117 protein-coding genes (2 of these 117 running past the window's edge) are annotated in these 108,442 nt (G+C 71.5%); 72 read left to right on the top strand and 45 right to left on the bottom strand.

All coding sequences use genetic code 11. The annotated features are described in order from the left end of the window. Position 1: a 1-nt sliver of an SDR family oxidoreductase gene (locus ACEN8D_RS10260; protein ID WP_413399610.1), read on the top strand. Its footprint begins 887 nt before the window's first position; only 1 of the gene's 888 nt is visible here; its start codon lies off the left edge, out of view; only part of the stop codon is in view: it crosses the left edge, with 1 base visible at position 1. Positions 2-10: 9 nt separating this feature from the next. Continuing rightward, the gene (locus tag ACEN8D_RS10255) at positions 11-310 is read left to right on the top strand and encodes a Dabb family protein (RefSeq protein ID WP_309887158.1); all 300 of its coding nucleotides are present in this window, start codon (positions 11-13) and stop codon (positions 308-310) included. 27 nt (positions 311-337) lie between these two features. On the opposite strand, the gene ACEN8D_RS10250 is transcribed toward ACEN8D_RS10255, so the two are convergent. Next, entirely contained in the window at positions 338-970 is a 633-nt protein-coding gene (locus ACEN8D_RS10250) for a Pr6Pr family membrane protein (protein WP_413399611.1), read from the bottom strand. Between the two features lie 41 nt (positions 971-1,011). Beyond that, on the bottom strand, positions 1,012-1,857 hold the full coding sequence (locus ACEN8D_RS10245; protein ID WP_413399612.1) for a helix-turn-helix transcriptional regulator: 846 nt from the start codon (positions 1,855-1,857) through the stop codon (positions 1,012-1,014). 101 nt (positions 1,858-1,958) lie between these two features. On the opposite strand from ACEN8D_RS10245, the gene ACEN8D_RS10240 reads away from it, so the two are divergent. After that, entirely contained in the window at positions 1,959-2,657 is a 699-nt protein-coding gene (locus ACEN8D_RS10240) for an SDR family NAD(P)-dependent oxidoreductase (protein WP_071303293.1), read from the top strand. 133 nt (positions 2,658-2,790) lie between these two features. After that, complete coding sequence (gene pcp / locus ACEN8D_RS10235) at positions 2,791-3,438, top strand: pyroglutamyl-peptidase I (RefSeq protein WP_413399044.1); 648 nt, start codon at positions 2,791-2,793, stop codon at positions 3,436-3,438. A gap of 22 nt (positions 3,439-3,460) precedes the next feature. Here pcp and poxB read toward each other — a convergent pair whose 3' ends face one another. Then, complete coding sequence (poxB, locus tag ACEN8D_RS10230) at positions 3,461-5,185, bottom strand: ubiquinone-dependent pyruvate dehydrogenase (protein ID WP_309887153.1); 1,725 nt, start codon at positions 5,183-5,185, stop codon at positions 3,461-3,463. A gap of 110 nt (positions 5,186-5,295) precedes the next feature. Here poxB and ACEN8D_RS10225 point away from each other — a divergent pair, with 110 nt between their 5' ends. After that, complete coding sequence (locus ACEN8D_RS10225; RefSeq protein WP_309777994.1) at positions 5,296-6,021, top strand: phosphatase PAP2 family protein; 726 nt, start codon at positions 5,296-5,298, stop codon at positions 6,019-6,021. Here ACEN8D_RS10225 and ACEN8D_RS10220 read toward each other — a convergent pair. Continuing rightward, on the bottom strand, positions 6,011-7,264 hold the full coding sequence (locus ACEN8D_RS10220) for a multidrug effflux MFS transporter (RefSeq protein ID WP_413399045.1): 1,254 nt from the start codon (positions 7,262-7,264) through the stop codon (positions 6,011-6,013). The genes ACEN8D_RS10225 and ACEN8D_RS10220 overlap by 11 nt on opposite strands. Positions 7,265-7,309: 45 nt before the next feature. Here ACEN8D_RS10220 and ACEN8D_RS10215 point away from each other — a divergent pair, with 45 nt between their 5' ends. Then, positions 7,310-7,756 (top strand): MarR family winged helix-turn-helix transcriptional regulator, encoded by a 447-nt coding sequence (locus tag ACEN8D_RS10215; RefSeq protein WP_402716335.1) that lies wholly within the window; start codon positions 7,310-7,312, stop codon positions 7,754-7,756. A gap of 63 nt (positions 7,757-7,819) precedes the next feature. On the opposite strand, the gene soxR is transcribed toward ACEN8D_RS10215, so the two are convergent. Beyond that, a complete protein-coding gene (soxR, locus tag ACEN8D_RS10210) occupies positions 7,820-8,308 on the bottom strand; it encodes a redox-sensitive transcriptional activator SoxR (RefSeq protein WP_309778000.1) in 489 nt (162 codons plus the stop codon). 125 nt (positions 8,309-8,433) lie between these two features. Here soxR and ACEN8D_RS10205 point away from each other — a divergent pair, with 125 nt between their 5' ends. Then, the gene (locus tag ACEN8D_RS10205) at positions 8,434-8,667 is read left to right on the top strand and encodes a hypothetical protein (RefSeq protein ID WP_413461399.1); all 234 of its coding nucleotides are present in this window, start codon (positions 8,434-8,436) and stop codon (positions 8,665-8,667) included. A gap of 28 nt (positions 8,668-8,695) precedes the next feature. Here ACEN8D_RS10205 and ACEN8D_RS10200 read toward each other — a convergent pair whose 3' ends face one another. After that, on the bottom strand, positions 8,696-9,724 hold the full coding sequence (locus tag ACEN8D_RS10200; RefSeq protein WP_413399048.1) for an aldo/keto reductase: 1,029 nt from the start codon (positions 9,722-9,724) through the stop codon (positions 8,696-8,698). 188 nt (positions 9,725-9,912) lie between these two features. Here ACEN8D_RS10200 and ACEN8D_RS10195 point away from each other — a divergent pair, with 188 nt between their 5' ends. Then, positions 9,913-11,157, top strand: coding sequence for an MFS transporter (locus ACEN8D_RS10195; protein WP_413461400.1), 1,245 nt, complete (start codon positions 9,913-9,915; stop codon positions 11,155-11,157). 60 nt (positions 11,158-11,217) lie between these two features. On the opposite strand, the gene mnhG is transcribed toward ACEN8D_RS10195, so the two are convergent. The 7 genes from mnhG to ACEN8D_RS10160 all read right to left on the bottom strand — a co-directional run bounded on the left by mnhG (position 11,218) and on the right by ACEN8D_RS10160 (position 18,542). Then, on the bottom strand, positions 11,218-11,574 hold the full coding sequence (gene mnhG / locus ACEN8D_RS10190) for a monovalent cation/H(+) antiporter subunit G (protein ID WP_070417261.1): 357 nt from the start codon (positions 11,572-11,574) through the stop codon (positions 11,218-11,220). Next, positions 11,571-11,915, bottom strand: coding sequence for an MrpF/PhaF family protein (locus tag ACEN8D_RS10185; protein ID WP_070417260.1), 345 nt, complete (start codon positions 11,913-11,915; stop codon positions 11,571-11,573). Before ACEN8D_RS10185 ends, mnhG begins: the two co-directional genes overlap by 4 nt. Then, the gene (locus tag ACEN8D_RS10180) at positions 11,912-12,499 is read right to left on the bottom strand and encodes a Na+/H+ antiporter subunit E (RefSeq protein WP_309778007.1); all 588 of its coding nucleotides are present in this window, start codon (positions 12,497-12,499) and stop codon (positions 11,912-11,914) included. The genes ACEN8D_RS10185 and ACEN8D_RS10180 overlap by 4 nt, the downstream gene beginning before the upstream one ends. After that, the gene (locus ACEN8D_RS10175; RefSeq protein WP_309778009.1) at positions 12,496-14,196 is read right to left on the bottom strand and encodes a Na+/H+ antiporter subunit D; all 1,701 of its coding nucleotides are present in this window, start codon (positions 14,194-14,196) and stop codon (positions 12,496-12,498) included. Before ACEN8D_RS10175 ends, ACEN8D_RS10180 begins: the two co-directional genes overlap by 4 nt. Then, entirely contained in the window at positions 14,193-14,603 is a 411-nt protein-coding gene (locus tag ACEN8D_RS10170) for a Na(+)/H(+) antiporter subunit C (protein ID WP_022907807.1), read from the bottom strand. Before ACEN8D_RS10170 ends, ACEN8D_RS10175 begins: the two co-directional genes overlap by 4 nt. Next, positions 14,600-17,488 (bottom strand): Na+/H+ antiporter subunit A, encoded by a 2,889-nt coding sequence (locus ACEN8D_RS10165; RefSeq protein ID WP_413461401.1) that lies wholly within the window; start codon positions 17,486-17,488, stop codon positions 14,600-14,602. Before ACEN8D_RS10165 ends, ACEN8D_RS10170 begins: the two co-directional genes overlap by 4 nt. 109 nt (positions 17,489-17,597) lie before the next feature. Further along, entirely contained in the window at positions 17,598-18,542 is a 945-nt protein-coding gene (locus ACEN8D_RS10160) for a zinc-binding dehydrogenase (protein WP_413399639.1), read from the bottom strand. Positions 18,543-18,615: 73 nt separating this feature from the next. On the opposite strand from ACEN8D_RS10160, the gene ACEN8D_RS10155 reads away from it, so the two are divergent. Continuing rightward, positions 18,616-19,032, top strand: coding sequence for a MarR family winged helix-turn-helix transcriptional regulator (locus ACEN8D_RS10155; RefSeq protein ID WP_413399638.1), 417 nt, complete (start codon positions 18,616-18,618; stop codon positions 19,030-19,032). A 21-nt stretch (positions 19,033-19,053) separates the two neighbouring features. Here the strand turns inward: ACEN8D_RS10155 and ACEN8D_RS10150 are convergent, their stop codons facing one another. Continuing rightward, a complete protein-coding gene (locus tag ACEN8D_RS10150) occupies positions 19,054-19,872 on the bottom strand; it encodes an SDR family NAD(P)-dependent oxidoreductase (protein ID WP_495600999.1) in 819 nt (272 codons plus the stop codon). 61 nt (positions 19,873-19,933) lie between these two features. On the opposite strand from ACEN8D_RS10150, the gene ACEN8D_RS10145 reads away from it, so the two are divergent. The 8 genes from ACEN8D_RS10145 (at position 19,934) to ACEN8D_RS10110 (ending at position 27,730) form a co-directional block, all read left to right on the top strand. Next, a complete protein-coding gene (locus ACEN8D_RS10145; protein WP_309887142.1) occupies positions 19,934-20,656 on the top strand; it encodes an SDR family oxidoreductase in 723 nt (240 codons plus the stop codon). Beyond that, positions 20,653-21,312, top strand: a complete 660-nt coding sequence (locus tag ACEN8D_RS10140; protein WP_309887141.1) for a FadR/GntR family transcriptional regulator — start codon at positions 20,653-20,655, stop codon at positions 21,310-21,312. The genes ACEN8D_RS10145 and ACEN8D_RS10140 overlap by 4 nt, the downstream gene beginning before the upstream one ends. A gap of 25 nt (positions 21,313-21,337) precedes the next feature. Continuing rightward, a complete protein-coding gene (locus tag ACEN8D_RS10135) occupies positions 21,338-22,216 on the top strand; it encodes an SMP-30/gluconolactonase/LRE family protein (RefSeq protein WP_413399303.1) in 879 nt (292 codons plus the stop codon). A 71-nt stretch (positions 22,217-22,287) separates the two neighbouring features. Further along, positions 22,288-23,424 carry a glycosyltransferase gene (locus ACEN8D_RS10130; RefSeq protein WP_309778021.1) on the top strand — a complete coding sequence of 379 codons (1,137 nt, stop codon included), beginning with the start codon at positions 22,288-22,290 and terminating at the stop codon, positions 23,422-23,424. Next, positions 23,421-24,551, top strand: coding sequence for a glycosyltransferase family 4 protein (locus tag ACEN8D_RS10125; RefSeq protein ID WP_413399302.1), 1,131 nt, complete (start codon positions 23,421-23,423; stop codon positions 24,549-24,551). Before ACEN8D_RS10130 ends, ACEN8D_RS10125 begins: the two co-directional genes overlap by 4 nt. Next, positions 24,548-25,522 (top strand): hypothetical protein, encoded by a 975-nt coding sequence (locus tag ACEN8D_RS10120; RefSeq protein WP_413399301.1) that lies wholly within the window; start codon positions 24,548-24,550, stop codon positions 25,520-25,522. Before ACEN8D_RS10125 ends, ACEN8D_RS10120 begins: the two co-directional genes overlap by 4 nt. Before the next feature lie 37 nt (positions 25,523-25,559). Next, complete coding sequence (gene rlmC / locus ACEN8D_RS10115; protein WP_413461708.1) at positions 25,560-26,711, top strand: 23S rRNA (uracil(747)-C(5))-methyltransferase RlmC; 1,152 nt, start codon at positions 25,560-25,562, stop codon at positions 26,709-26,711. A gap of 335 nt (positions 26,712-27,046) precedes the next feature. After that, entirely contained in the window at positions 27,047-27,730 is a 684-nt protein-coding gene (locus ACEN8D_RS10110) for a transglycosylase family protein (RefSeq protein WP_309778027.1), read from the top strand. 64 nt (positions 27,731-27,794) lie between these two features. Here ACEN8D_RS10110 and ACEN8D_RS10105 read toward each other — a convergent pair whose 3' ends face one another. Next, positions 27,795-28,976, bottom strand: a complete 1,182-nt coding sequence (locus tag ACEN8D_RS10105) for an LCP family protein (protein WP_413398793.1) — start codon at positions 28,974-28,976, stop codon at positions 27,795-27,797. A 78-nt stretch (positions 28,977-29,054) separates the two neighbouring features. After that, complete coding sequence (locus ACEN8D_RS10100; protein WP_309778029.1) at positions 29,055-29,462, bottom strand: MarR family winged helix-turn-helix transcriptional regulator; 408 nt, start codon at positions 29,460-29,462, stop codon at positions 29,055-29,057. A gap of 76 nt (positions 29,463-29,538) precedes the next feature. On the opposite strand from ACEN8D_RS10100, the gene ACEN8D_RS10095 reads away from it, so the two are divergent. Continuing rightward, positions 29,539-31,665: an MMPL family transporter gene (locus ACEN8D_RS10095; protein WP_413398794.1), complete on the top strand. Its 2,127-nt coding sequence runs from the start codon at positions 29,539-29,541 to the stop codon at positions 31,663-31,665. A gap of 12 nt (positions 31,666-31,677) precedes the next feature. After that, positions 31,678-32,328, top strand: a complete 651-nt coding sequence (locus tag ACEN8D_RS10090; protein ID WP_413398795.1) for a GntR family transcriptional regulator — start codon at positions 31,678-31,680, stop codon at positions 32,326-32,328. Between the two features lie 105 nt (positions 32,329-32,433). Here the strand turns inward: ACEN8D_RS10090 and ACEN8D_RS10085 are convergent, their stop codons facing one another. Genes ACEN8D_RS10085 through ACEN8D_RS10075 form a run of 3 tightly spaced genes read right to left on the bottom strand, consistent with a single transcriptional unit; the run spans position 32,434 to position 36,965 of the window. Further along, positions 32,434-33,210 carry an IclR family transcriptional regulator gene (locus ACEN8D_RS10085; RefSeq protein ID WP_413398796.1) on the bottom strand — a complete coding sequence of 259 codons (777 nt, stop codon included), beginning with the start codon at positions 33,208-33,210 and terminating at the stop codon, positions 32,434-32,436. A 26-nt stretch (positions 33,211-33,236) separates the two neighbouring features. After that, the gene (locus tag ACEN8D_RS10080; protein ID WP_413398797.1) at positions 33,237-34,643 is read right to left on the bottom strand and encodes a hypothetical protein; all 1,407 of its coding nucleotides are present in this window, start codon (positions 34,641-34,643) and stop codon (positions 33,237-33,239) included. A gap of 45 nt (positions 34,644-34,688) precedes the next feature. Further along, on the bottom strand, positions 34,689-36,965 hold the full coding sequence (locus ACEN8D_RS10075) for an FAD-dependent oxidoreductase (protein WP_413398798.1): 2,277 nt from the start codon (positions 36,963-36,965) through the stop codon (positions 34,689-34,691). Positions 36,966-37,043: 78 nt separating this feature from the next. Here ACEN8D_RS10075 and ACEN8D_RS10070 point away from each other — a divergent pair, with 78 nt between their 5' ends. Both ACEN8D_RS10070 and ACEN8D_RS10065 read left to right on the top strand, forming a co-directional pair. After that, entirely contained in the window at positions 37,044-38,390 is a 1,347-nt protein-coding gene (locus tag ACEN8D_RS10070) for an MFS transporter (RefSeq protein ID WP_083295113.1), read from the top strand. A 138-nt stretch (positions 38,391-38,528) separates the two neighbouring features. Next, complete coding sequence (locus tag ACEN8D_RS10065) at positions 38,529-40,064, top strand: LCP family protein (RefSeq protein WP_413461550.1); 1,536 nt, start codon at positions 38,529-38,531, stop codon at positions 40,062-40,064. Here the strand turns inward: ACEN8D_RS10065 and ACEN8D_RS10060 are convergent. After that, the gene (locus ACEN8D_RS10060; protein WP_309887128.1) at positions 40,057-40,698 is read right to left on the bottom strand and encodes a TetR/AcrR family transcriptional regulator; all 642 of its coding nucleotides are present in this window, start codon (positions 40,696-40,698) and stop codon (positions 40,057-40,059) included. The two genes, ACEN8D_RS10065 and ACEN8D_RS10060, sit on opposite strands and share 8 nt — an antisense overlap. 48 nt (positions 40,699-40,746) lie before the next feature. Between ACEN8D_RS10060 and ACEN8D_RS10055 the strand changes: the two genes are divergently transcribed. Next, a complete protein-coding gene (locus tag ACEN8D_RS10055; RefSeq protein ID WP_413399026.1) occupies positions 40,747-41,307 on the top strand; it encodes a sigma-70 family RNA polymerase sigma factor in 561 nt (186 codons plus the stop codon). A gap of 32 nt (positions 41,308-41,339) precedes the next feature. On the opposite strand, the gene ACEN8D_RS10050 is transcribed toward ACEN8D_RS10055, so the two are convergent. Continuing rightward, complete coding sequence (locus ACEN8D_RS10050) at positions 41,340-42,554, bottom strand: LCP family protein (RefSeq protein ID WP_309887126.1); 1,215 nt, start codon at positions 42,552-42,554, stop codon at positions 41,340-41,342. Positions 42,555-42,859: 305 nt separating this feature from the next. On the opposite strand from ACEN8D_RS10050, the gene ACEN8D_RS10045 reads away from it, so the two are divergent. The 3 genes from ACEN8D_RS10045 (at position 42,860) to ACEN8D_RS10035 (ending at position 45,120) form a co-directional block, all read left to right on the top strand. Beyond that, the gene (locus ACEN8D_RS10045; protein ID WP_309887125.1) at positions 42,860-43,366 is read left to right on the top strand and encodes a peptidoglycan-binding domain-containing protein; all 507 of its coding nucleotides are present in this window, start codon (positions 42,860-42,862) and stop codon (positions 43,364-43,366) included. Then, positions 43,366-43,812 (top strand): hypothetical protein, encoded by a 447-nt coding sequence (locus ACEN8D_RS10040; protein ID WP_413399027.1) that lies wholly within the window; start codon positions 43,366-43,368, stop codon positions 43,810-43,812. Before ACEN8D_RS10045 ends, ACEN8D_RS10040 begins: the two co-directional genes overlap by 1 nt. Before the next feature lie 525 nt (positions 43,813-44,337). Continuing rightward, positions 44,338-45,120 (top strand): endonuclease/exonuclease/phosphatase family protein, encoded by a 783-nt coding sequence (locus ACEN8D_RS10035; protein WP_309887123.1) that lies wholly within the window; start codon positions 44,338-44,340, stop codon positions 45,118-45,120. Positions 45,121-45,130: 10 nt separating this feature from the next. Here the strand turns inward: ACEN8D_RS10035 and ACEN8D_RS10030 are convergent, their stop codons facing one another. Further along, positions 45,131-45,955: a hypothetical protein gene (locus ACEN8D_RS10030; protein WP_413399028.1), complete on the bottom strand. Its 825-nt coding sequence runs from the start codon at positions 45,953-45,955 to the stop codon at positions 45,131-45,133. A gap of 193 nt (positions 45,956-46,148) precedes the next feature. Between ACEN8D_RS10030 and ACEN8D_RS10025 the strand changes: the two genes are divergently transcribed. Next, complete coding sequence (locus ACEN8D_RS10025) at positions 46,149-47,060, top strand: SDR family oxidoreductase (protein ID WP_309778049.1); 912 nt, start codon at positions 46,149-46,151, stop codon at positions 47,058-47,060. Between the two features lie 81 nt (positions 47,061-47,141). Here ACEN8D_RS10025 and ACEN8D_RS10020 read toward each other — a convergent pair whose 3' ends face one another. Then, positions 47,142-47,465 carry a hypothetical protein gene (locus ACEN8D_RS10020; RefSeq protein WP_022907826.1) on the bottom strand — a complete coding sequence of 108 codons (324 nt, stop codon included), beginning with the start codon at positions 47,463-47,465 and terminating at the stop codon, positions 47,142-47,144. 168 nt (positions 47,466-47,633) lie between these two features. Between ACEN8D_RS10020 and ACEN8D_RS10015 the strand changes: the two genes are divergently transcribed. Next, positions 47,634-48,308: a TetR/AcrR family transcriptional regulator gene (locus ACEN8D_RS10015; protein ID WP_070417235.1), complete on the top strand. Its 675-nt coding sequence runs from the start codon at positions 47,634-47,636 to the stop codon at positions 48,306-48,308. Positions 48,309-48,327: 19 nt separating this feature from the next. On the opposite strand, the gene ACEN8D_RS10010 is transcribed toward ACEN8D_RS10015, so the two are convergent. From ACEN8D_RS10010 to ACEN8D_RS10000, 3 genes are all read right to left on the bottom strand, one after another. Continuing rightward, entirely contained in the window at positions 48,328-49,833 is a 1,506-nt protein-coding gene (locus tag ACEN8D_RS10010; protein WP_413461552.1) for a threonine/serine exporter family protein, read from the bottom strand. A gap of 52 nt (positions 49,834-49,885) precedes the next feature. Further along, the gene (locus ACEN8D_RS10005; RefSeq protein ID WP_413400484.1) at positions 49,886-50,143 is read right to left on the bottom strand and encodes a hypothetical protein; all 258 of its coding nucleotides are present in this window, start codon (positions 50,141-50,143) and stop codon (positions 49,886-49,888) included. A gap of 156 nt (positions 50,144-50,299) precedes the next feature. Next, positions 50,300-50,740 carry an OsmC family peroxiredoxin gene (locus ACEN8D_RS10000; RefSeq protein ID WP_071303323.1) on the bottom strand — a complete coding sequence of 147 codons (441 nt, stop codon included), beginning with the start codon at positions 50,738-50,740 and terminating at the stop codon, positions 50,300-50,302. A 122-nt stretch (positions 50,741-50,862) separates the two neighbouring features. On the opposite strand from ACEN8D_RS10000, the gene ACEN8D_RS09995 reads away from it, so the two are divergent. From ACEN8D_RS09995 to ACEN8D_RS09985, 3 genes are read left to right on the top strand one after another with little or no spacing between them, the layout of a single operon-like run. Then, positions 50,863-51,174 carry a DUF805 domain-containing protein gene (locus ACEN8D_RS09995; RefSeq protein ID WP_413398413.1) on the top strand — a complete coding sequence of 104 codons (312 nt, stop codon included), beginning with the start codon at positions 50,863-50,865 and terminating at the stop codon, positions 51,172-51,174. A gap of 39 nt (positions 51,175-51,213) precedes the next feature. Further along, on the top strand, positions 51,214-51,459 hold the full coding sequence (locus tag ACEN8D_RS09990; protein WP_495601246.1) for a DUF805 domain-containing protein: 246 nt from the start codon (positions 51,214-51,216) through the stop codon (positions 51,457-51,459). Between the two features lie 41 nt (positions 51,460-51,500). Beyond that, positions 51,501-52,544: an NAD(P)-dependent alcohol dehydrogenase gene (locus tag ACEN8D_RS09985; RefSeq protein WP_413398411.1), complete on the top strand. Its 1,044-nt coding sequence runs from the start codon at positions 51,501-51,503 to the stop codon at positions 52,542-52,544. A 19-nt stretch (positions 52,545-52,563) separates the two neighbouring features. On the opposite strand, the gene ACEN8D_RS09980 is transcribed toward ACEN8D_RS09985, so the two are convergent. After that, positions 52,564-54,456 carry a gamma-glutamyltransferase family protein gene (locus ACEN8D_RS09980; protein WP_495600998.1) on the bottom strand — a complete coding sequence of 631 codons (1,893 nt, stop codon included), beginning with the start codon at positions 54,454-54,456 and terminating at the stop codon, positions 52,564-52,566. 89 nt (positions 54,457-54,545) lie between these two features. Here ACEN8D_RS09980 and ACEN8D_RS09975 point away from each other — a divergent pair, with 89 nt between their 5' ends. The 4 genes from ACEN8D_RS09975 to ACEN8D_RS09960 all read left to right on the top strand — a co-directional run bounded on the left by ACEN8D_RS09975 (position 54,546) and on the right by ACEN8D_RS09960 (position 57,574). Beyond that, complete coding sequence (locus ACEN8D_RS09975; protein ID WP_071303328.1) at positions 54,546-54,935, top strand: ArsR/SmtB family transcription factor; 390 nt, start codon at positions 54,546-54,548, stop codon at positions 54,933-54,935. Further along, complete coding sequence (locus ACEN8D_RS09970) at positions 54,932-55,408, top strand: SRPBCC family protein (protein WP_070417228.1); 477 nt, start codon at positions 54,932-54,934, stop codon at positions 55,406-55,408. The genes ACEN8D_RS09975 and ACEN8D_RS09970 overlap by 4 nt, the downstream gene beginning before the upstream one ends. Before the next feature lie 152 nt (positions 55,409-55,560). Then, positions 55,561-56,757 (top strand): peptidoglycan DD-metalloendopeptidase family protein, encoded by a 1,197-nt coding sequence (locus ACEN8D_RS09965; RefSeq protein WP_071303330.1) that lies wholly within the window; start codon positions 55,561-55,563, stop codon positions 56,755-56,757. A gap of 115 nt (positions 56,758-56,872) precedes the next feature. Beyond that, positions 56,873-57,574 carry an NYN domain-containing protein gene (locus tag ACEN8D_RS09960; protein WP_413398409.1) on the top strand — a complete coding sequence of 234 codons (702 nt, stop codon included), beginning with the start codon at positions 56,873-56,875 and terminating at the stop codon, positions 57,572-57,574. 215 nt (positions 57,575-57,789) lie between these two features. On the opposite strand, the gene ACEN8D_RS09955 is transcribed toward ACEN8D_RS09960, so the two are convergent. Continuing rightward, the gene (locus ACEN8D_RS09955) at positions 57,790-57,978 is read right to left on the bottom strand and encodes a hypothetical protein (RefSeq protein WP_413398408.1); all 189 of its coding nucleotides are present in this window, start codon (positions 57,976-57,978) and stop codon (positions 57,790-57,792) included. A gap of 276 nt (positions 57,979-58,254) precedes the next feature. Here ACEN8D_RS09955 and ACEN8D_RS09950 point away from each other — a divergent pair, with 276 nt between their 5' ends. The 4 genes from ACEN8D_RS09950 to ACEN8D_RS09935 are packed head-to-tail and all read left to right on the top strand — an operon-like array spanning position 58,255 to position 62,471. Then, positions 58,255-59,358: a type I restriction endonuclease gene (locus ACEN8D_RS09950; RefSeq protein WP_413398407.1), complete on the top strand. Its 1,104-nt coding sequence runs from the start codon at positions 58,255-58,257 to the stop codon at positions 59,356-59,358. Position 59,359: 1 nt separating this feature from the next. After that, entirely contained in the window at positions 59,360-61,003 is a 1,644-nt protein-coding gene (locus ACEN8D_RS09945; RefSeq protein WP_413398406.1) for a DUF6119 family protein, read from the top strand. Positions 61,004-61,020: 17 nt separating this feature from the next. After that, complete coding sequence (locus tag ACEN8D_RS09940) at positions 61,021-61,824, top strand: sulfite exporter TauE/SafE family protein (RefSeq protein ID WP_413398405.1); 804 nt, start codon at positions 61,021-61,023, stop codon at positions 61,822-61,824. Further along, a complete protein-coding gene (locus tag ACEN8D_RS09935; RefSeq protein WP_413398404.1) occupies positions 61,821-62,471 on the top strand; it encodes a DNA alkylation repair protein in 651 nt (216 codons plus the stop codon). The genes ACEN8D_RS09940 and ACEN8D_RS09935 overlap by 4 nt, the downstream gene beginning before the upstream one ends. A 39-nt stretch (positions 62,472-62,510) precedes the next feature. Here ACEN8D_RS09935 and ACEN8D_RS09930 read toward each other — a convergent pair whose 3' ends face one another. After that, on the bottom strand, positions 62,511-62,879 hold the full coding sequence (locus tag ACEN8D_RS09930) for a nuclear transport factor 2 family protein (RefSeq protein ID WP_070417224.1): 369 nt from the start codon (positions 62,877-62,879) through the stop codon (positions 62,511-62,513). 22 nt (positions 62,880-62,901) lie between these two features. Between ACEN8D_RS09930 and ACEN8D_RS09925 the strand changes: the two genes are divergently transcribed. After that, complete coding sequence (locus ACEN8D_RS09925) at positions 62,902-63,798, top strand: aminoglycoside phosphotransferase family protein (protein WP_413398403.1); 897 nt, start codon at positions 62,902-62,904, stop codon at positions 63,796-63,798. An 85-nt stretch (positions 63,799-63,883) separates the two neighbouring features. On the opposite strand, the gene ACEN8D_RS09920 is transcribed toward ACEN8D_RS09925, so the two are convergent. Beyond that, on the bottom strand, positions 63,884-64,468 hold the full coding sequence (locus tag ACEN8D_RS09920; protein ID WP_413398402.1) for a TetR/AcrR family transcriptional regulator: 585 nt from the start codon (positions 64,466-64,468) through the stop codon (positions 63,884-63,886). A 51-nt stretch (positions 64,469-64,519) separates the two neighbouring features. Between ACEN8D_RS09920 and ACEN8D_RS09915 the strand changes: the two genes are divergently transcribed. Further along, positions 64,520-65,020: a GNAT family N-acetyltransferase gene (locus ACEN8D_RS09915; protein ID WP_070417221.1), complete on the top strand. Its 501-nt coding sequence runs from the start codon at positions 64,520-64,522 to the stop codon at positions 65,018-65,020. On the opposite strand, the gene ACEN8D_RS09910 is transcribed toward ACEN8D_RS09915, so the two are convergent. Further along, complete coding sequence (locus tag ACEN8D_RS09910) at positions 65,004-65,330, bottom strand: hypothetical protein (RefSeq protein ID WP_070417220.1); 327 nt, start codon at positions 65,328-65,330, stop codon at positions 65,004-65,006. The two genes, ACEN8D_RS09915 and ACEN8D_RS09910, sit on opposite strands and share 17 nt — an antisense overlap. A 54-nt stretch (positions 65,331-65,384) precedes the next feature. On the opposite strand from ACEN8D_RS09910, the gene ACEN8D_RS09905 reads away from it, so the two are divergent. Beyond that, on the top strand, positions 65,385-66,020 hold the full coding sequence (locus ACEN8D_RS09905; RefSeq protein ID WP_402737134.1) for a TetR/AcrR family transcriptional regulator: 636 nt from the start codon (positions 65,385-65,387) through the stop codon (positions 66,018-66,020). On the opposite strand, the gene ACEN8D_RS09900 is transcribed toward ACEN8D_RS09905, so the two are convergent. Beyond that, positions 66,012-66,830, bottom strand: a complete 819-nt coding sequence (locus tag ACEN8D_RS09900) for a polysaccharide deacetylase family protein (RefSeq protein ID WP_402737133.1) — start codon at positions 66,828-66,830, stop codon at positions 66,012-66,014. The two genes, ACEN8D_RS09905 and ACEN8D_RS09900, sit on opposite strands and share 9 nt — an antisense overlap. Positions 66,831-67,168: 338 nt before the next feature. Here ACEN8D_RS09900 and ACEN8D_RS09895 point away from each other — a divergent pair, with 338 nt between their 5' ends. The 5 genes from ACEN8D_RS09895 (at position 67,169) to ACEN8D_RS09875 (ending at position 70,880) form a co-directional block, all read left to right on the top strand. Next, positions 67,169-68,362: a zinc-dependent alcohol dehydrogenase gene (locus tag ACEN8D_RS09895; protein ID WP_413399263.1), complete on the top strand. Its 1,194-nt coding sequence runs from the start codon at positions 67,169-67,171 to the stop codon at positions 68,360-68,362. Then, positions 68,362-69,399 (top strand): NAD-dependent epimerase/dehydratase family protein, encoded by a 1,038-nt coding sequence (locus ACEN8D_RS09890; protein WP_402737132.1) that lies wholly within the window; start codon positions 68,362-68,364, stop codon positions 69,397-69,399. Before ACEN8D_RS09895 ends, ACEN8D_RS09890 begins: the two co-directional genes overlap by 1 nt. 76 nt (positions 69,400-69,475) lie before the next feature. Further along, positions 69,476-69,781, top strand: a complete 306-nt coding sequence (locus ACEN8D_RS09885) for an SHOCT domain-containing protein (RefSeq protein ID WP_413399264.1) — start codon at positions 69,476-69,478, stop codon at positions 69,779-69,781. A 9-nt stretch (positions 69,782-69,790) separates the two neighbouring features. Next, on the top strand, positions 69,791-70,210 hold the full coding sequence (locus tag ACEN8D_RS09880; RefSeq protein ID WP_413399265.1) for a DUF6314 family protein: 420 nt from the start codon (positions 69,791-69,793) through the stop codon (positions 70,208-70,210). Between the two features lie 4 nt (positions 70,211-70,214). Continuing rightward, positions 70,215-70,880: a pentapeptide repeat-containing protein gene (locus ACEN8D_RS09875; RefSeq protein ID WP_309887103.1), complete on the top strand. Its 666-nt coding sequence runs from the start codon at positions 70,215-70,217 to the stop codon at positions 70,878-70,880. Here ACEN8D_RS09875 and ACEN8D_RS09870 read toward each other — a convergent pair. Then, positions 70,865-71,854 (bottom strand): NAD(P)/FAD-dependent oxidoreductase, encoded by a 990-nt coding sequence (locus ACEN8D_RS09870; RefSeq protein WP_413399267.1) that lies wholly within the window; start codon positions 71,852-71,854, stop codon positions 70,865-70,867. The two genes, ACEN8D_RS09875 and ACEN8D_RS09870, sit on opposite strands and share 16 nt — an antisense overlap. Positions 71,855-71,921: 67 nt before the next feature. Between ACEN8D_RS09870 and ACEN8D_RS09865 the strand changes: the two genes are divergently transcribed. Beyond that, a complete protein-coding gene (locus tag ACEN8D_RS09865) occupies positions 71,922-72,533 on the top strand; it encodes a helix-turn-helix domain-containing protein (RefSeq protein WP_413399268.1) in 612 nt (203 codons plus the stop codon). Here ACEN8D_RS09865 and ACEN8D_RS09860 read toward each other — a convergent pair. Beyond that, a complete protein-coding gene (locus ACEN8D_RS09860) occupies positions 72,530-73,204 on the bottom strand; it encodes a hypothetical protein (RefSeq protein ID WP_413461284.1) in 675 nt (224 codons plus the stop codon). The genes ACEN8D_RS09865 and ACEN8D_RS09860 overlap by 4 nt on opposite strands. Before the next feature lie 136 nt (positions 73,205-73,340). On the opposite strand from ACEN8D_RS09860, the gene ACEN8D_RS09855 reads away from it, so the two are divergent. Beyond that, entirely contained in the window at positions 73,341-74,312 is a 972-nt protein-coding gene (locus ACEN8D_RS09855; RefSeq protein WP_413461285.1) for a nucleoside hydrolase, read from the top strand. Positions 74,313-74,340: 28 nt separating this feature from the next. Here ACEN8D_RS09855 and ACEN8D_RS09850 read toward each other — a convergent pair whose 3' ends face one another. Continuing rightward, positions 74,341-75,327 carry a LacI family DNA-binding transcriptional regulator gene (locus ACEN8D_RS09850; RefSeq protein ID WP_309887099.1) on the bottom strand — a complete coding sequence of 329 codons (987 nt, stop codon included), beginning with the start codon at positions 75,325-75,327 and terminating at the stop codon, positions 74,341-74,343. A gap of 96 nt (positions 75,328-75,423) precedes the next feature. On the opposite strand from ACEN8D_RS09850, the gene ACEN8D_RS09845 reads away from it, so the two are divergent. Genes ACEN8D_RS09845 through ACEN8D_RS09790 form a run of 12 tightly spaced genes read left to right on the top strand, consistent with a single transcriptional unit; the run spans position 75,424 to position 86,744 of the window. Beyond that, positions 75,424-76,689, top strand: a complete 1,266-nt coding sequence (locus ACEN8D_RS09845; RefSeq protein WP_092388203.1) for an extracellular solute-binding protein — start codon at positions 75,424-75,426, stop codon at positions 76,687-76,689. 5 nt (positions 76,690-76,694) lie between these two features. Continuing rightward, positions 76,695-77,735 carry a carbohydrate ABC transporter permease gene (locus ACEN8D_RS09840; protein WP_413398598.1) on the top strand — a complete coding sequence of 347 codons (1,041 nt, stop codon included), beginning with the start codon at positions 76,695-76,697 and terminating at the stop codon, positions 77,733-77,735. After that, complete coding sequence (locus tag ACEN8D_RS09835) at positions 77,732-78,697, top strand: carbohydrate ABC transporter permease (RefSeq protein WP_083295110.1); 966 nt, start codon at positions 77,732-77,734, stop codon at positions 78,695-78,697. Before ACEN8D_RS09840 ends, ACEN8D_RS09835 begins: the two co-directional genes overlap by 4 nt. A gap of 10 nt (positions 78,698-78,707) precedes the next feature. Next, complete coding sequence (locus ACEN8D_RS09830; protein WP_413398600.1) at positions 78,708-79,532, top strand: Type 1 glutamine amidotransferase-like domain-containing protein; 825 nt, start codon at positions 78,708-78,710, stop codon at positions 79,530-79,532. Continuing rightward, positions 79,529-81,436 carry an amylo-alpha-1,6-glucosidase gene (locus ACEN8D_RS09825; RefSeq protein ID WP_413398602.1) on the top strand — a complete coding sequence of 636 codons (1,908 nt, stop codon included), beginning with the start codon at positions 79,529-79,531 and terminating at the stop codon, positions 81,434-81,436. The genes ACEN8D_RS09830 and ACEN8D_RS09825 overlap by 4 nt, the downstream gene beginning before the upstream one ends. Before the next feature lie 37 nt (positions 81,437-81,473). Next, entirely contained in the window at positions 81,474-81,905 is a 432-nt protein-coding gene (locus tag ACEN8D_RS09820; RefSeq protein ID WP_413398604.1) for a MarR family winged helix-turn-helix transcriptional regulator, read from the top strand. 58 nt (positions 81,906-81,963) lie between these two features. After that, positions 81,964-82,605: an MBL fold metallo-hydrolase gene (locus ACEN8D_RS09815; RefSeq protein ID WP_413398606.1), complete on the top strand. Its 642-nt coding sequence runs from the start codon at positions 81,964-81,966 to the stop codon at positions 82,603-82,605. 54 nt (positions 82,606-82,659) lie between these two features. Next, positions 82,660-83,379, top strand: a complete 720-nt coding sequence (locus ACEN8D_RS09810) for an HAD family hydrolase (RefSeq protein WP_413398607.1) — start codon at positions 82,660-82,662, stop codon at positions 83,377-83,379. Beyond that, complete coding sequence (locus ACEN8D_RS09805; protein WP_413398609.1) at positions 83,376-83,888, top strand: VOC family protein; 513 nt, start codon at positions 83,376-83,378, stop codon at positions 83,886-83,888. Before ACEN8D_RS09810 ends, ACEN8D_RS09805 begins: the two co-directional genes overlap by 4 nt. A 14-nt stretch (positions 83,889-83,902) precedes the next feature. After that, positions 83,903-84,385, top strand: coding sequence for a GNAT family N-acetyltransferase (locus tag ACEN8D_RS09800; RefSeq protein WP_413398610.1), 483 nt, complete (start codon positions 83,903-83,905; stop codon positions 84,383-84,385). Between the two features lie 53 nt (positions 84,386-84,438). Next, complete coding sequence (locus tag ACEN8D_RS09795; protein WP_070417197.1) at positions 84,439-85,059, top strand: TetR/AcrR family transcriptional regulator; 621 nt, start codon at positions 84,439-84,441, stop codon at positions 85,057-85,059. Next, complete coding sequence (locus ACEN8D_RS09790; RefSeq protein ID WP_495600997.1) at positions 85,056-86,744, top strand: MDR family MFS transporter; 1,689 nt, start codon at positions 85,056-85,058, stop codon at positions 86,742-86,744. Before ACEN8D_RS09795 ends, ACEN8D_RS09790 begins: the two co-directional genes overlap by 4 nt. A gap of 164 nt (positions 86,745-86,908) precedes the next feature. On the opposite strand, the gene ACEN8D_RS09785 is transcribed toward ACEN8D_RS09790, so the two are convergent. Beyond that, positions 86,909-87,907: a LacI family DNA-binding transcriptional regulator gene (locus ACEN8D_RS09785; protein ID WP_254791849.1), complete on the bottom strand. Its 999-nt coding sequence runs from the start codon at positions 87,905-87,907 to the stop codon at positions 86,909-86,911. A gap of 179 nt (positions 87,908-88,086) precedes the next feature. Here ACEN8D_RS09785 and uriH point away from each other — a divergent pair, with 179 nt between their 5' ends. The 4 genes from uriH to ACEN8D_RS09765 are packed head-to-tail and all read left to right on the top strand — an operon-like array spanning position 88,087 to position 92,337. Beyond that, positions 88,087-89,082, top strand: coding sequence for a uridine-preferring nucleoside hydrolase UriH (gene uriH / locus ACEN8D_RS09780; RefSeq protein ID WP_413398872.1), 996 nt, complete (start codon positions 88,087-88,089; stop codon positions 89,080-89,082). Between the two features lie 5 nt (positions 89,083-89,087). Further along, complete coding sequence (uriT, locus tag ACEN8D_RS09775; protein ID WP_071303358.1) at positions 89,088-90,497, top strand: uridine transporter UriT; 1,410 nt, start codon at positions 89,088-89,090, stop codon at positions 90,495-90,497. Continuing rightward, on the top strand, positions 90,494-91,351 hold the full coding sequence (locus ACEN8D_RS09770; protein ID WP_413398871.1) for a ribokinase: 858 nt from the start codon (positions 90,494-90,496) through the stop codon (positions 91,349-91,351). The genes uriT and ACEN8D_RS09770 overlap by 4 nt, the downstream gene beginning before the upstream one ends. Before the next feature lie 50 nt (positions 91,352-91,401). Continuing rightward, entirely contained in the window at positions 91,402-92,337 is a 936-nt protein-coding gene (locus ACEN8D_RS09765) for a Ppx/GppA family phosphatase (RefSeq protein ID WP_071296586.1), read from the top strand. Here ACEN8D_RS09765 and ACEN8D_RS09760 read toward each other — a convergent pair. Next, entirely contained in the window at positions 92,334-92,939 is a 606-nt protein-coding gene (locus tag ACEN8D_RS09760; RefSeq protein ID WP_071296587.1) for an antibiotic biosynthesis monooxygenase, read from the bottom strand. The two genes, ACEN8D_RS09765 and ACEN8D_RS09760, sit on opposite strands and share 4 nt — an antisense overlap. Positions 92,940-93,029: 90 nt before the next feature. Here ACEN8D_RS09760 and ACEN8D_RS09755 point away from each other — a divergent pair, with 90 nt between their 5' ends. Next, a complete protein-coding gene (locus ACEN8D_RS09755; protein WP_309778105.1) occupies positions 93,030-93,509 on the top strand; it encodes a DUF6328 family protein in 480 nt (159 codons plus the stop codon). Here the strand turns inward: ACEN8D_RS09755 and ku are convergent. Next, positions 93,506-94,498, bottom strand: coding sequence for a non-homologous end joining protein Ku (gene ku / locus ACEN8D_RS09750; protein ID WP_413398870.1), 993 nt, complete (start codon positions 94,496-94,498; stop codon positions 93,506-93,508). The genes ACEN8D_RS09755 and ku overlap by 4 nt on opposite strands. A gap of 106 nt (positions 94,499-94,604) precedes the next feature. On the opposite strand from ku, the gene ACEN8D_RS09745 reads away from it, so the two are divergent. From ACEN8D_RS09745 to ACEN8D_RS09720, 6 genes are all read left to right on the top strand, one after another. Further along, complete coding sequence (locus tag ACEN8D_RS09745; protein WP_309887090.1) at positions 94,605-95,495, top strand: SDR family oxidoreductase; 891 nt, start codon at positions 94,605-94,607, stop codon at positions 95,493-95,495. Next, positions 95,492-98,014, top strand: coding sequence for an ATP-dependent DNA ligase (locus ACEN8D_RS09740; RefSeq protein ID WP_413461577.1), 2,523 nt, complete (start codon positions 95,492-95,494; stop codon positions 98,012-98,014). Before ACEN8D_RS09745 ends, ACEN8D_RS09740 begins: the two co-directional genes overlap by 4 nt. Before the next feature lie 135 nt (positions 98,015-98,149). Then, positions 98,150-98,305, top strand: coding sequence for a hypothetical protein (locus ACEN8D_RS09735; protein WP_175473746.1), 156 nt, complete (start codon positions 98,150-98,152; stop codon positions 98,303-98,305). A 175-nt stretch (positions 98,306-98,480) separates the two neighbouring features. Continuing rightward, positions 98,481-99,095: an RNA polymerase sigma factor gene (locus tag ACEN8D_RS09730; protein WP_229086513.1), complete on the top strand. Its 615-nt coding sequence runs from the start codon at positions 98,481-98,483 to the stop codon at positions 99,093-99,095. After that, positions 99,092-99,661 (top strand): hypothetical protein, encoded by a 570-nt coding sequence (locus tag ACEN8D_RS09725; protein ID WP_309778114.1) that lies wholly within the window; start codon positions 99,092-99,094, stop codon positions 99,659-99,661. The genes ACEN8D_RS09730 and ACEN8D_RS09725 overlap by 4 nt, the downstream gene beginning before the upstream one ends. Next, the gene (locus ACEN8D_RS09720) at positions 99,658-99,987 is read left to right on the top strand and encodes a hypothetical protein (RefSeq protein WP_070417187.1); all 330 of its coding nucleotides are present in this window, start codon (positions 99,658-99,660) and stop codon (positions 99,985-99,987) included. Before ACEN8D_RS09725 ends, ACEN8D_RS09720 begins: the two co-directional genes overlap by 4 nt. Positions 99,988-100,014: 27 nt before the next feature. On the opposite strand, the gene ACEN8D_RS09715 is transcribed toward ACEN8D_RS09720, so the two are convergent. The 5 genes from ACEN8D_RS09715 to ACEN8D_RS09695 form a co-directional block, all read right to left on the bottom strand. Then, positions 100,015-100,191 carry a hypothetical protein gene (locus ACEN8D_RS09715; RefSeq protein ID WP_156794789.1) on the bottom strand — a complete coding sequence of 59 codons (177 nt, stop codon included), beginning with the start codon at positions 100,189-100,191 and terminating at the stop codon, positions 100,015-100,017. Positions 100,192-100,201: 10 nt separating this feature from the next. Next, the gene (locus ACEN8D_RS09710) at positions 100,202-101,164 is read right to left on the bottom strand and encodes a sugar phosphate isomerase/epimerase family protein (protein ID WP_413398381.1); all 963 of its coding nucleotides are present in this window, start codon (positions 101,162-101,164) and stop codon (positions 100,202-100,204) included. Between the two features lie 159 nt (positions 101,165-101,323). Then, positions 101,324-102,007 carry a fumarylacetoacetate hydrolase family protein gene (locus ACEN8D_RS09705; protein WP_413398380.1) on the bottom strand — a complete coding sequence of 228 codons (684 nt, stop codon included), beginning with the start codon at positions 102,005-102,007 and terminating at the stop codon, positions 101,324-101,326. Positions 102,008-102,041: 34 nt separating this feature from the next. Next, positions 102,042-102,185: a hypothetical protein gene (locus ACEN8D_RS09700; RefSeq protein WP_495600996.1), complete on the bottom strand. Its 144-nt coding sequence runs from the start codon at positions 102,183-102,185 to the stop codon at positions 102,042-102,044. A 400-nt stretch (positions 102,186-102,585) separates the two neighbouring features. Continuing rightward, entirely contained in the window at positions 102,586-105,057 is a 2,472-nt protein-coding gene (locus tag ACEN8D_RS09695) for a phosphoketolase family protein (RefSeq protein WP_413398378.1), read from the bottom strand. Between the two features lie 209 nt (positions 105,058-105,266). Between ACEN8D_RS09695 and ACEN8D_RS09690 the strand changes: the two genes are divergently transcribed. Beyond that, on the top strand, positions 105,267-105,947 hold the full coding sequence (locus ACEN8D_RS09690; protein WP_309777829.1) for a hypothetical protein: 681 nt from the start codon (positions 105,267-105,269) through the stop codon (positions 105,945-105,947). A 95-nt stretch (positions 105,948-106,042) separates the two neighbouring features. Here the strand turns inward: ACEN8D_RS09690 and ACEN8D_RS09685 are convergent, their stop codons facing one another. Together ACEN8D_RS09685 and ACEN8D_RS09680 are read right to left on the bottom strand one after the other, a co-directional pair. Beyond that, positions 106,043-106,645, bottom strand: a complete 603-nt coding sequence (locus tag ACEN8D_RS09685; RefSeq protein WP_413398377.1) for a DnaJ family domain-containing protein — start codon at positions 106,643-106,645, stop codon at positions 106,043-106,045. Positions 106,646-106,658: 13 nt separating this feature from the next. Next, positions 106,659-108,442, bottom strand: the 3' portion of a protein-coding gene (locus tag ACEN8D_RS09680) for a glycoside hydrolase family 15 protein (RefSeq protein ID WP_413398376.1). Its footprint extends 46 nt past the window's final position; 1,784 of the gene's 1,830 nt are visible here — the last part of the coding sequence; its start codon lies off the right edge, out of view; its stop codon occupies positions 106,659-106,661.

Here is a 108,442-nt window from a genome sequence, read left to right as displayed (position 1 = left end):
GGAGGACACGATGAGCGGGACGACACACGTGGTCCTCGTCGCCTGGGACGGCGAGGCGGCCGACCGGTCGGTGCAGGCCGATGCCATCGTGCGCGAGCACCTGCCGCGGATCGACGGGGTCGAGTCCGTGCGGTCAGGCGAGAGCATCAGCACCGAGGGGCTCGAGGGCGGTTTCGACTGGATGCTCGTCGTCCGGTTCCGGGACCGCGCGGCGCTCGCCGGGTACCTACCGCACGAGGAGCATCAGCCCGTCGCCGCGTACATCCAGGGCGCGAGCGAACGCGTCGTGGTCTTCGACGTCGAGGACTGACGTCGGGGTGGTCGTCGGGCGTGCCGATCAGCGCGACCCGACGACCGCCGTCCGCCGGGCCATGGCGTTGCCCGATGCGCGCACGAGCACGGCGATCACGAGGAAGCCGACGAGCAGCGCCGCGCAGTACAGCGCGACCCCGCCGTACCCGCCCACGCGGGCCGGGTTGAAGAACGGGTAGGGGTAGAACCCGACGAGCGCGCCGCGGATGAGCGTGTACGCGGTGTAGACGGCGGGCACGATCGCGGCCGCCCAGACCATGGTGAACGGCTGCCGGTGGCGCGGACGGTCCACGAACCAGTCGACCACGACGGCCGCCGGGATCACCATGTGGTGCACGACGTTCACCCACGGCAGGAGCTCGCCGAGGTCGGCACCGGCCAACAGCGTGTTGAAGACGATGCCGACGAACGCCAGGTAGACGACCGCGGCGCCGCGCGCGACCTCCCACCCGCGCGACGACGGGACATCCCGCAGGAGCCGGACGGCGCCGATCACGAACACGGTGCTGGCGTAGAGGTTGCCGAGGATCGTGAAGTAGCTGAAGACGCTCACGAGGCTGAAGTCCACCCGCACGCTCAGCACGACCTGGGTGACGACCCCGGCGACGGACGCGGCCGCGAGCGCGAGGCGGACGGCAACCAGGACGGTCGTCTTCATGGCGCCACCCTACCGATCGCCGGTACTCCCGGACGGATCGGTCACCCGACGAGCGACTGCGTCCCGAGCACGACCGCCAGCGCCAGCCGCTCGGCATCGGCACTGCCCGGCTCCGCGGTGTACGCGAGCACCGTCAGGTCATCGGTCGCGATCCGCAGGGTGTCGCAGTCGAGGGCGATCCGGCCCACCGCCGGGTGCTCCACGACCTTGCGCCGGCCGGAGCTCTGCGGCGGTGCGGTGTCGCCGGCGTCCCACAGCTCGACGAACCGCTCGCTCGCGGCACGGAGGTCCCGCACGAGCTGCCGCAGCCCGCGGTCGAGCGGGTACCGGGCGACCGTGAGCCGGAGCTCGGCGACGACCGAGGCCTCGAACGCCCGCTGCTCGGCGTCCGAGTGCACCGCCCGGCTGCCCGGACCGACGAGGTGGCGCCACGCGGTGTTCCGCTCGTGCCCACGGAGCGCACCGACCGGCCCCATCAGCGCGTCGTACGGCCCGTTCGCGGTGAGGATGGTGCCGGCGGCGTCGAGCACCGCGACCGGGGTGTCCGACAGCCGGTCGAGCAGCCGCTGCACGCTCGGCGGGATCCGCGAGGGCACGACGTCGGCGCCCGGGGCGGCGTGCCCGGCGAGCCGGAACAGCAGCTCGCGCTCCGCGTCCGCGACCCGGAGCGAGCGGGCCAGCGCCTCGACCACCTGGGCGGACGGCGAGGTCGCCCGTCCCTGTTCGAGCCGGGTGAGGTAGTCGGCCGAGATCCCGGCGAGGGCGGCGAGCTCCTCGCGACGGAGGCCGGCCGCGCGCCGGCGGTTCCCCGCGACGACGCCGACCGTGTCCGGCGCGACGTGGTCGCGCAGCCGACGGAGGGTACGGCCGAACTCGGTGTGTTCCACGGCTCCAGTCTGCGACCCGTCGCGCCCGCTGTCCTGGGTCCAGCAGTCCTACGACAGCGGGACGGCTCCCCGAGGGCGCTCGCCGGAGCGACGCTGGGGCCATGACAACGACATTCGTCACCGGGGCCACACGCGGCCTCGGCAAGGAGACCGCCCGCCAGCTCGCCGCCGCCGGCCACACCGTGTGGATCGGCGCCCGCGACCTCGACACCGGCCACGCGGTGGCCCACGAGATCAGCACGGGACCGAACGCGGTCCGTGCCGTGCAGCTCGACGTCACGGACGACGCCTCGGTCGCCGCGGCGTTCGCGACCATCGGCGCTGCCGGCGGGCTCGACGTGCTGGTGAACAACGCCGGCATCGGCAAGCTCGGGCTGGACGGACCGGAGGCACTCGAGGTGTTCGACACGAACGCCGTGAGCGTCGTGCGGACCACCGAGGCGGCGCTGCCGCTGCTGCGGTCCTCGGCAGCCCCGATCGTCGTGAACATCTCGAGCGCGCTCGGTTCGTTCGCGGCCAACCACGACCCGGAGAAGCCGGCGTCGCAGTACCAGGCGATCGTCTACGGCGCGAGCAAGGCGGCGGTGTCGATGCTCACCGTGCAGTACGCCCGTGCCGTGCCGGAGGTCCACTTCGTCGCGGTCGAGCCCGGGTACACCGCGACCGAGTTCGGGGGTGTTCCGAACCCGCACGGCCGTCCGGTCGAGGTCAGTGCGGCGACGGTCGCCGCGGCGGCCGCCGCGGGCCCGGACGGTCCGACAGGTGTCTTCCTGGAGGACGGTGCGCCGCTCGGATGGTGACCATCCGACGAACGGGAGGTGGGCCCCACCCGCCGGTCCCGGCGCACCGCGCCAGCGGGGTGACGGCCGTGACGGGAGGGACGGGTCGGGCCCGCACCGCGCCTCCCGGCCCGCAGGTCCCTACGATGAGGACGTGGCTGACGCGACCGAACCGACCGTCCTGCTGACCGCCTTCGAACCGTTCGGCGGCGACGCCGTGAACCCCTCGTGGGAAGCCGCGCAGCGGCTCGCGGCCACGTGGGACGGGCCGGCGACGCTCGTCGTCGAGCAGCTGCCGGTGGTCTTCGCCGAGGAACGGTCGCGGCTCGCGGCGGCGATCGCGAAGCACCGTCCCGCCGTCGTCATCGCGACCGGGCTCGCTGCCGGACGGGCCGCGGTGACACCGGAGCGCGTCGCGATCAACGTCATGGACGCCCGGATCCCGGACAACGCGGGCGCGCAGCCGGTGGACGAGCCGATCGACCCGTTCGGCGCCCCGGCGGCGTTCAGCGGACTGCCGATCAAGCGGATCGTCCGGGACGTCCGGGCGGCCGGGGTCCCCGCTGCGGTGTCCAACACGGCGGGGACGTTCACCTGCAACCAGGTGTTCTACGAGCTCATGTCGTTCGCCGACCGCGAGGGCTTCCGCGCCGGCTTCGTGCACGTCCCGGCCACCCCGGAAATCGCCGGGGACGGCCCCGCGCTCGACCTCGACCGGATCGTCACCGCGCTCGACGCCGTGGTCCGCGCCTCGCTCGACCCGGCGCCGGACATCGTCGCCGAGGGCGGCGCGGAGTCCTGATCCGCGCCGCCCTCGTCGTCGATCAGATGAACTGGCGGAAGTTCGTCGACGCGAGGTCGAGCAGCTCGTCGCCGCGGCCGGACAGCACGGTGCGGATCGCGTAGAGCGTGAAGCCCTTCGCCTGCTCGAGGGTCACCGCCGGCGGCATCGAGAGCTCCTGACGGTCGGCCTTCACCGACACGAGCGCGGGGCCGTCGTGCGCGAGGGCGGCGGCGAGCGCGTCCTCGAGCTGGTCGGACTCGTCGACCCGGAAGCCCGCGATGCCGATCGCCTCGGCGACCTTCGCGAAGTCGGGGTTCTGCAGCTCGGTGCCGTAGGTGACGAACCCGGCCGCCTTCATCTCGAGCTCGACGAAGTTCAGAGACGAGTTGTCGAACACGACGATCTTCACGGGCAGCTTGTTCTGCACGATCGTGATGAGCTCGCCGAGCAGCATCGCGAGGCCGCCGTCGCCGGCCATGGCGATGACCTGCCGGTCGGGGAACGCCGCCTGCGCACCGATCGCCTGCGGCACCGCGTTCGCCATCGTGCCGTGCACGAACGACCCGATCAGCCGCCGGTCGCCGTTCATGGTGAGGTACCGCGACGCCCACACGACGGGGGAGCCGACGTCGGGGATGAACACGGCGTCCTGGTCGGCGAGCCGGTCGAGCGCGCGCGCGACGTACTGCGGGTGCAGCGGCTTGTGCTTGCCGGCCGGCACGGCCAGGTCGTCGAGCTTCGCACGGGTCTTCCGGTAGTGCTGCAGTGCGTCCTGCAGGTGCTTCGTGGGCTTGGAGCCGTCGAGCAGCGGGATGAGGGCGAGCGCCGTGTCCTTGACGGTGCCCACCAGGCCGATGTCGACCGGGTGCCGCTTGCCGAGTTGTTCGCCGCGGATGTCGACCTGCACGTGCTTCGCCTTCGCGGGGAAGAACTGCTGGTACGGGAAGTCGGTGCCGAGCATGAGGACCACGTCGGCGTCCTCCATCGCGCGGTACCCGGAGGCGAAGCCGAGGAGCCCGGTCATGCCGACGTCGTACGGGTTGTCCCACTCGATGTGCTCCTTGCCGCGCAGGGCGTGCACGATCGGGGCCTGCAGGCGTTCGGCGAGGGCGATGACCTCGTCGTGGGCGCCCGCGACGCCGGCGCCGGCGAGGATGGTGACCTTGTCGGCGCCGTTGAGCAGCTGCGCGGTGCGCTCCAGCTCGGCCTGTGCGGGGATGATCCGCGGCTCGGCGCGTTCGATGGTCGTGACGCGGGGCGCGACGGCCTCGGCGAGGAGCACGTCGCCCGGGATGACGAGCACGGCGACACCGCGCTTCTCGACCGCGGCGCGCATCGCGATCTCGAGCAGGCGCGGCATCTGGGATGGGTCGGCGACGTACTCGACGTAGACCGAGCACTCGCGGAAGAGCTCCTGCGGATGGGTCTCCTGGAAGTAGCCGGATCCGATCTCCGCCGTGGGGATGTGCGCCGCGATCGCGAGGACCGGCACGCGGGAGCGGTTCGCGTCGTAGAGGCCGTTGATCAGGTGCAGGTTGCCGGGACCGCAGCTGCCCGCGCACACGGCGAGGTTCCCGGTCAGCTCGGCCTCGGCGGAGGCGGCGAACGCGGCCGCCTCCTCGTGGCGGACGTGCTCCCACCGGATCGTGCCGTCCTTGCGCAGCGCGTCGGTGAAGCCGTTGAGGGAGTCCCCGGGGAGACCGTAGACCCGTTCGACGTCGTTCTGACGGAGGGTGGCGACGATGTTCTCGGCAACGGTTGTCATGCATTCGTGTCTAGTCCTGGCGGCTGATCCTCGCCGTTCGCTGAGCGACCTCTGATCGTCCGACACCGAACTCGGGGCCGCCCGGACGCCGCACCTGCGACGATGGGCGGATGTCCGACCACGATCTCCGCCCCCGCCGACGAGCGTCCGACGAGTACGGGATCCTCGACCGGAGCCGCTACCCGCTCGCGTCGGTGGCGATCGCCGTCGCCGCCGTCGTCCTCATCACGATCGTCGGGTTCACCCTCGGCACGGTCGACCTCGGGCTCTCGAAGGCGCTCAACGGGCTGCACACCGGCGCCCTCGGGGCGTTCACGACGGCGGTCTACCACGTCATCAGTCCCGCGCCGGCGATCGGGATCACGGTCGTGGTCGTCGCGGTGATCTGGTGGCGGACCCGCGACCTCCGCCCGGCGCTGGCGTTCGGGGGCACGATCGCGATCACGTGGGTGCCGTCCGCCGTCGTCAAGGAGATCGTGCACCGGGCCCGTCCGGACGTCGCCGTGCTGCCGCACCCGTTCCCGGTGCAGCCGGACCCCGGCTACCCGAGCGGGCACACGGTCTACATCACCGCGTTCGTCATCGCGCTCATCTGGCTGCTCCGCGACACGAGGTGGCACCGCCTGGCGCTGGGGCTCGGGGTCGTGGCGATCGTCGTCGTGTTCTTCGCGGTGTCGATCGACGCCGTGCACTACCCGACGGACGCCGCCGCGTCGATCCTGTGGGCGCTCGCCGTCGCGCCGGGCGTGCGGGTGGTCTGGGTCGACTGGCTCATGCCGAAGATCCCGTTCCTGCGACCCCGGGGCCCTGCGGCGCAGCGCGAGATCACGCGCTGACGCCGCGCCGACCGCGCGCGGCCAGCAGCGCCACCACGGCGACCACCGCGGCCGCGAGCATCACGACCGCGAGCGGCGCCGCCGTCCCCTCGCCGCCGATGCTCACGAGCGGCGACACGAGCGCCGCGAGCCCGAACTGCAGGGCACCCAGCACCGCCGAGGCGCTCCCGGCAGCCTGCGGCACCGCCCCGAGTGCGAGTGCGGTCGCGTTGCCGAGCACGAGGCCGAGCGACCCCACGGCGGTGAACAGCGGGACGGCGAGCCAGAACACCGGTGCGGACGTGACGACGAGCAGCGCGAACGCGACGGTCGAGGCCAGCACGAGGACGATGCCGAGCGCGAGCACCCCGGTGACCGAGCGCGTCGCCGTGAGCTTCGCCGAGAGGATGCTCACGCCCATCAGTGCGAGGGCGTTGCAGCCGAACGCGAGACCGTAGCCCACCGTGCCGAGCCCGAGCATGTCCTGGTACAGGAACGGCGACGCGGAGATGTACGCCATCATCACGGCGAACGCGAAGCCGAACACCGCGGTGTACCCGACGAACGTCCGGGAGCGGAGTGCCCGCAGCGGCGAGCCCGTCGTGCCGGACGCCCGTCGCTCGGCACGCAGGGCATCGCGGCGCGAACGCAGGTGCGTCTCGCGGACCACGGCGAGCACCGCCACGAGCATGAGGACCGACAGGCCGAGCACGATGGTGAGGAGCCCGCGCCAGCCGATCGGTCCCGTCAGGAGCCCACCGAGCAGGGGCGCGACCACCGGGGCGACCCCGCCGACGATCATCATGAGCGAGAACGCCCGCGCCGCCGGCTTGCCCGTCGCGAGGTCGGAGATCACCGCGCGACCGATCACCATGCCGGCCGCACCCCCGAGGCCCTGCAGCAGCCGGGCGACGACGAGCACGCCGACGTTCGGTGCGAGCACGGCCGCGGCGCTCGCGAGCACGCACAGCGCGGCACCGGCGAGGAGCGGCGGCACCCGGCCGAACCGGTCGGACAGCGGCCCGAAGACGAGCTGGCCCGCGGTCACGCCGACGAGGAACGCGGTGAGGGTGAGCTGCACGGTCGTCGCCGACGCCTGCAGTTCGGTGGTCATCTGCGGGAAGGCCGGCAGGTAGAGGTCGGTCGCGAAGGGTGCGACGGCGCTCAGCAGGCCGAGCACGAGCAGCAGGCCGGTGGTGATGCCCTGCTGTCGGGTCGTGGGTGTCGCGGTGTGCGCGCGGATGGAGCCGGTGTCCGTGGTCATGATTATGAAAGCATAACTGATGCGCGACGTCGGTAGGGTGACGGCATGGGATCCGCGCCGTCCGACGACCTCCTCGCCGAGCTCGCCGACGTCGTGCTCCGGATCTCGCGCGAGATCGACCCGCACGGTGCGAGGTCGCTCGACATCGTGCCGCTCACCGGCACCGAGGCGCTCGTGATGCGCTGGGTCGACCGCAACCCCGGGTCGACGCCGAGCGCGGTGGCCGAGGCGACGGCCCTCAAGCGCAGCAACCTCAGCGTCGCGGTCGGGTCGCTCGTGGCGAAGGGGATGGTCGAGCGTCGGCCCGACCCGGACGACGCCCGGACCGTGCAGCTGTACTCGACCGAGCTCGCCGCGGGCAGCATCGAACGGCTGCACGCGCACTGGGCCGGCATGCTCCGGCAGGCGCTCGGGGGCGACGACGAGGGTGTGGCGACGACGTTCGCGACGCTCACGCGCATCGACGGCCACCTGCGCGACGCGACGCGCTGACCGCGACGCGACCGGTCGACGGCCTGGAGGCGCGGGTCGGGCCCGCACCGTCCCTCCTGACCGTCAGACGGTCCGGTCCGGCACCTCGTCTTCGATCGGCAGCAACCGCCGGGCTCCGTGCCCCTCGGCACCGAGCTCGTCGCCCGGGTTCATCACGAGGCAGGCGTTCAGCGACACGCAGCCGCAGCCGATGCACTGCGTCATCTCCTCCTGCAGGCGCTCCAGTTCGAGCTGCCGGGCGCGGAGTCGTGCCCGCCACCGCTCGTTCAGGCGGTTCCAGTCCCGCAGCGACGGCATGCGGTCGGACGGCAGCGTCTCGAACTGCTCCGCGACCTCGCTGAGCGGGATCCCGAGCCGCTTGGCGACCTGGATGATCGCGATGCGCCGCTCGACGTGTCGTGGGTAGAGGCGGGTGCCGCCGGCGGTGCGCTCGGGGTGGATGAGGCCCTTGCGCTCGTAGAAGTGCAGGGCCGACGCCGCGACCCCGGTCCGGGCGACGACCTCGCCGATCGTGAGGAGGTCGGTGGGGCTCGGACGCGAGATCTCCACCATGGTCGAGATCCTACGACGCGGGAGTCGTCGAGACCGCGTGGCATAGCAGTTGACATGAGAACTGTTGTCCAATATGTTGTGTACCACGAGCCGCGAGGGGCGGCTCCCGACCCGGAGGTCCGACCATGACCGCGATCCTGCAGCCCCGCACCGCCCGCACCACGACCGCCCGTCCGGTCGCTCCCGCACGGACCACCGACGCCGCCGACGCGACCGGCGTCACCGGCGCCACCCGCCAGCCGCTCGCCCTCGACGGCGTGCTCGGCCGGCTCGAGCGCGCCGCCGCTCGGCTCCCGCACGCACTGGCGCTGCCGGTCATGATCGCGCACGCCGCGGTCAGCACGGTCGCGTACCGCTGATCGCCCTCCCGCTGACGGGGTCCTCGCGTCAGTGGGTGAGGACGCGTCCGCGGAGCCGCTCCCGGCTGAGCCCGGGCAGCTCCACCCCCGTGTCGCGTTCCAGCACGTGCGTCCCCGGCGGCACGACCCGGTCGATGGCGTCGAGCACCTCGTCGTCGAGCACCACCTCGGCCGCCTGCGCGTACGCGTCGACGTGCGAGACCGTCCGCGGACCGATCACCACGCTCGACACGTCCGGGTGGGTCAGCGCGAACCCCACCGCGAGCTCGAGCAGGGTGAGCCCGGACTCGTCCGCGAGGTGCCCCAGGCGGTCGGCGACATCGAGCTTCCGCCGGTTCGCCGGGGCGCCGATGTCGTACGCGTGCGGCTGCTCCACCACCCGTGGCGACCGGGGCTGCACGGTGCCGTTCCGGTACGCACCCGCGAGCCAGCCACCCGCGAGGGGCGCGGCCGCGAGCACACCGAGCCCGAACCGTCGGGCGACCGGGAAGGTCGTCCGCTCCGCCGTCCGGGTGAGGATCGAGTACGGGGCGTGCGTCGCACTGGCGCTCTTCCCGCCCGACCGGAGCCACTGCGCCTCGACGAGCTCCTCGGCCGGGAAGCCCGGGATCCCGAAGGCGCGGATCTTGCCCTGCGTGACGAGGTCGGCGAGCGCGTCGAGGGTCTCGTCGAGCGAGGTCGCCGGGTCCGGGTGCGCCGGCTGGTAGAGGTCGATGACGTCGGTGCCGAGCCGTTCGAGACTCCGTTCGACCGCGCGGAACATCCACCGCCGTCCGTTGCCGTGGTGCGACGGGTCCCGGTCGACCGGGTCCCCGAACCGCACCGCCAGGAACACGTCGTCGCGGCGGTCGCCCAGTGCGGCACCGAGGACGGTCTCGGCGAGACCCGCCCCGTCGGCGTCGGACACGTCCACCGCGGTGACCCCGCGCCCGAGCGCCTCGTGGACGAGTCGGACGGCGTCGTCCACGTCCCGTTCGGCGACCGTCGACACGGCACGGCTCCCCAGGGTCAGCGCGCTGACGGGAGCCCCCGTCCGCCCCATGCGTCGCTGTTCCATGGCGGCCACGATAGGAGGACGCCCGTGGCACCGGTCCCCGGGTGACGAACCGTTACCGCTGGTACCCTGGGGCCGCTCCACCAACACGCAGTGTGTATCTACCGGCCGTCGGCACCCCGACGGACAACGGCGGCACCCGATGGGTCCGCCCCAGGAGATCCCCGGCCGGGCCGAGAAGGCACACCTCCATGCTCCACACCAGTTCCACAGCGCCCGCGCCCGCGGCCACCGACGACCGCTCGCTCGTCGCCCACGCCGGACGCTGGTACTTCCCCGTCGCGTTCGTCGCCCGGCTCCCCTTCGCGATGATGGTCGTCGGCGTGCTGACGCTCGTCGTCTCGGCGCGCGACTCCGTGGCGCTCGGCGGCGTCAACTCCGCGTCGGTCGGCATCGGCGCCGCGGTCTTCGGCCCGCTGGTCGGTGCCGCCGCGGACCGCTTCGGCCAGCGGAACGTGCTCGTGCCCGTCGGCCTGGTGAACGCCGTGCTGCTCGGGGTGTTCCCGTTCGTGGTGGACGGCACCGCACCGGACGTCGCCGTGCTCGCACTCGCGTTCTGCATCGGCGCCTCGGCGCCCCAGGTCGCCCCGATGTCCCGGACCCGGCTCGTCGCGATCATCGGGCAGCGGATGGCACCGGCACGTCGCGGCAAGGTCCTCAGCGGCACGATGGCGTACGAGTCCGCGGCCGACGAGACCGTGTTCATCATCGGCCCGTTCCTCGTCGGGATCCTGGCGAGTGCGATCGCCCCGTGGGTCGCCGTCGCCGGTGCCTCCGCGCTGACGTTCGTCTTCGTCACGGCGTTCGCGCTGCACCCGACCGGCAAGCTCGTCGTCGGCCGGCACGAAGAGCTCGAGCAGGCACCGGCCCGTCAGCTCCTGCGGCCCCGGCTCGTGGTGGTGGTCCTCGGGATCCTCGGCGTCGGCCTGTTCTTCGGCTCGACGCTCACCGCGCTGACCGCCTTCATGGAGACCCACGGCGAGCCCTCGCAGGCGGGATTGCTCTACGGCCTGATGGGCATCGGCTCCGCGGGGTTCGCCCTCGGCTCGGCGGCGTTCCCGCGCCGGTTCGCCCTCGGGTGGCGGTGGCTCGTGTTCGGTGTGGTGCTGCTCGGCGGTGCCGTCTGGTTCTCGCAGGCCGGTTCCGTCATCGCCGTGGGCGTCGTGCTCGCGGTGATGGGGATCGGGATCGGTCCGACCCTGGTCGCGCAGTACAGCCTCGGTTCCGACCGCTCACCCGTCGGGCGCTCGGCCACCACCATGACGATCCTCGGTTCCGCCGTGATCGTGGGGCAGTCCATCGCGTCGGCGATCACGGGCGACGTCGCCCAGCAGCACGGGGCCGACGCCGCGATGCTGCTGCCGGCCGCGTCCGCGGCGGTCGTCGTGCTCGCCGCGGCGGCGAACCTCGTGCTGTCGCGTCGCGCACACGCGTGACCGCCTGACGGCCTGGAGGGACGGTGCGGGCCCGCACCGCGCCTCCAGTCCGTCACCTGGTCACGACTCCGTGTCGTCGACCAGCAGGTCCTCGTGGCGGTAGTCGTCCGCCCGCAGCCCCGCGCGGGCGATCATGTGCGTCGACACCGGCACGAGGAACAGCTGGAACACCATGATCGGCAGGACGACCCACAGCGCCGTCCACGTCCACACGGCGACGACGATCGCGGCGAGGGCGAACGCCAACCCGAGCACCTGCGGCTTCGCCATCGCGTGCAGCCGGACGAGCGGGTCGGGGAACCGGACGATCCCGACGCCGGCGCCGAGCGACAGCACCGCCCCGACGAGCAGCAGCCCGACGGCGATCCACGCGCGGACCCCGGCGCCGTCGATGAACCCCTGGATGATGTCGATCACTGGGGACGCTCCTGGTCGTCGGCGTGCTCGGGCGTGGTCACGGTCAGCCCCTCGTCGGACGGATCGGAGGACGGGGTGACCGCACGGGCGACGGCGATCGTGGCGAAGACGCTCGTCGCGGCGATCACCACGAGGACGGGCACGGCGGTCAGGTCACGCCGGATCACCATCGCGGCACCGATCACCACGAGCGCGGTCGTCAGCACCATGTCCGAGCCGATCATCCGGTCGAGGATGGTCGGGCCCCGCACGATGCGGAGGACGGCGAGCACGAGGGTGGCCCCGAGCAGCGCGAGCACCAGGGCGATCGCGATCCCCATGACGACGACTGCGGCGCTCATCGCGTGACCTCCGGCAGGGGTTCGGACAGTTCGGAGAGGTCCTGCTTCGACCCGAGCGCCCGGATGACGAGCGTCTCGATGCCGAGGGCCTCGCGTCGGGCCGCGTCGACCTGTTCGACCCGCTCGGTGTCGAGGACGTGCAGGAGCAGCCGGCGGCGTCGCAGGTCGACGTCGGCGACGTAGGACCCCGGCACGAGGGAGATCGCGAGCGTCGCCAGGGTGAACGTCATCTCGGATGTCGTGTGGAGCTGGACGAGCGTGATCGAGCTCCGCCGGACCCCGCGTGGGCGGAGAGCGACCCAGGCCACCCGGAACGAGGCGAGCACCACGAGCCCGGACCACACCAGCAGGAACCAGGCGGCGTGCGGGATCGAGAACCTGGCCGAGAGCGGCACCGGTGGCAGCGGGAGCAGCTGCGTCACGAGCAGCGCGACGACGATCCCGCACAGCAGGGTCAGCGGCGTCCACGACCCCCAGAGCAGCGCCCAGAGCACGGTCAGCCCGGCGACGAGCGGGACGTCGTAGCGCCACGCGACGGCGATGCGCCGCGCGTTGGTGATCCGCCGGGTGCTGTCCGCGGTCATCGCGTTCCCCCGAGCACGGCCTGGACGTAGCGGTCCGGGGATTCGAGCGACTCCGCCGCGCGAGTCGCGTAGCCGTACAGCGGGCCGGCCACGACGGTCAGGGCGACCGACCCGAGGACGGCGACGGTCGTCACGCCGACCAGCATGCGCGGCAGCTTCACGCGCGTGGGGGCCTCACCGACGCCGTCCTGCGTGGCCGTGGGTGCGGTCTCCGGACTGGAGGCGCGACTCGCGTGGGGTGCGTCGGTGACCGTCACCGAGCCTCCTGGGTGGAACGCCTTGCCCGTGTCCTCGGACACGGTCAGCGGCGCCGGTTCCGGCGACCGCAGGTGGGCGTGCGGCTCTGCGGTGCTCGCGTGCGGGGCAGCTGCCTCGGCCGCGGGCTTCGGACGCCAGAACGCGGCGTCCCAGACGCGCATGAGCGCGTACAGGGTCAGGAGGCTCGTCACGACACCGGCGGCGATCGTCGCGTAGGCGAGGGGCGAGCCGTCGATCGCCGCGGCACGGAAGAGGCCGAGCTTGCCGATGAAGCCGGAGAACGGCGGGATGCCACCGAGGTTGAACGCCGGCACGAGGTAGAGCGCGGCGAGCAGCGGGGCGGCCTTGAGCAGCCCGCCGAGCGATCGGGTCGAGGTCGTCCCGCCGACGCGTTCCATCAGCCCGGAGACCAGGAAGAGCGTCGTCTGCACGACGATGTGGTGGACCGTGTAGAACACCGCGGCGGCCGTCCCCGCGACCGAACCGAGGCCGACGCCCATCACCATGAACCCGATGTGGCTGATGAGCGTGAAGGACAGCAGTCGTTTCACGTCGGTCTGCGACACCGCACCGAGCACACCCACCACCATCGTCAGGATCGCCACGACGAGGAGCACGGTGTTGAGTTGCGGCCTCGGGAAGATGATCGTCTCGAGCCGGATGATCGCGTAGATGCCGACCTTCGTCAGCAGGCCCGCGAACACCGCCGTCACCGGAGCCGGCGCGGTCGGGTAGGAGTCCGGCAGCCAGAACGCCAGCGGGAAGACGGCGGCCTTGATGCCGAACCCGATGAGCAGCATCGTGTGGAGGAGCAGCTGCACGTGCTCGGGCAGGGCGGCCATCCGCTCGCTGATCTGGGCGATGTTGACCGTGCCGGTGGCGCCGTACACGAGGCCGATCGCCGCGAGGAAGATCGCCGACGCGATGAGGCTCGTCACGATGTACGTGGTGCCCGCCCGCACGCGCTGTTCGCTGCCACCGAGGGTGATGAGCACGTAGCTCGCCACCAGCAGCATCTCGAACGCGACGTACAGGTTGAAGAGGTCCCCGGCGATGAAAGAGTCGAGCACACCGGCGGCGAGCACGAGGTACGTCGGGTAGAAGATCGTGACCGGAGCCTCGCCGTCGTCGGCCGCGAGGCCCTGGCCGATCGAGAAGAGCAGGACGACGAGGAGCACGCTCGCGCTCACGGTGAGGAGCAGCGCGCTCAGCCGGTCGACCACGAGCGAGATGCCGTACGGCGCGTCCCACCCGCCGACCTGCACCACGATCGTGCCGTGCTGGTCGACGAGCACCATGAGGGTCGCGGCGACGGCCAGGGCGACGACGAGCACCACGACGGTGATCGCGCGCTGCAGCTTCTGGTGGTTGAGGAGTCCGAGCGCGACCGCGGCGCCGAGCAGCGGGACGAGGACGAGGAGCGGGACGAGCCAGGTCATCGGGTCGCCTCCTGTTCTGCGTCGGTGGTGGTCTCGGGGTCTTCGTCCGCGGGTTCGTCGCGTTCCCGACCGATCGCGACGTCGGCCTCGTCGACCTCGACCTCGTCGGCGCGGGAGAGCTTCCACGAGCGGTGGATGAGGGCCAACAGGAACGCGCTCACGGCGAAGGTGATGACGATCGCGGTCAGGGCGAACGCCTGGGGGAGCGGGTCCGTGATGCCCTCGGAGCTCTTGCCGATCGGCGGGTTGCCGGCAGCACCCGACATCACGAGGAGCAGCAGGTTGAGGGCGTTGCCGAGCAGGAGGAAGCCGAGCAGCATCCGGGTCAGCGAGCGTTCGAGGAGCAGGTAGACCCCGCAGGAGAACAGCACCGCCATCGCGATGACGAGCACGAGGGTGACGGTCACGTGGCGCTCCCTTCCGGGGTGGGGGCTTCGGTCATGTCCTGCACGGGCGTCGAGGCGTCCTCGAGCCGCTGCCGGTCGACCTCGGCGCCGAGGCTTCGGAGGACGTCGAGCACGAGGCCGACGACCACGAGGTACACGCCGATGTCGAAGAACGTGGCGGTGACGAACTCGACGTGGCCGAGCACGGGGACGGTGGCCTCGAAGAACTCGGAGTACAGGGCTTCCCTGCCGAAGAACATCGGCACGAGGGCGGTGATCGCGGCCGTGGCGACGCCGAGCCCGAGCAGACGACCGGCCCGGACCGGGGCCGCGGCGCCGAGCTCGGCCGGGCCACCCGCGAGGTATCGGGCCGCCAGGGCGATGCCCGCGACGAGACCACCGGCGAACCCGCCGCCCGCCGCGTTGTGCCCGGCGAAGAGCAGGTAGACCGACAGGACGATCAGGCCGTGGAACAGCAGGCGGACGACGACGTCGAGCAGCGCCGAGCGGCCGGTCGGGATCGCGGCGCTCGTCGGCAGCCAGGCGCGGGGCTCGCCGTCCGTGCGCTCGTCGCGGTCGGCGGTCAGCCGGGCCGGCAGGTCTCGGAGGCGGGGGAGCGTGTCCTCGCGGGAGTTCACGAAGATCAGGCTCGCGACGCCCGTCGCGGCGGCGACCACGACGGTCAGCTCGCCGAGGGTGTCCCAGCCTCGGAGGTCGACGAGGGCCACGTTCACGACGTTCAGGCCGTGCCCGAACGAGCTCGTCAACGCCGGCAGGTCCGGCCAGAGCGGCTCGGCCGTCCGTGCCGATGCGGCGACGACGACCACGATCGCGAGGGTCAGCCCGGCGAGGCCCGCGAAGAGCGCCCGCACGACCCGGAAGCGTGATGGGTTCGCGGTGGCGATCCGCGGGGGGAGCCGGCGCAGCACGAGCACGAACGCGATGAGTGTCACCGTCTCGACCACGAGCTGGGTCAGGGCGAGGTCGACCGCCCCGTGCAGCACGAACAGGACGGACATGCCGTACCCGGTCACACCGACCAGCACCGCTGCGGCGAACCGGGTCTTGGCGGTGAGGACGGCGATCGCGGCGATCGACATGACGAGGACGACGGGGATCTGTCCCCACGAGTCGGCGAACCGGACGTGGAACGCCCACGGTCCGCCGATGACCAGGTTGACGAGCGCCCCGGCGACGAACACCGACAGGATGACGGTCAGGTAGTAGGGGAGCGAACCGCGCTGGACCCCGGCGGTGAGGCCCGTGGCCACCCGGTCGAGCCCGCGCATGAGGTGGCGGTAGATGCTCGACGCGCTGGGGGAACCCGCGAGGCGGTGCTGGAGCGCCTCGACCGGGCGGCGCAGGGCGAACAGCGCGAGACCGCCGACGAGCGTCACCGCGGAGAGGCCGAGCGCCGGCTCGAGACCGTGCCAGAGCGCGAGGTGCGGGACCTCGCCGGGGAGGGCGGCGACGTGCGCGGCGGGCTCGATGCCGTGCGCCACGAGGGGCGTCGCGAGGCCGAGCGCGAGACCCGTGAGCGCGAGGACGGACGGGACGACGCCGAGGCCGTGCAGGCCGTGCGGTTCGGTGTCGGGCACGCCGGGCTTCCGGGCGAAGGCGCCCCACAGGAACCGCAGCGAGTAGGCCACGGTGAGCACCGAGCCGATCGTCACGCCGACGAGCGCGAACCACGCCCACCCGGCGTCGGGACCGTGCAGCGAGTCGATGAAGCCGGTGAGCACGGCCTCCTTCGCGACGAAGCCGATCGTCGGCGGGATGCCCGCCATCGACAGCAGTGCGAGGACGGCCACGACCGTCAGCCAGGGCATCCGGCGTCCGAGGCCGCTCAGGCGGGCGAGGTCGCGGGTGCCCGTGACGTGGTCGATCGCCCCGACGACGAGGAACAGGGTCGACTTGAACGCCGCGTGGGCCACCAGCAGCGCCACCCCGCCGAGGGCGGCCTCGGGCGCACCCCACCCGGCCGCGAGCACGAGGAACCCGAGCTGCGCGACCGTGCCGTAGGCGAGCAGGAGCTTGATGTCGGTCTGCCGGAGCGCACGGTACCCACCGATGAGCATGCCGAGCACCCCGAGCACGGTGATGGTCTCGCGCCACCCGCCGAGGAGCGCGAACGCGGGGGCGAGCCGGGCGACGAGGTAGATGCCGGCCTTGACCATCGCCGCGGCGTGCAGGTACGCGCTGACCGGGGTCGGGGCGGCCATCGCGGCGGGGAGCCAGAAGTGGAACGGCACGATGGCGGACTTCGTCAGCGCGCCGAGCAGGACGAGCACGACGGACACCGAGACGATCGTCCCCGACGGAGGGTCCTGGACGATCCCGGAGAGCGACGTCGTCCCGGCGGTCACCGACAGCACCACGAGACCGGCGAGCATCGCCAGACCACCGGCGGTGGTGACCACGAGCGCCTGCATCGCCGCCGCGCGACTGGCACGCTTCACCGAGTCGTGGCCGATCAGCAGGTAGGAGAAGACCGTCGTCGCTTCCCAGAGGACGAACAGCACGATGACGTCGTCGGCGACCACGAGCCCGTACATCGACCCGGCGAAGGCCGTGAGGACCCCGGCGAACCGACCGAGTCCGGGTTCGTCCGGCCCGAAGTACGTCGCGCAGTACACGAGCACGAGGGCACCGACCACGCTCACCACGAGGGCGAGGACCCACGAGAGGGCGTCCATCCGCAGGGCGATCGCGAGGTCGAGCTGCGGCACCCACTGGAACCGCTCCGTGACCGCGCCGTGCAACGCCGGACCGGTCTGCGCGACGGTCAGGACCGCGGCTGCTGCCGGTGCGAGGGCCGCCACGTAGAACACGCGGCGGCCGAGGACGGGGGTCAGGGCGGGGACGATCAGGGCGACGATCGCGAACGCGACGAGGACGATGACCATCGGGCACCTCCTCGGGGTCGGGCTGCAGTCCGGCTCACTGGGCCCTCACAGCCTACGGAGAAGGGGATGTGGAGTTCCTGAGTGGGCGGACAGGGAGGCCGATCGAGGATCAGGCTTCCAGCACCACTCTGCCCGTCGACCCACCGACCTGTCCGGCCCAGGCCGCCTCGACCTCCGCCATGCGCACCGCCGTCGCGTCCACCCGGATCGTGCCGTCGGCGATCGCCGCCACGATCCCCGGGAGCTCCGCGACGAACGCCGCCCGCCCGACGGAACCTTGGCCGCTCCCGACGATGGTCAGGCCGGACGCACGGAGCGCTGCGGAGGGGATCCGCGCCTCCTGGCCCGCCGTCGAGCCGATCGCCACCCAGTCGAGCCGGCGTCCGCGCTCCTGCCGTGCCGTGACGAGTGCGCGCATGACGTCCGCGGCGGGCTGGCCCCACACGTAGTCGATCACGACGTCGACGTCCGCGGCTGCCGCACCGACGGCGTCGACGTCGTCGAGCGGGACCACGACGTCCGCGCCGAGTGCCGGCAGCGCTCCGAGTCGTGCCGCGTCCCGTCCGCTCGCGACGACGTGCTCGGCGCCGAGGTGCTTCGCGACCTGCACCGCTGCGGAGCCGGAGGCGCCCGTCGCGCCGAGTACGAGGACGCGGCTGCCGGCGGCGAAGTCGATGCGGCGTCGGAGCGCGACCCACGAGGACATGACCGGGTTCGCGCCGGCGGCGACCGCCACCGGGTCGGCGCCCTCGGGCAGGACGACGCTCGCCCGCGGGTCCACGGCGACCCGCTCGGCCATCGTGCCGCGGGTGTCGCTCGCGACGGCGAAGTAGCGGAGCGTCCCGTCGGGGAACCGCCCGACCGCGTCGACGCCCGGGATGAGCGGGAGCGCCCCCTCGCTCGTGTAGTGCGAGCCGTCGGCCTGGGACCGCACTCGTGGGTGGAGACCGGCGGCGACGACGTCGACGACCACCTCGTCGGCGGTGGGGACGGGGTCGGTGAACTCCTGCCAGACCGGGGTCCGGCCGAACTCGGTGACGACGGCTGCGTGCATGATTGCCTCCTGAAAGATTCGTGTTACGAACAAAGTAGTTCGTAACACGAAGTGAGTCAAGTAGGCTGATGGCATGCAGGCGATGACGGAGGACGAGCGGCTCGTCGACGCCCTCGGCGAGAGCGCGTTCCGGACGATGGGTGCCCTGACCGGCATCGCGGCGGACGCCGGGCTGTCGCTGACGCAGCTGCGGGTGCTCGCGATCCTGCGGGACCGGCGGATGCGGATCGGCGACCTGGCGCAGTACCTCGGCCTCGAGAAGTCGACGATGACCGGGCTGGTGGCGCGCGCGTCGGCCAAGGGGCTGCTCGGGCGGGTGCCGAACGCCGAGGACGCCCGGGCGGTGGACGTCGTCATCACCGATGCCGGGCTCGACGTCGCCCGATCGCTCGAGGCGGCGATCCGGGAGTCGCTGCTGCCCCTGACCACCCGGTTGTCCGTGGGGGAGCGGGGGGAGTTGCGGGTGTTGCTGGAGCGGATGCTGCGCTGACCGCCCCGGGTGACGCTGGACTCAGCGCCCGTGCGCCCGCGCCGGGATCTGGGTCGCCAACTTGCCGCCGGACACGTCCAGCAGCGTCCCCGTGACGTACCCGGCGGCGTCGCTCGCCACGAACACGAGCAGGTCGGCCACGTCGTCGGCCGTCTCCCACCGACGGAGCGACAGGGTGTCGAGCAGGCGGTCCTGGGCCTCGGCGGGCATCGTCGCGAAGCCGTTCATCGCCGTCGGCACCATCCCCGGGGCGTACGCGTTCACGGTGATGTCCCACGGGCCGAGCTCCGACGCGAGCACGCGGGTGAACGCCACGACGGCCGACTTCGACGCCGCGTAGGCAGCGCTCCCGACACTCGGCACGATCGCCGCGAACGACGCCGCGTTGATGATCCGGCCGCGCCCGGCGGCCTGCATCACGGGCGCCACGGCCTGGCTCATCAGGAAGGTCCCGCCGAGGTTCACGTCCATGCAGCGGCGCCAGTCGTCCCACTGCAGGTCGGCGACGACTCCCTCGACGTTGATGCCGGCGTTGTTCACGAGCACGTCGATCGTGCCGTGCCGAGCGACGACCTCGTCCACGGCGGCGCGGACGGAGTCGGGGTCGGCGACGTTGCAGCGCACGCGGTCGACCGGCAGCGCGGCGCCGGCGGCGGCCTCGCCCCCGGCGGCGGCGCTGTCCCCGGGGGAGGGCGCGTCCGCGGCAGCGGGTTCGTCGAACGCCAGGTCGAGCGCGACGACCCGGCACCCCTCCGCGTGGAACCGTGCGGCGATCGTGGCGCCGATGCCGCGCGCGGCTCCGGTCACGACGACCACGCGGTCGGTCAGGTCGAGGTGCATCGTCGCTCCCGTCGTCGGTGCGGCCGTGGTCCGGTCGCAGCAATAGGCATACTATTCCCCCATGAACGACGCACGCGTGCTCTGGATCACCGGCGGCGGCAGCGGCATGGGAGCGGCGAGCGCTCGTGCGGCCGCCCGCGACGGCTGGACGGTGGTGCTCAGCGGACGCCGGGCGGACCGGCTCGCCGCGGTCGCGACCGCGATCCGCGACGACGGCGGGACGGCGGACGTGCTGCCCCTCGACGCGAACGACCCGGAGGCCGTCGCCGCGGCCCGCGACACCCTGCTCGCGCAGTACGGGCGGCTCGACGGACTCGTCCTCGCCGCCGGGCTCAACAGGCCGGCGCGTCGGTGGGACGACCAGTCGCTGCCGGACTTCCGCGCCATCGTCGACACCAACCTCACCGCCGTCGTCACGGTCGTCGACGCGGCGCTGCCCGCGCTGCGCGAGTCCGGCGGGATCGTCGTGGTCGTGTCCTCGTACGCGGGCTGGTCGTTCCAACCCGCGGCCGGGGTCGCCTACTCGGCGTCGAAGACCGCGCTCGGCTCCGTCGTCCGGACGCTCAACCAGCAGGAGGCAGGGCACGGCGTCCGAGCGACCCACCTGTGCCCCGGCGACGTCGCCACCGACTTCCTCGACCAGCGCCCCTCGGTGCCGGACGCGGCCGCACGCGCGGTCATGCTCCAGCCGGAGGACATCGCCCGCTCGGTCTCGTTCGTGCTCGAGGCCCCGTCGCACATGCGCGTCGACGAGCTCGTGGTCAGCCCGGTCGCACAGCGGTGATCTTCGACCGGGTGCTCGACGGGCTCGGCGCCGCGATCGTCGACGGATCGCTGCCGACGGCGCACCGCGACAGCATCGACGGGTTCGTCACCCGCACGGGCTCGAGCCGCAGCATCGTCCGCGAGGCCGTCCGCGTCCTCGTCGGCCTCGGCCTCCTCAGCGCCGGTCGTCGCGTCGGGCTCCGGGTCCTGCCCGCGTCGGAGTGGGACGTCCTCGACCCGCGCGTCATCGGCTGGCGGCTCGCCGGTCCGGAGCGTGGGGGCGTCCTCGGGGAGTTGCGCGCGCTGCGCCGCGCGGTCGAGCCGGTGGCCGCCGCGGCAGCCGCCGGGCGCGCGTCCGACGCGTCGCACCGTGCCGACCTGGAGGCGCTGCTCGCCGCCGCCGACCGTCTCGCCGCCGCCACGGGTCCGGACGACGCGGCCACGTTCCTCCAGGCAGACCGCGAGGTCCACCGACTGGTGCTGGAGCTGTCCGGGAACGTGATGTACGCGCGGCTGCACCGCGTGGTCGCGCGCGCACTCGACGACCGGGCCGGGATCCGCCCGGGGCTCCACGACGTCGGACTGCACGTCCGACTCGCCCGCGCCGTGGCCGACGGAGACGCGGACGGAGCCGCCGGGGCGATGACCGAGATCATCGACCGCACGGGCGAATAGGGTCGAGGTGTTCGAAGGAGAGCACATGTCGTTCACCGATCTCGTCCCCGACCCCGGCGCCGTCGAGCGCATCGCGACGGGCAGCACCTGGGCCGAGGGGCCGTGTTGGATCCCCGCGAGCCGGACCCTGCGGTGGTCGGACATCCCGGGCGACCGCATCCTGCAGTGGCACGCCGACTCCGGCGAGACGTCGGTGTACGCCGTGGGGGTCGAGTTCACGAACGGCCGCACCCTCGACCGTGACGGCAGCGTCGTGCAGTGCTCGCACGGGAACCGACGGGTCGAGCGCGACCGGGACGGGGTCGTCACGCCGATCGTCGACGCGTGGGGCGGCGGCCGCTTGAACTCCCCGAACGACGTCGTCGTCGCGCGGGACGGCAGCGTGTGGTTCACCGACCCGGCGTACGGCATCACCCAGCCGCGCGAGGGGCACCCGGGCGAGCGGGAGTACGGCGACCACTGGGTGTTCCGCTGCGGCCCGGACGGTGCGGACCTGCGGCCGGTCGCCACCGACCTCGACGAACCGAACGGGTTGGCGTTCGACCCGGCCGAGCAGGTGCTCTACGTCGCGAGCTCGTCCGGCGACGACCCGGTCATCCGGGCGTACGACCGGCGGGGCGACCGGGGTGACCTGCTCAAGAACGGGCGGGTGTTCGCGCGGTTGGAGCCCGGCGAGGGCGCCCCGGACGGCATCCGCGTCGACGTGCACGGCAACGTGTGGTCCTCGTCGCACCGGGGCGTGGTCGTGTTCGACCCGGACGGGACCCGGCTCGGCGAGATCGCGGTCCCCGAGGTCACCGCGAACCTGTGCTTCGGCGGCGACGACGGCAGGACGCTGTTCCTCGCCGCGACGACGTCGATCTACCGGATCGCGACCACGACCCGGGACGCCGCTGCCGAGTAACCTGCTCTTCCGTCACCCGGAACTGCAATGTAGAATATCATTGCAGTCACCAGGTGAACGAGGGAGCGGGTATGTCCAAGCGTGTGGCGATCATCGGGACGCGCGGGTACCCGTCCTACTACGGCGGGTTCGAGACGGCCGTGCGGCACATCGCACCGCACCTGGCCGACGCCGGCTGGGACGTCACGGTCTACGGCCGTCCCGGACAGGAACGGGTGGACGATCCGTCGCTCGACCACCGGGTGACCCGACGCACGACCCGTGGCCTCGAGTCGCGGTCGCTCTCGACCCTCACGTACGGCCTGACCGCCGTCCTCGACACGATCCGACGACGGCCGGACGTCGCGCTCGTGATGAACTGCGCGAACGGGTACTGGCTCCCGCTCCTTCGGCTCGCCGGCATCCCCACCGTGGTCAACGTCGACGGCATCGAGTGGGAGCGCGCGAAGTGGGGGCGGCTCGCCAAGGCGGTGTTCAAGACCGGCGCCCGGGCCACCGCACGGTTCGCCGACCGGCTCGTCTTCGACGCCGACGCCATCGGGGACTACTGGCGTCGCGAGTTCGGCCGCTCCGGCGTGATGATCCCCTACGGCGGCACGGAGTCCGACGTCCTGCCGCTGCACCCGGACGACGCGCACCTCGCCGGGCGACCGTTCGCCCTCGTGGTGGCGCGGTTCGTGCCGGAGAACACGGTGGCCGAGTTCCTCGTCGCCGCGGAGCGCATCGCCGAGCGCCACCCGGTCGTCATCGTCGGGTCGACGGGCTACGGCGGGGAGCTCGACACGGCCGCGCAGGACCTCGCCGACCGGAACCCGGGTGTGACCTGGCTCGGCCACGTGTCCGACGACGACCGGCTCTTCGCGCTGTGGCAGCACGCCGGTGCGTACTTCCACGGGCACAGCGTCGGCGGGACGAACCCGGCCCTCGTGCAGGCGATGCACTGCGGGGCGCCCACCGTGGCCCGCGACACCGTCTACAACCGCGAGGTCCTCGCCGGCACCGGCGTCCGGTTCGTCCAGCCCGACTCCGGCGCGATCGCCGATGCCGTCCTCGACTTGCTCGCCGACCCCGTCGAGCAGGAGCTGCTCCGGGGCGGCGTGCGTGACCGGGCCCGCTCGGCGTACACGTGGTCGGGGGTCTGCGGCGCGTACGAGCACGCCCTCGCCGAGCAGGCCGGCGTCGCGACCCGCCAGGCGGTGGCGGCGTGAGCGCATCGGTGGGGAGCATGCGGATCGTCCCCGAATTGCGGGCCGCCCACATCGAGCGCCACCTGCGCGGCACACCCGCAGAGCTCCTCTACCTCGACGTGAACTACGACCTCGCCGGGACGGACCTCGCTCCCGGCATCCAGCGCGTGACCATGACGGGAGCGCTCCGCCGGTTCCTGACCACCACGGCCACCACGCTCGAGGTCCCGGAACCGCTGTGGATGCGGTTCTGGCCGAAGCACGTGCTGCTCGCGGCCGGGTTCCGCGCTGCGGGGGTGCTCCGGCGTCGTCGGCACCGGGTGGTCACGTACGCGATGGAGAACAACGACCTCGCGACCCTCGTGGGCGGGCGTCGCCGGGTGCCGGGCGTCGTCGTCCGGCTCGTGGGTCTGCTCGTCGGCGCCGTTGCGCGACTGACCATCGACCGCATCGCGTTCGCGAGCGACGATGCACGTGCCACCTACGCGTCCCTCCCGTTCACCGCGGCGATCGAACAGTCGTCGACACTCGAACTGCCCCGCCCCGACGATGCCCCGGTCGATCCGACCCCGCTGACATGCGTGTTCGTCGGGGCGATGGAGCAGCGCAAGGGCGTGCAGGAGCTGATGGATGCCTGGCCCGCCGTCGAACGCACCGTTCCCGGCGCGACGATCGTGCTGATCGGGCCAGGGCCACTCGAGCCACTGGCAGCCGAGTGGGCCGCCTCGTCCCCGTCGACGCGGCGAGTGACGGGACGACTCCCGCACGCCGCCGCTGCCGCCGTGGTCCGCTTGTCTGCGGTCCTCGTCGCTCCCTCGGTCGCCGACGGACGCTGGCGGGAGCAGATCGGTCTGCCGATCAAGGAAGCCCTCGCCGCTGGCCTGACGATCGTGACCACCGACCAGACCGGGCTCGCCGGCTGGCTGCGCGACCACGGTCACGGCGTCGTCCCGCCGACGACCCCGGCGTTCACCCGGCGACTCGCGCGAGCGATCACGAGCGCCCTGCGGGCCCCGCTGGACCGAGAGCAGGTGCGAGCTGCGCTGCCCGAGCGGGACGGCCGACTCGCTGCCGACGCCTGGTTGCACGGTCAGCAGGCACGACTCGTCGCCGACGTGCCGACCCGTCCGATCGGAGTCGTCGCATGAGTGCACGCGACGTCATCGTGGTGAACACCCTCGGCGGTGCGCTGCACCACTACGCCCACGGACTGGCTGCGACACTCCGCGCCTCCGGAGCACGGGTGTCGGTCACCGACGTGCACGAGCCGAGCGTCGCAGGAGGCTCGGGTGTCGACTGGGTACGGCGGTACCTCCTCGCATTGTGGGCCGCTCGCCGGGATGGCCGTCGTGGTGGGGCCCGGGTCATCGTGACGTGGCCGGTCCTCGGCCACCTGGATCGCGTGATCATGCGCGTCGTCCTCGGCCGACGGGCCGAGGCGGCCCTCGTCGTGCACGATCCCCACCCGCTGGTGCGAGCCCGCGGGTACGGCGTCGTCGCGCGTCGGATCGGTTCGCTCGCGCGTGGTGTCCGCCTGATCGTGCACAGCAGGACCGCCGCGACCGCCCTGCGAGACGACTGTCCGGGCACCGGGCCCGAGCTGCTGCCGCACCCTGTCGCCCCGCGCCCGGTCCCCGTCACGGTGTCCACCCCTGGCGACCGTCCGGTGGTCCGGGTCCTCGGGCAGTTCAAGCCCGACCGCGACCTTGCGTTGCTCGCCGGGATCGGTCAGGAGATCGGACACTCGCACCGCCTCGAGATCGTCGGGCGACGGTGGCCCGAGGTCGACGGGTGGTCCGTGACGGACGCCTTCGTCGACGAGGACCGGCTCGACGAGCTCCTGGCCACCGCGGACGCCGTCGTCGTGCCCTACAAGCGGTTCTTCCAGTCCGGCATCGCGATCCGCTCGCTCGAGGTCGGGACGCCCGCGGTCGGTCCCGCTGGTTCGAGCATCGCCGACCTCTACCCGGACGACCGCTACCTCGGCGACGGTTCGGTGTCGTCCTGGTGCGACGCGATCTCGTCGGCCTCCGCCGCGGAGCGCGACGAGACGCGTGCCGTGGCGTCGCGAGCCGACCGCGTCTGCCGTGCGGCCTGGGCGGAGTGGCTGACGCGCTGACCGCGACCGGCGGCCGCTGCCGTATCCTGACTCGGCCATGCAGTGCGACTACTTCGACCGCGGGGTGTGCCGCTCGTGCACGCTCATGGGGCAGCCGTACGCCGAGCAGGTCCTCGACAAGGAACTCCGCACGCGCGAACTCCTGCACGACGCGGTCGAGGCCGCCGGGGGTCCGGGCTCGGTCGAGTGGCTGCCCGCGATCACCAGCCCCGAGTCCGCGTACCGCAACAAGGCGAAGATGGTGGTCGGCGGGACCGTCCAGCACCCGACGGTCGGCATCCTCGACCACCGGCAGCGCGGGGTGGACCTGCGGCACTGCGGCATCTGCACGCCCGGGATCCAGCACGCGCTCCCGATCCTCGCCGGGTTCATCGCGGACGCCGGGCTCATCCCCTACGACGTCGCCACCCGCCGGGGCGAGCTGAAGTTCGTGCTCGTGACGGAGTCGCCGGACGGGGAGCTCATGGTGCGGTTCGTCCTGCGCTCCGAGGGACAGCTGGCGCGGCTCCGGCAGCACCTCGACGCGCTCCACCGGGTGCTGCCGAACGCCGTCGTCGTCACGGTGAACCTGCTCCCGGAGCACAAGGCCGTCACCGAGGGGGAGCGGGAGATCGTGCTCACCGAGCGGGAGACGCTCTCGATGCGACTCGGTGACGTCACGATGCACCTCCGGCCGCAGAGCTTCTTCCAGACGAACACGCACGTGGCCACCGAGCTGTACGCCCAGGCCTCGGCGTGGATCGACGAGGTGGCGCCGGCGTCGATGTGGGACCTCTACTGCGGCGTCGGCGGCTTCGCCCTGCACGCCGCCCGCCCCGGTCGCGCGGTGACGGGCATCGAGACCAGCCGCGAGGCCGTCCGGTCGGCGGGACAGTCGGCGCGCGAGGCCAGCCTCGAGGGCGTCCGCTTCGCCGCGGACGACGCGACCGAGCACGCGCTCCGTGCCCGACCCGACACGGTCCCCGAGCTCGTCGTCGTCAACCCGCCGCGGCGCGGGATCGGCGAGACGCTGTCGACCTGGCTCGAGGAGTCGGACGTCCGGCACGTCGTCTACTCGAGCTGCAACCCGGTGACCCTGGCGAAGGACCTCGCGCGGATGCCGTCGCTGCGCCTGCGGCGCGCGCGGGTGCTCGACATGTTCCCGCAGACGGGCCACCTGGAAGCGGTGACGCTGCTGTCCCGAGGGTGACCGACCGGCGGACGGGAGGCGCGGGTCGGCGCCGCCACGTGCCTCCTGGCCGTCATTGCCAGGGAATTGCCAAGGTGACGTACCCGGGTCCGCCGCGATGACCATGCCCATGGGGATCCACGCGTACAGGTTCCGTCCCCGAAGACATAGCACCAACGGGTAGAACCGTTTGTCTCGGTTTGATAACGGTGAAGAGTTTCCTATGGTGGCCGACCGAGGCGCCACCGGCACGAGACCACTGCCCCCGGCGGCGCACCCCACGACACGACCGCGATCGGTCGGGACGGGCAGTGGCGATCGGCTCTCGATCCGTGGTCCCGGTGGAGCAATCAACCATGAAGAAGCTTTCTCGTACCCGCACCATCGTCGGTGGCCTCGCCTTCGCAGGCATCGCCGCGACGGGTGTCGGCCTCGCGGCGGCGCCCGCGAACGCAGCATCCGGCTCGACCTGGGACGCCCTCGCGCAGTGCGAGTCCGGCGGCAACTGGGCGATCAACACCGGCAACGGCTACTACGGCGGCCTCCAGTTCAACCTCGGCACCTGGCAGGCGAACGGCGGCACGGGCAACCCGGCCTCCGCGAGCCGTGCGACCCAGATCGCCGTCGCCGAGCGCGTCCTCGCCTCGCAGGGCTGGGGCGCATGGCCGGCCTGCTCCGCCCAGCTCGGGCTGAGCGGCACGACCGGCGCCGCCCCGCAGGCCGCCGCTCCGGCTCCCGCCGCCCCGACCCAGCAGGCTGCCCCGCAGCAGCAGGCGCCGGTGCAGCAGGCCGCCCCGCAGCAGGCCGCGCCGTCGACCCCGGCCCCCGCGACCGAGGCGGCCCCGGCTGCCCCGAGCAAGCCCGCGGCCGTCAAGACGAGCGGCAAGACCTACACGGTCGTGTCGGGCGAGACCCTCGACAGCATCGCGACGAAGCTGCACATCAACGGCGGCTGGAACAAGCTCTGGGCCGCGAACACGTCGACCATCGACGACGCGAACCTGATCTACGCCGGCCAGGAGCTCCAGCTCCCCGCCTGATCGTTCCTCCGATCGACAGGACGCCCGGTGACCGAGTGGTCACCGGGCGTCCTGCTGTGTCCGGCTACTGCGGGTTGTCGGCCAGCCACCCGGCGACGTCGTTCGACCGGAGCGCCTGGGACAGCGACTGCACGGCGATGGTGTTCACCGCGACGTAGGACTGTCCGTCCGCCGAGGTCCCGCCGCCCGCGGTCGGCATCGTGAACGTCCGCAGGTCCGACGGCCGGACGTCACGCAGGGACCAGCCGAGGTCGACCATCGTGCGGACGGTCAGGCCGGCGTCCACCGACAGGTACTCGCTCGTCGCCCGGACGAAGTCCTGCACGCGCCCGGGGTTCGTGAGGGTGTCGCGCGAGAGGAGTCCGTCGACGATCCCGCGCATGAACGCCTGCTGGTTCCGGATGCGGGTGTGGTCGGCGTCGGCGAAGGCGTACCGCTCGCGGACGAACGCCAGGGCCGCGTCGCCGTCGAGGTGGTTCGCGCCGGCGGTGAACTCGTGCCCGCGGGCCGAGAACGCCGTCCGCGACTGCACCGTCACCCCGCCGAGCGCGTCGGTCATGCCCGAGAAGCCGGCGAAGTCGATCTCGGCGACGTGGTCGATGCGCACGTCGAGCAGGCGTTCGACCGTCTGCACCGTCAGCGGGACCCCGCCCCAGGAGTACGCCGCGTTGATCTTCGCGGTGCCGTGGCCGGGGACCTCGACCCACGAGTCGCGCATGATCGACATGAGGTACACGGCCCGCTTGTCGGCCGGGACGTGGGCGAGCATCAGGGTGTCCGAGCGACCACCGGCAGCGCGGTCGCCGTCGGGATCTGCGCCCTGGCGGGAGTCCGATCCGATGAGCAGGATGTTCTGCGCGCCCTCGGTCGGAGCGGGGCGCGCGCCGGTCGGGAACGGGTCGGCGAGGACGTCGGCGTCGTAGCTGCGGACGAGGCCCGCGATGAAGAGGCCGGCGACGACCGCGAGCACCGTGGCGACGGCGACGAGCGAGCCGGCGGTGCCGAGGACGGCGACGAGGAACGGGCGCTTCCGGCGACGTCGGCGCCGCTTCCGGCCGTTGCTGCCCCGGCTTCCGCTCCCGCTGCGGGCGCTCGATCCGCTCCGGGGTGCCCGCGGTGCGGGGGCGTCGGCGCCGGCGTCGGCGGCAGCGATCGATGCTGCCTGCGCTGCCGCCTCGGCCAGTTCGGCCGCATCGGCTGCTTCGGCTCGTTCGGCGGCCTGACGGGCTGCTCGGCGCTCGGACATCGGGTCTCCTGCGGGTCGGGTCGGTCGTGCTACCGACTCCGCGAGTCTACCGTATGTGGTATATCAACCGCTAGGTCATCAGTGGGGACGGTGCTTCTCGAGCAACACCGTGAGCGCCCCGCGCAGAGCCGGGTCGTCCGGCAGGAGGTCACGCTCGATGTGTCGGGCGGTCTCCCACGCCTCGCGCCCGTGCTCCGTCACGGTGACGATCCGACGTCGACGGTCATCCGGGTGCGGCGAGCGTTCGACGAGGCCGTCGCGCTCCATCCGCTCGAGCGTGCGGGACATCGTCTGTGGCTGCACGCGTGCCGTCCGTGCCAGGGTGTCCGCGCCGGTCGGGCCGGTCCGCACGAGGATGTCGATCGCGATGAGCGCCGCGTGCGGGAGGCCGATCGCACGCAGACGCTCGTCCCAGTCCCGTTCGATCGCCCGGGCAGCGGCGGAGAGGAGACGCCCCAGCGGCCATGCGTCGGGGGTGTCGTCCATGCTCCGAGTCTACGGATCCCGTTCCTTCGACTTCTCTAGTAATCAGCATGCTGACGATTGGAGTACGCTCACGGACGTGTCCCGCTACCTCCGCATCGTCCTCCCCGCGCTCGTCATCGTGGTCTGGCTCGCGATCGCCTCCGTCGGCGGTCCCTTCTTCGGCAAGATCTCCGAGGTGTCCACGAACGACCAGACGTCGTTCCTGCCGGCATCGGCGGACGCCACCAAGGTGCAGGAACGCGCGTCCGAGTTCCGGCAGGCGTCGGGCGCCCCGGCGATCATCGTGCTCGAGCGCGACGGCGGCCTGACGGCTGCGGACCAGCGTGCCGCGACCACCCTGGCCCAGCGGCTCGGGGACCGCGACGACGTGCAGGGCGTCAGCCCGGTGATCCCGAGCGAGGACGGCGACGCGGTCGAGATCGTCGCCACGCTGACCCAGAGCGCGGACACCGGTGACGCCGTCGAGGCCGTCCGCGCCGACGTCGAGGACGCGCTGCCGTCGGGGGTGCAGGGCTACGTCACGGGTCCGGCGGGCTTCACCGCCGACCTCACCGAGGCCTTCGCGGGCATCGACGGGCTGCTGCTCGGTGTGGCGCTCGCCGCGGTCTTCGTGATCCTCATCATCGTCTACCGCTCGCCGCTCCTGCCGATCCTCGTGCTCGGTACGGCGACGTTCGCCCTGTGCGCGTCGATCCTCGTCGTGTGGTGGCTCGCCAAGGCCGACATCGTGACCGTGAACGGCCAGGTGCAGGGGATCCTGTCGATCCTCGTCATCGGCGCCGCGACCGACTACGCGCTCCTCTACACCGCACGCTTCCGCGAGGCACTGCGCGACCACCGCACCGGGTGGGACGCGACGAAGGCCGCCCTGCGGGGGAGCCTCGAGCCGATCCTCGCCTCGGGCGGGACCGTTATCGTCGGCGTGCTCTGCCTGCTGCTCTCCGACCTCAACTCGAACAAGGCACTCGGTCCCGTCGCGGCCATCGGCATCGCGTTCAGCCTCCTCGCCGCGCTCACCCTGCTGCCCGCGCTCCTGCTGGCGTTCCGGCGCGCGGCGTTCTGGCCGCTCCGCCCGAAGTACGGCAGCGCGCACCCCGTCCTCACCGGGCCCGACGCCCGCGGGCTCTGGGCACGGGTGGGCCGGCTCGTGGCGCGCCGCTCCCGGGTCGTCTGGATCGTGTGCACCGTCGGGCTCCTCGCGATGGGCACCGGCCTCGTCGGACTCAAGGCGGACGGGGTCCCGCAGAGCGACCTGGTCATCGGGAGCTCGCAGGCGCGCGACGGTCAGGACGTGCTCGCCGACCACTTCCCGGGCGGGTCCGGCAGCCCGGCACAGGTCATCGGCGCCGCGTCGAGGACCGACGAACTCGCCGCTGCGATCACGGGCGTGGACGGTGTGGACAGCGTCGTGGCGGCCGCGAAGGACGCGCCGTCCGGCACCGTCCCCGTGACGACGAGCGGCAACCCGGGTAGCACCGCCGGTGCGACCCCGACCGTCTCCCGCGGCGACGTCCTCCTCGAGGCCACCCTGTCCGACCCGGCCGACTCCGACGCCGCCGAGCAGACCGTGCGTGCCCTCCGCACGGCGGTCGAGCGGGTGGACCCCGGCGCGATCGTCGGTGGCGCGACCGCGACCGCCGTCGACACGAACGACACCGGCATCCGGGACCGCACGCTGATCATCCCCGTGGTGCTCGCGGTCATCCTGCTCATCCTGATGCTGCTGCTCCGGAGCATCGTGGCGCCGCTCGTGCTCATCGGCAGCGTCATCGTGTCCTTCGCCGCGGCGCTCGGCGTCGGTGCCCTCGTGTTCGACCACGTCTTCCACTTCCCCGGGGCCGACCCGAGCGTTCCGCTGTACTCGTTCGTGTTCCTCGTGGCGCTCGGCGTGGACTACAACATCTTCCTCATGACCCGGGTGCGCGAGGAAGCCCTGCAGCACGGTCCGCACGAGGGCGTCCTGCGCGGGCTCGGGGTCACGGGCGGCGTGATCACCTCGGCCGGGGTCGTCCTCGCGGCGACGTTCGCGGCGCTCGGCGTGATCCCGATCCTGTTCCTCGTGCAGATCGCGTTCGTGGTCGCCTTCGGTGTGCTGCTCGACACGATCGTCGTCCGGTCGCTGCTCGTCCCCGCCCTGGCGTACGACCTCGGGCGCCGGGCCTGGTGGCCGTCGCGCCTATCGCGTCCGGCCCATCACATGTGACACGCTGGACGCATGCCAGTTCCTTCGACGCAGCCCGCCGCCGAGCGGAAGCTCCTCCGTGACACCGTGCAGGACAAGATCCGGGACGCGATCATGGACGGCACCCTCGAGCCGGGCGAACGGCTCAACGACGACGACCTCATCGCCTGGCTCGGTGTCTCCCGCACCCCCATCCGTGAAGCCCTCGCCGAGCTCGCCCGAGCCGGACTCATCGAGATGGCGCCGAACCGGTACACCCGCGTCGCCGCCCCGACGAAGGACGAGCTCCTCGACGCCTACCGCACGCTCGGCGTGATCTACGGCGGTGTCGCCCGCCTCGCGACGCCGCGCTTCACGGACGCGCAGCGCAAGAAGGTCGTGAAGACCCTCGACGACGTCACGGCGCAGGTCGAGGCCCGGCACCAGGGTGAGGTCGCCCAGCACGGCGCGGACATCTACGCGATGTGGGCGGACCACTGCGGCAACCCGTCGCTCGAGCAGCTCTGCAAGGCGACGACGGACGGGCTCGCGTTCAAGCTGCGGGTGCCGGAGCTCGCCGAGCTGATCCCCGCCGACGTCGTGCTGCCCGAGCTCGAGAAGCTCAAGGCCGCCGTCGTCGCGAAGGACCCGATCGCCGCCGAGCTCGCCATGGAGGCGATCCACCTGCTGCCGTCGCGCGACTGACGCGACGAGCGCGACCGGCGCGACGAGCGCGACCGGCGCGACCACCTGACGGCCAGGAGGGACGGTGCGGGCCCGCACCGTCCCTCCTGGCCGTCAGTCAGTGCGTCAGTGCGCGACCGCGCTGATCATGCCGAGGCCGACGCTGATGCGGTCGGCCACCTCGATGAGGTCCTCGGCGAGCGACGCGGTGTCGCGGTCCCGCAGCTGCGTCACCCGCCCGGAGATCGACAGCGCCGCGACGATGCGCCCCGACGCGTTCCGGATCGGTGCCGCGATGCAGAACCGGCCGAGCGCGACCTCTTGGTTCTCGACGCACCAGCCGCGCTTTGCCGAGGCCTCGAGGTCCGCCGTCAGCGCGTCGTGCGACGTGATCGTGTGGTCCGTGTAGCGCGCGAGGTCCGCGCCGAGCAGCGCCTCATGCTCGGCCTGAGACAGGTCGAGCATGAGCGCCTTGCCGAGCGCCGAGGCGTGCAGCGGCTGCCGCATGCCGATCATGGTGTGCGACTTCGGGGCGAGTGAGCCCTCGAAGTGGCAGAGGTAGATGCAGGCCGCGTCGTCCTGCACCCCGACGTTCGCGGTGAGGCCGATGCGGTGCGCGAGCTCTTGCGCGGCGGCCCGGCTCTCGCGGTGGACGGGGTTGTGGTTGAGCCCCTGGCTGGCGAGCTCGAGGACGGCCCGCCCGACGGAGTACCCCTGCGACTCGGGGTCGCGTCGCACGTACTCGAGCGACTCGAGCGTGGCGAGGAGCCGCCCGGTCGTCGACGTGCCGAGGCCGATCGCCCGTGCGATGTCGGAGGCGCGCATCGCCCCGTCGGCGGCACCGAGCGCGCCGAGGACCGCCGCGGCGCGCTCGATGCTCTGGTTCGGAGGGGTGGTGGCCATCCGCCCATTCTGTCCCGTGGAGTCGATCAGGACACCGTGACACCGCTGACGAACTGGTTCGTCCGCACCTGTGCCGTGGTGAGGGGTGCGCCGCCGAGCACGACGTCCTCGAGGGCGACGTCCGACACCCCGTGCGTCGCGTCCCACCCGGACAGCGTCACCAAGTCGGCCGTGACGTCGGTGAAGTCGCGGATCGTGATGCCCGTGATCCTGCCCCGCTCGTCGCGGTACCCGGTGTCGTTCGAGTACTGGCCCTTGAGCACCTGCAGCACGATGGCCTGCCCGCCGACCGGCTGCGACTCCACGTGGAAGCCGTCCACGGTGACGTCGGAGACCGTCGCCCAGTCCTGGACGTCGAACTTCAGGGCGACCTCCTTCGCGCGGAGCACGTACGACTGCGTGATGGAGACGTCGGTGAAGACCTCGGTCTCCATGGACGAGCCGAACCGGACGGGGTTGCCGCCGGTGACGTTCCAGAACGTGGTGTCGGTCGCGTGCAGCCCACGGGTCTCCGGCTCGCCGTTCGTGGCCGCGTCGAGGGCGTGCCAGCCGAACCCGTCGTCACCGCTCATCACGAAGTTGTGCTCGACGGTCATGTCCTGCACGCCGTCGGTGTCGATGCCGTCGTTGTTGATGAGCGTGCCCATCAGGTTCAGCCAGGACACGTGGATGCCCGAGGAGCGGATGTACAGCGTCTGCCACCACTGGGCGTTGCGGACGCCGATGCCGGACACCGTGACGTCCGAGCTGTCGTGGAAGCGGATCGCCATCGTCTTGTTGGTCCGCGACGTGTCCGAGCCTGCGTCGAGGATCCCGCGCCCGAGCACGTGCACGCCGGTGACGCCGTCGCCGTCGATGCGACCGTGCACGAGGGCACCCGGCGCGAGGTAGACCGTCTGGCCCGACACCGGGCGGATCACGCCGGCGTCGTGCTCGCCGGGCCCGAAGTACAGCACGTCGGGGTCCGACGCGGACGGCACCGTGGTCTCCGACGGCGTGACGAAGAGGAACAGTGCGCGGACGCCGGGAGTCTCGATGACGAGCGGGTGCGCGTCGCGGATCGTGAAGGTCACGGTGTCGCCGGCCCGGGTCGTGGCGATCCCGAGCGTCCGGGGCGTGACGACCGGGGTGGCCGACGCGGCGAGGCCGGGCATCGTGACGCTGATCGTCGCGGTACCCGTCCCCTTCGCGAACATCGCGACGTCGTGCGAGGTGCCGCTCACGGACTCGGCCTTGACCGGCACGGCCGTCCCGTTGACCGACACCGTGTGCGCGGTGGCGGTGGGCGACGTCGGGTTCCCCGGGTTCGCCTGGATGCTCGCGGTGCCGGCGGCGACCGCGGTGCCGGACGCGACGGCCGGCGGCCCGACGACCCCGACGGTGGTGAGCGACAGTGCGACGGCCGTCGCGATGGTCAGTGCGCGCAGGCGCATGGCGATCTCCCTTGATCGTGGTGGTGCTGCGGGTGGTGCGGTGGGTCAGTAGACCTTCACGGCGCTCGCCGACGCGAACGGTGAACCGTTCGTGGCGGTCACGACGACGCGGAGCGAGGCGGTCCGCGTCGGCGCGACGTCGTGCACGCGGTGCCGGTGCCGGTTGTCGGTGACGGTCGCGAGTCCCTGCCACGATCCGTCGACGCACGCCTCGATCCGGTAGTCGCGGGCCAGGGTCGGGACCGCGTCCCACGGCGTGCGGTGGTGGTGCAGGTTGATGAGGTCGGCGTCGACGTCGTCGTTCCAGACGATGCGGACCTCGCGGACGTCGACGGGCTCCGCCCAGTCGAGGGTGAGGGTCGCCGCGCCGTCGTCCGGGTCCGACGACCACAGGTGCGGTCCGCCGAAGGGGCGCTGGTAGCCGTCGGTGACCCGGGAGGCGCGCCACGCGTCCGACGCGTCGGCTGCGGTGAACGCGAAGGAGCGTCCGCGCAGGGCCCGCGCCTCCCAGTCGGTGACCGGCTGGTCGGCCTCCTCGGGGATGTGGTCGTCGAACTGCTCGTCGTCGGCCGTGCGGGCGCGGAGCGCGAGGACGCCGTACGGGTGCCCGTCGGTGAGGACCAGGCGCACGCCGGGGGTCCGGCGGACCACGACCACGGCGTTGCACGGCTCGTCCGGCCGGAACCCGAGGTCGACGACCGCCTCGCCCGCCCCGGCGGGGACGCTCGCGGTGTGCGTCGACACGTGCGCGATCGGGGCGTAGTTCTGCGGCCGGCCCGTGGTCCAGAGCTCGATCGTGACGTCGGTGTCGTGGTCGGCGACGGTCCGGAACGCGACGGAACCGAGCACGGGGTCGACCGGCACGACCAGCGCCGCGTCGCGGTCGAGCGCGAAGGTGTCCGCGGTCGCCCACTGGGTGGTGTCGAGCCGGACGAGTTCGCTGCTCGCGCTGATCCGGGCGCGCTGGGCGAGGTCCGCCCCGTCGTGGGCCCGGACGCCGATGAGCGGCGCGTCCTCGCGGAGGAGCGTCTGCTGCAGCATCGCGACGTGGTCGGTGCCCAGCTCGCGCGGCGTGAAGCCGTGGCGGGCGGCGAGGTGCGCGGCGGTCCCGGCGGCCTGGCCCTGGGTGGCGCAGGTGGCCATCACGCGGGTCGACCCGAACGCGACGTGCGACGCGGAGATGTTCCGGCCGGCGAAGAGCAGGTTGGCGACGTCCGCCGAGTAGAGGGAGCGGAACGGGATGTCGTACGTGCCGTCGGTGTACCGCTGCTGCGCCCCGGCGGTCTCGGCGTAGACGCCCTCGACCGGGTGCAGGTCGATCGACCACCCGCCGAACGCGACCGTGTCCGGGAAGGTCCGCTGCGAGAGGAGGTCCTGCTGGGTGAGGGTGTGGTCGCCCACGAACCGTCGGTACTCCCGCTTGCCCGGGATCGCGCCGACCCAGTCCAGGGTGAGCGAGTCGGCGTCGAACGCGCCGGAGTTCTTGATGTGGTCCCAGATGCCGTAGACGACGCCCCACAGCTCGTCGCGGATCCGTTCGTTCTCGGTGACGGTGTCGAGCTCGCCGCCCCACTCGATCCACCAGTAGTTGCAGCCGTTGTCCCCGGTCTTGATCGCGCGGTTCGCCAGGATCGGCGTCGTGCTGAGGTCCTTCGCGATCGACGGCGGCACGAACTTCTCCGGGCGGCCGGTGTCGTGCGTGGAGAAGAAGATCGAGCTGCCGAGCAGTTCGTCGTCCGGCTGTTCGGGCGCCCACTCCTCGCCGTGTTCGTCGCGGCCCTCGCGCCCGATCCGGTACGACGCCCCGGCCAGGGCGCCGACGAGCCCGTCTCCCGTGCAGTCGAGGAACACCGGGGCGGTGAACGTCGTCTCGACCTCGGAGCCCATCGTCCAGCCGGTGACGGACGCGATGCGCGGTGCGCCGGCCTCGTCGTCCACCGTCGTCACGGTCCGCACGTCGGTGTTGAGGTGCAGGTGGACGTTCGGCTCGGCGCGCACGAGGTCGAGCACGACCTGGTCCCAGTAGATCGCGTTGCCCTGCGGGTTCCGGTACTGGTTCTCGAGGAACAGCTCGCCCATGATCCCGGTCTCGCGGGCGAACCGCTGCGTGCCGTGGGCGGTGGCGCCGACGACCCACACGCGGATCTCGCTCGAGGAGTTCCCGCCGAGGACCGGGCGGTTGGTGACGAGGGCGACGCTGGAGCCGAGGCGGGCGGCGGCGACGGCGGCGCTCACACCGGCGAGGCCACCTCCGACGACCACGACATCGTGGTGCTGTTCACGGGACTGCATGGCGGCGACGGTATCACTTGCTGGCGACACTTTCCCACTGTGTGGCAAAGTATGCCCGGCGAGTGCTATCGTCAACCAACTCTCGACAACGAAGTGTGAGGTCTCCCCATGAGCGACGGAACCCAGACGCGCACCAGCGCCGACGCCGCCAACGCCCCCGTCCCGGACGTGTTCGGCGACGACGCCCGCCGCCGGAGCATGCGGAAGGTGATCGTGGCGGCCGGCGTCGGCCACTTCGTGGAGTGGTTCGACTTCGGTCTCTACGGCACCCTGGCGACGGTCATCTCGCTGTACTTCTTCAAGCAGGGGGACCCGCAGGTCGCGCTGCTCTCGGCCTTCGCCGTGTTCGGCGCCGGGTTCGTGATGCGTCCGCTCGGTGGACTCTTCTGGGGCTCGCTCGGCGACCGGGTGGGCCGGAAGACGACCCTGGCGACGGTCATCCTCATCACGAGCGGCGCGACCGCGGTGATGGGCATCCTGCCGACGTACCAGAGCGTCGGGCTGCTGGCGCCGATCCTCCTCGTCGTGGTGCGGCTCGTGCAGGGCTTCGCCGCCGGCGGTGAGGGAGCGGGGGCGACCACGCTCCTCGCCGAGTCCGCGCCCTCGAACCGACGCGGCTTCGTCACGAGCTTCATCGACGTCTTCGGCTTCGCGGCGTTCATCGTGGGTGGCGGACTGGTCTTCCTGTTCACGGCGATCGCGGGCGACGGCGCCCTCGAGTCGTGGGGCTGGCGCGTGCTGTTCCTCATCGCGCTGCCGCTCGGGCTCGTCGGGCTCTACCTCCGCTCGAAGCTCGAGGACACCCCGGAGTTCCGCGCCCTCAAGGCGAAGGGCGACCTCGCGAAGAACCCCCTCCGGCGGTCGCTCCGCACCGGGTGGAAGGCACTGCTCTTCTGCGTCGGGTTCGTCGTCCTCAAGGCCGTCGGGCACTGGATCCTGCAGACGTTCATGCCGTCGTACCTGCAGGCCGACCTCGGCTACTCGCCGCTCGTGTCGTACGGCGTGGTCGTCATCGGGTTCATCGTGATCGCCGGACTCGTGCCGTTCTTCGGCCTGCTCTCGGACAAGATCGGCCGGAAGCCCGTGATGCTCGCCGGCTGCGGCGGCTTCCTCGTGCTCACCTACCCGACGCTCATGCTCATGAACGCCGGCAACTTCTGGGCCGCCGCCGGCGCGATGGTGCTCCTCGGGCTGTTCATGGCGGCCTTCGACGGTGCCGTGAGCGCTGCGATGGCCGAGCTCTTCCCGACGGCGATCCGCTACGGGTCGATGGGCATCGCGTACAACATCAGCGTCGCGCTCTTCGGCGGGATCACGCCGTACTTCGCCACCTGGCTGATCACGGCGACGGGCAACACGTTCGCGCCGGCGTTCTACGTGATGGCGGCCGCGGCGATCACCGGGATCACGGTGCTGCGGGCACGGGAGACCAACAAGGGCAAGCTCGCGTCCTGAGACGCGACCGAACACGGACGGGAGGCGCGGTGCCGGCTGGCACCGCGCCTCCCGTCCGCCGGTCGGTCACGGCGGGATCGCGGCGACCTGCCAGGACGGTTTGATGTTGTCGGCACACACGCCCGTTATGGTTTCCGGGTGACGAACGAGCCCGAGCAGACGACCGGTCGTGGCCGCCGCGGCTTCACGCCACCGCGGCACGGCCGCCAGAAGCGACGTGGCGGGGTGGTCCTCCCCGCCGTCGCGGGCGTGCTCACCATGGCCCTCCTGCTCGGCGGCGGCTACGCCGCGTACGCCTACGGAACGCTGTCGAACGGCATCACGAAGATCGATGCGATCTCGGGAAAGACTGCGACGAAGGACGACGTCGACGGCCAGGCGCAGAACATCCTGCTGGTCGGTGACGACCACCGCCCGGACAACGCGACGCCGGAGCAACTCGCAGAGCTGGGCACCGAATCGGACGGTGGCTCGAAGAACACCGACACGATGATCGTCCTGCACATCAACGAGGACGGATCGCAGGCGACGATGATCTCGTTCCCGCGTGACTCGTACGTCGACATCCCGGGTGTCGGCAAGGGCAAGCTCAACAGTGCGTTCTACTTCGGCTCGCTGAACGGCGGCGGGGACACCGGCGGCGCGAAGCTGCTCATCAAGACGATCCAGAACCTCAGCGGCCTGACGATCGACCACTACGTGCGCGTCTCGCTGCTCGGCTTCTACCAGATCGTCAAGGAGCTCGGGCCGGTCGAGGTCTGCCTCAACAACGCCGTCGACGACCACTGGTCGAACCTCAAGCTCCCTGCCGGTACCTCCGAACTCACACCGAGCCAGGCGCTGTCCTTCGTCCGACAGCGGCACGGGCTGCCCAACGGGGACCTCGACCGCAACGTCCGGCAGCAGTACTTCCTCTCGCAGGAGGCCCGCAAGGTGCTCTCCGCGGGGACGCTGCTCAATCCGATCAAGATGGGCAACATCCTCAAGGCGGTCGGCGGCTCGATCCAGACCGACACCGACCTGGTCAACCTGGCGACCCAGATGCGGAACCTACGACCCGGCAACATCCAGTCGGCGACGATCCCCACGCTCGGTACCCCGACGATCACCGTCAACGGCTCGCCGCTGTCGATCGTCGAGGTCGACACCGTCGGGCTGCCGGCCTTCGTGCAGGGTCTCGTCGGTGAGCCCGCGGAGTACAGCAAGGCCGGGCGCGCCCAGCCGGCGAGCACCTCGGTCACCGTGCTGAACGGCAGCGGCGTGACCGGTGCGGCGGGCGCCGCCGGGACCGTCCTCACCGCGCGCGGCTTCCAGGTCGGTGCGCCCGGGTCCTCCGACCTGACGAAGACGACCCAGGTGCAGTACCCGGCCGGCATGGAGAAGCAGGCGAAGGCGGTCGCGGCCGTCGTGCCCGGTGCCGTCGCGGTGCGGACGAACGCGGTCACGGGCGTGACGCTGGTGCTCGGGTCGGACGGCAAGACGGTGACCCCGGTCGCCGCTGCCGGTGGGACCGCCTCGAGCCCCGCTGCCGGCTCCGGTTCGTCCGATGCCGGTTCGACCGGCTCGGGCGCTGCGGCGTCGAAGCCCGCAGCCTCGAAGCCCGCCGCGCCCGAGCCGAAGCCGTCGTCGACCGACGTGAAGAGCTACGGCAAGGCAGGCGTCTGCATCAACTGACGCCGGAGCCGGTCGCGTGCCGGCGGATGCTCGTGATCGCGGTGTCGAGCCCGATCGCGAGGGGGCGGACGTCCCGCTGGACCTGCGCCAGGAGCAGCCCGCCCTGCAGCGCCACCATCACGGTCGTCGCCAGCGCGGCGGGGTCGGCGTCCGGGCCGAGCAGCCCGCGTTCGCGCATCGTGCGGATGCCGTCGTGGAACCCCTGCTCCCAGCGGGCGAAGCCGGCGGCGACGAGGTCGCGGGTGTCGGCGTCGCGCTCGGCGACCTCGGTCCCGAGGGACCCGAGCGGACAGCCGCCCACGCAGCCGCCGGCCTCGGCGTCGGCGACCGTCCGGTCCCGCCACCGCTGCCAGGCGTCCCACGTGGTGAGGTCGCCGTAGTCCGGCCCCTGGTGTGCGATGATCGCGTCGGTCTGCTGCCGGACGACGTCGCGCACGAGCTCCTGCTTGTCGGCGAAGTAGTGGTACATCTGCGACCGTCCGACCGTGGCGGCGGCGCCGATGTCGTCGAGCGTCGTCCCCGAGATGCCGCGCGTGAGCATCAGGTCGGCGGCCGTGACCACGATCCGGTTCCGGGTCGCCAGTCCCTTCGCGGTCGTGCGTCGGGAAGTCCGTGAGGCGTGGTCGGAGCGCATGGTAAGAGTGTACTTGCAAGTACATTTTCGGTATGTGACATTCTTCTGGTGGACGACGGACTCCTCGCGAAGCGCGACGAAGAACGCGCACTGTTGCTCGCCGTGGCTGCCGGTGACCGGCATGCCTTCACCCGACTGCACGATCGGTTCCGACCGCTCGTCGAGCGGTACGTCCGCCACCAGCTCGTCGATGCGTGGCAGGCGGAAGAGGTCGTGCAGGACGTGTTCCTCGAGATCTGGCAGATCGCCGACCGGTTCGACCCGGCACACTCGGCGATCGCGTGGATCCGCACGATCGCGCAGCGCCGGGCGATCGACCGGGTCCGGAAGAGCCGGGCCGACCGTGACCGCGACCTGCGGATCGGCACCAGGGACGCCGACCTCGTGGACCACTCGAGCATGGAGCGGGCCGAGAGCGTCCTCGACCGAGCCGAGCTCCGCCGCGCCGTCGCCGCGCTCCCCGGGCGCCAGCGCGACGCCGTCGTCCTCCGGCACCTGGTAGGTATGACCGGGCCCGAGGTCGCCGCGCGGCTCGGGGTCCCGGTCGGCACCGCCAAGACCCGGGCGCGCGACGGGGTCATCGCACTGCGGCGGGTCATGGTGCCCTGAGCGCGCCCGTCGGCCGCGAGGGGGACGCGTGCTTAGTTCGTTCCCTTCGAGCAGGTCTGCTGCGCGGCGTTCTGCCCCGTGATCGACGACGGGAGAGCAGTCGGAGCGTTGACGCCGCGCGAACTCGACGTTGCCGAAGACCCGCCCGACGGATGACTGTTGCCGGTAGAAGAATTCGACGCCGAAGAATCGCTCCGTGGGGCTCGTGGCGTCGCCGTTGAGTCCACAGCGCCGCGGCCGATGGCACCATCGGCGATTTGCGTGCGTTCATCGTTCTGGAGCGCCACGTTGAGACTGTGGGCGGCGTCCTGACTAACGACAAGACGGTTGGCGTTGTCCGGGTCTGCGATCGTCGGGTACTGCACGAGCAACATGTTCGACGTGTTCGTGCTGCGCACGGCCGCCGCAAGTGACACCAGTGTCCCCGTGCTGTTCAAGCCCTCGGAGAGCGTCATGTTGGAAGTCGCGGCCTTGGCGAACTTGTACAACGTGATCGGGTTGTCGAGAGCTCCCTCACCGGTCAGCTGACGGAGCATCGCCGACAGGAACACCTGCTGGTTGCTGATGCGTGCGACGTCGCTCCCGTCATCAACGCCGTGCCGGGTCCGGAGGAACGCGAGGGCCTCGTCTCCCTTGAGTGGAACCTTCCCGGCGGGCAGATTCAAGAACGTTCCGTCGTGTATGGGTTTGGCGAGACAGACCGTGACCCCGCCCAGGGCATTGCTCATCGCGATCACACCATCGAACGTGATCAATCCGGCATAGGGAATCGACAGGCCCGTGAGGTTCTCGACCGTCTTCGCGACGCACGCAACGCCGCCCTTCGGACCCCCCTCGCCGAGAGCAGTATTGAACATCGCCTTGCTTTGCGGGTAGCTGGACTCTCCGGTGTCCGGATCGGTGCAGGACGGTATCGGGACCATCGTGTCTCGAGGGAACGAGACGACCGTGACTTGAGAGTGGTCCTCGCTGATGTGCACCAGCATGGTGACGTCGTTACGTGCGCCCTCGGCATCCTCCCGCTCGGCGGTCTGCCCTACACGTGTATCCGAACCGATCAGCAGGATGTTTGCCCCGCCCTTGATGGCGTTGATGTCCTGAGTTCTCGCCTTTCCCTCGTCAGACGGGCTGAGCTTGATCGTTTTGATGTCATCCCTGACGTCGTTCGCGGCGATCGCGGCGATGCTGCCAGCACTGACGAGTGCAACGACCGCAGCTGTTCCGATGAACCCGAACAGCGTTGACAATGGCCGACTCCGCTTCAGTCGCCCATGCCGCACGATCCCGGGCTCCTGCGTTTGCGAGCGCGCTCGTCGTTCAGTCGGTGCCACGGCCTCTCCCCCTCGAAGTCACCACGACCGTAGCGTACGAGGTTTCGCGGATCGGCAAACCGGTGGGTGCTCGGGATCTCCCGTCGGCCCTTCGTACCGGGTTCAAACCATATGTGTCCATCAGATAACGAATGCGTCTCAGGTGTAGCGGACAGAGCGGTCTACCCGATAGCTCTTAGACAGCTCATGGGGGGTCCATGGGCAGTGTTAAAGGAGCACACATGCGTAAGGCAAGCATCTGGGGAGCAGCAGCCGCTCTCGTCATGATCGGGGCTTCGGCCCTCGTCGGTGGCACGGCAGCGAACGCAGCGACGGCTACTCCGCAGACCAAGGGGGAAAGCTACGTGTTCAGTGCTCAGGCGCAGGCTGCGCTGACGCACTGCAATGACTACTACAACGCCGTCACGAAGGGCAGCGTTAGCGGGTACGCGCAGATCCCGGCGTACGAGACGAGCTCGACGCTCACCTACGACTGCATCCTCGAAACCGGCAACAAGAACACCGGCGTCTCGAAGCTGCAGACCAATCTCAACGCCTGTTACGGCAAGGGTCTCGCGGTCGACGGCGTCTTCGGCAGCGGGACGTACAACGCGCTTCTGCAGGTCCAGCGCTCGGTCGGCGCTACCGTCGACGGTGTCTACGGGCCGAACACCCGCAACAAGATGAAGTGGACGTCGAACGGCAAGGCTTCGGGCTGCAAGACCATCAGCTCCTACCAGGGCTTCTGATGGGGCGCAGCACGCAGCTCGTTGGCCTTGCGGCCGTGCTGCTGACCGCCTGTGTCACGTTCATCGCCGCACCTGCTTCCGCTGACGAGATGACGACGAGTTCGGCTTCCACGTCAGCCGTGGCTGCGACGCCGAGTTTCGAGATCTTCTACGGTCCAGGATGCAGTTCCGCGTCGCGTGTCTACACGGGGACCAACCGTGGCGAGGCGTGGGTCAACGACACCTTCAACCGCACGACGCACGGGATCGCCGGCTCCGGACAGAAGATCCGGAACAATGCGGCGTCGATCATCACCCACAACGTGCAGTCCGTGAACATCCGAGGCAATGACGGGGTGTACATCGCTTTCTCTACCCAAGGGAAGTGCGTATCGCTTGACTCCCCGTTCGGTAACCGCCGGAACAACAACACCGGATGGCAGACCGTGCCACTCGGCGGCTTCTGAGTTCCGAATAGTATTCAGGCAAGCGACGTGGCGCAGTCTCTCGGACTGCGCCACTTCGCTGTCTTCTACGCCGCACGCCAGCGGTCGGACTCGCGATCTCGGGAAGACTTTGCGTCCCTGTTCCCGGTCGCCCAGGCGCGACGTGGGAAGTCAGAGCAGCAGGCTTGCTCTGACGTTCCATCTGGCGCAGGACTCTCGGCGACTGGTTGTTCGGGAACAGCGGCGTGGTGACGGCTGGCGGGGCAGCCTCTCGCAGATTGCCACTGATGCCCAGCGTCGGAGCGCCTCGAGTCCGGAGAAGCCCGGTAATTCTCGGCTGCGCGGGTCGGGCGCCTTCGCAGTCCCTTCGGAGCCTCCGGGCGAACAACGTGGGCGTCGCACCTACTACGTCGTCCGCGGCTAGGCCCGAGGTCGCCGCGCGGCTCGGGGTCCCGGTCGGTACCGCCAAGACCCGGGCGCGCGACGGGGTCATCGCACTGCGGCGGGTCATGGTGCCCTGAGCGTGCCCGTCGGTAGGTTCGACGGGTGAGCAACGCAGCGCGTCCGATCACCCTGATGACCTACAACGTCAAGAACCCGGATCCGGCCCACGACTGGCCCGCCCGGTTGCCGGTCCTGCTCGACGTGGTCCGGCGGCACGACCCCGACCTCGTGTGCGTCCAGGAGGCCTTCGCGCACCAGTTGGACGACCTTCGTGCCGGTCTGCCCGACCACGGCGACGTCGGCCAGGGTCGCGAGGGCGGCACCGCCGGTGAGCACGCGGCCGTCTTCTTCCGTCGCAGCCGACTCCGGCCGATCGACGAGGGCGCCTTCTGGCTCTCGGACACCCCGGACGAGCCCGTGTCGAACACCTGGGGGAGCCTGTTCCCCCGAGTGGCGAACCACGCCCGGTTCCTCGACGCCGAGGGCGAGGCGTTCACGCTCCTGACGACGCACCTCGACCACGAGGTCGGACCGCACGGGGACGACGTCCGGGCGCGGAGCGCGGCGCTCATCGTCGAACGCCTCAGCACGGCGGACGGCCCGGTCATCGTGGCGGGGGACTGCAACGAGCCGGCCGGAGCGGGGCCTGCGTCGCGGGTGCTCGTCGAGGCCGGGTTCGAGGACGCCTGGCTGGTCGGTGGCGACCCGGCGGACCGGACGGCCACCTTCAACGACTGGGAGCCGCCGGTCGACTCCGGGGAGCGCATCGACTGGGTGTTCACCCGGGGGATCGCCGGCGTCGACCGCGTCGTCATCGACCACGACGGCCCGGAGACGTGGTTCGCGAGCGACCACTTCCCGGTGGTGGCGACGCTGCGGGTCTGACCGGGGTCGGTCAGCAGGTGCGTTTGGCGTGCACCGGCATCGGCGACCCGAGCACCGTGACCGTTGTGTCGTCGGTCAGGGCGGAGACGCCGTTCGTCCCGAGGTCGGCGGCAGCGGATTCCGTGTCCGTGTCCGTGTCCGTGTCGGACGGCGTGCTCGTGTCCGTCTCGGTGCCCGTGCCGCGGCTGTCGGGCGGGCTCGCGGTGTCGTGCTGCGGGGCCCACCCGGGCTCGAGCAGGAGCTGGAACGCACGGGCGTCCGCGGAGCCGAACGACATCCGGTCGGACTTCGGGGCGTCCTGGATCGCCGTGCGGATGTCGTCGCCCACCTGGACGCCGTCGGGTCCGGTCAGTTCGACGTCGCCGCCGAAGCGGGACCGCACCGTCTCGCGCAGGACACGGATCTCGACCGCGTTGCCGGCAGCGGCCGGGGACGTCAGGGCAGCCACGCGGACCGCCCCGCCCCACGTGTAGGTCGTGCCGGCGGGGAAGCACGCGCCGCCGTCACCCTCGGCCGTCTGCGTGCGCGACGCTGTGCCGAGCAGACGGTTCAGCAGGCTGACCGTCGTGCGGGAGTCGCGCATCGACGCCTCGGTCACGGTCTTGCCGCCGCGCCGGAACACGAGCGATTCGGCGTCGAGCTCGATCGAGTCGACCCGCTTGAGCTTCGCGTTCGTGACCCGGACGGGCTCGCGGTGCACCGGGTCCGGTCCGAGCTCGGCTGCGCTCGCCGGGGTCGCTGCGACCCCGATCCCGACCGTGCCGTCGACGGCGACCGTGCCGGCCGAGAAGGCGAGCACGGCGGCGCTCAACGCCAGCACGGTCCGGAAGGTCACCACTCGACGGTACGACGCCCGACCCGTCTGGACGACGGGTGTTACCGAATCGGGGCCTGGTCGTCACCGGACCGTGACATTCGTCGGTGACGCGTCACGAGCCCTCGGCAGGCCCGCCGACGGGGGCCTGTCGGCGGAACGGGGGACAGCCTCCTGGACGGCGCGGGGGTGCCGCGTGCGTACCGTCGAGGGCATGACGGACCAGCAGATCGACCAGTACAGCATGCAGGACCCGACGAAGATGTACGCCGACAAGAAGCCCGACGAGCAGTACCTCGAGGGCGCCGGCACCGACGCCGAGATGGCGGAGAACGTCCCGGCCGACCACGGTGAGGACACCTACCGCGGGTCCGGGCGGCTCACCGGCCGCAAGGCGCTCATCACCGGCGGCGACTCCGGGATCGGCGCGGCAGTCGCGATCGCCTACGCCCGTGAGGGTGCCGACGTCGCGATCTCCTACCTCCCCGAAGAGCAGGAGGACGCCGACCGCATCGTCGCGCTCATCGAGGCCGCCGGTCGCAAGGCCGTCGCTCTGCCCGGCGACATCACCTCGCTCGCAGTGTGCGAGCAGATCGTCGCCGACACCGTCGCACAGCTCGGCGGCATCGACATCCTGGTGAACAACGCGGGCAAGCAGCAGAACGTCGACGACATCACGAAGATCTCCGACGACGAGTTCGACGAGACCTTCAAGACCAACGCCTACGCGACCTTCCGGATCACGAAGGCGGCCGTGCCCCACCTGCAGCCGGGGTCGACCATCATCAACACGACGTCGATCCAGGCGTACGCGCCGTCGCCGCACCTGGTGCACTACGCGGCCACGAAGGCGACGGTCAACAACCTCGCGAAGGGACTCGCCGCGCAGCTCGCCCCGAAGGGCATCCGCGTGAACGCCGTCGCACCGGGGCCGATCTGGACCCCGCTCCAGCCCGCCGGTGGCCAGCCGCCGGAGGCCCTGCCGTCCGCCGGTGAGCAGACCTACCTCGGCCGCTGGGGGCAGCCGGCCGAGCTCGCGCCCGCGTACGTGTTCCTGGCGAGCGGCGAGTCGTCGTACGTCGTGGGTGAGACGCTCCACGTCGACGGGGGCATGCCGACGCCGTAGTCGCGACCCGGCGACGGACGGGAGGGACGGTGCCAGCTGGCACCGTCCCTCCCGTCCTTCCGTCAGTCCGTCAGTCGGTCGTCAACAGGGCGCGGTGCAGGTGCGCGCCAGGCGCTCGAGCAGTTCGCGGGCGGACAGCGCCGCGGCCAGCTCGACCTCGACCGGGTTGATGCCGACGGCCCGTTCGAACGCGCGGCGCCGGGCCTGGTCGGCGATCGGGACCTCGGGGCGCTGCGGGAGCGCGGCGATCGCCCGGGCTGCGGCGTCGAACGCGCCGGTCGGCCGCCCGAGTTGCTCCCACATGGTCCGGACGTCGTGGGCGACCTGATCCGGGTCGCCGCCGAACTCGAAGCCGGCCGAGGCCATGGTCGCCAGTCCCTGCGCGGTGGGGTCGTTCGGGGTCATGACGGCATCGTCACACGGATGACCGCGAACGCGCTGCGAACCGCATCGCTTGTCCCCCGACATGCCGACACCCGGACCGGGGATTCTGGTGTCCCCCGATCTCCGTTTGGATGGACCTGCCCCCAGGGGCGACGCGGACAGGACGTCCGGGGACCGACGGAGGGCACGATGCTCGAACACACCAGCGCGGACACGCAGGCGGCAGCCGCCGCGGCCGCGACCCTGCACCTGCGGATCACGATCGTGGGGGCGACCGTCGACCTGCTGCGGGACGTGCCCTTCCACGAGGCCGACGCGGGACTCGTCGCCCAGCGACTGGGGATCACCGTCGAGGAGCTCCGGCAGCACTTCCCCTCGTGGGACGGACTCGTGCTCGCCGCGGTCGACCGGTGGAACGGCGGTCGCATGGACGAGGTCGCGCGCGAGGTCGGGGACGGCTCGACCGTGCAGCTCCTGCGCGGGATCGTCGCGTCGAACGCCGAGGACCCGGCGCTCATGCGGCTCCTCGTCGCGCTGCTCTCGGTCGCGGGCAACCCGCAGCACCCCATGGCGACGTACCTCCGGTCGCGCTACCAGCTCTTCTACGCGCAGATCAAGCGTGGCCTCGAGCACGACATCGCGGTCGGTCGGGCACCGCACACGATGGACCCGCGCCGAGGGGCCGAGCAGCTCATCGCGCTGTACGAGGGACTCCAGTTGCAGGCGTTGCTGCGGTCGGACCTCGACCTCGTGCCGGCGTTCGACCGGGCCGTCGCGCGGCTCGAGCGGGGCTGGATGGAGCGGTACGAGCCGCAGGCGGCCCGGCGGCTCTCGACGTGGAGCGACGGCGGCTGGGAGCTCTGACGCCGCGCGTCAGCGTCCGTCAGCGCGGGCGCGGCCCCCGCGGCACCGAGCCGTTGCCGGGGTCGTAGCCCGAGTCGCGGATGACCTTGATCGCCGTCGTGTCGTTGTGCACCGAGTGCACGACCACCCGCCGGGACCGCCGGAGCGCCCGCCGTGCCCCCGGCGTCGCCACGAGGCCGCCGAGGACCAGCCCCGCCCCGATCGCCAGCGCGACCGAGACCGCCGCGACGAAGTCCAGCGCGGCACTCGACGACCCGGACATGAAGTTGAGCAGCGCGTTCGACACCGCGACACCGGGCAGCAGGGCGCCGCAGAACGCCGGCACGGAGATCGCCGCCACCGCCGTCCGCATCCGCGCGGCCGCGATCGTCGCGAGGACGCCCAGCAGCACGGCGGCGAGGAACGTCGCACCGAGCAACGGGATGCCGAGCTCCCGGAGGCCCCGCAGCGCGGCACCGGCGGCGACCGAGAAGACCACCGCGACCGGGATCACCCGCGCGCTGGCCTGCTGCACGAAGCAGTTCGCCGCGGCCGACACCACGGTGAGCAGCAGTGACGCCCACAGCGGCAGCGTCTGCGTGACGATGCCGGACGGGTCGACCTCGATCCGGAGCCACCTCGTCACGGCGATGCCCGCGGGCACCCCCACCACGATCGCGGCGATGACGAGTCCGATGTAGAACGCCCGGGCCACCGCCATCGCACGGAACCCCGAGATCGCGTCCTGCGCCCAGGTGACGAGCGACGGGTGGGGGAGCAGGAGGACCACGAGCGCGGCCACCATCGTCGCCGCCTGCCCCGGGTGCAGCACACCCGCCCAGATCGCGAGGGTGCCGATCGCCGACGCCACCGCACCCTGCGCGCCGGACACGAAGAACTGGGGGAAGCCCCGACCGGTCAGCCACCGGCCCGAGACGATGATCCCGAGCATGAGCACGAAGGCGCCGAGTCCGGCACGCCAGCCGCCGCCGGCCTGCATCGCGATCGAGATGCCGAGGATCGACAGCCCCACGTCGGCCGTCCACCGCGGCCAGCGCGGCGGGAGCCGGAGCACCGCGACCAGGGCGCTCACGGCGGAGGTCATGTCCCGCTCGTCGTGCACGAGGTCGTCGACGATCTGGTTCGCCCGCGCCAGGCGGTCGAGGTCGGATCCGTCCGACTGCACCGTGCGGACCTTCACGAGCGGCGGGTGGTCGGCCGGTGCGTACTGGATCGTCACCGAGCTGCCGGAGAAGTCGAGGTCGAGCGGCGCCAGGTTCCACTTCGTCGACACCGCGACGACGGCCGTCTCGACGCTGCGGGTGTCCGCACCGGACGCGAGCATCACCTCGGCGAGGTCGAGGCAGAAGTCCACGATCTGCACCGGCGAGTACTGCTCGAGCGGTCGGGTGTCGGGGACGACCTCTTCGTAGATGGTGCCGCGGAGGCGTGCCCGGGCGTCGCGGATGTCGTGCTGCGCGAGGCTCCGGACGCGTGGCCGTGGTGGACGCCCGGGTCTGGCTCCGGGGAGGGACTGCTCGGCCATCACGCCATCGTGCCAGGCGCGCTCCGCCGAGTCCGGACGCGCGCTGAACGCCTCAGCGCGGGCGACGGACGCTCAGGCGGCCGGCGGCGAACGCGGAGACCACGGCGCCCACGACGACGAGCAGCTGCCCGACGACCCCCTGCCACGAGTTGGTCCCCGCGACGAAGGCGTAGTCCGACAGCGGGGCGTACGCGAACCACCCGAACGCGGCCGGCGGCGCGGAGGCCGCGACCACGAGTCCCGCGACCACGGCGACGAGCCCCGCCCAGAACGCGATGCCGGTCGGGGTGGCGAAGAGACGTCGGATCACGTCGGCCAGCGTACGGGGAGACGGACGGGAGGCGCGGTGCCAGCTGGCACTCCTCCCTCGCAGGCTCGGTCGGCGCGCCCCGCGCAACGCTTCGCGTTGCCGCTGAGCGGGGCGCGCTCCCGTCCGTCATCAGGTGACGGCTCCTGCGTCGCTCGCCTACTGCTCGAACGTCGCGTGCAGCGTGATGTCGACGCCGGTGAGCGCCTTGCTGACGGGGCAGGTGGCCTTGGCGTCCTCGGCGGCCTTGAGGAAGGCCGCCTCGTCGATGCCGGAGACCTCGCCGTTCACGGTGAGGACGATGCCGGTGAGCTTGAACCCGCCCGCGCTGTCCGGGCCGAGCGAGACGTCGGCCTTGACGTCGAGGGCCTCGACCGTGCCGCCGGCCTCACCGAGGACGGCGGAGAACTGCATGGCGTAGCACGCGGAGTGTGCGGCGGCGATGAGCTCCTCGGGGCTGGTGGTGCCGTCGGCGTCCTCGGCGGCGCGCTTCGGGAACGAGACGTCGTACGTGCCGACCTTCGAACTGGAGAGCTCGACCTGGCCGGTGCCGTCCTCGAGGCCGCCGTTCCAAGCAGTGCGTGCGGTGCGCGTAGGCATGGCCGCTCCTTTCGTGTGGGGGATCGGTCCCGATCGGGACCGCCGACGCCGAGTCAATCAGAGAACGACCGTTCTCGCATCGGCTCTCGGGGAAGACGCAGGTCTGCCCTACGATCGGGCGCATGGGGGACAGTGTGACCGCGAGCTTCCGTGACCGCGTGCTCGAGCAGGGGCCGGTCGACGTGACGAACCCCGTCGTGGCGTGGGTGCGGTTCTGGACGCAGGGCTGGCGGTTCCACGGGCGGGCGAGTCGGACGGAGTTCTGGTGGGTCGTCGCCCTCGAACTGGCGCTGACCGCGGTCGCCCTGTGGATCGTCGGCGTGCACGGCACTGGTGGACGGTGGGAGCTGTACGCCGACCCGTTCGGAGCCGTCGCGTCGCCGCGCGTTTCCTTCGTCCTCGTCGACCAGGGGCACGGCGGCTGGTTCGGCTAGGGCACGGGCGCCCGGTCCGTCCGGCCGGACGCATGGGACCTGGCGCTGCTCGTCCCGGTGATCATCACCCTCGTGCCGCGCTGGTCGCTGCTCGTCCGGCGCCTGCACGACCGTGACCACACCGGCGCGTGGATCCTGCTCCTGGTCCTCACGGGGCCGATCGGGTGGCTCGTGGTGACGGGCATGGTGGTCAGCCGATCGCGTCCGGGCGGTGCCCGCTTCGACCGCGGGCTCTTCGCCGGTCGTGCGGCGGTCCGGCTGGATGCGCAACACGTGTCGCCCTGAACGACGGGTGTAATCTGGAGGGCGTTCAAAGGAGACCCACCATGCGCGCCGTCGTGTTCGAACAGTTCCAGACGTTCCCGTCCCTCACGGACGTCCCGAAGCCCACCCCGGGTCCGGGGGAGGTGCTCCTCAAGGTCGCCGGTGCCGGTGCCTGCCACTCGGACGTCGCCGTCTACCGCGAGTTCCAGGCGGGGCAGCCGGGCGCGCAGCGGCCCCCGTTCGTCCTCGGGCACGAGAACTCCGGCTGGGTCGAGGAACTCGGCGACGGCGTCTCCGGCTTCACTGTGGGCGACGCCTACCTCGTCTACGGCCCGGTCGGCTGCGGGCACTGCTCGTACTGCTCGAAGGGGCAGGACACCTACTGCGAGAACGCCGCCACGAACCCGTACATGGGCATCGGCCTCGGGCGCGACGGCGGCATGGCGGAGTACGTCACCGTGCCGGCGCGCAACCTCGTGCCGCTCGGCGACGCCGACCCGGTCGCCGCCGCACCGCTCAGCGACGCGGCCCTCACGCCGTACCACGCGATCAAGAACTCCCTGCCGAACCTGGCGGGCGGCGGCAAGTACGCCCTCGTCGTCGGACTCGGCGGCCTCGGGCAGATCGCCGTGCAGATCCTCACGGCGCTCACCGGTGCGACCGTCATCGCGACGGACATGAAGCAGGACGCCATGGACCGCGCTGCTGCTCGTGGGGCGATCACCGTGCCGGGCGGCCCGGACCAGGCCGCTGCGATCCGCGAGATCACCGGCGGCCGCGGGGTGGACGCCGCGTTCGACTTCGTCGGGGCGACGCCGACGATCACGGTCGCCCAGGCGTCGATGGCCGTCGGCGGCCGGTTCACCGTCGTCGGGATCGCCGGTGGCACCACCGAGTGGAACTTCTTCCGGACGCCGTACGAGTCGACCATCACGAACACGTACTGGGGCACCATCGAGGACCTGCACGAGGTCGTCGCGATGTACCGGGCGGGGCAGATCGTCCCCGACGTCGAGCGCTACGCCCTGTCCGACGCGCTCGAGGCGTACCGGAAGCTCGAGGCCGGCGAGCTCTCGGGCCGCGCGGTGGTCGTCCCGACGCTCTGACCCACTCGCCTCGGGGCGGTCAGCGTCCGGCGGCGTAGCCCTGCGCGCCCCGCGAGTTCGCCGCAGCGCCGAGCACGCCGGTCGCGGGGTCCCGCGTCACGCAGGACAGCCGCCCGAGCGCCCAGTCGCCCGCCCGGGTGACGACGTGCCCGCGCGCCTCGAGGCCGGCGATCACGTCGTCCCCGAGGCGGTCCTCGACCACGAGCCCCGCCGGCTCCCACGTGCGCGGCCAGAAGGACCCCGGGAACGACGTCGTGTGCAGCGCGGGGGCGTCGATCGCCTGCTGCGGGGAGTACCCGCCGACGATCCACCGCAGCAGGAACAGCAGCTGCCACTGGTCCTGCTGGTCGCCGCCGGGTGAGCCGAGCGCGGCGACCGGTTCGCCGTCGCGGAGCACCAGCGTCGGGGTGAGTGTGGTGCGCGGGCGCTCACCGGGGCGCAGCGTCGACGCCGTGCCCGGTTCGAGCCAGGTCATCTGCAGCCGAGTGCCGAGGCAGAAGCCGAGCTCGGGGATCGTCGGGGACGACTGCAGCCAGCCACCGGACGGGGTCGCGCTGACGATGTTGCCCCACCGGTCGACGACGTCGATGTGGCAGGTGTCGCCGCGGGTCTCGCCGTCCGGGGCGACGAACGGCTCACCGCGGTCCTCGACGGGAGCGGCGGGTGCAGCAGGCACGGCCGGTGCGGCAGCCGCGCCGGGTGCGCGCTCCCGAGCGACCTGCACGGTCGGTTCGCCGAGCCCCGCCGCGGCACCGGTCGCGTACGACGTCCGGACCGGCGGCATGGCGTGCACGACCCCGTCGACCGTCCCCGGACGCAGTTCCGCCGACGCACGCTCGCCGATCAGTGCCCGGCGCGCGTCGGTGTAGGCGTCCGAGAGCAGCACGTCGAGGGGGACGTCGCCGTCGCCGTAGAACGCCTCGCGGTCGGCCAGCGCGAGCTTCAGGGCCTCGGCGATCGTGTGCGCGCCGAGCTCGGTCGACGGGTCGAGCCGGGCGTCGTCGAGCGGTTCGAGCAGCCGGAGGGTCTGCAGGAGCGCCGGACCCTGACCCCACGGGCCGGTCTTCGCGATCGTGCAGCCGCGGAACTCCGCCGTCGTCGCGGGTTCGTAGGACGCCCGGAACGCGGCGAGGTCCGACGCCCGGATCACCCCGGCGTGGTCGGTCCCGGACGCGTGCCGGTGCGGGTCGCGGACGAACCGGTCGATCGCCTCGGCGACGAAGCCCTCCGCCCACTCGCCGCGGGCGGCGTCGATGCGGGCGGTCCGGGTGTCGGCGCCGGCACCGGCGGCGACGAGCCGCTCGAACACCGAGGCGAGCGCCTCGTTGCGCACCAGTTCCCCGGGGACGGGAACCGCGCCTCCTGGCATCCACTGCGCTGCGGAGGTGGGCCAGTGCTGCCGGAACAGGTCCTGCACGGCGGTGATCGTCCGGACCACCGCGGGTGTGACGGGGTGGCCGTCGCGTGCGTAGCCGACCGCCGGTGCGAGCACGTCCGCGAGCTCCCACGTGCCGTGGTCGCGGAGCAGCAGGAGCCAGGCGTCGACGGCGCCGGGGACGGTGGCGGCGAGGGCACCGGAACCGGGGACGAGGTCGAGGCCCTCGGCGCGGTAGCGCTCCGGCGTCGCGCCGGCCGGGGCCGGACCCTGCCCGACGAGCACCGTCGGCGTCGGGTCCGTGGCGGTGGCGAACACCGCGGTGAGATCGCCTCCGGGGCCGTTCAAGTGCGGTTCGACGACCTGCAGGACGAACGCCCCCGCGACCGCTGCGTCGAAGGCGTTCCCGCCGCGCTCGAGGACGGACTGTGCCGTGGCGGTCGCGATCCAGTGCGTGGCCGCCGCCGTGCCGAACGTGCCGCGGATGTCCGGGCGGGTGGGGTGTGCGGTGGGCGGCGTGAACGCGGGGTTCGGCATGCGTCCATCTTCCCCTTGCGTCGATGTGGGCGTGCGTCCATGCTGAACCCAGCGGTTAATTAACCGCAACGTTCACCGAGGAGGCGACGATGGAGACCGACCGCACCGACGCCGTCTTGTCGGCGCTCGCCGACCCCATCCGCCGCCGCATCGTCGAACGCCTCGGCAGGGGCGAAGCCACCGTCACCGACCTCTCGGCACCGTTCGACGTCAGTGCGCCGGCGATCTCCCGGCACCTCGGCATCCTCGAACGCGCCGGCCTCATCACCCGCGAACGACACGGCACCTGGCGCACGTGCCGCCTCCGGCAGGAGGCCGTCGACGAGCTCGGCACCTGGGTGGGCCGGTTGCGGCCCGACTGGGACCGCCGGTTCGACAGCCTGGAGGCGCTGCTCGCCTCCCAGCGACCGCCCGCCCCGGTGGGTGGCGCGTCCACCGCACCGACCGTCACGTCCGTCGACCACCAGGAGCAGTCATGACCGAACAGTTCACCGCCCACGCCACGCACCGGTTCGCGTACCCCGTCGCGGACGTCTACCGCGCCTTCGTCGACCCCACCCTGCTCGCGCTGTGGTTCGGGCCGCTCGGCTTCCACGTCCCGGCAGCCACCGTCGAGGTCGACGCCCGGGCCGGCGGGGCGTGGAACCTGACGATGGTGAGCAACGACAACCCCGAGTGGACGTCGCCGGTGACCTCGGTGCTCGAGCAGATCGAGGAGAACCGGATCATCGTCGGCACATCGACCGCCCAGGGGATCCCCGGGATCGAGGACGGGACGCCGCTGTCCCTCACGCTCGAGTTCGCCGAGGATGGCGACGGCACGATCGTCACCCTCACCCAGGGCCCCTTCCCCGAGGTCATGCGCGACATGAACATCGCCGGTTGGACGCAGTCGTTCCACAAGCTCGAGGCGCTGCTGGGGTCGCCGAAGGAGTTCCTCCAGGCCCCGTGACGACGGCCGTTGCCCCCGGAACTGGGGTTGTCCGGTCCGGGCAACGGGGTTGTGGACTCGTCACGAAAAGGTGACCATCGTTCGGCGGCGTGTCGAGAGCACGTCGCCGAACGGCCGCGCAGGGGCTCGGCCGGTTCCAGATCAGGGGTTCCATGACCAGCACACCGTCCTCCGTCGCGCACGCACGCCGACTCCCTCGACTCGCCGCCGCGGTCGTGGCCATCGCCGTCGTCGCCGGCGGTGTCGTCGGGATCGCCGAACCGGCGTCCGCCGCCGTCGTCCACAAGGGCTCCGTGCCGGCCGGCACGACGCTGCAGCCCGGGGACTCGGTGACCTCGCCGAACGGGCAGTTCCGGCTGATCCTGCAGGGCGACGGCAACCTCGTCGAGTACGGCGTCGGGAACCAGGTGCTCTGGGCCTCGAACACCTCGAACCAGCCCGGCGCGATCGTGACGATCGGCCGCAACCGAGCCGTCGACCTGCTGCGGGGCGGGAAGCGGATCGTCCGCTGGGCCTCGGCCGGCACCGCGCAGTCCACGTCGTTCGCCGTCCGCGCCGACGGCACGATGGGGCTCTACTCCGGTAAGACCGCGATCGTGAACTGGACGAGCCAGCAGGGCACCGTCCCCGCCGGCAACTCGATCTACTCCGGCACCGTGCTCAGCTCCGACACCAGCGGTGCCCGTCGCCTCTCCATGCAGGCCGACGGCAACCTCGTGCAGACGGTGAACCGCAAGGTCGTCTGGCAGTCCGGCACCGCCGGCCACAAGGGCGCGTGGGCCGAGCTCCGCAAGGACGGCAACTTCGCCGTCGTCGGCCGCGACGCCGCCCAGAAGAAGGTCACGCTCTGGAACTCGCGGACCGGAACGGCCGGCGCTGGCACGCTCATGGTGCAGGTGGACGGCAACGTCGTGCTCTACGGCGGCAAGGACACCCGGGTGTGGTCGACGAAGCCCGTCACCGGCATGATGTGGCCGGTCGCGAGCACGAAGATCTCCGGGCGCTACGGCGACGACCGCGGGGCCGGACACGTCCCGCGCTACCACCAGGGCGCCGACGCTCCGGTCGCAGTGGGCACGCCCGTGTACGCCTCCGGGACCGGCACCGTGACGAGCACCGTCGCGAACAACGCCTCGTACGGCAACTACATCGTCGTGACCTACGGCAACGTCACCGTGCTCACGGCGCACCTCAGCAAGATCGAGGTCAAGCAGGGGCAGATCGTGTCCGTGCGCAGCGAGATCGGGCGGTCCGGGAACACCGGTCAGTCGACGGGGCCGCACGTGCACGTGGAGACGCGGCGGGCGGGGTCGCTCTTCGATCCGTTGACGCTGCTGCACTTCCGCTGACGCCGGGGAACGGCCCGCACTGGACCGGTGCGGGCCGTTCGTCCTCGTTCGCCCCCGGGGGCGACGAAATCCACAGCCTGATCGACTCCCGCACATCACATGTCACGATCGTCATGTGACGGGAGCCAAGCGCGCAGGGATCTACATCGACGGGTTCAACCTCTACCGCCGCGCGCTCGAACAGCGGCCCGAACGCCGGTGGCTCGACGTCCGACGGCTCTGCGAACTCTTGCTCCCGGACTTCGAGGTGGTCCACGTCCGGTACTTCACCGCGTACGTGAAGTTCGTCGAAGGCGAAGACCCGGCTTCCCCTGCCCGACAGCGCGCCTACCTCCGCGCACTCGCAACCGTTCCGGGGGTCTCCCTGCACTTCGGGACCTTTCGGTCGGATCGTCGGTGGATGGCCGTCAGCCCGCTCGAGCTCCAGGCCGACGGATCTCCTCGAACCGTGCGGGTGCGCAAGATCGAGGAGAAGGGGTCGGACGTCAGCCTGGCCGCGCACCTCGTCTGCGACGCGATGAGCGGGAGCGTGGACGCGGTGTTCGTCCTGTCGAACGACTCGGACTTCGTCGATGCGCTGCGGCTGGCACGGGAGCGCGCCGATGTCGAGATCGGGTTGATCAGCCCGACGGCGGCCCCCGCTCGGAGCTTGCTCGCTCTCGCTCCCGATCACGTGCGGCACGTCCGTGCGGCGTCGATGTTGGCGGCGCAGTTGCCCGAGCGGATCGTGGATGACCACGGCACGGTCACCCGGCCGAAGCGCTGGGTGGTCAGAAGTACAGAAGCCCCGCCAGAGGCGGGGCTTCGCGCCCGGTAGTCGAGACATCCGGGGGTGTGGCACACACGCTATCCGAGAGGCCGGCCACGAGCAAGCGCGGGACCTTGCCGCCGTCTCGTCTGCGCCGCTCGCTCGACTCGTGGCAGACGCGCGACACCAGCACGGACTGCTTTGCTCCAGTCGACAGTCCCGGACCTCGGCGACGCCCCTCCAGTCGGAACGGCCCGCACTCGTGCCGAGTGCGGGCCGCCGTCTCAGTCCCGCCGCCAGACGTCGAGCAGGAGCCTGGTGACGGCCACGAGCAAGCTCGCGACCGGCAGCCAGGACATCCGACGCCTGGGCTCGGACCCGTTGTCCTTCGACATCGAGACCACCTCCGGTGTGTCAGCGCCGGCGGACACGAGGAGCGGGGTGCCGAGGGGTGCGTCCGTGACCGGGGTCACGTATGCTGGTTCCGAGCGAAACGCTCGGGACGTCGCGTGTCCCTCTGGCACTCCACTCGGAGAGCAACTCGAAGCCCATCACCGTTGCAGCGGTGGTGGGCTTCAACCTTGCCCGGGACGATCGTCCGGCGACCGCCGCCCCATACAGCAGCCTACGGTGATGATGTGTGATGTTCCACCTGCAGTAGCTTGGTCACTGCCCGCGAATTGGGGGCGCGAGCGATCGCATTGGTGACAGGTCTTCAACTAACGTTGGATCGACCCAGGGGAGGAACGATGGAGTTCGAAGAACGCCTTGCTGCACTGGCCACGAAGGTGCAGAACCAGCGCGAGGCCATCCAGACCGAAGAAGCGACGAAGAACGCGTTCGTCATGCCGTTCATCTCGACGATCCTCGGCTACGACGTGTTCAACCCGCTCGAGGTCGTGCCGGAGTTCACCGCCGACGTCGGTGTGAAGCGCGGCGAGAAGGTCGACTACGCGATCATGCGCGATGGCGAGGTGCAGATCCTCATCGAGTGCAAGAAATCCACCGAGCCGCTGAAGATCGAGCACGCGTCCCAGCTGTTCCGCTATTTCTCCGTCACCAATGCCCGCATCGCGGTGCTCACGAACGGCGAGGTCTACAACTTCTACACGGACCTCGACGCGCCGAACAAGATGGACGACCGGCCGTTCCTGGTGCTGGACCTCGCTGACATCGACGAGACGCTCCTCCCGGAGTTGAGCAAGCTCACGAAGGACGTCTTCGACCTCGACTCGGTCATCAGCGCGGCGGAAGAGCTCAAGTACGTCGGCTCGATTAAGCGAGCGATCGCCGCGCAGTTCCGCGAGCCGGAGGAAGACTTCGTCCGACTCTTCGCCTCTCGTGTCTACGACGGCCGTTTCACCCAGGAGGCACGGACTCAGTTCACGACGCTCGTCGCGAAGGCGTCGAAGCAGTTCCTGAACGAGCAGGTCAACGATCGCCTCAAGACGGCTCTCGGCGCCTCCTACACGTCCCCGGTCGGAGCGGAAGCACCTGCGGAGGCCATGACGAGCGCGGCAGTCGCGGAGGACGATCTCGACCGGGACACCGAGATCGAGACCACGCTCGAGGAACTCGAGGGCTACCAGATCGTCAAGGCGATCGCCTGCAGTGAGGTGAAGCCGGACCGCATCGCGCACCGCGACCAGAAGTCGTACTTCGCCGTCCTACTCGACGACAACAACCGCAAGCCGATCGCTCGTCTGTGGTTCAACGGCAAGAAGCAGAAGTACCTCGGGCTGTTCGACGAGAACAAGGTCGAGACCAAGCACCCGATCGAGGCGCTCGACGACATCTACCTCCACGCTCAATTGATCCGCGGGGCGGTTGGTCGCTACCGCGAGGCCGAATGAGATGAAGCTCACAATACAACTCCTGCGAGCCGACGTGAAGCTTCGGGACGATATCTTTCGGTCGACAGCAGACCCAATAGAGCTGAAATCAGTGGGCTCAGGCCTGCCTGATACCCGCGCGATCCTGGTCAAGAGCAGGGAAAAGCGTCCAGGTTGGGCCAGTGATGTACAGGACGTCTTTGATGTTCTCCCACTTGTCACGGATCAACACTCGGCAGGTGTCGTCATTCTTATCGAGCGGAAGGCGAGAGTCTTCGCGGTTACGTTTGGAATCGGATTCCAAGTCATTGAGTCCGTCTATATCGAGCAAGGCTTCGGGCTTCGTGTGGCGGCCAACGTTATCGCTTCCGGCAAAATACGCGGCGCTCAAACTCGCGGAATCGCTACCAATTCGCGGGATCAGCGAACTGTTTTGCCAAACGACGGAGACTTCGGCGATCTCGACATCGAGGTGGACGATGACTGGATGCGGCAGATCAATGGTAAAGCTGAAGACGGCGGATTTGCATCTACGCTTGCCGGAGGAGACTCCCTCCGTCTAAATGTTCCCAACTTCGGCCTTCGCGCGCTACCCGGCAAGATTGACGAAGTATTCCAGGCATACGAGCGCGACTCTTTCAAGGTAAAATTCCCATTCCTCGATCAGATGCGACCACTCGGAAGTGGGGATTCTCGTCTGCCTGGGCTTCTTGTAAATCTGAGGCAACTAGTTGCCGATGGCGCAGTGGCGTACGCGGCGCCGGACCCATTCACTAAAGATGAGGACAGCTTCCATCACTACGAACTTGTCATCCGACGTTCGCGTTGGATCTTGGCTGATCTCGACGCAGCTGAGATTCTGACGCTCCTTGAGAGCGAGGCGGCAACACTGGACTGGCTACAGGACGTGAAGGTTCTCGCGGTGGATGCAGATGGCGACCTTGTTGATCGAATCCGCCCTCTCTTCGCTTACGTAGTGGCAGAAGTTGAGATGGGTGCGGAGCGCTTTTTCGTTACTGCAGCGAATTGGTTTATAATTAGTGCCGACTTCGTAGCGCAAGTCGAGCGCGCGGTGGCACGCATACCGGATGTTAGTGACGAGCTTGTCCTTCCCGCTTGGGACGTGGCCGACTTGCAGTCCCGTTCGGTCGGTAATCACCGAGAGGAAGTTTATAACCGCGACCTGGCTGATTCCCGCTCGTGGGCGTTGCTCGACAAGAAACTTGCCTATTACGGGGTGAACAATAAAATCGAGGTGGCGGACGTACTGACGGACGACGGAAGGTTGCTCTGTATCAAGACTGCAAGCAACTCGCCTGGTTTGTCTCATCTTGTTGCGCAGGCGACCGTGTCCGCAGGGCTTTGGGGGAGCGCGCCGCATGTTGCGATGCTACGAGCGGCGTGGAGCCAGATTCACGGGGAGAAGGAGCCCTTGCTGCGACGAGATCAGGCCGAATATGTTCTTGCGATCGCAACTGAACGACCGGGTGCCCTGCATGACACGCTCTACTTTTTCACGAAAGTGTTACTTGCTAACGCTCTAAGATCGATAACCAGCGCGGGCCTGAGGGTTGCAATTGCTCGCATCGATATGAAAGTCCCTCCGCTGGAAAAAAAGATTCGCACGCGCAACACCAAAGCCACCAATGGAGTGCACTTCGAATAGGGGCTAGAGTCTGCACGATGGAGAAGCGCGGCGGCCGGGTGCTCGTGTTGGTGGCGATCGGGGTGGTCGCGGGGGTGCTCTCCGGCCTGTTCGGCGTCGGCGGCGGGGTAATCGTCGTGCCGGCGCTGATGGCGTTCATCCACCTCGACCAGCGTCGGGCCTCGGCGACGTCCCTCGTGGCGATCGCCCCCGCGGCCGTCGTCGGTGCGATCACCTACGCCGTGCAGGGCGAGGTGCACTGGCTCGCGGCCCTGACCCTGGCGGTCGGCAGCGTCGTCGGCGCCCCGATCGGTGCGCGGCTCCTCCGTGCGCTCCCGCTGCGGGTCCTGCCGTGGATCTTCGTCGGGTTCATCGCGGTCGTGCTCGTCTCCCTGTTCACGACGGTGCCGACGCGTGGCGGCGACGTGCACTTCGGGGTCGTCGAGGCGATCGTGCTCCTGCTGCTCGGGCTGCTCTCGGGCGTGCTGTCGGGGCTCGTCGGGGTCGGCGGCGGGGTCGTCATCGTGCCGGGGCTCGAGGTCGTCCTCGGCGCGGGCGACCTGCTGGCGAAGGGCACCTCGCTGCTCACGATGGTGCCGACGTCGGTCTCCGGCACGGTGGCGAACCTCCGGCGCCGTGCGGTGGAGCTGCGGGTCGGCCTCACGATCGGCATCACGGCAGCGATCTGCTCTCCAGGAGGCGCGTGGATCGCCCGCCTCGTCGATCCGCAGGTGGGCACCTGGCTCTTCGCCGCGTTCCTCGTGGTGGTCGCGGTGATCGTCCTGCGCCGTGGTCGCCGGGCCGTGCCGCGGAACGAGGCGACGGACGGGGAGGTCGCGTGACGCGCCTCCAGGCCGGTGGTGGACGGAACCCAGCGGATGCGGAGGCCGTGCTCGCGGCGTTCGCACGGACGAGCGGTGACGTGCCGGCGGCGCGACGCGTCGCGCGGCAGTTCGCCGACCTCGACGAGGGCGAGCGGTCCGCGCTGCTCTGGAGCGAGGACGCGGGGGCACGGCTCGTCGCAGTGCTCCTGATGGTGCAGGCGATGCGGGAGCACCCGGACCCGGAGCTGACCGACGAGTACCTGTCGGCGGCGAAGGCGGAGCGTTTCGACGACACGGTGCTGGTCGACCTCGGGGCGGAGGAGCTCGTGGGCGCCCCGCTCGTCGGCGGCTCGACCGGACCGCTGTTCGCGCTCGTGAAGTCCGACGTTGCGATGGTCCGGCGGATCGCTCTGGTCGCGACCCTGGCGTTCGTGAAGCAGGGCGACGCAGAGGTGCCGCTCGCCATCGCGGGGCGACTCGTGCGGGAGCGGAGCGACACCGTGCAGTCGGCACTCGGGTGGGTGCTGCGCGAGACCGGCAAGCGGGCGTCGGAGGACGCGCTCGTGGCGTTCCTCGAGCGGCAGGCGCGGTTCCTGGGCCCGGCGGCACGGGCGACGGCGACCGAGCACCTGCCGGCTGCCGAACGCGACCGGTTGCGCGGCTGACGCGACCGCCGGCCGTCACGTCGGACGCGGCGAGTGTCCTCAGTCGGACTCGGTGGGCTCCGCGAAGAACGTCGTGAGCGACACGACGACACCGTCGCGGACCTCGACGACGTCGATCCCGCGCACGGCGGGCGCCCCGACCGGGCCGAAGCCCCACGCGAGTGCGCCGTGCGTCTCCGAGACGTAGCGACGCCCCTCCTCGACGAACTGGAAGGCGCCGGGCACGGTCTCGAGGAGTTCGGCGGCCTTCTGCTCGAGGGCGTCCCAGCCGACGGCGGTGCCCTCCGGGTCGGTGAAGGTCACGTCGGGGGAGTACGTCCGCTCGATCGCGGCACGGCGGGAGGCAGCGTCGCGGTTCCCGAAGACGTCGTGGAGGTTCGCGGTCAGCAGCTCGGACACGGTGGCCATGCCCGGAGCCTAGCCTGGGGGCATGCACACCGAGGTGCCCCGACCCCGCATCGATCCCGCACTCGTGGAACGGCTCGTGGCCGCGCAGTTCCCGCAGTGGTCCGGGCTGCCCGTGCGCGAGGTCGATCCGCAGGGGTGGGACAACCGCACCTACCGGCTCGGCGGCGAGCTCGCGGTCCGGCTGCCGAGCGCCGCTGGGTACGTGGCGGCGGTCGAGAAGGAGCAGCGGGTGCTGCCGTACCTCGCGTCTCGGCTCGACGTCCCGGTGCCGGAGCCCGTCGGCCTGGGCGTCCCCGCCGACGGGTACCCGTTCCCGTGGTCGGTCCGGCGCTGGATCGACGGCACGGTCGCGCTCCGCGCGACGGACCTCGACCGACGGGTCTTCGCCGCCGACGTCGGCGCGGTGCTCCGGAAGCTCCGGGCCGTGCCGGCCGGGGACGGGCCGGTCGCCGGGGCGCACTCGTTCCACCGGGGAGCGCACCCGTCGCACTGCGCGGCCGAGGTGGTGGCGGCGCTCGACGCGCTCGGGGACGCCGTCGACCGCCGTGCCTGCGATGCGGTCTGGGACGCTGCGACGGCCTCGGTCTGGGACGGGCCCGCCGTGTGGTTCCACGGTGACGTCGCCCCGGGCAACCTGCTCGTCGGCGCGGACGGTCGGCTCTCCGCGGTGATCGACTTCGGCACGTGCGGCGTCGGCGACCCGGCGTGCGACCTCGTCCTCGCGTGGACGTTCCTCGACGGCGATGCCCGCCGGGAGTTCCGCGACGCGGTGGGTCTCGACGGGGACACGTGGGCGCGTGCTCGGGGCTGGGTGCTCTGGAAGGCGCTCATCATGCTCGCGGGGAGCTCCGGGCCGGGGGACCGGGGCGAGCACGAGGCGGTGCTGCGGGCGGTCCTCGCCGATCCGGTCGCGGTCTGAGCTGCGCGTCACGCAGCCGGGCCGCCCCGCGCAGCCCGGCCTACCCGAGGAGTCGGACCGCCCGTCGGGGCCGGGGTCGGCGGGACTACGGCGTCAACACCGAGTCCAGCACGAGGTCGAGCGCCGCGAGCTGTCGCTCGGGCGTCCACCGCTCCGGGTCGCCCGCGGCCAACGCGGTGATCCCCTCGACGGTCGCGGCCATTGCAGCCGCGCGGTCGGCACACACCGCACCCGCGAGGCCGGTCGCGAGCGCGAGCAGTCGAGCGAGTCGCTCGGCGAAGGCGCGGCTGTTCGTCACGTGCCGATCACGCAGCACCGGGTCACCGAGCGCAGCGGCGAGGAACGCGACCCACGCCCGGGCCTCGGCGAGGCGTCCGGCATCGACCGCGAGTGCGCCGCCGGCCACGGCTCGCACTGCCGACGCCGCATCCGGGGCGTCCGCCTCGAGCGCGTCGGCACGGACCCTCGTGCGGTCGTGCAGGACGTCCCGGGCGTGCAGGAGGAGGGCGCGCTTGTCGGGGAACGTGTGGAGGACGAGCCCCGTCGTGCACCCGGCGCGTTCGGCGACCGCACGGAGCGTCAGGCCCGTCGGACCGAGGTCGGCGAGGGTGGTGAAGACGGCCTCGGACAGCCGGGTCCGCTGGGCGGCGTCGTCTCGGGTCCGGGGCACACCGGAAGCGTAACAGGTGTTACCGTAACGGTCGTTACCGAAAGGATCGCCATGCGCTGGACCATCACGACCGTCCCGTTCGACCACCCGGACGCCGACCGGCTCCGCCGAGCGCAGCGGCAGGAGCTCGACGAGCGGTACGGAACGAGCGACCACGAGCCCGGCGTCCCGCCGACCGCGGCCGACGTTCCGGTGTTCGTCCTGGCCTGTGACGAGCACGGCTCCGCGATCGCCTGCGGCGGACTCCGGCCGCTCCCGGACCACGTCCTCGGTGCCGGGGTCGTGGAGATCAAGCGGATGTACACGGCGCCGTCCGCTCGGGGGACCGGTGTGGCGACGGCGGTGCTCCGGCGGCTCGAGCGGGAAGCGGTGCGGGCGGGCGCTGGCTCGGTGGTCCTCGAGACCGGCACGGCGCAGCCCGACGCGATCCGGTTCTACGAGCGCGAGGGGTACACGGCGATCCCGCTCTTCGGCGCCTACGCCGGGTCGACGAACTCGGTGTGCTTCGGTCGGCGACTCGACGTGGTCCCCGCGGTCAGCGCCGCGGACTGATGGGTGTCTCGGCCAGGACGACGTCCGGGTCCATCGGGATGCCTCCGAGGACCCGGGGTGTGCCCTCGTGCCAGGCGACCTCCACGCCGCCGGCCCGGAGTCCGGCGACGCTCAGGTCGATCCGGAGCAGTGGGATGGACAGGTCGGCGTAGCGCTCGGCCACGATCGCATCGACCTCCGCAGGGGTGGTCACACGGACGTGGTCGCCGGGTTCGAGCGGCACGTTCCGGGTCGCGACCTCGTACACGCCGAACCCGCGGCTCATCTCCCAGTCGTCGGCGATCGCCACGTGGCAGATCACGTCGTCCATTGCGCATCCTCTCGTAATGAAACGCCAACGTATCATTACCGGTACACTCGGACCATGGGCAAGCGAGGACGACCGACCGCGGGGGAGCGTGCTGCACGCGACGAACGGGTGCTCGACGTCGCGACCGACCTCTTCCTGGCGCACGGCTTCGCGGACGTCTCGCTCGACCGCGTCGCCGCAGCGGCCGAGGTCACGAAGCGGACGATCTACACGGCCTTCGGCGACAAGGCGGCACTGCTCCGGGCGGTCGTCCAGCGGCACCACGGGTACAGCGACGACGCGCACCCCGACCTCGAGTCGACCGCGACCGCCGTGGTCGAGGCGTTGCTCTCGGACCGCGCGGTTGCGCTGCACCGGCTGGTCATCGCCACGGCCGTCAGCTCGCCCGAACTCGCACGGGGCTTCCACGAGGCCGGCCCGCTCACGGCGCAGGCCGCGCTCGTCCGCGCCGGTGCGGACCCGGGCGAGGCGGAAGCGCTCTTCACGCTGCTCCTCGGGGAGCGACACCGTCGGCGACTGCTGGGGCTCGAACCCGCCCCGACCGCTGCCGAGGCCCGCGCCGCCGCCCGTCGCGCGCTGGCACGCACCGAAGCAGGACCCGGGGTCACGGCCACCCGGCACGACCCCGCCGACCCCGCCGATCCCGGCGACCCCGGCCCCGGTCCCGCGCGGGGTCCGCGGTCAGCGTGAGAACACGTCGTCCAACGTGTACGTCCCGAGCCGACGCTGCCGGACGAGCGCGCCCAGCCGGGGGAGCGCGTCGATCGTCCCCGGGAAGTTCGCGTGCCCGATCACGATCCGGCCCGGCGTGAACCACTGGTCCGCGAACCCGACGATCTGCCCGGCACCGATGTCGCCGGAGTCCGCGAGGGTGCCGTACCAGAGCAACGGCGTGGTGTAGCCGACGCGTGCGGCCACCGCGTCGACCCGGGCGTCGTGGTACCCGAACGGCGGCCGGAAGTACGGGCGCGCGTCGACGCCGAACGTGCGCTCGATGAACTCGTGGTTGCGCGTCAGCTCGTCCTCGATGGCCTGGTCGCCGAGCTTCGTCAGTGCCGGGTGGTCCCAGGTGTGGTTGCCGATCTGCACCTGCCCCGACTCGACGAGGGGCCGGAGCGCGTCGGCGTGCTCCGTCCAGGAGGGCCGCGCCCCGTTCACGAAGAAGGTCAACCGGGTGCCGGTCGCGGCGGCGAAGCGGGCGTAGGCACCGACGACGTCGGAGGATGCTCCGTCGTCGACGGTCCACGCGATCCCGGGCGTCCCCGCCGGCAGTCCGGTCACGGTGCCCGCCGGGAGCGGCGTCCTCGAGATCGTCGGCTGCACCCACGTCGGTGTCGGTGCCGGCGTGGGAGTGGGCGTCGGGGAACGCGTCGGGGTCGGCGGGTGCGTCGCGACGACCTCCCGTCGTGGTCCGGTCGGCGAGCAGGCGGAGAGCGCCCCGGCGGCGAGCAGGGCGCCCGCTCCGGCGAGCAGGGAGCGGCGGGTGGTGCGGTGGTCCATCGGCACCAGCTTCGGTCGACCGGCCGGTCGGGCGCATCGGCTGGCGGGACGATCCGGTTGGCCGGTCGGCCACCGGGCGCGAGCACGGGACTGCGCAGGGCGACGACGAGTGCGCACGGTGCACGGCGCGCAGACGTCGTTCCGATGCGCACCTCCGGCAGGCGGCTGACGCGGGACCCGGGGTCGCCGCGGGCGGGCCAGGAGGCGCGGCTCGCGTCCGCCACCGAACGCGCTGACCGGACGGGGCTGGGAACGCACCACGGGGCGGGCGGGTACCGACGTGGGGAGACGAGCCGCGCCTCCTGGCCGGCCCGAAGCGACCACGAGAGGAACGCGACGTGCGCGCACTGACCTGGCAGGGCACCGAGAAGGTGTCCGTCGAGACCGTCCCCGACCCGACCATCCAGGAGCCGACCGACGCGATCGTGCGGATCACCTCGACCGCGATCTGCGGCTCCGACCTGCACCTCTACCGGGTGCTGGGCGCCTACATCGACAAGGGCGACGTCCTCGGCCACGAGCCGATGGGCATCGTCGAGGAGGTCGGCTCCGCCGTCACGAACCTCAAGGTGGGCGACCGCGTCGTCGTCCCGTTCAACATCTCCTGCGGCCACTGCTGGATGTGCCGCAACGGCCTGCAGTCGCAGTGCGAGACCACCCAGACCGCCGAGTACGGGACGGGCGCCTCGCTGTTCGGCTACACGAAGATGTACGGCCAGGTCCCCGGCGGACAGGCCGAGTACCTCCGCGTGCCGCACGCCGACTACGGGCCCATCGTCATCCCGGACGACGGCACGCCCGACGACCGCTGGCTGTTCCTCAGCGACATCCTGCCGACCGCCTGGCAGGCCGTGCAGTACGCCGACGTGCCCGAGGGTGGGACGCTCGCGGTGCTCGGCCTCGGTCCGGTCGGACAGTTCGCGGCCCGGATCGGCGCGCACCTCGGCTACCGGGTGCTCGCCGTCGATCCCGAGCAGGTCCGCCGCGACCTGGGGGCGAAGCACGGTGCCGAGGTGTTCGACCTGACGAAGGACGTCGTGCCGCAGCTGGTCGACCTGACCGACGGTCGCGGTCCCGACGGGGTCGTCGACGCGGTCGGCATGGAGGCGCACGGCAACCCGGTCGCCGGGTTCGCGCAGCGCGCCGCCGGACTCCTGCCCGACGCGATCGCGCAGAAGGCCATCGAGGTCGCCGGTGTCGACCGGCTCGCCGCCGTGCACGCGGCGATCGACCTGGTCCGCCGTGGCGGCACGGTCTCGCTGAGCGGTGTCTACGGCGGTCGAGCGGACCCGATGCCGATGTTCACGCTGTTCGACAAGCAGATCACCGTCCGCGAGGGACAGTGCAACGTGAAGCGCTGGATCGACGACATCATGCCGCTCGTGCAGGACCCGTCGGACCCGCTCGGGACGCTCGACCTGACGACCCACCGGGTCTCGCTCGAGGACGCCCCGCACATGTACGAGGTGTTCCAGAAGAAGGAGGACGGCTGCGTGAAGGTCGTGCTCGACCCCGCACTGGCCGCCGCCTGATGCGGATCGTCGTCGTCGGCGCGACCGGCAACCTGGGGACCGCCGTGCTGCGGCGGCTGGCAGCGGTCCGTGCCGAGGGCACCTCCGTCGAGGTCGTCGGGATCGCTCGGCGGCTGCCGGACCTCCGTGCCGAGCCGTACGGGACGGCCGTCTGGCACGCCGTCGACATCGGTGCCCCGGACGCGGTCGACCAGTTGGCCGCGGTGTTCCGGAGTGCCGACGCGGTGGTCCACCTCGGCTGGGCCCTGCAACCGACGCACGACATCCCGACGCAGTACCGGACGAACGTGACCGGGACCGCCAACGTCCTCGAGGCCGTGGCGCGCGTCGGCGTCCCCCAGGTCGTCGTCGCGTCGTCCGTGGGGGCGTACCGCGGGGTCGACGTGGACGGCAAGCGGACGCCCGTCGACGAGGAGTTCCCCGTCACCGGCATCCCGACCGCCACGTACTCGATCCACAAGGCCGAGAACGAGGCGGCGATGGACGCCTTCGCCGCTCGCCACCCGGACGTCGTCGTGACCCGGCTCCGCCCCGGACTGGTCTTCCAGCGCAGCGCCGCCGCCGAGCTCCGCGGACTGTTCCTCGGACGACTCGTGCCGATGTCGATCGTCCGGTGGATCCGCTGGGCGGTCCTGCCGTTGCCGCTGCCGTTCGTGTTCCAGGCCGTGCACGCCGACGACGTCGCCGACGCCTTCTGGCGCGCGATCGACCGACGTGCCGGCGGAGCGTTCAACATCGCTGCCACACCCGTGCTCAACCCGCCGAGGATGGCGCGGGCGTTCGGCATGCTCGGGGCGATCCGGGCGCCGATGTGGCTGATCCGCGGGCTCGTCACGCTCACGTGGCGGCTGCGGTTGCAGCCGACGGACGCCGGGTGGGTGGACATCGCGGCCCAGGTGCCGATCATGCGGACCGACCGGGCGCGGTCGGTGCTCGGATGGGAGGCGCGGCACACTTCCGAGGAGGCCTTGCGCGAGCTCGTGGCCGGGTTCGCGGACGGAGCGCGGGTGCCGGGGTCGGGGCCGTTGAGCGGGTGAGGGTGGCCCCTTCGTGGGGCAGCGTGCGGTGACCCGCGCGGGCTACGATCGCACCACCAGTCCACGAGGGGGCCCGATGATGTTCGCGATGCTGTCCAGCCCGATGGCCTCCGGCGAGTTCGAGGGGCCGGACGTCTCGCAGTTCGGCGCGGAGACCCACAACCCGCTGGTCCCGCCCGTCTACGACCTCGTGTGGAGCGTCGTGACGGTGCTCGTCGTGGTGGCGGTCGTCGTCACGGTCGTGCTCGTCGTCCGACGTGCTCGACGTGCGCCGGGACGCCCGCTCGAGCAGCGGCTCGCCGAGCTCGACGACCTGCTCGCCCGCGGCGTCATCTCCGACGAGGAGCACCGCACCGCCCGCACCGAGGCCCTCCGCGGCTAGCCTGGGCGGGTGCTGCAGCCCATCGACCTGCTCGGGGAGTGGACCCTGCGCCGCACGGTCCACGACCGGCGTGCCGGGGTCGCCGGCCTCGTGACCGGGACGACCACGCTGACGCGTGCGGCCCCGGACGAGGTCCGCTGGGACGAGGCCGGCACGATGGCCTTCGACGGGCGGACCGTCCCCGTGGCACGGACGCTCCGGGTGCGCCGGGGCCCGGACGACCGCTGGACCGTGCACTTCGCCGACGGCCGGGTGTTCCACGACTGGGTCTGGGGATCGGCGGTGTCGCACGCGTGCGCGCCCGACGACTACTCCGGGGTGCTCGCCGGGGACGCCGAACGGTGGACGGTCCGGTGGGAGGCGCACGGTCCCGCGAAGGACTACGTCCTCGACAGCACGCTGCGACGTCGGTCCCACGCGGCAGACTGAGTGCATGCCCCGCAGCTCCGGTACCGACGCCCCGCGCATCACCCTGACCGAACCGACGGACCTCGACGACTGGACGCCCGGTCCCGGCGACGTCCTCACGGGCGACCGGATCGAGGGGAAGCGCATCGACGTGTTCGACCTCGCGGGGGAGCGGCTGCCGGACCTCGAGATCGAGGAGTCGGTGATCGGCACCCTCCGGGTCGACGGCGCCGACCTCCGGGGACTGCGGGTGCGTGACTCGGTCGTCGAGACGCTCGACGCGCCGGTGCTCCGGGCGTCGAGCAGCTCCTGGCGCGAGGTCCGGATCGCCGGCGGCCGCATCGGTTCCGCCGAGCTGTACGACGCGGGGCTGAACGGCGTCGAGTTCGTCGGGATGAAGCTCGGGTTCGTGAACCTCCGCGGCTCGACACTCACAGACGTGGTGTTCCGCGACTGCGTCGTCGACGAGCTGGACATCGCCGACGCCCGACTGCTGCGGGTGTCGTTCGAGGGGACGAGGATCCGCGCGGCCGAGGGCTCGAACACCCGGATCGAGCACGTCGACCTCCGGGGCGCCGACCTCGACCGGGTGGAGCGGCTCGAGGGGTTCCGCGGCGCGACGATCGCCGCCGACCAGCTGTACACGCTCGCGCCGCTCCTCGCTGCCCAGGCGGGCTACCGCGTCGACTGACCCGCCGGCGCGGACGCGGTCGCCGGCGCGCGCGCCAGGTCAGCCTGCACGAGGTCGCCGTGCACCGCCGCACCCGCCTGCGTCCCGGCCGCCGCCGACGCGATGACGGTCGCCATCGGCGCCGCCACGTTCCCGGCCGCGTACACGCCCCGCACGCTCGTCTGTCCGGCGGCGTCCACCGTCAGGGCACTCGCGTACCGGTGGTCTCCCATGAACTGGTCGGTGGCCTCGAGCCCGAGTCCCTCGAGGAACCCGGTGCGCGCCTCCGCCGTGCTCGCCGCGGCCAGGGCGTCGAGCGCCACGAACTCGCCGGACGCCACCACGACACCGGTGAGACGATCACCGTCGGACACCACGTCGCGCACCGGTCCCGTCACGACCCGGACACCGCGGGCGGCAAAACCGGTCAGGGTGGTGTCGTCGACGAGCGCCGGGTCCGTGACGAAGGCCGTCACGTCCTCGCTCAGCGCGCGGAACATGAGCACCTGGTGCGCCCCGATCGGCGACGTCACGAGCACGCCGATGCGCTGGTCGCGGATCTCCCACCCGTGGCAGAACGGGCAGTGCACCACACCGCGCCCCCACTGCTCGGCGAGGCCCGGGACCTCCGGCAGGACGTCCACGACGCCGGAGGCGACGACCAGCCTGCGTGTCGCGACGACCGCGCCCGACTCCAGCGTGACCGAGAAGCCGACCGGGTCGACACCGTCACCGTCCGTGGCGGACGCGGCCACGATCCTCCCGGTCGTCACCTCGACGCCGTAGGCGGCCACCTCGTCGCGGCCGACCGAGCCGAGTTCCGCTGGCGAGGCGCCCTCGCGCCCGAGGTAGTTGTGGACCCCCTCGGCGCGGGCGTTCCGCGGCTCGCCGGAGTCGACGACGAGCACGGACCGTCGCGAACGGCCGAGGACGAGTGCTGCTGACAGGCCAGCGGCTGCTCCGCCGACCACGATGACGTCGTAGTGATCACGCATGCCTGCATCCTGCGGATCCACGCGCCCAGACAGCAGACTTCCTTGCCGGTCTGGCAACATGGCCGGCATGGCCACGGATCGGGAGGAACGGATCACCCCGCGCACGACGGCTGAGGTCGTCGACGGGGTCGGCCCACGACTGCGCGCGCTGCGGACGCGCCGTGCCGTCACGCTCGCGGCGCTCGCCGCCGAGACCGGGATCTCGGTGTCGACGCTGTCGCGGCTCGAGTCGGGCCAGCGGAAGCCCACGCTCGAGCTCCTGCTGCCGCTCGCGCGGGCGTACCAGGTGCCCCTCGACGACCTGGTCGGGGCGCCGAGGACCGGGGATCCGCGGGTGCACCTCGCGCCGGAGCGGCACGGCGGCCGGATGGTGGTGCCGCTCACCCGACGGACCGGCGGCGTGCGCTCCTTCAAGCAGCTGATCCCGCCAGAGCCCGCGAACACCGATCGATCCCTCCGGACGCACGAGGGCTACGAGTGGCTGTACGTGCTGTCCGGACGGCTCCGGCTGCTCCTCGGCGACCGTGACTTCGACCTCGGGCCGGGCGAGGTCGTCGAGTTCGACACGCACACGCCGCACTGGGTCGGGAACACCACGGACGAGGTGACCGAGGTGCTGTGCCTGTACGGGCCGCAGGGCGAGCGGGCGCACATCCGGTCGCGGCCCGCCGACCGCTAGAAGACGTGTGCGATGACGTCGTCGAGGAGACCCGACGTCGGCGTGTTCGACTGCTGGACGTGGATGCCGACGTCGCCGCGCGTGTAGTACGTGTCGCCGTCGGTGACTGGGTACTGGCTGTTCTGCGTGATCTTCTGGCAGCGGTACCCGTAGCCGTCGAGGGAGCAGTCGTACCCGGACAGTGCCGACTTCAGGTGCGGGTACGCCTTGGTCGAGTCGACGGTCGCGACCCGGATCGACAGGAACGAGATGTCCGCCCGCGGGTCCTTCCAGACGCAGGAGAGCTGCTTGCCGTCCGGCTGGAGCACCGGGGTGAGGTCGTCCTTCGACACCACCACCGGGTTCCCGACGACGGTCGGGTCGTTCAGCGGGGACCCCGCGAACGAGGAGTCCCACTTGCCCGCCGTGATGAGCGCCGTGCACGAGTCCGGGATCCGGCCGGCGTCGTCGTCGACCCCGGGCACCGGGGTGATCGTCGAGGTCGGACGCGGGGTCGAGCCCGGCGTGGTCGGGGAGGCGCTCGGAGTGGACGTCGTACTCGAAGCCCCCGGCGACGTCGTCCCGGTCGGGGCGGAACCGGTGCCGGTCGTGCCCTGGGCGCAGCCGGTGAGCGCCAGCCCGGTGAGCGCGATCGCGATGGCCGTGGTCCCCGTGGTCCTGTTCCGTCGCATGTGATCCCCCTGGTGCAGCCGTCTCGGGCCGGTCAGCGGCCCACTGCCGACGGTAGTCGTGCAGGTCTCCGGTCGATCCCGATCGTCATCGGATCGTGTCCTCGGCGGTTCCGGCGGGCGATGGGAGGATGACCGGGTGACCACGCCCACCGTCCCGCTCTTCCTCGACTGCGACACCGGCGTCGACGACGCCCTCGCCCTCACCTACCTGCTCGACGTCCCGCACGTCGACCTCGTCGGCATCGGTACGGTCTCCGGCAACACCGACGCGGCGACGGCGGCCGTCAACACGGCGGCGCTGCTGGCCCTGTGCGGCCGGACCGTGCCCGTCGCGGTCGGCGCGCACGACCCGATCGGCGGCTCGTACGGCGGCGGCGCACCGCACGTGCACGGGGCGAACGGCATCGGCGGGGTCGACCTCCCGCCGGGTGTCGCGGCCGCGGAGGACCCCGCCGCCGAGCTCCTCGTCCGGCTGGCCCGTGACCACGCAGCCGGTGACCGGAAGCTCGACGTCCTGGCCATCGGCCCGCTGACGAACCTCGCCGTCGCGCTCGAGGCCGAGCCGCGTCTGCCGGAGCTCGTCGGCACGGTGACGATCATGGGCGGTGCCGTGTGGGACGCGGGCAACGTGTCGCCCACCGCCGAGGCGAACGTCCACAACGATGCCGAGGCCGCCAGGCGGGTCCTCCGCGCCGGCTTCGACCTCGTGCTCGTGCCGCTCGACGTCACCCGGCAGCACCGCTTCGACGACGCCGATGCCGACCGGTTCACGGCGGCCGGCGATCCGCTCCGGGTCGCGCTCGGCACGATGTTGCGCAGCTACATCGACTTCTACGAGTCGGTCGACCACGTCCGTCGCGCACCGCTCCACGACCCGCTGGCGGCGGCCATCGCGGCGGGCGAGGTCGAGCCCTCCGTCCGGACCACGCCGCTCGACGTGGTGGTCGGTGGGGTCGAGCACGGTCAGACGGTCCCCGCTGCGGACGGGCCGGCGGTCCGTGTCGTGGTGTCGGCCGACGAGCGTGCGGCGGACGTCATCCGCGAGCGCATCCTCCACGTCGGCGGGGTGTCGAGCGAGTCGGTCGGGCGCGACGGCGTCGCTCGGTAGCGCAGGGGCACGCCGTGGTCGCGCTGTCTCAGCTCCGCCAGACCACCCGCGGAGCCAGCAGGCGGTGTCCGGTCGACGCGGGCAGGACGGTCCGACCGGTGCCCATGAGCAGCTCGATCGCGGCCGCGGCGACCTCGACCAGGGGCTGCTCCACGCTGGAGATGCCCACCGCCTCGGCCACCGGGGTGTCGTCGTAGCCCACCACCGGCACCGCCGCCCCGAGCGCGAACCGGGCTCCGAGGGCGAGGGTGTCCGACGCACAGACGAGCGCGTCGAACCCGGCGCCGTCCTCGACCGCCGCCGCGACCGTGCCCGTGGCCGCGGTGACGTCGTCCTCGCACGTGAGCCCGGGGTCGTCGGGCAGCCCGGCCGCGCGCATCGCGTCCCGCCAGCCCCGTCGGCGCTCGTCACCCTGTCCGGACGGGCTCGGCCAGCCCAGGAACCCGATCCGGCGGTGCCCCTGCGCCACCAGGTGCTCGGTCGCGACGTGCACGCCCGCGTACCCGTCGACGTCGACCCAGGGGTGCGGCGCGGCGTCCATGTCCGGCAGACCCCACGGCCGGCCGAAGGTCACGAAGGGGATGTCCCGGGCGCCGAGCCACGCCGCGCGGGGATCGCCGTGGAACGTCGAGGTGAGGACGAACCCGTCGACGTCCGAGCCCTCGACGAGGCGTTCGATGTGTGCGAGTTCGTCGTCGACGTCGGTGGCGGTGAAGAGCAGGATGCGCATCCCGCGCAGGTCGGCACACTCGACGAGCGCGTGCAGGAAGCGGTCGAGCACGGCGCCGGAGATGCCGTGCACCGGTTCAAGCCGGACGCCGAGCGTGGAGCTCTGGCGGGTGCGGAGCCGACGGGCGGATGCGTGCGGCCGGTACCCGAGGTCGTCGATGGCGGCCCGGACCCTGGTGAGCGTCGCGGGGCGGACGACCTCGGGCCGGTTCAACGCGTTCGACACCGTCTGCCGTGAGACGCCCGCGGCGAGGGCGACGTCGGCGACGGTGGCGGGATGCGACATGGGGTTCACCGTAGCGCCTCGCAGGTGTATGGTCGACTCGTTTGATCGATCAAATTTGAACGATCGAAGTATTGCACTCGACGAGGAGTCCCCCTGATGCAACGACGCACAGCACGCATGCTGACCGCGGGAGCGATGGCGCTCACCGCAGCTCTGACCCTCTCCGCCTGTGGCTCCGGCTTCTCGAGCTCGGGCGGCAACGGTTCCGGCGGTGGCGCCGCGAAGCTCACCTCGAGCGACGACCCCCTCACCGTCCTCATCGGCTCGTCGGGCGACGCCGAGACCGCCGCCGTGAAGAGCGCCGCCGCCGCGTGGTCGAAGTCCTCGGGCACCGGCGCGACGGTGCAGCCAGCGAACAACCTCGACCAGCAGCTCGCCCAGGGCTTCGCGGCCGGCAAGCCCGCCGACGTGTTCTACGTCAGCACGTCGTCCCTCGCCGGGTACGCCGCGAACGGCTCGCTGTTGGCCTACGGCGACCAGCTCGAGGACACGAGCGACTTCTACCCGACGCTCACGAAGTCGTTCACCGTGGACGACCAGCTCTACTGCGCGCCGAAGGACTTCTCCACCCTCGCGCTGTTCATCAACACGAAGGACTGGAAGGCCGCCGGGCTGACCGACAGCGACGTCCCGACCACCTGGGACCAGTTGCGGACGGTCTCCGAGAAGCTCACCCGCGACGGACGGGTCGGACTCACGACCAGCCCGCAGATCGAGCGTCTCGGGGCGTTCATGACCCAAGCCGGCGGTGCCCTGACGAACAGCGCCCAGACGAAGGCGACCGTCGACTCGGCCGCGAACGTCGAGGCCCTCGACTACGTGAAGGGCCTGCTCGACGACGGCTCGATGAAGTTCTCGAGCGACCTCGGCGAGAGCTGGGGAGGTGACGCGTTCGGCAAGGACAAGGCCGCGATGACCATCGAGGGCAACTGGCTCACCGGGGCGATGTCGTCGAGCTACCCGAGCGTTGACTACAAGGTCGTCGCCCTGCCGAAGGGCCCGAAGGGTGCCGGCACGCTGCAGTTCACGAACTGCTGGGGCATCGCGAAGGACTCCCCGAACCAGAAGGCAGCGCTGTCCTTCGTCGAGAAGATGACGAGCACCGACCAGCAGCTCGCGTTCGCGAAGGCGTTCGGTGTGATGCCCTCGGTCGAGTCGGCCGCCGGCACCTGGAAGCAGGAGTACCCGCAGTACGCCGCGTTCCTCGACCAGGCGGACGCCGCCCAGGGCCTGCCGAACGCGTCCGGGACCGCCGACGTGATCGCCGACTTCGACTCGAAGCTCGGCAGCCTCAGGACGACCGACACCAAGACCCTGCTCGAGGGCGTCCAGAAGAACATGGCCGCCGCGCTGAAGGGCTGACGGACGTGTCCCGGAAGAACCGTGCCGAAGCCGTCTCGGGCTGGCTGTTCACCGCGCCGACGATCATCGTCCTCGGCCTGTTCCTCGCCGTGCCGGTGGTCATGGCGGCCTGGGTCAGCGTGTCCGACTGGCGGGGTGTCGGCAGCCCGTTCTCGTCCGACGTCTCCGTCGTCGGCGGGCAGAACTACGCCAAGATCCTCGGTGGCGGGGGCCTCGACGAGCAGAACTTCGGCACCGCGCTGCGGAACAACCTCTGGTACGTCGTGTTCGTCGTCCCGCTGCAGACCGCCGTGGCGCTCGGGCTCGCCCTGCTCGTCAGCGGTCGGGCACTGCGCGGGCGCGGGTTCTTCCGGACCGCGTTCTACTTCCCCTCGGTGACGAGCTCGGTCGCCATCACCGTCCTCTGGCTGTTCCTGTTCTCGTCGACGGGAGCCGTCAACAAGATCATCAGCTGGGCGGGGATCAACGGACCGAACTGGTTCAACGAGCCCACCGGCCTGTTCCACCTCGGCGCAGGCACACCACCGGCCTTCCTCGCCGACCACACGATGCTCGGCATCTCGTGGTGGGAGTGGCTCGCGGGTCCGTCGGTCGCGATGACCGCGTTCATCCTGCTCGCGGTGTTCACGACGAGCGGCACCTTCATGCTGCTGTTCATCGCGGCGCTGCAGAACCTCTCGCCGGAGGTCGACGAGGCGGCGATGATCGACGGCGCCGGGTCCTGGACGCGGTTCTGGCGGGTCACCCTGCCGCAGCTGCGCCCGACGCTCTTCACGGTGCTGACGCTCGGGCTGATCGGGACGTGGCAGGTCTTCGACCAGATCTACACGGGCACGAAGGGCGCCCCGGCGAACACGACGCTCACGCCGGCGTTCCTGTCGTACACGTCCGCGTTCCAGAGCCAGCAGTGGGGCGTCGGCGCAGCCATCGCCTTCATCCTGTTCGGCATCATCGTCGTCTTCACGCTGCTGCAGCGGTGGGCGCTGCGCGACCGCCCGGTGTCCCGCCGTCGGATGCGGTGGATCGAGAAGGGGAGCACACGATGACCAGCGCACCCACCCCGGCGACCGCAGGCGGCGGGACCGAGCCGACCCGCGCCTCCAGGGCGGCAGTGCCAGGAGGCGCGGTGCCGGACCTCGGCGCCACCACCGTCACGCAGGCACCCGGCCCGGGCCGGCGGCCACGTCGGCTCACGCCGCGGAGCGTGGTCCTGCTGGTGTTCGGCGTCCTGATCGCCGTCGTCTACCTGCTGCCGTTCTACGTCGCGATCGTGAACGCGTTCAAGACCGACCAGGACGCCTCCCTGCACCCGCTGGCGCTCCCCGTCACCTGGACCGGCGCGGCGTTCCAGACCCTCTTCGAGAACTCCGACTTCGGGATCTGGGCGATGAACTCGATCATCGTCGCGGTCTTCGTCACGCTCGGCCGGATCTTCTTCGACTCCCTCGCCGGGTACGCGTTGGCGCGACTGCGGTTCCCGGGGCGCCAGACCGTCTTCGCCCTGCTCATCGCCGTCATGGCGGTGCCGGGCGTGGTCCTGCTCATCCCGAAGTTCCTCGTGATCAACCAGCTCGGCATGTACGACTCGTACTCGGGCATGATCGTGCCGTTGCTCGTGGACGCCGCCGGGGTGTTCATCATGAAGAACTTCTTCGAATCGATCCCGGTGAGCGTCGAGGAGCAGGCGAAGATCGACGGTGCCGGCACGTTCCGGACCTTCTGGTCGGTCGTGCTCCCGATGGCGCGTCCGGCCGTCGTGACGATCACCATCCTGTCGTTCCAGGGATCGTGGAACGAGCTCGCGCACTTCATCGTGTCGACCTCGTCGCCCGACCTCACCACGCTCACGAAGGGCGTCGCATCACTGGCGTCGGGCGCGCTGAGCGCCGGGAACCAGTTCCCGGTCAAGCTCGCGGCGGCCTTCGTCATGACCATCCCCGTGGCGGTCGCGTTCTTCGTGTTCCAGAAGCGCATCATGAACGGCAGCGACGGGGCGGTCAAGGAATGAGCACCCCGACGTGACCGCCACCGAACCCACGATCCTGGCCACCTGCGGCGGTCTGGTCGGCGGCGAGTGGGACGACTCGGCGTACGGTCCGCTCCTGTTCGAGGCCGTCCGGCTCGCCCGCGTCCCCGCCGGTCGGCCGCCACGCGTGTTGCACGTGAACACCGCCGGCGGCGACCAGCGGACCGTCGAGGGGGCAGAGCTCGCCGCGGCCCGTACGGCCGGTGTCGAGGCGTCGCACCTGCGGTTCTTCCCGAGACGGAACGTGCCGTCCCTGCGCGACGCCGTCCTCGGTGCGGACGTCGTCTGGGTCTCGGGCGGCTCCGTGGTCAACCTCCTCGCCGTGTGGCGTGCCCACGGTCTCGACGAGGTCCTGCGTGAGGCCTGGGGAGCCGGCGTGGTGCTCGCCGGTGGATCGGCCGGCGCGCTCTGCTGGCACACCGGCGGCGTCACGCAGAGCCACGGCCCCCAGCCGTCGGTCCTCGCCGACGGACTCGGCTTCGTGTCCGGCTCGCTCGGCGTCCACACCGACTCGGACCCGGACCGGTCGCCGGTCTTCCGCGCGGCCGTCGCGGCGGGGGACCTCCCGGCGGGCATCGAGCTCCACGAGGGCGTCGGCGTCGTCCACCGTGGGCGCTCGGCCACGTTCGTCGAAGCCGTCACCGACCACGACGGAGGCGGCGCGGTGCGCATCGCCCGTGCCCCCGGCGACCCGACCGGCATCCGTGCCGAGCCCCTGCCCGTGCGTCGTCTGCCGGACGCACCCCGATCCGTACCGAGCTGGACACCCAGCGCCTGGACCCCGTCCCCCGAACCCGTCGACGAGGAAGCCCCATGACCTCCACCACCACGAACACCACCACCGCCGCTGCCACGACCGCCACGCTGCAGCCCCTGCTCCACGACGAGGTCGCCGTCATCGCGGCACCGACGCAGGCATGGTCCGGTCGGGACGGTGCCATCGGCGCGAACCCCGTGCACGGCTACTGGACCGGCGACCAGCGGTTCGTCTCCGCCGTGCGCGTCAGCGTCGAGCACTCCGCGGTGGAACCGATCGCCGTCGTGCCCGCCGGTGCCCGCGAGGTCGTCTTCACCGGACTCCTGCGCGGCCTCGACGGTACCGGGGCCGATCCGGACGTCCGCCTCGACCGTCGTCGGACGGTGCGCATCGACGGGGTGGCGGAACGCCTGCGCATCACCGATCGGCTCCAGGGGCCCGGCGCGAGCACCGCGGAGCTCGTCGTGACCGTCAGGCTGACCCCGGACGCCGCCGGGATGGACGCGGTGAAGGCCGGTCACGGCCCCCAGCCGGTCCCCGCCGACGCCTCGGAGCAGACCGTGTCGTGGACCTCGGGCTCCGTACGGGTCCGGCTCGACGCCCCCGGAGCATCCGTCCGCGTCGAGGACGGTGACGTCGTGCTGCGCTGGCGGACGGAGCGCGCGCACCAGGTCGACCTCGCGTGGGACTGCGCCGTGGAGACGCCCGACGCCGTCGTCACCGGCGTGACGACCCCGCGCCCGTTCGACGTCCCGGCCGGCGTGCAGGACGACCGGCTCCGGCGCTGGCTGGAGCGTGCCACCGACGATCTCGACGCACTCCGGCTGGCGCGGCCCGAGGGCGAGTTCATCGCCGCCGGCGCCCCCTGGTTCTTCACCCTGTTCGGCCGCGACGCGATCTGGGCCGCCCGCTTCCTGCTGCCCGTCGACACCAGCACCGCCGGGGGCACCCTCCGGGTCCTCGCCGCGCTGCAGGGCACCGCGGACGACCCCGCGACCGCCGAGCAGCCCGGCAAGATCATGCACGAGCTGCGCCAGGCGTCCCTGCCGGTCGACAACGACGAGATCTCCCTGCCACCGCTCTACTACGGGACCGTCGACGCGACGGCGCTCTGGGCGTGCCTGCTCCACGACGCCTGGCGTGCGGGGCTCCCCGACGCCGAGGTCGAGGCGCTCCTGCCGACGCTCGAACGCGCCCTGGCGTGGATGCGCGACCACGGCGACGCCGACGGCGACGGGCTGCTCGAGTACGTCGACGAGTCCGGCCGAGGGCTGGCGAACCAGGGCTGGAAGGACTCCGGGGACAGCGTGCAGTGGCGGGACGGCACCCTCGCCGACGGCCCGATCGCGCTGTGCGAAGTGCAGGGCTACGCGCACGAGGCCGCGGTGCACGGTGCCGACCTGCTCGATGCGTTCGGCCGTCCCGGCGGCGACGCGTGGCGTGCCTGGGCCGCGCGCCTGGCCGATCGCTTCCGCGACGCCTTCTGGGTGGCCGACGACATCGGTCGGTACCCTGCGATCGCCCTCGACGCCCGCAAGCGCCCCGTCGACTCCGCCACGAGCAACATCGGCCACCTGCTCGGCACCGGCCTGCTCACCCCTGACGAGGAAGCCGTCGTCGCAGCACGCGTCGTGAGCCCGGACCTGGCGAGCGGCTTCGGCCTCAGGACGCTCTCCACGACCGCCGCCGGGTACTGGCCGCTCAGCTACCACGGGGGCACCGTCTGGGCGCACGACACCGCCGTGGTGATCACGGGCCTCGCCCGGTCGGGACACCACGACGAGGCCCGTGTCCTGTCCGAGCAGCTGCTCGCCGCGGCGGTGGCGTTCGACTTCCGGATGCCCGAGCTGCACGCCGGCGACGACGCGTCCGCCGTCACACGTCCGGCCCCGTACCCGGCCGCCTGCCGCCCGCAGGCCTGGAGTGCCGCCGCCGCCTTCCCCGTCTGGGTGGCGCTCCGGTAGGCCGCCGTCGCAGGGATCCGGCGGTACGGTCGAGGGCATGACGACGACCCCGGACGACCTCGCCGAGGAGCTCCGCGAGTCGATCGGCCGGATCGTGCGGGCCACCCGGGCACTCACCGACGAGCTGCCGCAGGCGCAGAGCGCGAGCCTGGGCCTGCTCGACCGGCAGGGGCCGCAGACCATCGCCGAGCTCGCGCGGGCCCGCGGCGTGAAGCACCAGGGACAGTCGCGGACCGTCGCGGAGCTCGAGGTGCGCGGCTACGTGGAGCGAGGCGTGTCCGACGGGGACCGGCGGGTCTCGGTGATCCGGCTGACGGACTCGGGCCGCACGGTCATGCTCCGGGAACGGAGCGCCCGAGCCGGGGCGTTCGCCTCGGTGATCGGCTCCGAGCTGTCCGAGGCCGAGCGTGCGGCACTCGCCAGGGTGCCGGAACTGTTCGACCGCATCGCGGCGAGACTCGAACGGTGAACGCCCTCTCATCCGGATCGACCACGGCGATGTACAACACTGTTGTAGACTCGTCGACATGGAGCTGACGAAGTACAACCACGCCACCGTCGTCCTCGAGCAGGACGGCGCCACCCTCGTCATCGACCCGGGCACGTTCACGCCGGAGGGCGCCGACCTCGCGACGGCCGCCGTCGCCGTCCTCGTCACCCACGAGCACTTCGACCACTTCGACGTCGACGCCGTCCGTACCGCCCTCGAGGCGAACGACGCCCTCGTGGTCCGTGGGCCCGCTGCGATCGTCGACCAGCTCGGCGCGCACGACGGCCGCGTCGCCGCGGTCTCGGCCGGTGACGCGTTCGAGGTCGGCCCGTTCTCGGTGCAGGTCTTCGGCGAGGAGCACGCCGTCATCCACGGCGACATCCCGACGATCGCGAACGTCGGCTACCTCGTGGACGGCGCCGTGTTCCACCCCGGCGACGCCTACCTCGTGCCCGGCGTCCCGGTGCGGACCCTGCTGCTGCCGACCAGCGGCCCGTGGACGAGCACCGCCGAGGCCGTCGACTACGTCCGCGCGGTCTCACCGGAGCACGCCGTGCAGATCCACGAGGCCATGCTCAGCGAACTCGGGCAGCAGTCCGCCGCGCGGTTCCTCGGCCCGGACGGTCTCGGACCGGTGCCGGTGCAGATCCTGCCCGCCGGCGAGTCGATCACCGTCTGACGGACGTGACGCGCCCCTGAGAGGTGATCCGCGCCTCCAGAGCAAGGTGGAGGGATGCCCGACGCACCCTCCACTGCCGTCCTCTTCGACATCGACGGGACCCTCGTCGACTCGAACTACCCGCACATCGACGCCTGGTGGCGGGCGTGCACGGCAGCGGGCGAGTCCGTCGACGCTTGGCGGATCCACCGCGCGATCGGCATGGACTCGGCGAAGCTGCTCGAGGAGCTGCTGCCGGACGCCACCGACAAGCAGCGCGACACCGTCAAGCAGTTCCACACCGCGTACTACGCCGAGCAGATGCCGCGGTTGCGACTCCTCCCGGGTGCCCGTGAGCTGCTCCGGTCCGTCGCCGAGGCCGGTCACGCCGTCGTGCTGGCCACGAGCGCGCCCGAGGACGAACTCGTGCGACTGCGCGAACTGCTCGACGCCGAGGCGTGGATCACCGCCGTCACGAGCTCGGAGGACGTCGAACAGGCCAAGCCGGACCCGGGGATCATCGAGGTCGCACTCCGGAAGGTCGGCGTGTCCGCCGATGCTGCGGTGATGGTCGGCGACGCGATGTGGGACGTCGAGTCCGCCGGACGGGTCGGTGTGCCCTGCGTCGCCGTGATGACGGGCGGGATCGGCGGCGACGAGCTGCGCCGGGCCGGGGCGGCGGAGGTGTACGACGACGCGGCAGCGGTCCTCGCCGACCTGCGGGCCGGCCGGGGCCCCATCGCGGACCTGGCGAGTCGCGCCGGGGGAGCCGCCGGCAGCGGGGCGGTCGCGTGAGCGTCCGCGGCGTCGACCACATCGGACTGACCGTCCCCGACGTCGACGCGGCCAGCGCGTTCCTGGTCGACGCGTTCGGTGCCGAGGTGCTCTACGACACGCTCCCGGCCGACCAGCCTCCGAAGGGCGGTACGGCGACGACGTCGCGCCTCGGTGTCCCCGGAGACGCCCGTGAGGTGCGGATCCGGATGCTCGCGTTGCCCGACGGCCCCGGCATCGAGCTGTTCGCCTTCGACCACGTCGAGCAGGACACCCCGGCGGTGCCGTCCGACCTCGGATGGCAGCACCTCGCGCTGTACGTCGACGATCTCGACGCCACGCTCGACCGGGTCGTCGTCGCCGGGGCGACCGCGCTCGGCGCACCCCGCCCGCTCCCCGGGCCCGAAGCCGGCGAACGGAATCGGTTCGTGTACGTCCGGACGCCGTGGGGCAGCACCGTCGAGCTCCTGACCTACCCCGATCCCCAGTCCTACGAGGAGCACACGTCGCGCCGACGCTGGCATCCGTGACAGGATCGTCGGTCGTGATCACGATCGAACGCGTTCGGTGGGACGACCCCCGTGGTGTGGCGCTCCGCGCCCGCATGGACGAGGAGATGCACGAGCGCTACGGCGCCGCGAACGGCGACGAGGACCCGGCGGTGACGGCCGAGCGTGGCCGGGCGCTCGCCGTGGACCCGGCGACGATCATCACCTCGATCCTCGCGATCGACGAGGACGGCGAGGCCCTCGGGCACATCGCCGTCCGGCGTCTCGGTGACGAGGTCGAACTGAAGCGCCTCATCGTCCTCGCCGCTGCCCGCGGGAAAGGTGCGGCCACCGCGCTGCTCACCGAGGGGGAGCGCGTCGGGCGTGATGAGGGCGCCGCGCGGCTCATCCTGCAGACCGGCGACAAGCAGCCCGAGGCCGTGGCGCTCTACGAGAAGACCGGTTGGACCCCGATCCCGGTGTACGAGCCGTACGCCGCGACGATGCCGTGGTCGTTCTGCTTCGAGAAGGCGCTCTAGCGGTACCCCACTTCCACATTGCACTCTCAGTCCTATAGTGCAATTCTTGTCCGGTGAGCACCACCGAACGCACCCGCGCGCTGCGCCGACGCATGATCGTCGAGGCACGTCGGGCGACCATCGAGCACGGGCTGCACGGCTTCACGATCGAGCAGCTCTGCGAGACGGTCGGGGTGTCCCGGCGGACGTTCTTCAACCACTTCGCGTCGAAGGACGACGCCGTGCTCGGCATCGAGATCAACGCGGACGTCGAAGCCATCGACGCGTACGCCGCCGGCGGTGTCGTCGCGGCCGACCTCGAGCCGCTGGACTCCATCGTCGCGCTGGCGATCGACCAGTTCCACCGGGCCGGCATCGACCGCGCCGACGAGGTCCTCGTCCGCGGGGTCTTCGAACGGGAGCCGGCGCTCGTCGCCCGGTTCCTCTCGGCCACCGACGTGCAGCTCGGCCGCATCACCGACGCCGTACGAGCGCGGTTCGGTTGGGGCGACGCCACCGACCGCCGTGCGCGGCTCGTCACCGAGGCCGCCGCAGGGCTGCTCAAGGTGACGGCGGAGACCTACTTCGACGACGCGTTCGACGAAGCCACGGGCCCCGCGTTCGACGAGCTGCTCACCCAGAACCTCCGCCTGATGAGGGCGGCCATCACGACCGGACAGGACACCACCGAATGAGCGCCACCGCGCCGGGCACGACCAAGCGTGCCCGCCCAGGCTCCGACGGACCGCTGCTCCTCACGCAGCGTCGGATCTGGATCATCTTCTCCGCGCTCATCGCGGGGATGCTGCTCTCCAGCCTCGACCAGACCATCGTCTCCACGGCGATGCCCACCATCGTCGGCGAGCTCGGCGGCGTCGCGCACCAGGCGTGGCTGACGACCGGGTACCTGCTCGCCTCCACCATCGTGATGCCCGTCTACGGCAAGTTCGGTGACGTCCTCGGTCGCCGCAACCTGTTCCTCATCGCGATCGCACTGTTCACCATCGCGTCGGCCGGTTGTGCGTTCGCCGGTGACTTCACCCAGCTCGTGGTCTTCCGCGCCATGCAGGGCCTCGGCGGCGGCGGCCTGATGATCCTGTCGCAGGCGATCATCGCGGACATCGTGCCGGCGTCCCAGCGCGGCAAGTACCTCGGCCCGCTCGGTGCGATCTTCGGCCTCTCGGCGATCGGCGGCCCGCTGCTCGGCGGGTTCTTCGTCGACCACCTCACCTGGAACTGGGCGTTCTACATCAACATCCCGGTCGGCATCGCCGCGTTCTTCGTGGCGTGGTTCGCGCTGACCCTGCCGAGCAAGAAGGCGACGAAGCGCATCGACGTCCTCGGCGTGCTCTTCATGTCCGCCGCGACGACGTGCCTGGTGTTCTTCTCGGAGTTCGGCGGCAGCAAGGACCACGGTTGGGACGCCCCGGAGACGTGGGCCTGGTTCGCCGGTCTCGTCGTGTCGGCAGCGCTTCTCGTGCTCGTCGAGTCGCGTGCGGCGGACCCCGTCCTGCCGCTGTCGTTCTTCCGGAACCGCACCTTCCTGCTCGCGACCGGTATCGGCCTCGTGCTCGGCATCGGCATGTTCGCGGCGATCGGCTTCGTCCCGACGTTCCTGCAGATGGCGTCCGGCACCTCGGCGGCGGTCTCGGGTCTCCTGATGTTGCCGATGATGGTCGGTCTGATCGGGACCTCGATCGCGTCCGGCAACCTGATCACCAAGACCGGTCGCTACCGGATGTTCCCGATCATCGGGACGATCCTGGTCGCCCTGGCGATGCTCGCGATGACCCAGCTCGCGGCGGACACCCCGATCTGGCTCATCTGCGCGTACCTGTTCGTCTTCGGCGCGGGCCTCGGCCTCATCATGCAGGTGGTCGTCCTCGTGGCGCAGAACGCGGTGCCCGCCGAGCAGGTCGGTACCGCCACGTCGACGAACAACTACTTCCGTGAGGTCGGCGCCTCGCTCGGCACCGCCGTCTTCGGTGCGCTCTTCACGGCGCGGCTCACGACGTCGCTCACCGACGTGTTCCGTGGCGCCGGCGGATCGGCGACCGACGCTGCGTCGTCGGCGGGCAGCATCGACCCCGCGACCGTGGCGAAGCTGCCGGAGGCGGTGCAGGACGGCATCGTGAACGCGTACGCCGACTCCCTGGCGCCCGTGTTCTGGTACCTGCTGCCGTTCATCGCGGTGGCGTTCCTGCTCGCGCTGTTCCTCCCGCAGATCAAGCTTTCCGACACGGCCGGCATGGTCGCCCGCGGCGAGGCGGTCGGCGGCGCCGAGGCCGACGAGCTCGAGCGGGCGCAGCGCGCGGGGCACACGGCCGGCGCCGCCGAGCCTGAGCCGGCCGATGCCGGTCCGGACCGTTCGGAGCGCTGACCGCCAGCACACGAGGACGGGAGGCGCGGTGCCAGCTCGCACCGCGCCTCCCGTCCGCTCTGTGGTGACGACTTCACGCGCGCACCGACACCTCACGCCACGAACGGCGCGTGAGGTGTCGGTGAGCGCGTGAGATCCTTTCGGCGCGCGGCGCCGACGGCGCGCTACGCGCCCGTGCTCGCGCGGCGCACCAGGCGCGTGGGGAGCGCCGCGGCCTCGGGCGCGGTGCCGTCGAGCGTCGCGAGCAACCGCAGCGCCGCGGCCCGGCCGAGGTCCGCGCCGGGGAGTGCGACGCTCGTCAGGGCCGGCGCCGTGACCGAGGACGACGGCAGGTCGTCGAACCCCGCGACGGCGAGTTCGCCGGGGACCGCGATGCCGAGCTGCCCGGCGACCCGGAGCACCCCGTACGCGAGGGTGTCGGCAGCCGCGACGACCGCCGTGACGTCGTCGTCCTGCCAGGCCTCGAGGACGTGCTCGGTCGCCGAGGCCGCGGCGTCCACCGTGAGGTCGGCGCGGGCGGTGACCTCGGAGACCTCGATGCCGACGGCCGCGCACTCCTGTTCGAAGAGCTCCCGACGGACGCCGAACGTCGCAGCCCGCGAGGTCCCGTCGAGGTACCCCACCCGCCGGTGCCCGCGCTCGTGCAGGTGGGCGACGAGCTCGTGGACACCGGGGGAGAGGTCGTAGTTCACGGCCTCGGGTCCGCCGGGAGCGTCGAGCAGCACCACGGGGACGGTGGCGGTCATCGTCTCGTCGGCGGCGGGCGCGTCCACCAGGATCCCGGCCGGGCGGAGCCGCTCAAACCGTCGGACGTCGGCGGCCACGGGCTGGGCCCCGCGCTCCGTGACGGAGAGCACGAGCTGGAAGCGGTCGCCGACAGTGTCGCGCACGCCGCGTATCACCTCGGCGAAGAAGGGGTTCGACAGGTCGGGGGCGATCAGGACGACGAGGTCGCCACTGCCCCGCGCGAGGGAACTGGCAGCGTGGTCGACGACGTAGCCGAGTTCGTCGACGGCGTCGCGCACCCTCGTGGCGATCGGCACGGAGACCCGGCCGCGGTCCTTGCCGTTCACGACGAGCGACACCGTGGCGATGCTCGTCCCCGCGCGCTCGGCCACCATCGCAGCGGTCACACGACGGCCGGGGGCGGCGGAGGATGGCACGCGTCGATGCTACCGAGCGCGGACCGCGCAGTTCGGGTCCGCCGCCGATGACTTGACGTCAAACGCTTGACGTGTTTCCATGTCAAACGCTTGACGTGCCGCGGGAGCTGATCCTCGCCGCGGATCCCCACCTCGTCGAGCCTCGACCTCCTGATCCCCGAAGAAGTGGAGCGCCCCGCGTGCCCGAGAAGATCATCCTCGACTGCGACCCCGGCCACGACGACGCCGTCGCGATCCTGCTGGCCCACGGCAACCCGGACATCGAGCTCCTCGCCGTGACGACCGTCGTCGGCAACCAGACGCTCCCGAAGGTCACCCGCAACGCCCTCGCCGTCGCCCGCATCGCCGGGATCACCGGGGTCCCGTTCGCCGCCGGTGCCGACCGTCCGCTGCTCCGCGAGATCGAGGTCGCCGGCGACATCCACGGCGAGAGCGGTCTCGACGGGCCGATGCTCCCCTCGCCGTCGTTCGAGCTGGACGAGCGGCACGCGGTCGACCTCATCATCGAGACCGTCATGGCGCACGAGCCCGGCACGGTCACCCTGGTGCCGACCGGCGGCCTGACGAACATCGCCCTCGCGGCCCGCAAGGAGCCCCGCATCGTCGAGCGTGTCAAGCAGGTCGTCCTGATGGGCGGCGGGGTGCACGCCGGCAACTGGAGCCCGGTCGCCGAGTTCAACATCGTCATCGACCCCGAGGCCGCCTCGATCGTCTTCGACGCGGGCTGGGACCTCGTCATGGTCGGCCTCGACCTGACGCACCAGGCGCTCGCGACGCCCGAGGTCGCCGAGCGCATCGCCGCCGTCGGCACCGCCCCCGCCGCGTTCGTCGGCGAGCTGCTCGACTTCTTCGGCCAGACGTACAAGGACGCCCAGGGCTTCGACGCGCCGCCCGTGCACGACCCCTGCGCCGTCGCGTACGTCATCGACCCGACCGTCGTCCGTGCGGTGAAGGTCCCGATCCACGTCGAGACGCAGGGCACCCTGACCCTCGGCATGACCGTCGCCGACTTCCGCGCGCCCGCGCCGGAGGACTGCCGCACGAGCGCCGCGATGGAGCTCGACCACGGACGGTTCTGGGACCTCGTCGTCGATGCCCTCGAGCGCATCGGCGAGACCCCGGACACCGGCTGGACGCCCCGGACCGCAGCCACCACGACCACCACGGAGCACTGACCCCCATGACCACCACATCGACGAAGAAGTCGATCGGCGCCCTCACCGCCGCGCTCCTCGCAGCCTGCATCGCGTTCCAGCTGAACGCGAGCATGCTCAGCCCCGCCCTGGTCACGATGGCCCGCGAGCTGCACACCGACGACGCCACGATCGGCCTGTCGCAGACGCTGTTCTTCACCCTGGCGGCGCTGTTCTCGCTGTTCCTGCCGCGCCTGTCCGACATCGTCGGCCGCAAGCGCGTCCTGCTCGGCATGCTCGCGGTGATGCTCGTCGGCAGCATCGTGGCGGCGCTCGCGGTCAACGTCCCGATGCTGTTCGTCGGTCGCATGATCCAGGGCGTCACCGGCCCGGTCGTCCCGATCGGCCTGCTCATCCTCCGCAACGAGATCGCCGACCCGAAGCGCTACGGCGCCGCCCTCGGCCTGCTCACCGCTGTGAACGGCGGCATCGCGGGCGTCGACGCGCTCGCCGGTGGGTGGATCGCGACGCACTTCGGGTTCCGCGGGATCTTCTGGGTCATCGCGATCGTCACCGTCGTCGCGGCGCTGATGGTCGCTGCGTGGGGCGTCGAGTCGAAGCCGTCGGCCGGCACCCGCATGGACTGGTGGGGTGTCCTGCCGCTCGTCGTCAGCGTCGGCGCACTGCTCACCGCGTTCAACGAGGCGGGCAAGCTCGCAGCCGCCGACTGGGGGCTCGTGGTCGGTGGCATCGTCCTCGCCCTCGTGGCCTTCGGCGTCTTCTGGGCGGTCGAGTCGCGGGTGCGCGAGCCCCTCGTCGAGACACGGTTCCTCAAGCGCCGTGCGACCTGGGCGCTGCTCGTCACGACCCTGCTCACCATGACGGGCGTGTTCGCGGTCGTGAACGGCCTCGTCACGAGCCTCGCGCAGAACCCGGACGCGGGCTTCGGCATGGAGGCCGACCTCGCCTCGCTCGCGTTCCTCACCCCGTACGCGCTGGTCGGCTGGATCGTCGGACCCTTCGCCGGCCGGCTCGCGCCGACCCTCGGCTACCGCGCCGTGCTGCGCGTCGGCCTGGTCGGGAGCATCGTCGCGACGCTCGTCATGGCGTTCGTCGGCGTGCACTCGCTGCCGGTGCTCATCGCCGCGACCGTGCTGATCGGCATCACGTACGCCGGCATCGCGAACATCATCCTGAACGGGCTCGGCATCGTGCTCTCGCCGGAGTCCAACCCCGGCTTCCTGCCCGGCCTCAACGCCGGTGCGTTCAACCTCGGTGCCGGCATCAGCTTCGCCGTCCTGCCCGCCCTGCAGATCGCGCTCGGGACCGGCGGGTCCGCGGGTACCGCCGGGTACTCCGGTGGCATGCTGCTCGGTGCCGTGATCACCTGCGCGGCACTCGCCACGTCCTTCCTCATCCCGCGCCCGGCCTCGGCCGAGACAGGAGCCGCCGCATGACCGGCATCGTCGTCGTGGGGAGCCTCAACGCGGACCTGGTGGTCCGCACGGAGCGCTTCCCGAAGCCCGGTGAGACCCTCCAGGGGTCCGACCTCGCGATCCTGCCAGGCGGCAAGTCCGCCAACCAGGCGGTGGCTGCCGGGAGGCTCGGGGGTGCCGTGCGCATGATCGGCGCGGTCGGCGACGACGGGAACGGTCGACTGCTGCGCGACTCCGTCGCGGCGGCGGGTGTCGACACGACGCACGTCGCCGTCCGGGAGGGCGTGGCCACCGGCACCGCCGTCATCACGGTCGACCGCGCAGGGGAGAACACCATCGTGATCTCCGCCGGCGCGAACGGCACGCTGACCCCGGACGACGTCCCCGCCGATGCCCTCGACGGTGCCGGCGTGCTCGGTCTCTGCCTCGAGGTCTCGATCGACGTCGTCCTGGCCGCCGCCCGCGCAGCGCACGCCGCGGGCGTCACGGTGCTCACGAACCTGTCCCCGTTCGGTGCCGTCCCGGCGGAGCTCCTCGAGCTGACCGACGTCCTGCTCGTCAACGAGCACGAGGCCGCCGAGCTCGGGGAGCACGGCGTCCGACGGTCGATCGTGACCCGGGGCGGCTCGGGGTGCGTCGTGCACGACGGTGACGCCGAGCCGGTGTCGATCGACGCCGTCCGGGTCGAGCCGGTGGACACCACGGGCTGCGGCGACGCGTTCATGGGTGCGGTGGCGCTCCGCCTCGCCGCCGGGAACCCGCTGGTCGAGGCCGCGCGGTTCGCGGTCGGTGTCGGGGCGTACGCCGCGACGAAGGCGGGCGCGCAGGCGTCGTACCCGACCACCGCGGAACTGGAGTCGTTCCTGCGGGGATGAACCGCGCCTCCTGGGCCGTGCCCGTCCGACGGGGCCACTAGCGTTGTGGCATGCGCGTGGGAGTCCTCGACATCGGGTCCAACACCGGCCACCTGCTCGTGGTGGACGCCCACGGCGGTGCCGCCCCGCTGCCGGCGTCGTCGTTCAAGCAACCGCTGCGTCTCGCCGAGCACCTCGACGACGCCGGCGCGGTGACGGAGGCGGGCGTCGACGCCCTGACCTCGTTCGTCGCCGACGCCGTCCGCGTCGCCGAGGACCGCGGGTGCGAGGACATGCTCGCGTTCGCGACCTCGGCCGTCCGCGACGCCGTGAACTCCGACGCGGTGCTCGCCCACGTCGAACGGGCGACCGGGGTCGAGCTCGCCGTGCTGTCCGGCGGGGACGAGGCGCGCTTGACGTTCCTCGCCGTGCGGCGGTGGTTCGGGTGGTCCGCTGGTCGCCTGGCCGTGTTCGACATCGGCGGTGGGTCGCTCGAGATCGCCGGCGGAGCGGACGAAGCGCCGGACGTCGCGTGGTCGATGCCGATCGGCGCCGCCCGGCTCGCCCGGTCGTACTTCGCGGCTGGGACCCCGACCGAGGACGACGTGCGCCGGATCCGCCACGAGATCCGAGTGGAGATCGCCCGCGACGCCGGGCTGCTGCTGCGCGCCGGGCGGCCGGACCGTGCCGTGGCGACCTCGAAGACGTTCCGGTCGATCGCACGGATCTGCGGCGCGGCGCCCTCGGGTGCGGGGCCGCTCGTGCCGCGCGCGCTCGACGGCGACGTGCTCCGCGCGAAGCTGCCGGCGCTCCTGACGATGTCGGTCGCCGAGCTGGCCGAGCTCCCCGGGGTGTCGCCGAGCCGGGCGCACCAGGTGGTGCCGGGAGCACTGGTTGCAGAGGCCTGCCTGGACATCTTCGACCTGCCGGCGCTCGAGATCTGCCCGTGGGCGCTCCGCGAGGGCGTGATCCTCGAGCGGCTCGACCAGCTGTCGGTGCTCGGCTAGCCGTTCCTCGGCGGCGCGAGGAGCCACGGGCGGATCATCCGGGTGACGAACGGCAGCACCCAGAACGTCATGATCGGCGTGAGCACGAGCGTCGTGACGAGCACGCGCGGCAGCACGGGGAGTGCGCCGAACGCGGGGACCAGCCAGCCGACGAGGTACGTGAACGCCAGGTTGACCGGGAAGAACCCGAGCCAGATGCTCACGGCCTGCTTCCACCGCGGCGGTGCGCTCGACGCCGGGGCATCGGCCGGTGCGTCGAACCACCCCTCGATCCCGGTGCGCTTCTCGACGCGGGACTCCACCACGAGGTCACGCCCGAGGTCGAGCCACCGCAGCCGGTCGTCGGAGTTCTCCCACGTGGCGAGGGAGTCGTGGTCGGCGAACCGGTAGAGCATGTGCCACTCGCGGCTCGTCGCGTGCGAGCGGACCCAGCCCGAGCCGAGGAAGCCCGGGTAGCGGTTGGCGAGGTTCACGCCGGACTGCACCCAGCGGGTGACGTCGGGGATCCGTTCTGGTTCGACGAGTCGGGTGATGGAGACGGTGACGGGCGGGCCATCGGTCGCGGGTGGCGACGACAAGGCCCCAGGCTCTTCTGGAGTCATGCGTCAAGTCTGGCCGACGCGTGTTTCCTGCTCGTGACACGGTCTGTTGCGCCCGCGCCGCTCGGGCGTCGGCGAGGCTAGGTTCGTGGTGTGAGCGAGACCGAGCGTGGTCGGCACGAGACGTCGACGGAACGGTGGGACCGGAACTGGAACGACATCGAGCAGGAGCTGCGCATCGTGCAGACCGGCACTCAGATCCTCGCCGGGTTCCTGCTCACCCTGCCCTTCCAACAACGGTTCACGGCGTTGAGCGATGGCCAGGAGACGATCTACCTCGTCCTCGTCGTGCTGGCCGTGCTGGTCACGGTGGTCGCCCTCTCGGCGGTGGCGTCGCACCGGCTCGTCTTCCGGCAGCGTCAGAAGCACGACCTCGTCCGGGTCGGGAACGTCGTCCTCATCGCGGCGCTGGCAGCCAGCGCCCTGCTCTTCTCGGGCACGGTGCTGTTCGTGTTCGACGTGGTGGTCGGTGACGTCGGCGGGCTCGTCGGCGGGATCGTCGTGTTCCTCGGGACCGCCCTGCTCTGGGTCTCGATCCCGCTCGGGCTCCGGCGGACCCGCAAGGACGGCTAGCTGGCCTGCTTCTTCGCGGCCGGCTTCTTGGCGGGGGCCTTCTTCGCCGGGGTCTTCTTCGCGGGGGGCTTCTTCGCCGGGGTCTTCCTCGCGGGTGTCTTCTCGGCCGGGGCCTTCTCCGGTGACTCGTCGGCCGTGGAGTCCTGCTTCGTGGAACGGGACCCGCTCCGGGAACGCGACCCCGTGCCTCCCGACCCGGACCGCTTCTTGTCCACCGACGCGCGCAGGGCGGCCATCAGGTCGATGACGTCGCCACCCTCGTCATCGTCGTCGTCCTCAGAGCGCTCACCGAAGGTCTTCTCGGTGTCGATGTCGTCGCCGGACTCCAGCTTCGCGTCGATGAGCTGCTGCAGCTCCACCTGGTAGGCGTCGGTGTAGCGGTCGGGGTCGAAGTCCGTGGACATGCTGTCGACGAGTGACGACGACATCTTCAGCTCGTTCGCGCTGACCTTCACCGCTGCGTCCAGCCCCTTGAAGTCGGCGGCGCGGACCTCGTCGCCCCAGAGCAGCCCCTGCAGCAGGATCACGTCGTCGTTCACCCGCAGGACGCCGAGCCGGGTCTTCTGCCGGAGCGTGAACTGCACGATCGCCAGCCGGTCGGTCTTCGCGAGGGTCTCGCGCAGGAGCACGTAGGCCTTGGGGGAGCGGGAGTCGGGCTCGAGGTAGTAGGACTTCTCGAACATCATCGGGTCGACCTGATCGACGGGGACGAACTCGAGGACCTCGATCTCGTGCGACTGCTCCTCGGGGAGCTGCTTGAAGTCGTCGGCGGTGAGCACCACCGTCTTGTCGCCGTCGTCGTAGGCGCGCTGGATGTCGGCGTACTCGACCTCGTGGCCGAACTCGCAGACGCGCTTGTACCGGATGCGGCCCTTGTCCTCGTCGTGGACCTGGTGCAGCGACACGTCGTGCGTCTCGGTCGCCGCGTAGACCTTGATCGGCACGTTGACGAGCCCGAACGCGATGGAGCCCTTCCAGATCGACCTCATGGGCACATGATGCCCGTCTCTCCACAGGAGCGCCCGCAGCGGACGGGTTCTCCACAGATCCCGCTTCGCTGAACCGCCGTGGCCGCGGCGCGAGCACCATGGGCCCATGAGCCAGCTCGACAAGCAGGACCCGCGCGACCAGTTCCCCCGTCCGCCCTTCCCGGCCCAGACGCAGCAGGGATCCGGACTGGCGAGCGCGATGGACCCGGCACCGGACCACGGCGAGACGAGCTACCTCGGCACGGGCCGCATGCCCGGCTACCGCGTGCTCGTCACCGGGGCCGACTCGGGCATCGGGCGGGCAGCGGCGATCGCGATGGCGAAGGAGGGCGCGGACGTCGCCCTGAACGCCCTGCCCGAGGAACGCGACGACCTCGAAGCCGTGCGGGACATCGTGGGCGACCTCGGGCGGAAGGCCGTGCTGCTCCCCGGTGACCTGACCGACGAGGGGTTCTGCGACACACTCGTGCGGGACGCGGTCAGCGAGCTCGGCGGACTCGACGCCCTGGTCCTCGTCGCCGGCCACCAGAAGGTGCACGACGACGTGACGGCGCAGTCGACCGAGGACTTCGACCGCACGATGAAGGTCAACCTGTACTCGCTGTTCTGGCTGGTGCGCGCGGCGGTGCCGCACATGGCGCCCGGCAGTGCGATCGTCACGACGAGCTCGGTGTCCGCCTACCAACCGCAGGACCGGATGATCGACTACGCGGCGACGAAGGCCGCCATCATCACGTACACGAACGGGCTGGCGCGGCAGCTCGCGGCGAAGGGGATCCGGGCGAACACCGTCGTCCCGGGCCCCGTGTGGACGCCGCTGCAGCCGATCAGCTACCCGGGCGACGAGATCGCCGCCTACGGGCAGGACACGCCCTTCGGTCGACCTGCGCAGCCGGTCGAGCTCGGCAGCGCGTACGTGTACCTGGCCGGCCCCGAGTCGTCGTACACGTCGGGGACGACCCTCACGGTGGCGGGGGCGACCGGGGTGGCGCTGTGAGTCCGACCGCGCGCAAGACCGTGGTCCTGGTGGGGGACCGCCGCATCGCCCTGACGAACACCGACAAGGTGCTCTACCCGGAGACCGGCACCACCAAGGGGCGCGTGATCGAGTACTACGAGCGGGTCGCGCCGTGGATGATCCCGCACGTGAAGGACCGCCCCGTGACCCGGAAGCGGTGGGCGAACGGCGTCGACGGCAAGGTGTTCTTCGAGAAGAACCTGCCGGACTCCGCGCCCGACTGGGTCCGGCACCACACCATCCACCACGCCGAGCACGACAACGAGTACCCGATCGTCGACGACCTGCCGACCCTCGTGTGGATGGCGCAGCAGGCCGCGCTGGAGCTGCACGTGCCGCAGTGGCGGTTCGGCCCCCGCGGCGGGCAGCAGAACCCGGACCGGCTCGTCCTCGACCTCGACCCCGGCGACGGCGTCGGGCTGCCCGAGTGCGTCGAGGTCGCCCTCGCAGCGCGCGAGATCCTGCACGGCATGGGGCTCGACCCGTACCCGGTCACGTCCGGGTCGAAGGGCATCCACCTCTACGCCGCGCTCGACGGCACGGCCTCCACCTCACACGTCTCCGAGGTGGCGCACGAACTCGCGAAGGCGCTCGAGCAGGATCTGCCGGACCTCGTGCTCTCGTCGATGAGCCGGGCGGAGCGGACGGGCAAGGTGTTCGTCGACTGGTCGCAGAACAACGGCAACAAGACGACGATCGCGCCGTACTCTCTTCGCGGCCGTGACCGGCCGACGGTCGCCGCGCCCCGCACCTGGAAGGAACTCACCGAACGCGGGCTCGCGCAGCTCACCCTGGACGAGGTCCTCGAACGCCTGGAGGAACGGGGCGACCACCTGCACCCGGTCGCCTCCGCCTCGTTGGCGGTCGGACGGGACGACCACGGTCACTGGGACAGCGACCGGACCCAGCAGACGAACGACGCGGAGCAGCCCGCGCGCGACCGGCTCGCCGCGTACCGCGCCAAGCGCGACGCGTCGAAGACCCCTGAACCCGTGCCCGAGGACGCGCCGACGGTGCGGAAGGACGGCACCCCGACGTTCGTCATCCAGGAACACCACGCCACACGCGACCACTACGACTTCCGGCTCGAGCACGACGGGGTCCTGGTCAGCTGGGCGCTGCCGAAGGGTGAACCCACTGACCCGGGGAAGAACCACCTGGCAGTGCAGACCGAGGACCACCCGCTCGAGTACGGCGCGTTCGAGGGCACGATCCCGAAGGACGAGTACGGCGGCGGGACGGTCACGATCTGGGACGACGGCACGTACGAGCTCGAGAAGTGGCGCGAGGGCGAAGAGGTCATCGTCACCCTGCACGGCCGGACCGGGGGCGCTCGCCGACTGGCGCTGCTGCACACCCGCGGGCGGGGTCGTGGGCGCGACGGCGACGAGAAGAACTGGCTCATCCACCGCACGAAGGACCAGCCGGACCGCCTGGCGGACGGCGGGGACGGGGCGGGGACGGGCCGCGCCTCCCGACCCGCACCCGCCGGCGGCGACCCGACCGCGCGCATCGACCGGACGGCCGCGTCGGACACCGCTCCGGCTGATCGCCGCACGATGCAGGCGACCCTCGCGAAGGGCGAGCCGACGCTGGACGCGTCCGACTGGGCGTTCGAGATGAAGTGGGACGGCATCCGCGCGCTCGCGACCGTCAGCAACGGTTCGGTGACGCTCCGCAGCCGCAACGACAACGACCTGACGGTGCAGTACCCCGAGCTCCAAGAGCTCGGCGACCGCGCCGGGGTGGACGGCGTGTTCGACGGCGAGATCGTGGCCCTCGACGATCGGGGGCGGCCCTCGTTCCAGCTGCTGCAGAACCGGATGGGACTGACGAGGTCGCGCGAGGTCGAGGCGGCGCGACGTGAGACACCGGTCCGGCTGCTGCTCTTCGACGTCCTCGAGGCGGACGGGCACGAGCTCACCCGCCTCGGGTACGACGCGCGTCGCCAGGCGCTCGAGACGGTGGTCGAACCGGGTGGCGCGATCGACGTCCCGTCCGCGTACCAGGGCGACCTCGCCCGGGCGATGGCGGACTCGGCGGAGCAGGGACTCGAAGGGGTCGTCGCGAAGAAGCGGACGTCGAAGTACGCCGAGGGTCGGCGATCCGAGGCGTGGCTCAAGCTGAAGCACCACGCCACGCAGGAGGTCGTGGTCGGTGGGTGGAAACCGGGGAGTGGTCGGCGTGCGGGTGGGGTCGGCTCGCTGCTCCTCGGCGTCCCCGGGCCGGACGGGCTCGAGTACATCGGGAAGGTCGGCACCGGCTTCCGCGATCGCGACCTCGACGAGATCGGTGCGACACTCGGCGCGCTCGAGCGGAAGACCTCGCCGTTCGTCGACGTCCCTCGGCCCGATGCCCGCGACGCGCACTGGGTGACGCCGAAGCGCGTGGGCGAGGTCGAGTTCGCCGAGTGGACGTCGGACGGCCGGTTGCGACAGCCCTCGTGGCGCGGGTGGCGGGTGGACAAGGACCCCGGGGACGTCGTCCGGGAATCGTGAGCATGCATCCGCATGGGGTCAGCCCGGGGCGAACTTCCGTCCCCCGTTCCACCCTCGACCGGGGGACGAATCGGGGGCGATCCGCCGGGATTCCGGTGCGGGCTGTTACGTTCGCCGGGACGAAAGGGCGCGAGCATGAGCGCGAGCAAGTACCTGCCCCCGTTCACCGCGGAGGAACGAGTCACGATCGCAGGGGACCGGTCGGCGCGCACACCCGTGGACCCGGGGGTCGCGGTGACGGAGTCCGAGGTGACCTACGCGGACTTCCTCGGTGACGAGGTCGACGAGTAGCACCCGGAGAACGACGACACCCCGGGGCATCGACGGGTGAAGACGGCCCGTGCGCCGGATCAGGGGGCGCCCGGGCCGCCGTCGGGGCGCCGTGACCGGTCGTTCAGGGATGACCGGTCACGACGCGCTTCGCACCAGGCACGCACCGCGCTCCTGGTAGACCCGTACGTAAGACGTGACGACGACCGCGATCGTCACGCGAGAACCGAAGAAAATCGACGAGGAGCCGACCCTGAGCGACGCTGACGCCCTGGCGTCCCTGTCGGACGCCTCCCTCGTCGCGCGCAGCGCCGACGGCGACACGGTCGCGTTCGGGGTGCTGATCCGCCGCTACGGCCCGCACATGCGCGCCTACGCCGCTCGGATCCTCGGACACGGCGACGGCGAGGCCGAGGACGCCGTGCAGGAGGCGGCGCTCCAGGCCTGGCAGCGCATCGACCGGGTGGACGACCCCGACCGTGTGCGGAACTGGCTGTTCCGGATCGCGGCGAACAAGGCGCTCGACCGCCTCCGTCGTCGGCATCCACACCTGGACCTCGAAGCGGTGGTCGACTCGGCCGACGACCGCCCCGTCGACGAGGTCGTCAGCACGCGGCTGCAGGTCCAGGAACTCGCGCGTATCGTGCAGGCACTCCCGGACGCGCACCGTGCCGTCTGGGTGATGCGGGAGATCGGTGGGGCGTCGTACGCCGAGATCGCCGAGGCGACGGGGATGCCGCAGGCGACGGTGCGCGGGGTGCTGGCGCGGGCACGACGTCGTGTCCTCGAGCAGATGGAGGGGTGGCGATGACCGACGACGAACGGTTCGGCGCGTTCACCCTCGAGGAACTCTCCGACTACCTGGACACCGACCGCACCCCGGCGCGGCCGGAGATCGACGGCGACCCCGAGGCGGCCGCTGCGTTGGTGCGGCTCGAGTCGCTGCGCACGGCCTCGCGGGACCTGCTCGACGCCGAGGCCGCGGAGGCCGCCGGGGCCGACGTCGGCTGGATCGCCAGCGTCCTCGCGTCGGTGCGGACGACGGCGCACGCGGGGCGGGACATCCCCGTCCCGGACGACGACCCCGCGTCGACGCTCGTCGTGACCGAAGGCGCACTCCGCGGACTCGTGCGGGCGCTCGGCGACGAGGTACCCGGCGTGGTCGTCCGACGGACCCGGTTCACGGGCGACGTCGGCACGGCCGGCGGATCGGTCGACGTCGAGGTGTCGATCGCCGCGAGCGCCGACGGGCCGGTGCACCTCCGCGCCGAGGCACTCCGGTCGATCATCGAGGACGCGCTCGCGGCGCACGCACCCTTCGTGGTGCGGTCGCTCGTGGTGCGGGTGGCGGACCTCATCGAGGGAGGACGACCGTGACCGACGACGTGCGCAGTGTCTCGCGCGGACTGACCGCGGTCGTGCTCGGGGTCCCCGGGGTCCGCTCGGTGCTGCCGCCGGGGCCGAACCTCGCCACGCTCGTCCGCGACGTCCGTTCGGTGCTCGACCTGCCCCGAGATGGTGGCGCGGTCCTCGTGCAGGACCGACGCGAGGGCGCCCGGATCCGCGTGGTCGTGACGACCGACCGGCGGGTCCCGACGCTCGGGCTCGTCCGGAGCGTCCGCGACGCGGTGGTCGCCGAGGGGACGGCGTTGCTGGGACGTCGACCGTCGGACGTCACCGTGCGGGTCGTCGAGATCGACTGAGCGCCGGAGACCACCGGCCGGGGGAACTCAGGGAGCGGGCGCGGGACCGTCGGCGGGCTCGGCGTCGTCGGCGACCGGGAGGTCCTCGTCGATGAGGTCGTCCTCGTCCGGTTCGACCACCTCGGCCGCAGCCGCCTTCGCCTCGTCGATGGACTCCTGGGAGCGGCGGAGCAGGTCGTCGTCGTGTGCTGGCTGGTCGGTCATGCCGATGACGCTACGCCGGAGCTCCTGAGTCGGCATCGCGGCGACGGTCGCTCGACGGGGGAGCAGCCGGCGGCTCGAAGTCCACCGCCGAGGTCGGCGCCGGGGTCGTCGGCATCGCGGGGACGGCGGGCGTCCCGAAGGCGTCGGCGGCGTCGAGCACCGCCCGTGTCGCCGCGGCAGCGGTCCGGAGGGCGTCTCCGATCGGCATCGCCCGGTGTGCTGCCGTCCGGACCTCGACACCCCACGGCTCGTCGAACCCGAGGTCGCGCACGGTGCGGACGAACCCCGGGACGTCCCAGGCACCGGCTCCGGGCAGGTGGCGAGCTTCGCGGGCCTCCTCGGCGAGGGTCATGCCCGCCGGCGTGTGGAGCAGACCGTCGCTCAGCTCGACCGCGGCGAGCGACGCCGGCGCGACGCCCTCGCGGATGGAGGCGAGCGTGGACCCGCCGCGCAGTGCGTGCATCACGTCGACCAGGAGCCCGCCGTTCGGGTGACCGGCGGCGGTGACGAACCGGGACGCGCGCTCCACCGTCGGCAGGTTCGACCACGGCTCGGGCTCGAGGACGAGCTGCGCACCGACCTTCGCGGCCTGCCCGGCCAGTTCGTTCCAGTCGTCGACCATGGCGGACGGCGAGCCGCCGGGCAGCGTGACGTCCGCACGCGCGACGACCTGCCAGGCGCTCAGGGTCGCGGCGGCCTCGAGCACCACACCGCGGTCGGCGTCCTGGTCGGTGGTGTGGCTCGAGCAGGTCCACCAGTGTTCGAGCGGCCCCACCTGGACCCAGACGATCCCCGCACCGTCGAGCATGCGGCGGAGGGCGGCGAACCCGATCGTCGCCCGTACCTCGTGCAGGTCACCGAGCGACAGCGAGAGTCCGGCGAAGCCGGCAGCACCGACGGCGTCGATGCGCTCGCCGATCGGTTCGGTCCCGGCCCATGTCCAGGACGTCGCGAGCAGGTCGTGTTCCTGCACGGCGGCACCTCCGTTCTCCGGACACGCCGCCCCGCCCCGTTGCGGTCGGGTGTCCCCAGTGTGGCGACACCGCGCACCCCGCAGCGGCGTCGAGACATTGCTACTCGGTGGTGCTGCGAGCCCTCCCAGGCCGCCGACACACGGGAGAAACGCGTGGGATCACACGATCACGGTCCGGACCGAGCCCACGCCGGCGATCGTGCCCTCGACGAGGTCCCCCCGGGCGAGGACTCCGACACCGTCCGGGGTGCCGGTGAACAGGAGGTCGCCCGGCGCGAGGGACACGAACCGCGAGAGCTCCGCGATGGTCTCGGCGACGGACCAGATCTGGTCGGCGAGGTCCCCGGACTGTCGGAGCTCGCCACCCACCCGCAGTTCGATCGTGCCCGAGGTCGGGTCGACGTCGGCTGCGGGGACGACCGCGCCGACCGGGGCCGAGGCGTCGAAGCCCTTGGCGGTGTCCCAGGGGCGGCCGAGCCGCTTCGCCTCGGCCTGCAGGTCGCGCCGCGTGAGGTCGATCCCGACGGCGTAGCCCCAGACGTGGTCGAGGGCCGTGTCGACCGGGATGTCCGTTCCGCCGCGACCGATCGCCACGACGAGCTCGACCTCGTGCTCGAGGCGCTCGGTGACGGACGGGTACGGGGTGTCCGCGTCGTCGGTCACCACCGCGCCCGCCGGCTTCGTGAAGAAGAACGGCGGCTCGCGGTCCGGGTCGTGGCCCATCTCGCGAGCGTGCGCGGCGTAGTTGCGGCCCACGCAGAACACCCGCCGGACGGGGAAGCGTCCGCCGGTGGTGGTGGGGACGGTCGGGAGGGTCGGGGCCGGGATGACGAGGTCGCTCACCCGTCCAGCGTGCCACCGGCGGCGCGGTGCTCGGTCAGCCCTCGCTGATCGAGGCCTCCCACCGGAGCTTCCGTGCTCGTGCCCGTTCCTGTCGTTCGCGCCACTCGATGCGCATCTCCTCGAGTCGTTCGACACGGCCTTCCTGGACCATGAGCGGCCCGTAGTGTGGATGCGCCATCAGTCGGGGAACTCTGCGTTCCATCCGATCGAGGCGCTGCTTGAAACGCAGGTCGTCTTCATCCGTGATCACGTTCCGGTCCTTCCTCGTCGATCCGCCGCTCCCGTGTGGCGTTCTCCTCGTGTTGTTCGAGCGCTTCTTCCACCAGGCGTCGTCGTCCGTCGCCCATGCACGAGTCATGAGTGCATGGGTCATCAGAGCGGCCGCGTCACGGCGCCGCTCGTCGGCCGACAACGCCCGCTCGACCACCCACGACCAACGCTGCCACCAGTGGTCCCGATGCCCCAAGAACTCTGTATTCCGCACCCTGACGCGACAGGACCGGCCACGCGCCGAGCGTGACCGGTCCTGTGGAACGTGATCCGCGCCTCCTGGATGTGGAGGAGCCCGCGGACGCGCGTCAGCTGCCGGGCGCGGCCCCCTCGGTCTCCCCTTCGCCCGGGTCGCCACCCGTGCCCTCCGATGCCGCCTCGTCCTGCGGCCACCCCGAGAACCGCCACGCACCGACGCTCGGGTGGTCCTCGCCCTTCGTGTACGCGTACTCGCGGGCCGCCGTGCGGGCCTCGGACAGCCGCGTGCGCAGCGCGTCGTGCGCCGACGCGTCCACCCGGGTCAGGGCGTCGTGCGCGAGCGCGAACCGGTCCATCTCGTTGCGCATGAGCATGTCGAACGGGGTCGTCGTCGTCCCCTGCTCGAGGAACCCGTGCACGTGCAGGTCGTCGTGCCCGTTCCGGCGGTAGGTCAGTTGGTGCACGAGGGACGGGTACCCGTGGAACGCGAAGACGGTCGGGGTGCCGGGCAGGAACAGTTCGTCGTAGCGCTCGTCGGGGACCGGGTGCTCGTGCTTCCGGGGGTCGCCGATGGACAGCAGGTCGACGACGTTCACGACACGGACGCCGACCTCGGGAGCGTGCTGGCGGATGATGTCCGCGGCGGCCACGGCCTCGACGGTGGGGACGTCACCGGCGCAGGCGAGCACGACGTCGACGCGGCCGACGGTCTCCTCGGTGCCGGCCCAGTCCCAGACGCCGAGCCCCGCGGCGACGTGCTCGACCGCGTCGGGCAGCGACAGGAACACCGGCTCGGGGTGCTTGCCGGCGACGATCACCTCGATGCGGTCGGTCGTCTCCAGTGCGTGCGCGGCGACGGCGAGCAGGGTGTTCGCGTCGGCCGGCAGCTTGATGCGGACGAGGTCCTGCTGCTTCGACGCGACGACGTCGAGGAACCCCGGGTCCTGGTGCGAGAAGCCGTTGTGGTCCTGGCGCCAGACGTGCGACGACAGCAGGATCGACAGGTTCGAGACGGGTGCCCGCCAGTCGATGTCCGTCGAGGACTCGAGCCACTTCGCGTACTGGCCGACCATCGAGTCGATGATGTGCGCGAACGCCTCGTAGGTGTTGAGGACGCCGTGGCGGCCGCTCAGCACGTAGCCCTCGAGCATCCCCTCGAGCAGGTGCTCGGACAGCACTTCGGTGACCCGGCCGTGTGCGCCGAGGTGCTCGTCCCCGACGCCACGCTGGGCACGCCAGACGCGCGACGTCACGTCGAAGACCGCGTCGAGCTTGTTCGACACCGTCTCGTCCGGGCCGAAGAGCCGGAAGGACGAGGGGTTCCGCTGGATGAGTGCAGCGAGCCAGGGGCCGAGCGTGCCGGTGGCGCTCGCGTCCTCGCCGACGGGGACGCCGAACTCCTCGAGCCCGGGGCGGTCGAGGGCGGTGCGGAGCCGACCGCCGTTCGCGTGCGGGGTCGCACTCATCCGCAGGTCGCCGGTGGGCCGGATGGTGGTGAGGATCCCGATCGGCTGGCCGTCGTCGTCGAACAGCTCCTCGGGGCGGTAGGACCGCATCCACTCCTCGAGCTGCTGGCGGTGGTCGTCGTCCTCGCGGACGGCGGGCAGGGGGACCTGGTGGGCGCGGAAGGTCCCCTCGACCTGCTGGCCGTCGACGACCTTCGGGCCGGTCCAGCCCTTGGGCGTGCGGAGGATGATCATCGGCCAGCGTGGTCGGAGGTCCGCAGCACCGGCCGGCTGCCCGGCGGCCGCTCGCTGCGCCTGGGCGCGGGCCGCGGCCTGGATGTCGTCGATCGTCGCGAGTGCACGCCGGAGCGCACCGTCGAACAGGGCGTGCACGGCGAACGGGTCGTCGTCGACGCGGGCGGAGTCGACGACGATCGGCTCGTACCCGAGCCCGCGGAAGTAGGCGTGCAGGTCGTCGTGCGGGATGCGTGCGAGGACCGTCGGGTTCGCGATCTTCCACCCGTTCAGGTTGAGGATCGGCAGCACGGCGCCGTCCGACACCGGGTCGAGGAACGTGTGCGCCTGCCAGGACCCGGCGAGCGGCCCGGTCTCGGCCTCGCCGTCGCCGACGACGCACGCGACGACGAGGTCCGGGTTGTCGAGTGCCGCTCCGTACGCGTGGGCGAGGGAGTAGCCGAGCTCGCCGCCCTCGTTGATCGACCCCGGGGTCTCGGGCGCCGCGTGCGAGGGGATCCCACCGGGGAAGGAGAACTGCCGGAAGAACTGTCGCAGCCCGTCCGGGTCCGGCGTGATGTCCGGGTAGAGCTCGCCCCACGTGCCGTCGAGCAGCGCGTTCGCGTTCATCGCGGGACCGCCGTGACCGGGCCCGCAGATGTACAGGAGCTGCCGGTCCGTCTCGGCGATGAGCGCGTTGCAGTGTGCGTAGACGAGGTTGAGCGCCGGCGAGGTGCCCCAGTGTCCGAGCAGCCGGGGCTTCACGTCGTCCGGCGTGATCGAGCGGTCGAGCAGCGGGTTGTCGAGCAGGTAGATCTGCCCGACGGTGAGGTAGTTCGCGGCGCGCCACCAGGCGTCGATCGCGCGGATCCGGTCGGTGCTCGAGGGGGATGCGGGGGCCATGCCCCCACGGTACGGAGGCGGTCGCGGGGGAATCCCAGAAAAAGTTCCAAACCGTTCGGCAGGGGGTGCCGAATGCATGTCACAAGGGCAAACGCCCAGGGCGCTCTCCGGTCACGAACGGCCGGGCCACAGCAAGCACACAGCACGGCGCGTGCACAGGAGCACGTCGCCACCGGCCGGAGCCCCCGAGACAGCAAAGGACCCAACCCATGCGCAAGTCCCTGAAGACCTCCATCACGCTCGCCACGACGGGTGCGCTCGTGCTGGGTGGTGCCGCGTTCGGCATCACCTCGGCGCAGGCCTCGACCCCGTCGGTGCACACCGTGTCGTCGTCCTCGTCGAAGATCCCCGGCCCCGTCGCATCGGTGCCCGAGGTCCTCGGTGGCGACACCGCCGTGAAGCTCGACTCCGGCTTCACCGACGCCCTCACCGCGCTCAAGCTCACCCCGGGTGTCTCCGGTGACGCCAAGCTCGCCGACGGGTCCGTGTCGTTCCCGATCACGTCCGGTTCGGTCACGTACTGGTCGCCGGACGGTGACTACCGTCCGTACGTGCAGGGTCTGCTGAACCACGACGACTCGGGCCTGACCCTGACCGCCGGTTCGACGACGGTGACGCTGGAGAACTTCGTCGTGAACCCGGGCTCGTCCAAGCTCTACGGTGACGTGCTGGTCAACGGCAAGGTCGCGGTGAACAACGCGTACCTGTTCTCGCTGCACGGTGGCACGCTCAAGCCCCTCCAGCTCGAGGGTGACAACGCGATCCTGACCGGCACCACGGTGCACGTCTCGGGTGACGCGGCGAAGCTGCTCAACAGCACCTTCAAGACCGACGCCGTGAAGTCCGGCCTCCTCGTCGGCACCGCCACCATCACCGCCAAGATCAAGTAACACCCCCACGCCAGGGACGACCGCAGCACCGCGCGCGGGGCGCGGTGCTGCGGTCGTTCCCGTGTCCGGGGGTGGTCCAGGAGGCGCGGATCACCTCACCGACGTCGGCGCCACCACCGCCGGGGTCGGTCCGCCTCGGCAGCGGCCCGGTTCGCGGCCGCCTGCGCCTCGGCCGCCAGTCGCTCCTGCCGACGCGCTCGCCAGCCGGCGACCTCGGTCTCGACGTCACGGAGCGGGGTCACCACCGGCGGCCCACCGAGGAGCTGCCGGCGGGCCTCCTTCACGCGGGCGTTGAAGTCGTCGAGCACGTCACGGACGTCGGGCTCGGAGGAGAGGGCGTCGAGGTGCTCGTCGAGCTCGGCGTCCTCCTTCCGCAGCGCCAGGGCGGGCGGGGCGATGCCGGTGATCTCCTCGCGCTCGATCTTCGCCTTGATCCACCAGTCGGGGTCGTGGCGTCCGTCGTTCCCCGGGAGCCGCTTGCCGTGGTACGGGTTGCCCTCGAAGACACCCCGCCGCTCGGCCTCCTCGATCTGGGCGCGAGCGTGCGCCGCGACGTCGGCGGCCTTCAGGAGCCGACGCTCCTCACGCACCTCGTCGGGGTCGAGGGAGCCGCGTTCGATCTCGCTGTCCACGAGCTGCTGGTACCGGTAGCGGGCGGCCCGTCGCAACCGGTCCATGCGTGCATCGACGTCGTTCATGACCCCTCCATGATCACTCCCCGGAGCGCTCCTCGCCAGCGACCTCCTCGATCGTGAGCGCTGCCTGGATGAGCGCCAGGTGCGACAGCCCCTGCGGGATGTTGCCCATGAACGTGCCGTCCTCGCTGATCATCTCGCTGAACATGCCGACGTCGTTCGCCTGCTCCACCATCTCGTCCATGAGGTCGCGGGCGTCGTCGACCCGACCGACGCAGGCCATCGCGGCCGCGAGCCAGAACGAGCACGCCACGAACGGCGACTCCTCGGACTCCATGCCCGAGTACCGGTACACGAGCGGGCCGTGCTGCAACTGCTCCTCGATCGCCCGGATGGTCGACTCCATGCGGGGACCCCGGTCGAAGGCGCTCATCGCGTGCAGCAGGATCGACGTGTCGAGCTTGTCGGAACCCGGGTACATCACGTAGTACCCGCGTTCCTCGTCCCACCCGTGCTCGGCGACCCACTGCTCGATGAGCTCGCGGTTCTCGATCCACTTGTCGCGCGGCCCGTCGATCATCCCGGCTTCGTGCAGCTCGGCCGCGGCGTCGAGCGCCTGCCAGCAGCCGATCTTGCTCGAGACGTAGTGCTGCGTGTCCTGGAGCTCCCACATGCCCGAGTCCGGCTCCTCCCACCGGTGGCAGGCGTCGTCGGCGAGCTCCTGCAGGACGGCCGCGGTCTTCCGGTCGAGGACGTTGCCGGCGCGAACGTACTGGCGCAGGATCTCGAAGACGTCGCCCCACACCCCGAGCTGCAGCTGGTCGCCGGCGCGGTTCCCGACGGTGACGGGGCCGATGCCGTTCCAGCCCGGGACGTCGCGCTCCTCGACGCCGTCGCTCTTCGAGCCGTCGAGCTCGTAGAAGATCGGCATGTCCTCGTCGTGCTCGGCGATCGTGCGCATCACCCAGGACACCGCGGCGTGGGTCTCCTCGCGCAGCCCGAAGCGGGTCAGCGCGTGCACCGTGTACGACAGGTCGCGTACCCAGGCGAACCGGTAGTCCCAGTTCTTGCCGCCGGTGCGGTCCTCGGGCAGGCTCGTCGTCGGCGCCGCTGCGATCGCGCCGGTCGGCGAGAAGATGAGCAGCTTGAGGGCGAGGGCGCTCCGCTGCACCGGCTCGGCCCACGGCCCGTCGTACGAGAACTCCTCCGACCAGGTCGCCCAGTTGTCGATCGTCCGGTCCATCGCCTGGAGCGCGCTCTCCGGCCGGGGCATGAAGATCGGCTCGTCGTGGGTCCCGACGATGGTCAGGATGTGTTTCGAGCCCTCGGCGGTGGTGAAGCGGCCGGAGAACCGGGGCCCGTCGTCGTGCACGGGCTCGAAACCCTGCTCGACGATGGCGATCGTGATGCCGTCGATGCCGATCACGGCGCCGTTCGCGGTGTCGAGGCGTCGCGGTTCGGCCGTGTTGAGCAGGGTCCCCGGCACCACCGCCCACTCCATCTCGACCGTGCCGTCGACGCCCTGCACGCACCGGGCGACCTCGGCCCAGGGCAGGCGTCCCGCGACGCCGGTCACCATCGCGTCGGTCACGGTCACGGAGCCCGACCGCGTGGTCCAGGTGGTGACGAGCACGTTCGTGCCCGGCAGGTACTCGCGCGAGACCCCGGCGTCGGCGTCGACCGGCCGGAGGGCGATGTGTCCGCCGTGCTCGGCGTCGAGGATGCTCGCGAAGACCGGTGGCGAGTCCATCGAGGGGATGGGCAGCCAGTCGATCCGGCCGTCCCGTGCGACGAGCGCCACCGTCCGACCGTCGCCGATCGCGCCGTAGGACCGGAGCGGTGCGTAGCCGTCGGTGCGCT

The sequence above is a fragment of the Curtobacterium sp. Curtsp22 genome (assembly GCF_059492135.1).
This window is presented reverse-complemented; position numbering and strand designations above follow the sequence as displayed.

What these genes read in the sequence shown, in the direction of transcription:
- ACEN8D_RS10255 (WP_309887158.1), top strand. Translation starts at nt 11, where the DNA reads ATGAGCGGGACGACACACGTGGTCCTCGTCGCCTGGGACGGCGAGGCG.
- ACEN8D_RS10250 (WP_413399611.1), bottom strand. Translation starts at nt 970, where the DNA reads ATGAAGACGACCGTCCTGGTTGCCGTCCGCCTCGCGCTCGCGGCCGCG.
- ACEN8D_RS10240 (WP_071303293.1), top strand. Translation starts at nt 1,959, where the DNA reads ATGACAACGACATTCGTCACCGGGGCCACACGCGGCCTCGGCAAGGAG.
- poxB (WP_309887153.1), bottom strand. Translation starts at nt 5,185, where the DNA reads ATGACAACCGTTGCCGAGAACATCGTCGCCACCCTCCGTCAGAACGAC.
- ACEN8D_RS10225 (WP_309777994.1), top strand. Translation starts at nt 5,296, where the DNA reads ATGTCCGACCACGATCTCCGCCCCCGCCGACGAGCGTCCGACGAGTAC.
- ACEN8D_RS10220 (WP_413399045.1), bottom strand. Translation starts at nt 7,264, where the DNA reads ATGACCACGGACACCGGCTCCATCCGCGCGCACACCGCGACACCCACG.
- ACEN8D_RS10215 (WP_402716335.1), top strand. Translation starts at nt 7,310, where the DNA reads ATGGGATCCGCGCCGTCCGACGACCTCCTCGCCGAGCTCGCCGACGTC.
- soxR (WP_309778000.1), bottom strand. Translation starts at nt 8,308, where the DNA reads ATGGTGGAGATCTCGCGTCCGAGCCCCACCGACCTCCTCACGATCGGC.
- ACEN8D_RS10205 (WP_413461399.1), top strand. Translation starts at nt 8,434, where the DNA reads ATGACCGCGATCCTGCAGCCCCGCACCGCCCGCACCACGACCGCCCGT.
- ACEN8D_RS10200 (WP_413399048.1), bottom strand. Translation starts at nt 9,724, where the DNA reads ATGGAACAGCGACGCATGGGGCGGACGGGGGCTCCCGTCAGCGCGCTG.
- ACEN8D_RS10195 (WP_413461400.1), top strand. Translation starts at nt 9,913, where the DNA reads ATGCTCCACACCAGTTCCACAGCGCCCGCGCCCGCGGCCACCGACGAC.
- ACEN8D_RS10185 (WP_070417260.1), bottom strand. Translation starts at nt 11,915, where the DNA reads ATGAGCGCCGCAGTCGTCGTCATGGGGATCGCGATCGCCCTGGTGCTC.
- ACEN8D_RS10180 (WP_309778007.1), bottom strand. Translation starts at nt 12,499, where the DNA reads ATGACCGCGGACAGCACCCGGCGGATCACCAACGCGCGGCGCATCGCC.
- ACEN8D_RS10175 (WP_309778009.1), bottom strand. Translation starts at nt 14,196, where the DNA reads ATGACCTGGCTCGTCCCGCTCCTCGTCCTCGTCCCGCTGCTCGGCGCC.
- ACEN8D_RS10165 (WP_413461401.1), bottom strand. Translation starts at nt 17,488, where the DNA reads ATGGTCATCGTCCTCGTCGCGTTCGCGATCGTCGCCCTGATCGTCCCC.
- ACEN8D_RS10160 (WP_413399639.1), bottom strand. Translation starts at nt 18,542, where the DNA reads ATGCACGCAGCCGTCGTCACCGAGTTCGGCCGGACCCCGGTCTGGCAG.
- ACEN8D_RS10155 (WP_413399638.1), top strand. Translation starts at nt 18,616, where the DNA reads ATGCAGGCGATGACGGAGGACGAGCGGCTCGTCGACGCCCTCGGCGAG.
- ACEN8D_RS10150 (WP_495600999.1), bottom strand. Translation starts at nt 19,872, where the DNA reads ATGCACCTCGACCTGACCGACCGCGTGGTCGTCGTGACCGGAGCCGCG.
- ACEN8D_RS10145 (WP_309887142.1), top strand. Translation starts at nt 19,934, where the DNA reads ATGAACGACGCACGCGTGCTCTGGATCACCGGCGGCGGCAGCGGCATG.
- ACEN8D_RS10135 (WP_413399303.1), top strand. Translation starts at nt 21,338, where the DNA reads ATGTCGTTCACCGATCTCGTCCCCGACCCCGGCGCCGTCGAGCGCATC.
- ACEN8D_RS10130 (WP_309778021.1), top strand. Translation starts at nt 22,288, where the DNA reads ATGTCCAAGCGTGTGGCGATCATCGGGACGCGCGGGTACCCGTCCTAC.
- ACEN8D_RS10120 (WP_413399301.1), top strand. Translation starts at nt 24,548, where the DNA reads ATGAGTGCACGCGACGTCATCGTGGTGAACACCCTCGGCGGTGCGCTG.
- rlmC (WP_413461708.1), top strand. Translation starts at nt 25,560, where the DNA reads ATGCAGTGCGACTACTTCGACCGCGGGGTGTGCCGCTCGTGCACGCTC.
- ACEN8D_RS10110 (WP_309778027.1), top strand. Translation starts at nt 27,047, where the DNA reads ATGAAGAAGCTTTCTCGTACCCGCACCATCGTCGGTGGCCTCGCCTTC.
- ACEN8D_RS10105 (WP_413398793.1), bottom strand. Translation starts at nt 28,976, where the DNA reads ATGTCCGAGCGCCGAGCAGCCCGTCAGGCCGCCGAACGAGCCGAAGCA.
- ACEN8D_RS10100 (WP_309778029.1), bottom strand. Translation starts at nt 29,462, where the DNA reads ATGGACGACACCCCCGACGCATGGCCGCTGGGGCGTCTCCTCTCCGCC.
- ACEN8D_RS10090 (WP_413398795.1), top strand. Translation starts at nt 31,678, where the DNA reads ATGCCAGTTCCTTCGACGCAGCCCGCCGCCGAGCGGAAGCTCCTCCGT.
- ACEN8D_RS10085 (WP_413398796.1), bottom strand. Translation starts at nt 33,210, where the DNA reads ATGGCCACCACCCCTCCGAACCAGAGCATCGAGCGCGCCGCGGCGGTC.
- ACEN8D_RS10080 (WP_413398797.1), bottom strand. Translation starts at nt 34,643, where the DNA reads ATGCGCCTGCGCGCACTGACCATCGCGACGGCCGTCGCACTGTCGCTC.
- ACEN8D_RS10070 (WP_083295113.1), top strand. Translation starts at nt 37,044, where the DNA reads ATGAGCGACGGAACCCAGACGCGCACCAGCGCCGACGCCGCCAACGCC.
- ACEN8D_RS10060 (WP_309887128.1), bottom strand. Translation starts at nt 40,698, where the DNA reads ATGCGCTCCGACCACGCCTCACGGACTTCCCGACGCACGACCGCGAAG.
- ACEN8D_RS10045 (WP_309887125.1), top strand. Translation starts at nt 42,860, where the DNA reads ATGCGTAAGGCAAGCATCTGGGGAGCAGCAGCCGCTCTCGTCATGATC.
- ACEN8D_RS10040 (WP_413399027.1), top strand. Translation starts at nt 43,366, where the DNA reads ATGGGGCGCAGCACGCAGCTCGTTGGCCTTGCGGCCGTGCTGCTGACC.
- ACEN8D_RS10025 (WP_309778049.1), top strand. Translation starts at nt 46,149, where the DNA reads ATGACGGACCAGCAGATCGACCAGTACAGCATGCAGGACCCGACGAAG.
- ACEN8D_RS10020 (WP_022907826.1), bottom strand. Translation starts at nt 47,465, where the DNA reads ATGACCCCGAACGACCCCACCGCGCAGGGACTGGCGACCATGGCCTCG.
- ACEN8D_RS10015 (WP_070417235.1), top strand. Translation starts at nt 47,634, where the DNA reads ATGCTCGAACACACCAGCGCGGACACGCAGGCGGCAGCCGCCGCGGCC.
- ACEN8D_RS10010 (WP_413461552.1), bottom strand. Translation starts at nt 49,833, where the DNA reads ATGGCCGAGCAGTCCCTCCCCGGAGCCAGACCCGGGCGTCCACCACGG.
- ACEN8D_RS10000 (WP_071303323.1), bottom strand. Translation starts at nt 50,740, where the DNA reads ATGCCTACGCGCACCGCACGCACTGCTTGGAACGGCGGCCTCGAGGAC.
- ACEN8D_RS09995 (WP_413398413.1), top strand. Translation starts at nt 50,863, where the DNA reads ATGGGGGACAGTGTGACCGCGAGCTTCCGTGACCGCGTGCTCGAGCAG.
- ACEN8D_RS09985 (WP_413398411.1), top strand. Translation starts at nt 51,501, where the DNA reads ATGCGCGCCGTCGTGTTCGAACAGTTCCAGACGTTCCCGTCCCTCACG.
- ACEN8D_RS09980 (WP_495600998.1), bottom strand. Translation starts at nt 54,456, where the DNA reads ATGCCGAACCCCGCGTTCACGCCGCCCACCGCACACCCCACCCGCCCG.
- ACEN8D_RS09975 (WP_071303328.1), top strand. Translation starts at nt 54,546, where the DNA reads ATGGAGACCGACCGCACCGACGCCGTCTTGTCGGCGCTCGCCGACCCC.
- ACEN8D_RS09970 (WP_070417228.1), top strand. Translation starts at nt 54,932, where the DNA reads ATGACCGAACAGTTCACCGCCCACGCCACGCACCGGTTCGCGTACCCC.
- ACEN8D_RS09965 (WP_071303330.1), top strand. Translation starts at nt 55,561, where the DNA reads ATGACCAGCACACCGTCCTCCGTCGCGCACGCACGCCGACTCCCTCGA.
- ACEN8D_RS09950 (WP_413398407.1), top strand. Translation starts at nt 58,255, where the DNA reads ATGGAGTTCGAAGAACGCCTTGCTGCACTGGCCACGAAGGTGCAGAAC.
- ACEN8D_RS09945 (WP_413398406.1), top strand. Translation starts at nt 59,360, where the DNA reads ATGAAGCTCACAATACAACTCCTGCGAGCCGACGTGAAGCTTCGGGAC.
- ACEN8D_RS09940 (WP_413398405.1), top strand. Translation starts at nt 61,021, where the DNA reads ATGGAGAAGCGCGGCGGCCGGGTGCTCGTGTTGGTGGCGATCGGGGTG.
- ACEN8D_RS09930 (WP_070417224.1), bottom strand. Translation starts at nt 62,879, where the DNA reads ATGGCCACCGTGTCCGAGCTGCTGACCGCGAACCTCCACGACGTCTTC.
- ACEN8D_RS09925 (WP_413398403.1), top strand. Translation starts at nt 62,902, where the DNA reads ATGCACACCGAGGTGCCCCGACCCCGCATCGATCCCGCACTCGTGGAA.
- ACEN8D_RS09915 (WP_070417221.1), top strand. Translation starts at nt 64,520, where the DNA reads ATGCGCTGGACCATCACGACCGTCCCGTTCGACCACCCGGACGCCGAC.
- ACEN8D_RS09910 (WP_070417220.1), bottom strand. Translation starts at nt 65,330, where the DNA reads ATGGACGACGTGATCTGCCACGTGGCGATCGCCGACGACTGGGAGATG.
- ACEN8D_RS09905 (WP_402737134.1), top strand. Translation starts at nt 65,385, where the DNA reads ATGGGCAAGCGAGGACGACCGACCGCGGGGGAGCGTGCTGCACGCGAC.
- ACEN8D_RS09900 (WP_402737133.1), bottom strand. Translation starts at nt 66,830, where the DNA reads ATGGACCACCGCACCACCCGCCGCTCCCTGCTCGCCGGAGCGGGCGCC.
- ACEN8D_RS09890 (WP_402737132.1), top strand. Translation starts at nt 68,362, where the DNA reads ATGCGGATCGTCGTCGTCGGCGCGACCGGCAACCTGGGGACCGCCGTG.
- ACEN8D_RS09885 (WP_413399264.1), top strand. Translation starts at nt 69,476, where the DNA reads ATGATGTTCGCGATGCTGTCCAGCCCGATGGCCTCCGGCGAGTTCGAG.
- ACEN8D_RS09875 (WP_309887103.1), top strand. Translation starts at nt 70,215, where the DNA reads ATGCCCCGCAGCTCCGGTACCGACGCCCCGCGCATCACCCTGACCGAA.
- ACEN8D_RS09870 (WP_413399267.1), bottom strand. Translation starts at nt 71,854, where the DNA reads ATGCGTGATCACTACGACGTCATCGTGGTCGGCGGAGCAGCCGCTGGC.
- ACEN8D_RS09865 (WP_413399268.1), top strand. Translation starts at nt 71,922, where the DNA reads ATGGCCACGGATCGGGAGGAACGGATCACCCCGCGCACGACGGCTGAG.
- ACEN8D_RS09860 (WP_413461284.1), bottom strand. Translation starts at nt 73,204, where the DNA reads ATGCGACGGAACAGGACCACGGGGACCACGGCCATCGCGATCGCGCTC.
- ACEN8D_RS09850 (WP_309887099.1), bottom strand. Translation starts at nt 75,327, where the DNA reads ATGTCGCATCCCGCCACCGTCGCCGACGTCGCCCTCGCCGCGGGCGTC.
- ACEN8D_RS09845 (WP_092388203.1), top strand. Translation starts at nt 75,424, where the DNA reads ATGCAACGACGCACAGCACGCATGCTGACCGCGGGAGCGATGGCGCTC.
- ACEN8D_RS09835 (WP_083295110.1), top strand. Translation starts at nt 77,732, where the DNA reads ATGACCAGCGCACCCACCCCGGCGACCGCAGGCGGCGGGACCGAGCCG.
- ACEN8D_RS09825 (WP_413398602.1), top strand. Translation starts at nt 79,529, where the DNA reads ATGACCTCCACCACCACGAACACCACCACCGCCGCTGCCACGACCGCC.
- ACEN8D_RS09820 (WP_413398604.1), top strand. Translation starts at nt 81,474, where the DNA reads ATGACGACGACCCCGGACGACCTCGCCGAGGAGCTCCGCGAGTCGATC.
- ACEN8D_RS09815 (WP_413398606.1), top strand. Translation starts at nt 81,964, where the DNA reads ATGGAGCTGACGAAGTACAACCACGCCACCGTCGTCCTCGAGCAGGAC.
- ACEN8D_RS09810 (WP_413398607.1), top strand. Translation starts at nt 82,660, where the DNA reads ATGCCCGACGCACCCTCCACTGCCGTCCTCTTCGACATCGACGGGACC.
- ACEN8D_RS09790 (WP_495600997.1), top strand. Translation starts at nt 85,056, where the DNA reads ATGAGCGCCACCGCGCCGGGCACGACCAAGCGTGCCCGCCCAGGCTCC.
- uriT (WP_071303358.1), top strand. Translation starts at nt 89,088, where the DNA reads ATGACCACCACATCGACGAAGAAGTCGATCGGCGCCCTCACCGCCGCG.
- ACEN8D_RS09770 (WP_413398871.1), top strand. Translation starts at nt 90,494, where the DNA reads ATGACCGGCATCGTCGTCGTGGGGAGCCTCAACGCGGACCTGGTGGTC.
- ACEN8D_RS09765 (WP_071296586.1), top strand. Translation starts at nt 91,402, where the DNA reads ATGCGCGTGGGAGTCCTCGACATCGGGTCCAACACCGGCCACCTGCTC.
- ACEN8D_RS09760 (WP_071296587.1), bottom strand. Translation starts at nt 92,939, where the DNA reads ATGACTCCAGAAGAGCCTGGGGCCTTGTCGTCGCCACCCGCGACCGAT.
- ku (WP_413398870.1), bottom strand. Translation starts at nt 94,498, where the DNA reads ATGAGGTCGATCTGGAAGGGCTCCATCGCGTTCGGGCTCGTCAACGTG.
- ACEN8D_RS09745 (WP_309887090.1), top strand. Translation starts at nt 94,605, where the DNA reads ATGAGCCAGCTCGACAAGCAGGACCCGCGCGACCAGTTCCCCCGTCCG.
- ACEN8D_RS09735 (WP_175473746.1), top strand. Translation starts at nt 98,150, where the DNA reads ATGAGCGCGAGCAAGTACCTGCCCCCGTTCACCGCGGAGGAACGAGTC.
- ACEN8D_RS09725 (WP_309778114.1), top strand. Translation starts at nt 99,092, where the DNA reads ATGACCGACGACGAACGGTTCGGCGCGTTCACCCTCGAGGAACTCTCC.
- ACEN8D_RS09715 (WP_156794789.1), bottom strand. Translation starts at nt 100,191, where the DNA reads ATGACCGACCAGCCAGCACACGACGACGACCTGCTCCGCCGCTCCCAG.
- ACEN8D_RS09700 (WP_495600996.1), bottom strand. Translation starts at nt 102,185, where the DNA reads ATGGCGCATCCACACTACGGGCCGCTCATGGTCCAGGAAGGCCGTGTC.
- ACEN8D_RS09695 (WP_413398378.1), bottom strand. Translation starts at nt 105,057, where the DNA reads ATGGCCCCCGCATCCCCCTCGAGCACCGACCGGATCCGCGCGATCGAC.
- ACEN8D_RS09690 (WP_309777829.1), top strand. Translation starts at nt 105,267, where the DNA reads ATGCGCAAGTCCCTGAAGACCTCCATCACGCTCGCCACGACGGGTGCG.
- ACEN8D_RS09685 (WP_413398377.1), bottom strand. Translation starts at nt 106,645, where the DNA reads ATGAACGACGTCGATGCACGCATGGACCGGTTGCGACGGGCCGCCCGC.